The organism is Aureimonas sp. SK2, from assembly GCF_029813115.1.
Taxonomy (GTDB): domain Bacteria; phylum Pseudomonadota; class Alphaproteobacteria; order Rhizobiales; family Rhizobiaceae; genus Aureimonas.
Window position 1 is genome coordinate 1 of sequence record NZ_JAPZDS010000016.1, and the last position, 105669, is coordinate 105669.

Annotated in this window: 100 protein-coding genes, 2 tRNA genes and 2 pseudogenes; 49 read left to right on the forward strand and 55 right to left on the reverse strand. The window is 67.3% G+C overall.

Annotated features, from left to right (window positions below):
* Positions 1-454: TetR/AcrR family transcriptional regulator C-terminal domain-containing protein (locus tag O5O54_RS17870; protein ID WP_279483199.1), on the forward strand; the 454-nt coding region annotated here is incomplete at its 5' end.
* 48 nt (positions 455-502) lie between these two features.
* Here O5O54_RS17870 and O5O54_RS17875 read toward each other — a convergent pair.
* Positions 503-1260, reverse strand: a pseudogene (locus O5O54_RS17875) (IS5 family transposase).
* A 140-nt stretch (positions 1261-1400) separates the two neighbouring features.
* On the opposite strand from O5O54_RS17875, the gene O5O54_RS17880 reads away from it, so the two are divergent.
* Positions 1401-2158 (forward strand): IS5 family transposase gene (locus tag O5O54_RS17880; RefSeq protein WP_279483200.1). Its coding sequence is split into 2 segments (ribosomal slippage): positions 1401-1725 and positions 1725-2158, totalling 759 coding nucleotides; the frame shifts between segments, so codons are not numbered across the junction.
* Positions 2159-2637: 479 nt separating this feature from the next.
* On the opposite strand, the gene O5O54_RS17885 is transcribed toward O5O54_RS17880, so the two are convergent.
* A complete protein-coding gene (locus O5O54_RS17885) occupies positions 2638-2835 on the reverse strand; it encodes a hypothetical protein (RefSeq protein ID WP_279483201.1) in 198 nt (65 codons plus the stop codon).
* 162 nt (positions 2836-2997) lie between these two features.
* Here O5O54_RS17885 and O5O54_RS17890 point away from each other — a divergent pair, with 162 nt between their 5' ends.
* On the forward strand, positions 2998-4692 hold the full coding sequence (locus O5O54_RS17890) for a hypothetical protein (RefSeq protein WP_279483202.1): 1695 nt from the start codon (positions 2998-3000) through the stop codon (positions 4690-4692).
* Between the two features lie 241 nt (positions 4693-4933).
* Entirely contained in the window at positions 4934-5167 is a 234-nt protein-coding gene (locus O5O54_RS17895) for a hypothetical protein (protein WP_279483203.1), read from the forward strand.
* Positions 5168-5173: 6 nt separating this feature from the next.
* On the opposite strand, the gene O5O54_RS17900 is transcribed toward O5O54_RS17895, so the two are convergent.
* A complete protein-coding gene (locus tag O5O54_RS17900; RefSeq protein ID WP_279483204.1) occupies positions 5174-6142 on the reverse strand; it encodes a hypothetical protein in 969 nt (322 codons plus the stop codon).
* A 271-nt stretch (positions 6143-6413) separates the two neighbouring features.
* Between O5O54_RS17900 and O5O54_RS17905 the strand changes: the two genes are divergently transcribed.
* The 5 genes from O5O54_RS17905 to O5O54_RS17925 all read left to right on the forward strand — a co-directional run bounded on the left by O5O54_RS17905 (position 6414) and on the right by O5O54_RS17925 (position 14732).
* The gene (locus O5O54_RS17905; RefSeq protein ID WP_279483205.1) at positions 6414-6650 is read left to right on the forward strand and encodes a hypothetical protein; all 237 of its coding nucleotides are present in this window, start codon (positions 6414-6416) and stop codon (positions 6648-6650) included.
* Positions 6651-6702: 52 nt separating this feature from the next.
* Complete coding sequence (locus O5O54_RS17910; RefSeq protein ID WP_279483206.1) at positions 6703-10473, forward strand: hypothetical protein; 3771 nt, start codon at positions 6703-6705, stop codon at positions 10471-10473.
* Position 10474: 1 nt separating this feature from the next.
* Complete coding sequence (locus O5O54_RS17915; RefSeq protein WP_279483207.1) at positions 10475-13231, forward strand: hypothetical protein; 2757 nt, start codon at positions 10475-10477, stop codon at positions 13229-13231.
* A 12-nt stretch (positions 13232-13243) separates the two neighbouring features.
* Positions 13244-13681: a hypothetical protein gene (locus tag O5O54_RS17920; protein ID WP_279483208.1), complete on the forward strand. Its 438-nt coding sequence runs from the start codon at positions 13244-13246 to the stop codon at positions 13679-13681.
* 220 nt (positions 13682-13901) lie between these two features.
* Positions 13902-14732 carry a phage regulatory protein/antirepressor Ant gene (locus O5O54_RS17925; RefSeq protein WP_279483209.1) on the forward strand — a complete coding sequence of 277 codons (831 nt, stop codon included), beginning with the start codon at positions 13902-13904 and terminating at the stop codon, positions 14730-14732.
* Between the two features lie 52 nt (positions 14733-14784).
* Here O5O54_RS17925 and O5O54_RS17930 read toward each other — a convergent pair whose 3' ends face one another.
* The 14 genes from O5O54_RS17930 to O5O54_RS17995 all read right to left on the reverse strand — a co-directional run bounded on the left by O5O54_RS17930 (position 14785) and on the right by O5O54_RS17995 (position 24181).
* Positions 14785-15171, reverse strand: coding sequence for a hypothetical protein (locus tag O5O54_RS17930; RefSeq protein ID WP_279483210.1), 387 nt, complete (start codon positions 15169-15171; stop codon positions 14785-14787).
* Positions 15172-15200: 29 nt separating this feature from the next.
* Positions 15201-15527 (reverse strand): hypothetical protein, encoded by a 327-nt coding sequence (locus tag O5O54_RS17935; protein ID WP_279483211.1) that lies wholly within the window; start codon positions 15525-15527, stop codon positions 15201-15203.
* On the reverse strand, positions 15524-16348 hold the full coding sequence (locus O5O54_RS17940) for a metallophosphoesterase (protein WP_279483212.1): 825 nt from the start codon (positions 16346-16348) through the stop codon (positions 15524-15526). The genes O5O54_RS17935 and O5O54_RS17940 overlap by 4 nt, the downstream gene beginning before the upstream one ends.
* The gene (locus O5O54_RS17945; RefSeq protein WP_279483213.1) at positions 16348-17349 is read right to left on the reverse strand and encodes a metallophosphoesterase; all 1002 of its coding nucleotides are present in this window, start codon (positions 17347-17349) and stop codon (positions 16348-16350) included. Before O5O54_RS17945 ends, O5O54_RS17940 begins: the two co-directional genes overlap by 1 nt.
* Before the next feature lie 67 nt (positions 17350-17416).
* Positions 17417-17608 (reverse strand): hypothetical protein, encoded by a 192-nt coding sequence (locus O5O54_RS17950; protein ID WP_279483214.1) that lies wholly within the window; start codon positions 17606-17608, stop codon positions 17417-17419.
* On the reverse strand, positions 17605-19185 hold the full coding sequence (locus O5O54_RS17955; RefSeq protein ID WP_279483215.1) for an AAA family ATPase: 1581 nt from the start codon (positions 19183-19185) through the stop codon (positions 17605-17607). The genes O5O54_RS17950 and O5O54_RS17955 overlap by 4 nt, the downstream gene beginning before the upstream one ends.
* Positions 19186-19257: 72 nt before the next feature.
* Complete coding sequence (locus tag O5O54_RS17960; protein ID WP_279483216.1) at positions 19258-19611, reverse strand: hypothetical protein; 354 nt, start codon at positions 19609-19611, stop codon at positions 19258-19260.
* 213 nt (positions 19612-19824) lie between these two features.
* Positions 19825-19901 (reverse strand) — tRNA-Pro (locus tag O5O54_RS17965).
* Positions 19902-19960: 59 nt separating this feature from the next.
* Entirely contained in the window at positions 19961-20491 is a 531-nt protein-coding gene (locus O5O54_RS17970) for a MerR family transcriptional regulator (protein WP_279483217.1), read from the reverse strand.
* A gap of 16 nt (positions 20492-20507) precedes the next feature.
* Positions 20508-20849: an integration host factor subunit alpha gene (locus O5O54_RS17975; RefSeq protein ID WP_279483218.1), complete on the reverse strand. Its 342-nt coding sequence runs from the start codon at positions 20847-20849 to the stop codon at positions 20508-20510.
* A gap of 107 nt (positions 20850-20956) precedes the next feature.
* Positions 20957-21928, reverse strand: a complete 972-nt coding sequence (locus tag O5O54_RS17980; protein ID WP_279483219.1) for a ketoacyl-ACP synthase III — start codon at positions 21926-21928, stop codon at positions 20957-20959.
* Entirely contained in the window at positions 21925-23013 is a 1089-nt protein-coding gene (plsX, locus tag O5O54_RS17985; RefSeq protein WP_279483220.1) for a phosphate acyltransferase PlsX, read from the reverse strand. The genes O5O54_RS17980 and plsX overlap by 4 nt, the downstream gene beginning before the upstream one ends.
* A gap of 62 nt (positions 23014-23075) precedes the next feature.
* The gene (locus O5O54_RS17990; protein WP_279483221.1) at positions 23076-23636 is read right to left on the reverse strand and encodes a DUF177 domain-containing protein; all 561 of its coding nucleotides are present in this window, start codon (positions 23634-23636) and stop codon (positions 23076-23078) included.
* Positions 23633-24181 (reverse strand): ubiquinol-cytochrome C chaperone family protein, encoded by a 549-nt coding sequence (locus O5O54_RS17995; protein WP_279483223.1) that lies wholly within the window; start codon positions 24179-24181, stop codon positions 23633-23635. Before O5O54_RS17995 ends, O5O54_RS17990 begins: the two co-directional genes overlap by 4 nt.
* A 229-nt stretch (positions 24182-24410) precedes the next feature.
* Here O5O54_RS17995 and O5O54_RS18000 point away from each other — a divergent pair, with 229 nt between their 5' ends.
* Entirely contained in the window at positions 24411-24857 is a 447-nt protein-coding gene (locus tag O5O54_RS18000) for an outer membrane protein assembly factor BamE (RefSeq protein WP_279483296.1), read from the forward strand.
* Between the two features lie 49 nt (positions 24858-24906).
* On the opposite strand, the gene nusB is transcribed toward O5O54_RS18000, so the two are convergent.
* From nusB to O5O54_RS18045, 9 genes are all read right to left on the reverse strand, one after another.
* The gene (nusB, locus tag O5O54_RS18005) at positions 24907-25407 is read right to left on the reverse strand and encodes a transcription antitermination factor NusB (RefSeq protein ID WP_279483224.1); all 501 of its coding nucleotides are present in this window, start codon (positions 25405-25407) and stop codon (positions 24907-24909) included.
* Position 25408: 1 nt separating this feature from the next.
* A complete protein-coding gene (locus O5O54_RS18010; RefSeq protein ID WP_279483225.1) occupies positions 25409-25855 on the reverse strand; it encodes a 6,7-dimethyl-8-ribityllumazine synthase in 447 nt (148 codons plus the stop codon).
* Between the two features lie 104 nt (positions 25856-25959).
* Positions 25960-26574, reverse strand: a complete 615-nt coding sequence (locus O5O54_RS18015) for a riboflavin synthase (protein ID WP_279483226.1) — start codon at positions 26572-26574, stop codon at positions 25960-25962.
* A complete protein-coding gene (ribD, locus tag O5O54_RS18020; RefSeq protein WP_279483227.1) occupies positions 26520-27689 on the reverse strand; it encodes a bifunctional diaminohydroxyphosphoribosylaminopyrimidine deaminase/5-amino-6-(5-phosphoribosylamino)uracil reductase RibD in 1170 nt (389 codons plus the stop codon). Before ribD ends, O5O54_RS18015 begins: the two co-directional genes overlap by 55 nt.
* Positions 27682-28161, reverse strand: a complete 480-nt coding sequence (nrdR, locus tag O5O54_RS18025; RefSeq protein WP_279483228.1) for a transcriptional regulator NrdR — start codon at positions 28159-28161, stop codon at positions 27682-27684. Before nrdR ends, ribD begins: the two co-directional genes overlap by 8 nt.
* Before the next feature lie 9 nt (positions 28162-28170).
* A complete protein-coding gene (glyA, locus tag O5O54_RS18030; RefSeq protein ID WP_407061728.1) occupies positions 28171-29490 on the reverse strand; it encodes a serine hydroxymethyltransferase in 1320 nt (439 codons plus the stop codon).
* 146 nt (positions 29491-29636) lie between these two features.
* Positions 29637-30965, reverse strand: a complete 1329-nt coding sequence (locus tag O5O54_RS18035; protein ID WP_279483229.1) for a murein L,D-transpeptidase — start codon at positions 30963-30965, stop codon at positions 29637-29639.
* Between the two features lie 287 nt (positions 30966-31252).
* Positions 31253-31765, reverse strand: a complete 513-nt coding sequence (gene ldtR / locus O5O54_RS18040) for a transcriptional regulator LdtR (protein WP_279483230.1) — start codon at positions 31763-31765, stop codon at positions 31253-31255.
* A 174-nt stretch (positions 31766-31939) separates the two neighbouring features.
* Positions 31940-32368: a DUF6163 family protein gene (locus O5O54_RS18045; protein ID WP_279483231.1), complete on the reverse strand. Its 429-nt coding sequence runs from the start codon at positions 32366-32368 to the stop codon at positions 31940-31942.
* 241 nt (positions 32369-32609) lie between these two features.
* On the opposite strand from O5O54_RS18045, the gene hemB reads away from it, so the two are divergent.
* From hemB to O5O54_RS18060, 3 genes are all read left to right on the forward strand, one after another.
* The gene (gene hemB, locus O5O54_RS18050) at positions 32610-33632 is read left to right on the forward strand and encodes a porphobilinogen synthase (RefSeq protein WP_279483232.1); all 1023 of its coding nucleotides are present in this window, start codon (positions 32610-32612) and stop codon (positions 33630-33632) included.
* 85 nt (positions 33633-33717) lie between these two features.
* Positions 33718-34185, forward strand: a complete 468-nt coding sequence (locus tag O5O54_RS18055; protein ID WP_279483233.1) for an RDD family protein — start codon at positions 33718-33720, stop codon at positions 34183-34185.
* A 123-nt stretch (positions 34186-34308) separates the two neighbouring features.
* Positions 34309-35073: an arginyltransferase gene (locus O5O54_RS18060; RefSeq protein WP_279483234.1), complete on the forward strand. Its 765-nt coding sequence runs from the start codon at positions 34309-34311 to the stop codon at positions 35071-35073.
* 30 nt (positions 35074-35103) lie between these two features.
* On the opposite strand, the gene O5O54_RS18065 is transcribed toward O5O54_RS18060, so the two are convergent.
* The 3 genes from O5O54_RS18065 to parC form a co-directional block, all read right to left on the reverse strand.
* Positions 35104-36360: a DUF2254 domain-containing protein gene (locus O5O54_RS18065; RefSeq protein ID WP_279483235.1), complete on the reverse strand. Its 1257-nt coding sequence runs from the start codon at positions 36358-36360 to the stop codon at positions 35104-35106.
* Positions 36357-37718 carry a chloride channel protein gene (locus tag O5O54_RS18070; protein ID WP_279483236.1) on the reverse strand — a complete coding sequence of 454 codons (1362 nt, stop codon included), beginning with the start codon at positions 37716-37718 and terminating at the stop codon, positions 36357-36359. Before O5O54_RS18070 ends, O5O54_RS18065 begins: the two co-directional genes overlap by 4 nt.
* Before the next feature lie 85 nt (positions 37719-37803).
* Positions 37804-40053, reverse strand: coding sequence for a DNA topoisomerase IV subunit A (parC, locus tag O5O54_RS18075; RefSeq protein WP_279483237.1), 2250 nt, complete (start codon positions 40051-40053; stop codon positions 37804-37806).
* 188 nt (positions 40054-40241) lie between these two features.
* Here parC and O5O54_RS18080 point away from each other — a divergent pair, with 188 nt between their 5' ends.
* Both O5O54_RS18080 and O5O54_RS18085 read left to right on the forward strand, forming a co-directional pair.
* Positions 40242-41432 carry a hypothetical protein gene (locus tag O5O54_RS18080; protein WP_279483238.1) on the forward strand — a complete coding sequence of 397 codons (1191 nt, stop codon included), beginning with the start codon at positions 40242-40244 and terminating at the stop codon, positions 41430-41432.
* Positions 41433-41448: 16 nt separating this feature from the next.
* Entirely contained in the window at positions 41449-41964 is a 516-nt protein-coding gene (locus O5O54_RS18085; RefSeq protein WP_279483239.1) for a 2'-5' RNA ligase family protein, read from the forward strand.
* Between the two features lie 94 nt (positions 41965-42058).
* On the opposite strand, the gene aspS is transcribed toward O5O54_RS18085, so the two are convergent.
* A complete protein-coding gene (aspS, locus tag O5O54_RS18090; protein ID WP_279483240.1) occupies positions 42059-43849 on the reverse strand; it encodes an aspartate--tRNA ligase in 1791 nt (596 codons plus the stop codon).
* A gap of 281 nt (positions 43850-44130) precedes the next feature.
* Here aspS and rnd point away from each other — a divergent pair, with 281 nt between their 5' ends.
* Positions 44131-45282, forward strand: coding sequence for a ribonuclease D (gene rnd / locus O5O54_RS18095; protein WP_279483241.1), 1152 nt, complete (start codon positions 44131-44133; stop codon positions 45280-45282).
* 48 nt (positions 45283-45330) lie between these two features.
* On the opposite strand, the gene ppx is transcribed toward rnd, so the two are convergent.
* The 4 genes from ppx to O5O54_RS18115 all read right to left on the reverse strand — a co-directional run bounded on the left by ppx (position 45331) and on the right by O5O54_RS18115 (position 51111).
* Positions 45331-46890, reverse strand: a complete 1560-nt coding sequence (ppx, locus tag O5O54_RS18100; RefSeq protein ID WP_279483242.1) for an exopolyphosphatase — start codon at positions 46888-46890, stop codon at positions 45331-45333.
* Positions 46838-49189 carry an RNA degradosome polyphosphate kinase gene (locus O5O54_RS18105; RefSeq protein WP_279483243.1) on the reverse strand — a complete coding sequence of 784 codons (2352 nt, stop codon included), beginning with the start codon at positions 49187-49189 and terminating at the stop codon, positions 46838-46840. Before O5O54_RS18105 ends, ppx begins: the two co-directional genes overlap by 53 nt.
* 61 nt (positions 49190-49250) lie before the next feature.
* The gene (locus tag O5O54_RS18110; protein WP_279483244.1) at positions 49251-49934 is read right to left on the reverse strand and encodes a hypothetical protein; all 684 of its coding nucleotides are present in this window, start codon (positions 49932-49934) and stop codon (positions 49251-49253) included.
* 4 nt (positions 49935-49938) lie between these two features.
* Positions 49939-51111 carry an AI-2E family transporter gene (locus O5O54_RS18115; protein ID WP_279483245.1) on the reverse strand — a complete coding sequence of 391 codons (1173 nt, stop codon included), beginning with the start codon at positions 51109-51111 and terminating at the stop codon, positions 49939-49941.
* Between the two features lie 108 nt (positions 51112-51219).
* On the opposite strand from O5O54_RS18115, the gene O5O54_RS18120 reads away from it, so the two are divergent.
* From O5O54_RS18120 to O5O54_RS18135, 4 genes are all read left to right on the forward strand, one after another.
* A complete protein-coding gene (locus O5O54_RS18120; RefSeq protein ID WP_279483246.1) occupies positions 51220-51666 on the forward strand; it encodes a GFA family protein in 447 nt (148 codons plus the stop codon).
* Positions 51667-51735: 69 nt separating this feature from the next.
* The gene (gene purM, locus O5O54_RS18125) at positions 51736-52809 is read left to right on the forward strand and encodes a phosphoribosylformylglycinamidine cyclo-ligase (protein WP_279483247.1); all 1074 of its coding nucleotides are present in this window, start codon (positions 51736-51738) and stop codon (positions 52807-52809) included.
* 56 nt (positions 52810-52865) lie between these two features.
* Positions 52866-53501 (forward strand): phosphoribosylglycinamide formyltransferase, encoded by a 636-nt coding sequence (gene purN / locus O5O54_RS18130; protein ID WP_407061730.1) that lies wholly within the window; start codon positions 52866-52868, stop codon positions 53499-53501.
* 102 nt (positions 53502-53603) lie between these two features.
* Positions 53604-55127 carry a hypothetical protein gene (locus tag O5O54_RS18135; RefSeq protein ID WP_279483249.1) on the forward strand — a complete coding sequence of 508 codons (1524 nt, stop codon included), beginning with the start codon at positions 53604-53606 and terminating at the stop codon, positions 55125-55127.
* Between the two features lie 9 nt (positions 55128-55136).
* On the opposite strand, the gene O5O54_RS18140 is transcribed toward O5O54_RS18135, so the two are convergent.
* Both O5O54_RS18140 and O5O54_RS18145 read right to left on the reverse strand, forming a co-directional pair.
* The gene (locus tag O5O54_RS18140) at positions 55137-57242 is read right to left on the reverse strand and encodes a molybdopterin oxidoreductase family protein (RefSeq protein ID WP_279483250.1); all 2106 of its coding nucleotides are present in this window, start codon (positions 57240-57242) and stop codon (positions 55137-55139) included.
* 120 nt (positions 57243-57362) lie between these two features.
* Entirely contained in the window at positions 57363-58475 is a 1113-nt protein-coding gene (locus O5O54_RS18145; RefSeq protein ID WP_279483251.1) for an alkene reductase, read from the reverse strand.
* A 125-nt stretch (positions 58476-58600) separates the two neighbouring features.
* Here O5O54_RS18145 and O5O54_RS18150 point away from each other — a divergent pair, with 125 nt between their 5' ends.
* From O5O54_RS18150 to O5O54_RS18160, 3 genes are all read left to right on the forward strand, one after another.
* Positions 58601-59443, forward strand: a complete 843-nt coding sequence (locus tag O5O54_RS18150) for a 23S rRNA (adenine(2030)-N(6))-methyltransferase RlmJ (RefSeq protein WP_279483252.1) — start codon at positions 58601-58603, stop codon at positions 59441-59443.
* Between the two features lie 72 nt (positions 59444-59515).
* Positions 59516-59968, forward strand: a complete 453-nt coding sequence (locus O5O54_RS18155) for a hypothetical protein (RefSeq protein ID WP_279483253.1) — start codon at positions 59516-59518, stop codon at positions 59966-59968.
* A gap of 14 nt (positions 59969-59982) precedes the next feature.
* Positions 59983-60579 (forward strand): glutathione S-transferase, encoded by a 597-nt coding sequence (locus tag O5O54_RS18160; protein ID WP_279483254.1) that lies wholly within the window; start codon positions 59983-59985, stop codon positions 60577-60579.
* A 232-nt stretch (positions 60580-60811) separates the two neighbouring features.
* Here the strand turns inward: O5O54_RS18160 and O5O54_RS18165 are convergent, their stop codons facing one another.
* On the reverse strand, positions 60812-61465 hold the full coding sequence (locus tag O5O54_RS18165; protein WP_279483255.1) for a porin family protein: 654 nt from the start codon (positions 61463-61465) through the stop codon (positions 60812-60814).
* 375 nt (positions 61466-61840) lie between these two features.
* On the opposite strand from O5O54_RS18165, the gene uvrC reads away from it, so the two are divergent.
* From uvrC to O5O54_RS18185, 4 genes are all read left to right on the forward strand, one after another.
* A complete protein-coding gene (gene uvrC / locus O5O54_RS18170; protein WP_279483256.1) occupies positions 61841-63898 on the forward strand; it encodes an excinuclease ABC subunit UvrC in 2058 nt (685 codons plus the stop codon).
* A gap of 118 nt (positions 63899-64016) precedes the next feature.
* Positions 64017-64598, forward strand: a complete 582-nt coding sequence (gene pgsA / locus O5O54_RS18175) for a CDP-diacylglycerol--glycerol-3-phosphate 3-phosphatidyltransferase (protein ID WP_279483257.1) — start codon at positions 64017-64019, stop codon at positions 64596-64598.
* Positions 64599-64637: 39 nt separating this feature from the next.
* Positions 64638-64889 carry a molybdopterin converting factor subunit 1 gene (gene moaD, locus O5O54_RS18180; RefSeq protein ID WP_279483258.1) on the forward strand — a complete coding sequence of 84 codons (252 nt, stop codon included), beginning with the start codon at positions 64638-64640 and terminating at the stop codon, positions 64887-64889.
* Between the two features lies 1 nt (position 64890).
* Entirely contained in the window at positions 64891-65352 is a 462-nt protein-coding gene (locus O5O54_RS18185) for a molybdenum cofactor biosynthesis protein MoaE (protein ID WP_279483259.1), read from the forward strand.
* Positions 65353-65355: 3 nt separating this feature from the next.
* On the opposite strand, the gene O5O54_RS18190 is transcribed toward O5O54_RS18185, so the two are convergent.
* The 3 genes from O5O54_RS18190 to O5O54_RS18200 all read right to left on the reverse strand — a co-directional run bounded on the left by O5O54_RS18190 (position 65356) and on the right by O5O54_RS18200 (position 67521).
* Positions 65356-66099 (reverse strand): ParA family protein, encoded by a 744-nt coding sequence (locus O5O54_RS18190; RefSeq protein ID WP_279483260.1) that lies wholly within the window; start codon positions 66097-66099, stop codon positions 65356-65358.
* 221 nt (positions 66100-66320) lie between these two features.
* Positions 66321-66743 carry a nucleoside-diphosphate kinase gene (gene ndk / locus O5O54_RS18195; protein WP_279483261.1) on the reverse strand — a complete coding sequence of 141 codons (423 nt, stop codon included), beginning with the start codon at positions 66741-66743 and terminating at the stop codon, positions 66321-66323.
* Between the two features lie 82 nt (positions 66744-66825).
* Positions 66826-67521, reverse strand: a complete 696-nt coding sequence (locus O5O54_RS18200; protein ID WP_279483262.1) for a glutathione S-transferase family protein — start codon at positions 67519-67521, stop codon at positions 66826-66828.
* A 30-nt stretch (positions 67522-67551) separates the two neighbouring features.
* On the opposite strand from O5O54_RS18200, the gene O5O54_RS18205 reads away from it, so the two are divergent.
* The 3 genes from O5O54_RS18205 (at position 67552) to O5O54_RS18215 (ending at position 70913) form a co-directional block, all read left to right on the forward strand.
* On the forward strand, positions 67552-68058 hold the full coding sequence (locus tag O5O54_RS18205; protein WP_279483263.1) for a DinB family protein: 507 nt from the start codon (positions 67552-67554) through the stop codon (positions 68056-68058).
* A gap of 52 nt (positions 68059-68110) precedes the next feature.
* Positions 68111-70009: an ABC-F family ATP-binding cassette domain-containing protein gene (locus tag O5O54_RS18210; protein WP_279483264.1), complete on the forward strand. Its 1899-nt coding sequence runs from the start codon at positions 68111-68113 to the stop codon at positions 70007-70009.
* Between the two features lie 109 nt (positions 70010-70118).
* A complete protein-coding gene (locus tag O5O54_RS18215; protein WP_407061729.1) occupies positions 70119-70913 on the forward strand; it encodes an alpha/beta fold hydrolase in 795 nt (264 codons plus the stop codon).
* Between the two features lie 4 nt (positions 70914-70917).
* Here the strand turns inward: O5O54_RS18215 and O5O54_RS18220 are convergent, their stop codons facing one another.
* Positions 70918-71370 (reverse strand): DNA polymerase III subunit chi, encoded by a 453-nt coding sequence (locus tag O5O54_RS18220; protein ID WP_279483265.1) that lies wholly within the window; start codon positions 71368-71370, stop codon positions 70918-70920.
* Between the two features lie 7 nt (positions 71371-71377).
* Positions 71378-72877, reverse strand: coding sequence for a leucyl aminopeptidase (locus tag O5O54_RS18225; RefSeq protein WP_279483266.1), 1500 nt, complete (start codon positions 72875-72877; stop codon positions 71378-71380).
* Positions 72878-73125: 248 nt separating this feature from the next.
* Here O5O54_RS18225 and O5O54_RS18230 point away from each other — a divergent pair, with 248 nt between their 5' ends.
* The 5 genes from O5O54_RS18230 (at position 73126) to rsmA (ending at position 79757) form a co-directional block, all read left to right on the forward strand.
* The gene (locus O5O54_RS18230; RefSeq protein ID WP_279483267.1) at positions 73126-74316 is read left to right on the forward strand and encodes an LptF/LptG family permease; all 1191 of its coding nucleotides are present in this window, start codon (positions 73126-73128) and stop codon (positions 74314-74316) included.
* Positions 74313-75392: an LPS export ABC transporter permease LptG gene (gene lptG / locus O5O54_RS18235; RefSeq protein ID WP_279483268.1), complete on the forward strand. Its 1080-nt coding sequence runs from the start codon at positions 74313-74315 to the stop codon at positions 75390-75392. Before O5O54_RS18230 ends, lptG begins: the two co-directional genes overlap by 4 nt.
* Positions 75393-75474: 82 nt before the next feature.
* Positions 75475-77841 carry an LPS-assembly protein LptD gene (locus O5O54_RS18240; protein ID WP_279483269.1) on the forward strand — a complete coding sequence of 789 codons (2367 nt, stop codon included), beginning with the start codon at positions 75475-75477 and terminating at the stop codon, positions 77839-77841.
* 101 nt (positions 77842-77942) lie between these two features.
* A complete protein-coding gene (locus O5O54_RS18245; protein WP_279483270.1) occupies positions 77943-78884 on the forward strand; it encodes a peptidylprolyl isomerase in 942 nt (313 codons plus the stop codon).
* 48 nt (positions 78885-78932) lie between these two features.
* Positions 78933-79757, forward strand: coding sequence for a 16S rRNA (adenine(1518)-N(6)/adenine(1519)-N(6))-dimethyltransferase RsmA (gene rsmA, locus O5O54_RS18250; RefSeq protein ID WP_279483271.1), 825 nt, complete (start codon positions 78933-78935; stop codon positions 79755-79757).
* Positions 79758-79769: 12 nt separating this feature from the next.
* Here rsmA and gmk read toward each other — a convergent pair whose 3' ends face one another.
* From gmk to fabD, 7 genes are all read right to left on the reverse strand, one after another.
* The gene (gene gmk, locus O5O54_RS18255; RefSeq protein WP_279483273.1) at positions 79770-80459 is read right to left on the reverse strand and encodes a guanylate kinase; all 690 of its coding nucleotides are present in this window, start codon (positions 80457-80459) and stop codon (positions 79770-79772) included.
* Positions 80456-81346: a YicC/YloC family endoribonuclease gene (locus O5O54_RS18260; protein ID WP_279483274.1), complete on the reverse strand. Its 891-nt coding sequence runs from the start codon at positions 81344-81346 to the stop codon at positions 80456-80458. Before O5O54_RS18260 ends, gmk begins: the two co-directional genes overlap by 4 nt.
* Positions 81347-81381: 35 nt before the next feature.
* Positions 81382-82485, reverse strand: coding sequence for an endolytic transglycosylase MltG (mltG, locus tag O5O54_RS18265; RefSeq protein WP_279483299.1), 1104 nt, complete (start codon positions 82483-82485; stop codon positions 81382-81384).
* 174 nt (positions 82486-82659) lie between these two features.
* A complete protein-coding gene (gene fabF / locus O5O54_RS18270) occupies positions 82660-83925 on the reverse strand; it encodes a beta-ketoacyl-ACP synthase II (protein WP_279483275.1) in 1266 nt (421 codons plus the stop codon).
* A 42-nt stretch (positions 83926-83967) separates the two neighbouring features.
* Positions 83968-84204 (reverse strand): acyl carrier protein, encoded by a 237-nt coding sequence (locus tag O5O54_RS18275; protein ID WP_026358398.1) that lies wholly within the window; start codon positions 84202-84204, stop codon positions 83968-83970.
* Between the two features lie 175 nt (positions 84205-84379).
* Positions 84380-85117, reverse strand: coding sequence for a 3-oxoacyl-[acyl-carrier-protein] reductase (gene fabG, locus O5O54_RS18280; protein WP_279483277.1), 738 nt, complete (start codon positions 85115-85117; stop codon positions 84380-84382).
* Positions 85118-85141: 24 nt separating this feature from the next.
* Positions 85142-86083 (reverse strand): ACP S-malonyltransferase, encoded by a 942-nt coding sequence (gene fabD / locus O5O54_RS18285; protein ID WP_279483278.1) that lies wholly within the window; start codon positions 86081-86083, stop codon positions 85142-85144.
* A gap of 242 nt (positions 86084-86325) precedes the next feature.
* On the opposite strand from fabD, the gene O5O54_RS18290 reads away from it, so the two are divergent.
* The 6 genes from O5O54_RS18290 to O5O54_RS18315 all read left to right on the forward strand — a co-directional run bounded on the left by O5O54_RS18290 (position 86326) and on the right by O5O54_RS18315 (position 92433).
* A complete protein-coding gene (locus tag O5O54_RS18290) occupies positions 86326-88041 on the forward strand; it encodes a bifunctional diguanylate cyclase/phosphodiesterase (RefSeq protein ID WP_279483279.1) in 1716 nt (571 codons plus the stop codon).
* A gap of 268 nt (positions 88042-88309) precedes the next feature.
* A complete protein-coding gene (rpsF, locus tag O5O54_RS18295; protein WP_279483280.1) occupies positions 88310-88747 on the forward strand; it encodes a 30S ribosomal protein S6 in 438 nt (145 codons plus the stop codon).
* A complete protein-coding gene (rpsR, locus tag O5O54_RS18300) occupies positions 88748-88996 on the forward strand; it encodes a 30S ribosomal protein S18 (RefSeq protein WP_279483281.1) in 249 nt (82 codons plus the stop codon).
* 174 nt (positions 88997-89170) lie between these two features.
* The gene (locus O5O54_RS18305; protein WP_279483282.1) at positions 89171-90094 is read left to right on the forward strand and encodes a DUF2232 domain-containing protein; all 924 of its coding nucleotides are present in this window, start codon (positions 89171-89173) and stop codon (positions 90092-90094) included.
* A gap of 24 nt (positions 90095-90118) precedes the next feature.
* Positions 90119-90700 carry a 50S ribosomal protein L9 gene (rplI, locus tag O5O54_RS18310; protein ID WP_279483283.1) on the forward strand — a complete coding sequence of 194 codons (582 nt, stop codon included), beginning with the start codon at positions 90119-90121 and terminating at the stop codon, positions 90698-90700.
* Positions 90701-90948: 248 nt separating this feature from the next.
* Entirely contained in the window at positions 90949-92433 is a 1485-nt protein-coding gene (locus O5O54_RS18315; RefSeq protein ID WP_279483284.1) for a replicative DNA helicase, read from the forward strand.
* A gap of 21 nt (positions 92434-92454) precedes the next feature.
* Here O5O54_RS18315 and poxB read toward each other — a convergent pair whose 3' ends face one another.
* A complete protein-coding gene (poxB, locus tag O5O54_RS18320; RefSeq protein WP_279483285.1) occupies positions 92455-94173 on the reverse strand; it encodes a ubiquinone-dependent pyruvate dehydrogenase in 1719 nt (572 codons plus the stop codon).
* A 196-nt stretch (positions 94174-94369) separates the two neighbouring features.
* Between poxB and radA the strand changes: the two genes are divergently transcribed.
* The 4 genes from radA (at position 94370) to O5O54_RS18340 (ending at position 98885) form a co-directional block, all read left to right on the forward strand.
* Positions 94370-95758: a DNA repair protein RadA gene (gene radA / locus O5O54_RS18325; protein ID WP_279483287.1), complete on the forward strand. Its 1389-nt coding sequence runs from the start codon at positions 94370-94372 to the stop codon at positions 95756-95758.
* 80 nt (positions 95759-95838) lie between these two features.
* Complete coding sequence (locus O5O54_RS18330) at positions 95839-96474, forward strand: CvpA family protein (RefSeq protein ID WP_279483288.1); 636 nt, start codon at positions 95839-95841, stop codon at positions 96472-96474.
* A 157-nt stretch (positions 96475-96631) separates the two neighbouring features.
* Positions 96632-98107, forward strand: a complete 1476-nt coding sequence (gene purF, locus O5O54_RS18335; RefSeq protein ID WP_279483289.1) for an amidophosphoribosyltransferase — start codon at positions 96632-96634, stop codon at positions 98105-98107.
* Between the two features lie 37 nt (positions 98108-98144).
* A complete protein-coding gene (locus O5O54_RS18340) occupies positions 98145-98885 on the forward strand; it encodes an SDR family NAD(P)-dependent oxidoreductase (protein ID WP_279483290.1) in 741 nt (246 codons plus the stop codon).
* A gap of 6 nt (positions 98886-98891) precedes the next feature.
* Here O5O54_RS18340 and O5O54_RS18345 read toward each other — a convergent pair whose 3' ends face one another.
* The 5 genes from O5O54_RS18345 to O5O54_RS18365 form a co-directional block, all read right to left on the reverse strand.
* Entirely contained in the window at positions 98892-99446 is a 555-nt protein-coding gene (locus tag O5O54_RS18345; RefSeq protein ID WP_279483291.1) for a pyridoxamine 5'-phosphate oxidase family protein, read from the reverse strand.
* A gap of 10 nt (positions 99447-99456) precedes the next feature.
* Positions 99457-100233: a CDP-diacylglycerol--serine O-phosphatidyltransferase gene (gene pssA / locus O5O54_RS18350; protein WP_279483292.1), complete on the reverse strand. Its 777-nt coding sequence runs from the start codon at positions 100231-100233 to the stop codon at positions 99457-99459.
* Positions 100234-100237: 4 nt separating this feature from the next.
* Positions 100238-100936 carry a phosphatidylserine decarboxylase gene (locus O5O54_RS18355; RefSeq protein WP_279483293.1) on the reverse strand — a complete coding sequence of 233 codons (699 nt, stop codon included), beginning with the start codon at positions 100934-100936 and terminating at the stop codon, positions 100238-100240.
* Between the two features lie 85 nt (positions 100937-101021).
* Positions 101022-102872, reverse strand: coding sequence for an ABC transporter ATP-binding protein/permease (locus O5O54_RS18360; RefSeq protein ID WP_279483300.1), 1851 nt, complete (start codon positions 102870-102872; stop codon positions 101022-101024).
* Positions 102873-103037: 165 nt separating this feature from the next.
* Complete coding sequence (locus O5O54_RS18365; RefSeq protein ID WP_279483294.1) at positions 103038-104495, reverse strand: LysM peptidoglycan-binding domain-containing protein; 1458 nt, start codon at positions 104493-104495, stop codon at positions 103038-103040.
* Positions 104496-104706: 211 nt separating this feature from the next.
* Between O5O54_RS18365 and O5O54_RS18370 the strand changes: the two genes are divergently transcribed.
* The 4 genes and pseudogenes from O5O54_RS18370 to O5O54_RS18380 all read left to right on the forward strand — a co-directional run.
* Positions 104707-104796, forward strand: a tRNA-Ser gene (locus O5O54_RS18370).
* Between the two features lie 122 nt (positions 104797-104918).
* A pseudogene (locus O5O54_RS22385) lies at positions 104919-105056 on the forward strand (DUF6538 domain-containing protein); the annotation flags it as partial.
* 21 nt (positions 105057-105077) lie between these two features.
* Positions 105078-105305 carry a hypothetical protein gene (locus O5O54_RS18375; RefSeq protein ID WP_279483295.1) on the forward strand — a complete coding sequence of 76 codons (228 nt, stop codon included), beginning with the start codon at positions 105078-105080 and terminating at the stop codon, positions 105303-105305.
* Between the two features lie 216 nt (positions 105306-105521).
* The coding region (locus tag O5O54_RS18380; RefSeq protein ID WP_279483301.1) for a transposase at positions 105522-105669 on the forward strand (148 nt) is incomplete at its 3' end.

A 105669-nucleotide genomic window follows, 5' to 3' on the forward strand; every position in this document is an offset into this window, starting at 1 on the left:
CGGTCTCTTCCGCGCCACGGTCGGCAGCGTCCTCGGCGAATTCCTGTCTGAGGCCCAGCCGAGGATCGTGAGGAACGATGGTGAGGACATCGAGGCCTACCTGAACCGGATCGCGCTCGACCTCATCGGCTCCGCCATTCGGGAGGACATCGTGGCTCTCGACCGACTGATGGTCTCGATGATCCCGAAGTTTCCCAACTTGATGAAGACCTACGAGGAGGCGCGTCGCTCGGTGGCCGATCTGATCGTCCCCGTCGTAGCCGAGGCGCAGCGATGTGGGGAACTCCGGGCGGCCGATCCTCAGACCGTCGTGGACCAGTTCCTGGATTTCGTTGTTACGGAGCGGATGAGGGCGGCGAGCTTCGGTCTGAAGCCCCATCACATCACCGACTCCGACCGATCCATCACGCGCAAACGTGTCGTGGTATTTCTCTGTGGCTATCGTCCCAGATGAGACGGCAGATCTCATCTGCATCGTGCCAGCGTCTGTTAGGTAGGGGACTCACCCAAGCCATTGAGTGACCGTCGCGATCAGGGCGATGGCGGCCAGATAGTTGACGGCGAGGCGGTCGTATCGGGTTGCGATCCGCTTCCAGTTCTTCAGCCTGCCGAACATGCGCTCGATGGTGTTGCGACGGCGATATGCCTTGCGGTTTAGCGGATAGGCGATATCGCGGGCGGCCCGCCCCGGAATGACGGGCTCGATCTCATGATGGAGGAGCTAGGTCCGCAGCTTGTCGGCATCGTAGGCTTTGTCCGCAATCAGCCGCTTCGTCGGTCTCATAGCCTCCAAGAGTGGAAGAGCCATGGAGATGTCGGCGATGTTGCCGGGCGTCAGGGCAAGGGCGACGATCCGGCCACCAGCATCGGCCAGACAATGGATATTTGTCGTTCGGCCGCCGCGCGAGGTGCCGACCGCTTGGGCAAACTCCCCCCTTTTCCGCCGGATGCTGAGCGGTGTGCTTTGACATGGGTGCTGTCGAGGCAAAGCTCGTCGGGTACAGCACCTGCGGCTGCGACCTCGGCAAAGATGCGCTGCCAGACGCCACGCCGTGCCCATCGCGTATAACGGTTGTAGATCGTCTTGGCTGGTCCGTACTCCGGCGGCACATCTCGCCAGCGGCCGCCGGTCTTCAGGATATGAAGGATTCCCGAGATGACCCGTCGGTCATCGACCCGCGGCTTGCCAGGCTGGTTTTTCGGCAGGTGCGGCTCCAACACCGCCCATGCCTCGTCCGACAACCAGAACAGATCGCGCATGATCGTCTCCATCCAAAAGACCCAATGCCGGATGGAATTTGCCAATCTTGGCAATATGTTGGTTGGGTCACCTACCTAGCGTCAGGACCCATTGATATGAGGCGCGCCGTCGGATTCAGGCTCTGTCCGGGGGACTGGATATGAGCGATCTATACTGGCTGACGGACGAGCAGATGGAACGGCTTCGTCCGTTCTTTCCCAAGAGCCATGGCAGGCCACGGGTCGATGACCGGCGGGTTCTCAGCGGCATCATCTTCGTCAACCGCAACGGTCTGCGCTGGCGCGATGCCCCAAAGGACTATGGTCCCGCAAAGACGCTGTACAACCGTTGGACGCGTTGGGGCGAGGCAGGCGTCTTCGTCCGGATGATGGAAGGTCTGGCAGCAGTCGGCGCCGATCCCAGGACCGTTATGATCGATGCGACCTACCTGAAGGCACACCGCACGGCATCGAGTCGTGCGGTCAAAAAGGGGGCCTTGGTCGCCTGATCGGCCGCACCAAGGGCGGCATGAACACCAAGCTTCACGCCGTCGCTGATACGAACGGACGGCCTTTGAGCTTCTTCCTGACCGCCGGGCCAGTGAGCGACGACACCGGGGCAGCCGCGCTGTTAGACGATCTGCCCAAGGCGCAGTGGCTGCTCGGCGATCGGGGCTACGATGCCGACTGGTTCCGGGACGCAGTGCAAGCCAAGGGCATCAAACCCTGCATCTCAGGGCGCAAGTCGCGCAACGCGCCGGTGCGCCACGATGAACGCCGCTACCGGCGACACAACCGAATCGAGATCATGTTCGGGCGGCTAAAGGACTGGCGCCGCGTCGCAACCCGCTACGACCGCTGTCCGACCGTCTTCTTCTCAGCCATCGCGCTCGCAGCCACCGTCCTGTTCTGGCTCTGAGCCATGAGCCCTGACCCTACGTCGACATCAAGGCAACGGCGGCCGCGCAGGTCGGCAACGTCCGCTTTGCCGCGGGCGCGTCGGCCCGTCTCGTCGGCTCGGCCTCCGGCATCGTCGTCATGTCCGAAACGGCAGGAGTGACCCGTGTCTGAGGTCCGCGACGCCACTCCTCTGAATCGGTTCGAGCTGACCCGCACCGGCGAGGGTGTCGGCATCTGGGCGGCCGTCGGCGTCAACGCGGTGCTCTCCAGCATCGACGAGGCGCTGGACGGCGCCGCCACCATCGCGACCGGCAGCATCGTTGCCAGGACCGGTTCGGCCGACGACCTGCGCCGGCGCGTATGGCACGTCGTTGGCGCCGCCCGAGAAGTGTTCGTGCCTGATTTCGCCGGGGTCCGGTTCGTCTCCTGCGACGCGGCAGGCGTCGTCCTGCGCACGTCGCGAAGCTTCGTCGAGCTGCCGGCCGGACTATCAACCGTTCAAATGGTCGACGGCACCATCAGGCGCGTCGTCGACCGGGATGCCATCGCCGTAGACGTGCCGACGGCGAACCCAGTGAAGCGGCGTACCGTCTCTCTCATGTCGACGCTGGCCGACGCGGTGCTGCCGGCACCGACGGCGGGCGACTGGATCGTGGTCTCGGCTGGCCCGAACGGCTCGACAATCAGCGGCCCCATCCAAAGCCGCATCCAACGCCGCGGTCTGGCGACGCTCGGTAGGACGCTGACCACGGGCGGCCGGCGGCTGGTCGCCTCCTTCTGGGACGGGAACACGACATCGATCCGTATCGGCGCCGGCCGGACTGCCCTGTTTGTCGCTTACGAGGGGACCTGGATCCAGTGCTGGGGCATTTCAAGACATTTCCGGGCGTCGTCACGGACGACACGCCGTACGCCTCCCAGGGCTTCGCGACTGCTTCGAACCACGTCAGATGGGTGGAGGGCAAAGCCGAGATGCGCGGCGGCTACGTCGACGCCACGCCGGGCTTCCTCTTGCCCGGCAAGACCCGCTCGCAACGGCAGTGGACGACGGTGCGCGGTCAAGCCTTGGCGGCGCTTGGCTGGACGGAAGGCCTCTTCGTTGTCGTCGAGAAGCGCGTCCACGACGTCACCCCTCTCCTCGCGCCCTTCGACGGCACGATCCAGGGATTGCGGGTCTTCGCACCCGGCCATGGCGTCCGGCCGGGCCAGCTCGTCCACGTCGTCGGCGGCGGCGTCGGCTCCAGTCTCGTCCTACCGCAGGATCCCTTCCGCACGGCGGCCGGCCTGTCGCAGGTCTTGGTGACAGCGGACGCACACGGCCTGCCCGACAACACGCTCCTGCGCATCTCCGGCGCTGCGCTCGTCGATGGCGAGAGCGTTAACGGACTGCGCACGGTCCTCGCGGCCGGTCCGGACACGCTCGTCCTGCATCTCGACGAGGTCGCGGCGGCTACGGTCTCAGCCGGCGGAACTCCGACAATCGATGCCTTTCAGGCGTGCCGCGTCGTCTCCGTCGACGGAGACGCCTTCATCGTCGATGCCGCCGGCAACGGACAGGTCATGGTCGTCCCGACCCTCCCGCCCGACCGTGAGGATGGCGTCCTTCCGGGTGGCTACGGCGTAGGGCCCTTCGGTGCGAACGTCAGCTACGACACCAGGGCCGCGTTCTTGCCCCGGGTGTGGGCCTTGGACACGTTCGGCGAGACGCTCGTGGCCGCGCCGATCGGCGGCGCGCTGTACCGTTGGGATCCGAATCCGTCGAAGCAGGCCGTCGTGGTACCGAACGCGCCGGCGCATATCGACTGGCTGTGCGTCACGGCGGAGCGCGTCCTGATGGCGTTCGGCTGCACGCACCTCGACGGGATCTACGACCCGCTCGCCGTCCGTTGGTGCAACGTCGGGGATTTCGATGCGTGGACGCCGTCGAGCGCCAACATCGCGGGGGACGACCGGTTCGGCCGAGGCTCCTACATCGTCGCGGGGTTCGCGACGGATGCCGGCGTCGTGGTCTGGACGGACACGGCCGTCTACGGCGGCGCCGCGACTGGCGACTCGTCGCAGTTCTATCGGTTCGACACAATCTCCGACAATTGCGGGCTCGTCAGCCCCAACGCCGTCGTCGTGCGCGCAGACGGCGAGTGCTGGTGGCTGGGACCGGGGAACGTGGTCTATGCCCTCGCCGGCGGAAAGCCCCACGAAGTCGACTGCCCCGTCACCTCGTGGATCACGGTCGACCCTGTGCAGGCCTACAAGGTGTTCGCCTGCACGGACTCGCGCTTCACCGCCGTCACCTTCTACGCCGGCGGCCGATACATTCGCTTGGACACGAAGGAGGCCGCGGCGGATCCTCGGCTTGGCTGGAGCGTCGGGACGCACGACATGACGACTTTCGGCGACCTTTCGGTCATGGGCTACGCCATGTCGGTGCGGGACGACGGGAAGGTCTGCCGCAGGACGTCGGCACCAGCTTCGACGGGGAGCCGATCGAGGCCTTCGTGCGCTTCGCGCCGTCGGAGCTCGCCGGCGAAGACGGCGACGGCGAGTTCTGTGTGAACTTGAACCGCGTCCACCTCGACTGTCGCCTGACCGGCGCGATCAAAGTGCGCGTCATCAGCAAGCGGTGGCCAGAGCATCCGGACAAGGTGAAGGGCCCGTGGGTCCTCACCCCTGAGAAGCTTCGGTTCGACCCCCGCGTCCAAGGCAGGCAATTCGCGCTCGAGGTCTATTCAGACGGGACGGCCGATGCGTGGCGCCTCGGCCTGCCCAGGGTGGACACGTCGCAAGGGCCGCGTCGATGAGGATTCCGAACCCGCCCAGGACGGGCATCGTAGCCATCGACCGCTTCCTCTCGGATCTGGTCGCGGCGCTGCGGAAGCCGGAACCGCAGACTTACCTGCCGACCGTGCCATGGAGTCGTGTTGGCACGGTCGGGGTTTCGACGCCGGGATACATGTTCCAGACGCCTGATCATCCGGACGGATACCGGATCGGTGTCACCACCGGCACCGATATCCGCTGGTTGGTCTAAGTCCGGTTACTCTGCAGCCTGCGCTGCAGCGCTCTCGTGCGTTTCCCCGACCACGTATGCCAGTTGGGTGTGGCGTTCGTGGAGAGCGAGAACGACAACGCCTTCGTGCTGGACGAAGTCCATGGCGAAATCCGGCACGGCTGGCCAGACGCGCCCGACCCTTCGAGCGTCGCGCTGGAAGTAGGCGATATCGGTGTCGAGAGCGTCCTGCCACATCTTCACCTTCTTCAGCAGCTTGTCCGCAGCCATCGAGGCCTCGATGGATGTCCCCGCAGTGGTGAGTCCGCCCGCCGGCTTGAAGACCCGTCCGTCGATCTCGATCATCGTGTTGATCGCCACCTTCCGAAGCTGGTTGCGCTCCTCCTCGGTGTAGTTGACCGCAAGCCCCTTCACCTCGTAGCCCGGCCCACCCTTGATCTCGTAGATCAGCTCCGCACCCGGCCATTCGTCGGCCAGGATCTTGAGGATGTGATCCCGATTGAAGTCCGCATGCGTCATCAGATCGAGGATGTATGCCGCGTCCGGAAGGAAGACGACGAAGAGCAGCGGTCCGTCGCGCTGAACGTAGCCGTCCGCCTGCATCGTGCGCGAGATGTGCAGGTGATGCACATGCCATTCGAGGAGCATGAGATCGAGATCGCGACGGCGATTGAGCTTCTGGACCGACCCTTCCCACACGACGTCGGTACGCGTGCTGAGATGCGGCTTCAGATCGTCCCCTCGTTCGATCTTCGCGATGAGGGCATCAAGGTCGTCCTTGCGTGCGATCGCGACGGAATTGGCGTCGAATGCCTTCGAGCGGAAGACTTTACGCGGCGTCGGATGGACGTGGCGGACCATCCAGTTGTGATAGACGATGAGGAGATCGCGAGCGTCCATCGCCTCCAGCTCGGCGCAGAGCTTCTGATCGTTTCGGTCGTAGGGGAGTCCGGTGAGAACCCATTGGCGGACGCATTCGTACAGATTCGTAGTCATGAAAAACCTCGTTGGTTATGTTTTGAATATGCCGTTCGGGGAGGTCGGTCGGTGACCGTAATGCGGTCCCGAGCGATCCGACCGGTCCCCTTTGGGCCAGAGGCCGGGGATGTCGAACGGTGCTTGCAATGTAGCATGTCCTCACCGTAATTGAAACACTTACTTCGCTTCGAGACAGCAACTCGCTTCGAGTTAGACCTCTCACCGAGTAGTTTCCCCGCATTGGGGGAATGCTGTGGGTCTGGACGAGATTTTCGCACGCGCTGACGCATTGCGCGCCGAACGAGGCGGCAGGTCCGACACGATCGCGACCTCCGTTCCCGTCGGCAGTTTCGTCGTGCCCGCAATGGACGTCGCGCAGATCGGCGGCGGCGACACGAGGACGGGTGGTGAGATCCTCGGCCTCGTCGGCGCGAGCGTGCCCGAGACACCGTCCGACGCTGCCTTCCAGGAAATTCGCATTTCTCGTGGCGAGCACGTGCTCCCGCCGGCCGCCGCCGAGGCGTAGGGCGAGGAAGGCCTCTGGGCTCTGATCGAAAGACTGAAGGGAGGCCGCTGACATGGCGACCGCAACGACCGCCTCCAGCTTCAAGTGGGAGGACTACGTCCCCGAGCTCATCGCGGGCCCGGCGACGAAGCAGAACACCACGGGAGCGACCTCCGGTACCGGGCAGACGCAGGAAGCGGGGTCGACGACGGATTCGCGTAGCTACACCGGTGGCTTCGAGAATCTGGCCGGTGGCATCGCTGCGGGTGCGAGCACGCTCCTTGGACAGTATCTGAGCCCGAACGGCCAGCCGCAGGTTCCCGGCGAGTACCAGAAGGCCGTCGACGCCGTTTCGGGCGTCACGACCAACGGCACGGTCGGCGCGCAGGGCTACGCGGACAAGCTCGGGCAGTTCACGCAGACCGGCAACGGACAGTGGCTCGGATCACTCGGCCAGGTCGACGTGCGCGACGTAGGTACCGGATCGTGGAACAAGGCCGCATACGACCAGTACGCCAACCCGTACCAGTCCGCCGTCTACGACACGCAGATGGCTGCGATCACAAAATCTCAGGCTGAGGAGAGGGCTGCCCTCGACGCCAAGCTCGCGAAGGCGCGCTCCTTCGGATCCCGCGGTCAGATCGCGTCGGGTCAGCTTGCGGCCGATCAGGCGTCGCTGAAGTCCGAGACCGGCGCCAAGCTGCTTTCCGATGGCTACGACAAGGCGTTCGCGGCCTTTACGAGCGACGCCGGCCGCAAGCTCGACGCCGATCGGGCGAACCAGACGGCGGACATTTCGCGCGAGCAGATCGAATCCGGCAACGCCTCGACGGCCATCACGGCGAACCAGAACGCCGACAAGATGCGGATTGAGCAGCTACAGAACTCGGTCGCGAACGAACTCTCCATCGCCAACTCGAAGATGTCGGCGGCCGAGCTCCTGGCGACCCTGTCGCAAGGCAAATTCGATATGGCTGTCAAGGCGTCCGGGCTTCCGCTCGAGCGTTTGACCGCGCTCGCCCAGGTCCTGAACGTCGGCACGACCACGTCGACTAAGACCAACGAATCGACGACGAACACAAAGAGCAACGAGCAGTCGAAGACCGCCCTCGAAAAGAGCACGCAGCAGGAAGGGCTGTCGGACGCGGAGAAAGAGGAACTCGAGAACGGCGGCGGCGGGACGACGACGCCGGGCGGCACTACGGGAGGCGGCACGACCACGCCCGGCGGGACGAACGGCGGCGGTGGAACGCTGCCGGACTACCAGCAGCCATACCCTGCTCCGACGAAGCCGTCGGGCGTGCCGGACAAGGCAGTCTGGACCCCTCCTCCGGCCGGTTCGCCGACCGGGACACAGGGCACGTGGAAGGCCCCGTCGACCGGCAACGTCTACAACCAGTCCGGCACCAAGATCACCACGGGCACGGGCCAGACGACCGTCGGCGGTCAGCCTCCGGGCTCGACCGAGCCGCAGCAGAAGCCTTCGACCGTCCCGCCGGGCGTCGTCTGGGATCCGACCGTCAACGGCTGGAAGAATCCCGGCACGGGAACGGTCTGGGGCACGGACGGCAAGGCATACGAACTGAAGGACGGTGCGTGGAAGCCGAAGGGCGATAACACGACGCCGGGCACCGGCACGCCTGGATCCACGACGACCCCTGCTCCGGAAGGCCCGCCCGCCGGCGTTCCGCCCGGATCCGTGCTCGATCCGGCTACGAACAGCTGGAAAGACCCGGCCGGCAACATGTACGACCCGAACACGGGTCAGCTGCGACCGACGACGACGCCTGTCGTCTCGGACGGCAGAGTCACGTTCGGCGTTTCCACTGGCGCATACCGGTCGGTCTACCCGAGCGGACAGCTCGCCGGAAAGACGATCGGCGGCGCCGATACCGTCATGACGGTCAATCCGGCCTCTCCGAAAGTCACCGAAACGATCGCAGCGCTGCAGCGCTACGGTTCGACGCCATATACGACCACTGGCGTGCAGGCGACCGGCTCGAACCTCGTCGAGCAGAGTTTCTCGTTCCCGATGCCCGATGGGACCACGGGCGACAAGGGATCGCTGATCCTCAAGAAAAACACGTCCACCGGGACGTACGGCATCCTGCTGCCGTACGACGTGCACGCTTTCGCGTCGACGCAGCAGAGCCAGCCGGTCGTGTCGTACGATCCGGCGACGAAGAAATTCTCGGTCAACAACGGGGGGCTGTATTCCGACAACGCGAATTTTCAGCTCGCCGATAACGACCCGGTGGCTGTCTTCGCACGCGCGTACATTGGCGTATTCGAGCAGGACATTTCGGGGGCAACGCAGGGTCCGGTGCAGCCGGGACAGGGATTCGCGGACGGAGGTCTCGTCGCGGGCGATCCCCTTGATCAGATCGCTGCGTCGTATCGGGAGGGCTTCGCGTCCGGCGGCCTCGTCGGCTACGGCTTCGACACGCTGTCGGCGCCCATGGACCCCGGCTACCTGCGCCAGATCGAGGCTTTCCGTCGTCGGCCGACGAAGCGGTCGGACCTCGCCACGATGGACCTGACCGCCGCCCTCGCCTCGCCCTCGACGCGCATCGATGCCGATGCCGCGCTGGAGAAAGGCCTCGGTACCTACGTCAACAGGGTGACGATGGACGGCGCGGCTCTGCTCGAGATCCCGGACGAGGTCACGAAGCCGGCCGCGAAGACCCCGGACTTCACGGCCTCGGACGAGCTGTTCGACCAGTCGAAGACGTTCCTGGACGATTCGGCCGACACGGTGACCGATCTCGGCGATATCGACCTCGGAAAGTTCTCGTTCGATCCTCTCGCGACGACGCGTCTCGGAGAAGGTACCGGCGACCAGCGGTACGACGCCCTGATGGCCCAGCTGGCGGCAAAGGAGAACAGCCCCTTCGCCGCGATCGGCAAGGGGTACATGGCCCGCCAGGCCCGCGATCTCGGCATCGCCGCGAAGCGGTTCGATGCGGACAAGGACGTCGCGACGTTCCAGGCTGACAAGCTGAAGTCCATCGCCTCGGCTGAGGCGGGCCTTTCGGCGAAGTCGGCCGAACTTGCCGGCGCGGACGTGGAGCGGCAGCTCGATCAGTCCTCGTACCAGGCCCGCCTGGACGCCCTTCTCCTCGAGCCCGAGGCGAAGCGTGCTCAGATCAGAGCAGCCGAAGCGACGGCTGCGGACGGCGACGCCGGTGGCCTGCAGACTGTCTGGGGCAAGGACGCGGACGGCAACCCCGTCGCGCTTCAGCAGACGAAGGATGGCAAGCTGCGCAGGCTGGAGACGCCGGACGGCGTCGCTCCGACCTCGCTCTACGAGAAGGCTTTCGAGACCGAGGGCGGGAAGAAGGCCGGCGGTATCGCCGCGCAGGCGATCGCCGACGCGCCGAAGTCAATCACGGCTGCCGACGCGATGATGGGGACGATCGACGGCATCCTAAACGACGCCAGCCTCGCGTCGGCGACCGGCCTCAGCGGGAAGGTCTTCGGCAACATCCCGGGGACCGCTACGTACGGCACCCGCCAGCGCATGAAGCAGCTCGAGGGTCAGGCCTTTTTGCAGGCTTTCGAAAGCCTGCGCGGTGGCGGCGCGATCACTGAGATCGAGGGCCTCAAGGCAACCCAGGCCATTGCTGCCCTCGACTCGGCGCAGAGCGAGGAGGACTACCGTCGTGCCCTGACCGGGCTGAAGGAAGTCCTTCTGGCCGGCCGCGCTCGTGCGCAGGCGAAGCTGGAGAACCGTCCGTTCGAGCACACAGGCAAGGCGCCAGCTGCCGGTGTCGCGCCCGCAGCTGGGCCCGACTTCTCGTCAATGAGCGACGAAGACCTCGAACGCATCGCGAGGGGTGGCTGACATGCAGATCACCGCAGAACAGGCACGTGCCGAACTCGCCCGTCGGCGCAATCCTGCGCCCACGGCGGATGCGGCTCACGTCGCGGCGCCGGCGATCACGGCCGACCAGGCCGCGGCCGAGCTGGCGCGTCGGAAGGAAGCGGCTGCGGCGGCGCAGGCGGAGCTCGATAAGCGCCGCATCGAGAATCCGCAGACGTTCCGCGACCGTCAGCTCGCGGCTTCCCACGAGGACCGCGGCACGCTCGACGCGCTTCAGCAGGGCATCATGCAGGGCGTGACCTTGGGGTTCGCGGACGAAATCGTCGGCGGCATGATGACGCCCGTCGAACTGGCGATCGGCGCGATCGGCGGCGAGGACGAGGGCAAGGACATCCTCACGCGCATCGCCGACTCCTACGGCCGCGGCGTCGCCACGCAGCGCGACGCGCTCGACACTGCACGGGAGAGCCACGGCACGGCGACGCTCCTGGGCGAAGTCGGCGGAGGCCTCGGCACGGCCGGTGCGACGGTCGCGAAGCTCGGTTTCTCGGGCGGAAGCCGTCTCGGGAAGATCGGCATCGGCGCGGCCGACGGATTGGCGCTCGGCGGCGCTTCCGGCTTCGGCGCCGGTGAAGGGCTGGAAGACAGCATCGAGCGTGCCGGCAACGGTGCCGTCCTCGGCCTCGGGCTGGGCGCGGCCGTGCCCGCCGCGGCGCCGCTTGTCGGCAAGGCGGTATCGGCCGGGAAGACGGCCGTCGCGCCGTTCACGAAGTCGGGCCAGGAGCGGCTGGCGGCGGAGAAGCTCGGCTCGGGCGCGTCCGACCTCGTCGGCCTGCGGGCGGCGCTCGCCTCACCGACGCCGGACCTCGTCCCGGGATCGGCTCCCACGACCTTCCAGCTCTCTGGCGATATGGGCGTCGGCTCCCTCGAGCGCGGCGCTGCGACCCGCAGCCCTGCGCCGTTCCAGGATCGCCGGGCGGAACAGAACGTCGCCCGTCTCGGCGCCCTAGTCGGCATCGAGACCGGTGGCGCGTCCGAGAAGGTCGCCGACGCGGCCAGGCGCGGCTTCGACGATCTCGGCCTGTCGACGCAGGCGGATCTGGACGCGGCGACGGCGACGGCTCGCCGGGCGACCGACGGCATCGGTCCGGGCGTCACGCCGGATGTCGCAGGCGACACCATGCGCAGCGGTCTGGAGGCGTCGAGGGCGACCGTGAAGACGGCCGAACGCGGCCTCTGGGACGCCGTCGACCCCGACGGAACGCTGACGCTCGGCCTGCCCGGCGTGCGCGCCCGCGCCGCCCAGGTGCAGAGATCGATGCCGAAGCTGGCGAAGCCTATGGAGGGCGAGGAGGCCGACATCTTCGCCTCGATCAAAGGCGTTGGCGACCAGGTCCCGTTCGCGGAGGCGCAGGCCCTGAAGGCCCGCATCGGCGCCGCCGGTCGGGCGGAGAGGATCGCGAAGGGCGAGTCGCCGGCGGACCGCCGCATCGGCCTGTTGGGATCCTCCCTCATGGACGACCTCGACAACGCGGCGTCCGGAGCGCCCTTCGCCGACGGCTCGCCACCGACGTTCGACGGAGCCGCCCGCGACCGTCTGACCGCTGCGTCCCGGGCGACGAAGGACCGCGTCGAGACGTTCGACAACGGGACGCTCGGCCCGATGCGCCACCGTCCCTCCCCGTCGTCTCCGTACGACATGCCTTCGAGCGCCGTGCCCGGCCGAATTTTCTCCGGTGATGCGACGTCGTTCGACGCCGTGAACACCTTCCGCAAGGCTGTCGGCGACCAGTCCGCACGGGACGCGCTTCAGGGCTACGCCGTCGATCGGCTCCGCAAGGAAGCCCCTTCGGCGGACGGGACGCTCGATCCGGCAAAGCTCGCGTCGTGGCGCACGAAACATGCCGACGCGCTCCGGGCCTTCCCGGAGCTCGATGCCAAGCTCGCGGACGCCGGCACTGCTTCGGCCGCGATGGCCGAGGTCGCCGCCGTTCGCACGAAGGCCCTCGCCGACTACGAGAAGGGAGTCCTCGGACGGCTGATGAAACTCGACGATCCAGACGACGTCTCGAAGACGGTCGGCGCGGTCTTCAACGCGCAGGACGCGACGGCAAGAATGCAGAAGATCGCCTCCGTCGTGACGGGAGACGCCGATGCCGCACAGGGCTTGCGCCGCGCCGTGGTCGACCACGTGAAGCGCCGCCTAATCTCGAACACGGAGGGAGCGACTTCGGGCGAGGCGCTGATCAAAAGCGATGCCTTCCAGTCGTTCGTGAAGAGGAACCGGTCGACCCTGAAGGCGGCCGGGTTCTCGGACAGCGAGATCAACACGTTCGGGGCCATCGCCGACGACATCAAGCGGAGCAACAGGTCTCTGACGGCCGTGAAGATTCCGGGCCAGTCGAACACGGCGCAAGACGTCGGCTCAGTTTTGAGCCGTGTTCTGCAGGCGTCGGGATCGAAAGGCGGCGGTCTCGGCCTCAGCGGCGTCGGCTTCCTCGCCGGCGGGCTTCCGGGCGCCGTCGCAGGCGGTCTCGCGGCCGGCGTCGCGAAGATGCTCTCGATCATGAAGCAGAACGGGCTGTCACGGGTGGAGGACATCCTCGAGGACGCGCTTCTCAATCCCGATCGCGCCAAGGTCCTGTTGCAGCGCCTCGATGCGAACCCCTCGCCCGTCGAGTGGGAGAAGATCGCCAACGCCTTCGCCCGGTCAGCCACGACGACCACGAACCTTGAGAGCGGCAGCAATCCCCTTTCCCGCGCACCGTTCCAGAACTGAGGAAACACGACGATGATGCCGTTCCAGTCCGCCCCGCAGATGCCGCCCACCGGCGGCACCGCATCTCCGCTCGCCGAGGCCCTCGCGAAGGAAGGTCTCATGGCGCCGATCCAGACCGCCTCGCCGGGCCCGGCCGCGATGCGCTCGGCCCCGCCGCTCGGCGCTGGCTTTATGCCTGCCCCCGCTCCGATGGGCGGGATGCCGGGTGCGATGCCTGGCATGCCGACGCCCGGGCAGCAGCAGCCGCAGCCGCCCGCCGGTGGGATGCCCTTCCAGCAGATGGGCGGGCCGAGCATGGGCGCCGGGATGCCGGGAAGCACGGGTCAGGCCGGCGCGATGGGGCCGAAGCCGGGCATGCCGTTCGCGGGCGCACCCGGGGGTCCCGCAGCCGCTCCGGGCGGTCCGGCGCCGACCGGAATGCAACCGCAACAGCGACCGCCTTTCGGCTGATTCTGCAGGGGCTTAGCTATCACGATAGGAACGATAACTGCTTATCGTTCACTTTCGGAGTACGACCTATACAGCCTGAAAAGCGCAATCATTTCAGGTGGTTGCGCTTGCCTTTCTCTGATCGAATCACGACAATGATGGGGTTCCGCAGACGCGGGACGGCCCGAGGCGGTGCGTCAACACCGGCATCTCGGGCCTGACCTCGAACTATGATGCGACCATGTCCGAAGCTTCCCAGATCATAACTCAGGAGCCCGCGGTTTACAGCCGTAGCGGCCGGGTTTTCACGAACTCCGAGGACCTCGCACGCTTCTTCAGGAAGAAGCACAAGGATGTCCTGAAGGCGATCGAGAATGCCCATTGCTCGGCCATCTTCCGTGAGCGCAATTTTGCGCCCACGGTGAATCGGCGGCAGATTGGTTCCCTCGTTCGCTCCATCCCCTCCGTCGAGATGACGAAGGAGGGGTTCTACTTCATCGCGATGGGCTTCACCGGCGACAAGGCGGCCGTCTTCAAGGAAGCGTACATCGCTCGCTTCAACGCCATGGAGGACGAGCTGCGGCAGCAGACAATCGTCGACCCGGTCGCCCTCCTGAACGATCCGGCCTTCCTCCGCTCGAAGCTGCTAGAATACAGCGGCGAGGTCATCGCTCTGAAGGCGGAGGTCGAGAAGAAAGACGTGGTGATCGCCGAGGCGGCGCCGAAGGTCGAGTTCCACGACACGGTCGCGAAGTCGGAGCGCGAGATGAACCTGTCGGACGTTGGCCGGCACATCGGCAAGGGGCCGAACGTGGGCATCCGCTGGATGGCGGAGAAGGGTCTCATCTACAAGAGGCACCACCGGGACAGCTGGAAGCCGTTCCAGCGCTACGTCGACCGCGGCTGGTTCAAGACGCGCATCGTGACGAACGGGGACTTCGATTTCTCTCAGACCGTCGTGACGACGAAGGGGCTGATCGGCATCGCCGCCCTCGCCGGCAAGGCGATCTCCAGGATCGACCTTTTCAACGCGACGGAAGCCTCGGGATCGGCCGTTGCCCGCCGCCACTGACCATTTGCAGAATCATGCATGACATCGGGTCTCCCCATTTTCGGGGAGACCCTTATTCGTCTCCGACGCTCTCGTAGATGCCTTTCGGCGCCAGCCCGGCGCAGGCTTCCCACGTCGACGAGATCGAGACCCGACCCGGATCGAGATCGAACACGGCGAACGCGTGCTCTTGCACTCGCCCGACCGCCACGCCCTCGACGACGGCCGGTCCCATCCGCGCCGCCCCGAGCTCTACCTCCGTCTCCAACTCGCACACCGGCGTCAGCGAGAAGTCCCGCGGGTCCGTCGCCGTCCACCGCAGATGCCAGCTGTCTCGCCCCGCCGGCAGCATCCGCAGCTCGCAGACCAGCTTCCCGCATTCGCGTTGGTAGTGCCCGGAGTACCTGTCCGCTGCCGCCGCCGGCGAAACGAGGGCGAGCGTCAGGGTGGCAAGAATCATCCGCATAGTCGTCTCCGTGATGTTGCAGCTCAGATTTCGATGTACGTCGTGACGATCGCGCTGCCTGTGTTCTCGACGCGTTCGACCCGCTGCAACGCTTCGTAGATGATCCAGATGACGCCGGGCACGCTCCGCAGCTCGCGGTAGCGCTCGGCTATATCGGCGGCGCTGTCCGTCGCCCCCCGGTCGAGGACCGCATCCGGCATGCGGCGCAGACGCTCTAGAAGATCTGCCCGATCAATCGCGCCGGCGGCGAAAAGATCGACCACGTCGCTGGGCAGGACGCCGGTCCCTGCGATTGATCGGTCGTAGCCGAGGGAAGCCGCCCGGCGCCGGATGTGCTCGTCCCGGCTCACGGCTTCGGCCCCTCGTTCTCCTGCGCTTCCTGGATCCGCGCACGCCAGTTCGGGTGATATTGGGGTTCGATGACGAGACGCGGGTCGAAAGTTGGGTTCTCGTCGCCATAGCCCTTGGGGTTCGCGACGACGCGGGTCCTGCCGATCCGGTAGTCGAACGAATTGTGGACGTGCCCGTGAATCCAAAGGTCCGGCCCGACCCGCACAATCAGGTCGGTGAGGTCCGAAGCGAACGCCGGGTTCATCACGTCGCCCTCGAACCGCGGATGAATCGACCGCGGGGTCGGGGCATGATGCGTGACGACGACGGTCGGCCCGTCGAACGGCTTCGCCAGCTCCTCCTCGAGCCAGATACGCGACGCCATGTGCAGCAGCCTCGCGTGCTCGGGCATGAAGCGGAGGACCCGACGGTTTTCGTCCGGTTCGGAGGACGCGATCATGCGGTGGTCGTTCAGGCCCAACCCGGCGATGTTCATCGCGTGCTCAAGGCTTGCCGGCCCGTAGAGCTCGTAGTCCGTCCAGAGGGTGCAGCCCAAGAACCGCGTGCCACCGAGGACGACGGAGCGGTTCTCGAGATGGTGGACGCCGGGTACAGGGTCAGGCGACGCGACGCGGGGCATGACGGTCCCATAGAATTCGTGGTTACCGGCGACGAAGACGACCGGCGCCTGGAAAGCATCGGCCAGCCACCGGAGCGAGACGGCCGGTGGGTTCGCGACATCGCCGGCGACCACGACGACGTCGCAGTCGACGACCGGCGGCAGCCAACCCTGCCCGAGGCGATGCTCGAGATGGAGATCCGAGAGAACGTGGAGCCGCATCAGACCCGCGGCCCCGTCGGTTCGTCGTCGAGCAGCCCGCCGGCGACCTCGACGGCCGCATCCGGGTGCTCGGCCGCCAGAGCCCGCAGGCGATCTTCCGTGGTCGGCCGAAGGGGGTTGATCGGGGGCGACACGCGGGACAGGAAAATGTCGGGGTGGTCGTGCGCGTGGTCGATCGTCGCCGCGTCGTAGCCGGGACGCGGCCCCGTTGCGACGTCGAGGACGAGGCCTGGATCGAAGAAGCTGTTCTCGATCGTCGGCTCCATCTTCGGCGACTGGTGGCGGACGACGTACCCCCGTGGGTTGCAGACGATACGGGTCCGGCCGAGCATATAATCGAGATTGTGATGGACGTGCCCGTGGATCCACAGATCCGGCTCGTAACGACGGATCAGATCGTCGAGGTCCGAGGCGTAGGCAGCGTCAACGGGCTCGTAGCAACGGCCGCCGTCGAGCGAACGACGGGTCGGCGCATGGTGCGTGATCACGACGGTCGGGCCGTCGAACGGGCTGGCAAGGACGGTCTCGATCGCCGCGAGCTGGCGCTCGTGCTCGTGGATGTAATGCCTGACGTGCCGGGTGTGCATGCGCCCCTGCCACCGGATGCGCCTCCAGTCCGTCATGAAGCGCATGAAGTCACGCTGCGACGAGTAGCCGTCGCCGTACGCCTCAAGGTCGGTCCATAGCGTCGCGCCGACGAACCGCACGCCGCTGATCTCAACGGACTCGCCATCGAGCACGCGGATGCGGTCGCCCGCCATGGTCTTGCGGCGGAATCGCTCGATCTCGTCGTTGAGGCTGCCTCCGTAGAAATCGTGGTTGCCCGCGACGACGAGCGTCGGAATGTCGACCGGGGCGTTGCGCTCGAGCCAGAGACGAGCCTGTCCCGAAAGCCTGCCGCCGATATCGCCGGCGATGACGCAGACGTCGGCTTCGATGCCGGGTTGCAGGGCGTAGGGGGAAACGTCGTTGTGGACGTCGCTCAAAATCCAGAGTCGCATGGTGTCCCGGCCTCCTGCCGATATTGGGTGTCTACGGCGCAGGATTCGCATACGCCGTAGAAAGTTTTCAGAATGGCGAGCGGGCGCGGTACATGACGTGCGCCATCACGCTGACGCCGACGCACTTCCGTTCGTCGTCACCGCGCAGCTGGGACCAGACGGCGATCGCCTGATGCGCGATCTCAAGGGGCGGAATGCCCTCATCACGCTCGATTTCCGCGAGGCGGGCCTGCACGTCTGCGGGGAGAGCGAGAATCATTGACGCACCTCCAGTTGGTCGCGGACGTTCAGCATTGCCTCTACGGTTCGCCGAAGCATCCGCAACGACCCTCCCTTCCAATGCTGGCGGAGCAGCTCCTCCTCTTCGCCGTCGAGCGGCGGGATCAGGGCTTCCTGCTTCCGCTCGATAGCGAGATTGCTAACAATCCGCTGGGCCAGCGCTCCGACGTGCTCCGGCCCCGGATCCGGCATCGTCATGACGCGGAACCGATCACGAAGCGGCTGCGAGATGCCGTCGAGAGAGTTGCAGGTCGCGAGGTAATTGACGGCCGACAAATCAGCCGACATCTCGAGAGCGGTTTCCTGATACCGGGAGGCCGTATGCGGCTCGAGGAACGGCAGCAGAGCATGTTCGAGGTGACCGCTGTGATGCCGCCCAGCCTTCTCCAGCTCGTCCAGGATCACGACGGGATTCGCGATGCCTGACTGCCGGATCAGTTCGAGCGGAGTCGAGGCGGAGGCCGTAGACCAACGGCTCGGCGTCCCACCAAAGCTGTTGTCCGCTGACGTCGCGCACGGATAGACGACCGAGAACAGCTCCAGAACTTCCGCGATCGCGATAGCCAGCGAGGTCTTCCCAGTGCCGGGACCGCCGACGAGGAGGATCGGTCTAAACCGGATCGGCTCCCCGAAGCGGAGGTCTGCCCCGAGTGCATCGATGATGCCAACGGCATGCGGCCAGGCCTGTCGCAGATCTCGCAGATGTTGCATCAGCATCCGACGAAGAGGCACCGGTTCCGTCAACGCCGCATACATCTTGCCGATATCGCGCTTCTCCGCCGTTCGGTGACCTTCAACGGCGCGCAGCACGACGTGCGTCGCCGCCGGAGTCTCCGGTCCAGACTTCGAAACCGTCCGCAGCGAACTGCAAAGAGTCACAGTCTCCTGTTCGAGCTCGCGGTCCTCCGCCTCTTCCTCGGGCGTACGTTCGACGACGACGTGCCCGGCAGACAGCCGGCCGAGGACGAACGGCAGATAGGCTTCGAGCATGTAATTCACGGTCGAGAGTTCAACGACGCCCGCGCCGAGAATCTGCTCCTGAAAATCCGGATCAACGTCGTTCGGATTCGCAACGACCGCCCCGGTCGCGAGCCCTGCGACGTACGCCCGACGCCAGAACGACGCGATCGGATTAAAATTGCCGACGACTTGCCCGACGGCGCCCTCGAGTTGAATCAGGGCGCAGTACCATGCCAACCGCGGCTTCAGGCTCATGCCGGGCGGAAAAGCCGGATGGCCAACCGTAAAATTGACGGCCTGCTTCCAGACGGGCCGCAGCGTCGCCGCTGCGGGAACGGTTTCGAGCTTCTCGACTGCGGGAATCAGCTTTTGGTTCGTCGGCGTCAGCGGTTGCGACCGCAGATGCTCAAGCCATAAGATCGCCGTGCCGCGGACGTCGAGTGCGAGCGATCCGCTTGCCGGCGGAAGACCGGACAGCAGCTCGTCGAGAGTCGGGCGCTCGCCGGCCAGGATTCGGTCGCGGGCTGCAGAACGCTTCGCGGTGTCGTCGAGGTATTGCTGCGCATGACGGCGCAGCTCGTCGGGGGACGGTGGCATCCGGTTCAGATCCTTCGAATTGCGGCCTATGCCGACTTGAGGTCATCTAAACACGAATTCCTTACGGAATCCCTAATCTTCCTTCGGCAGCGACTCCAAAGGCAGCCTCGTAGACGCGATCTGCATGAAGAGGCGATCGCGTGCCGGCATCTCAGCTAACCGCTTCTGCGCCTCGGCGATGCCGACAAGGGACATCGCGAGCTTCAGCTGTAGCGGGTAACGCATCGTTGTCGCGCCGGATATCCAACGCTCCGCCGTCCTGTGATTTACTCCGAATATGGATTTCAACTCGTAGACGGGGTCGCCAGCGACCGCGACGAGCTTGCCCATAAGGGCAGCTTGGGAGCTGTCCGGCGTGATTCTCGCGTCATGAGCTTCAGCAGGCCAGATGTTGGGATCTTCCCAGAATGGGGTCTCTTCGACCATGTCGGCTCCGAATCATATAATTCGCCGCACCCTCCCCTGCGAGCCTTTCGCGAGCGTGATCCTGGCCGGAAGCACGAATCACGGAATGGTTCTCGCAAAGGATTTCCCGCCTTGGCTCAGCCAAGGTGTCAGGAAAGTGTCAGGACCGACGGGTGTCAGGGCAGTCTGGGAGGAAGAAGGTAAGCCGAAACTCAACGTTTCCAGGCCTACTAGTGGTCGGAGCGAGAGGATTCGAACCTCCGACCCCCTGAACCCCATTCAGGTGCGCTACCAGGCTGCGCTACGCTCCGACGAGTGCTTCCCTAATCAATGCGGCGCCGGGATGCAAGGGCGAAGGCGCCGGATGGGGTCAACGCACCTGATCGAGCAGGCGCTTGAGTTCGAGGAGTTCCAGGATCACGCCGTTCAGGCGATCGACGCCGTCGCTGGACAGTCCGCCGTGCGAATCGCGATCGCGGCGCAGAAGGCCCGACAGGCCACCGCGAGAACGCTCCGGAACCGGCTGCTCGATCGCGTCCTCCTCCACCTCCGGTGCAGAAACCGCCAGGACATCGGGCTCGGACCGCTGCGCGCGGCCGCTCTGCAGACGGTCGAAGGCGGAAAGATCGCCGGCGCCGATCGCCATCACGGCCCTGTGGCCGCTCTCCTTGAGGATGCGCTGAACGCCGCGGATCGTGAAGCCGCGCACGTAGAGGAGATAGCGGATGCCTTTCAGGAGTTCGACGTCGTCCGGGCGATAGTAGCGCCGACCGCCGCCGCGCTTCATCGGCTTGATCTGGGGAAATCGCGTTTCCCAGAAACGCAGGACATGCGGCGGCAGGTCGAGTTCCTCGGCCGCCTCGCTGATGGTGCGGAACGCGTCCGCGCTCTTGTCGGTCATGGGTCGCGGCGCGCCGTCACTCGGCCGCCTTCAGGGCCGGCTCGGCGACGGAAGCGCGTGCCTCGTGCGCTTCCAGGATGCGGTCCTTCATCACGTTGGACGGCTTGAAGACGGCAACGCGCCGCGGCGAGATCGGCACTTCCTCGCCGGTCTTCGGATTGCGGCCGATCCGCTCGTTCTTTGCGCGCACCAGGAACGACCCGAAGGAGGAGATCTTCACGGCCTCCCCACGCGCGATGGTGGCGCAGATTTCCTCCAGGATCGATTCGACGAGATACGCCGACTCGGACCGGGAGAGCCCGATCTTGCGGAAAACCGCCTCGGCGAGGTCGGCCCGCGTCACCGTCCTGTCTCCCATGCGCAACCCCTGCTAAAAACCGAACCGGAACCCCCGCCCCGGGCGATCGACCGCCTCGGCTAGCCCTCGGAAAATACCGAAAAGGCAGGGTGAATCAAGCGCAAGCGTCACCAACGGACGACGACGGCGCCCCATGTGAAGCCGCCGCCCATGGCCTCCAGGAGAACGAGGTCGCCGGCCGAAATGCGCCCGTCCCGCACCGCGTGATCGATGGCGAGCGGAATGGAGGCGGCCGACGTGTTGCCGTGCCGATCGACGGTGATGACGACCTTCTCCAGCGGAATGCCGAGCTTCTTGGCTGAAGCCTCGATGATTCGCCGATTGGCCTGATGCGGCACGAACCAGTCGATCTCGCCGGGGGAAAGCGACAACGCCTCGAGCGAATCCTCCACTACGTCGGTGATCATGCCGACCGCGTGCTTGAAGACCTCGCGGCCTTCCATGCGCAGGTGGCCGACCGTTCCGGTCGAGGACGGTCCGCCGTCCACGAAGAGCTTGTCGCCGTGCGAGCCGTCGGCCCGCAGACGCGCGGTCAGTACGCCCGGCCCGGTGCCGTCGTTCTCCTGCCGCTCCAGGACGATCGCACCGGCCCCGTCGCCGAAGAGGACGCAGGTGGTGCGGTCGGACCAGTCGAGGATGCGGCTGAAGGTTTCGGCGCCGATCACGAGCGCCCGGCGCGCCATGCCGGACTTGAGGTACAGGTCGGCCGTGGTGACCGCGTAGACGAAGCCGCTGCACACGGCTTGGACGTCGAAGGCGAAGCCGTGGGTGATGCCAAGCCGACGCTGGATCTGCGTCGCGGAGGCCGGAAACGTGTTGTCCGGCGTCGCCGTCGCGAGGATTACGAGGTCGATGTCTTCCGGCTGGAGACCGGCGGACTCCAGGGCGCGGCGTGCGGCGGCCTCGCCCAGGGAGACGGTGGTCTCCCCCTCGCCCGCGATGTAACGCTGGCGGATGCCGGTGCGCTGCTGGATCCACTCGTCGCTCGTATCGATCCGCGCTTCGAGATCCTGGTTGGTGACGACCTGGCGCGGCAGGGCGGAGCCGGTGCCCCGAACGACGGAACGAAACCCGTTCATGGGAGGATCTCCTGGGCGGGACCGGCGCCGCCGCCTTCGGGCGGTTGCGACACCTCGTTGGCGTAGACCTTGCCGAGGTCGCTCTCGATCTTGGCAAGCAGCCCGTTCGCCGCCATGGCGTAGGCGACGTCGATCGCTGCGGCGGTCCCTTCGGCGTCCGAGCCGCCGTGGCTCTTGATGACGACGCCATTGAGTCCGAGGAAGACGCCGCCGTTGACCTTGCGCGGGTCCATCTTGTCGCGCAGGCGGTCGAAGGCGCTCTTGGCGAAGAGGTAGCCGAGCTTGGCCATCCAGGTGCGGGTCATCGCGGCGCGAAGATAGGCGCCGATCTGCCGGGCGGTGCCCTCGGCCGTCTTCAACGCGATGTTGCCGGTGAAGCCCTCGGTGACGACGACATCCACCGTCCCCTTGCCAAGGTCGGTGCCCTCCACGAAGCCGCGATATTCGAGGCCCTCGATCGGTGTTTCCTTCATCAGGCGGCCGGCCTCGCGGATGTCCTCCTGGCCCTTCACCTCCTCCACGCCGATGTTGAGGAGGCCGACGGTCGGGCGTTCGATCTGAAACAGCGCGCGCGACATGGCGGCGCCCATGACCGAGAAGTCGATGAGCTGCTGGCTATCGGCGCCGATGGTCGCGCCGACGTCGAGCACGATGCTCTCGCCGCGCAGCGTCGGCCAGATCGCGGCGATGGCAGGGCGCTCGATGTTGGCCATCGTGCGCAGGCAGAACTTCGCCATCGCCATGAGCGCGCCGGTGTTGCCGGCGGACACGGCGACGTCGGCCTCGCCCGTCTTTACCGCCTCGATCGCCTTCCACATGGACGACTTGTGCCGCCCTTGGCGAAGCGCCTGCGAGGGCTTGTCGTCCATACGGATGGACACGTCGCAATGGTGGAAGACGGAGCGCTCGCGCAGCTTGGGCATCGTATCGAGGATCGGCCGGACGTGTTCTTCCTGGCCGAACAGGACGAAGCGCATGTCGCGGTGGCGCTCCAACGCCGTCTGGGCGCCCGCCAGCATGACCGACGGGCCGTGATCCCCGCCCATGGCGTCCAGTGCGATCGTAATGGTGGTTTTCGACAACAAGGAACCCTAGCCTTCAGATCGATGCATTGGTCGCCGCGCATCCGCGGCGGTGTCGGCCGGCCTCAACCGTCGGTCGCCTTGAGGCGCCCGAGTGCGGCGAAGGGCGAGACCTTGCCGCCGGCGGGATCGGGATCGGTGTCGAGCTCCGAGAACTCGACGCCCGGCGCGCGCGGATAAGGGTCGAGCGATAGGCCCACGAGTTCCTCGATGAACGGTCCGAGGTCGATCGTATCGCCCCGGAACGTCTCGGGAATGTCGGCGCCTTCGGGATCGAGATGGAGTTCGCCATCCCCTTCGGGCGCAATCCGGGCGAGCTTCGAGGTTTCGGGAACGAAGATCAGGTCGACCGACTCGTCCACCACTTCGCGCACGGGATCGAGCGTCACCACGCAAGCCTGGTCCAGCGCGCCGGTTATGCGGCCCTCGACGGCGATGCCGTCGCGCTTCCAGCGGCGCACGAGAAGCTCGGCTTCCAGGGCCTCGACCGACAGGATGCCGAGGCGCCGGGCGACGCCCTCGCGTTCGTCGGCCGTCGCCTCGAACCGCAGCGGCATGCCCGCCTGCGGGAGGCGGGCGACATGCACGACCAGCGACAAGAGTTCGTTGCACTCGACCTTCTTCATGCGACCTCCGCCTCGGGCGGCTCCAGCAAGCGCCCGGCGAGGATGTCCTCGACCGAGAGAGCGGCATAGCGAGCCTGCTGCCTCATCATATGGGGCGCCAGACATGGCGCCGCATCGGGACGGCCGCCGACGGCTTCCGCCAGCACCGTGCGGGCGAGCGCGTCGGCGAGCTTCGCCTCGTTTCCTTCGGCGAAGGCCGGCTCGCAGTCGCGTACGCGCGTATAGAAGCGGGCGGCGAAGCGGCGCATGCGCTTGGGCACCGCGAGGTAGCTGATACCGATCTCGCGCATGGAATGGTCGATGTCGGTCATGAAACGGTCGACGAGATCCTGCGACAGGTCGCGCAGCCGCGGCTCGCTCGAGCAGCGCCGCAGCACGACGATCATCTCTAGGGACAGCGCCTCGAAGCGCCCTTCCACCGTGTCGGGCAGGCCGCCTTCGAGAAAGCGCGCGGGATCGCGGGCCGAGGCGACCACCTGATCCCACAACTGATCGACGATCTGCCGGTTTCGACGATCCCGCCGCAGACGGGCCAGAATACCCACGTTAGTCTCCACGTTTGGCACGCCGGGTTCGCACGCATGGGGCCGGATTGCAACGGTTGGCAAGGTGCTTTACCAAGTCGCAACCTTGAGCGCGGGGGTCGTGCCTCACTTTCCGCCCCTTCCGCGCCTAACCGAACGCCAAACCGATTCCTCCGGAAGGAGCAGCATCCGCGTGATCGAGATCCATCGCCCGTTGCGCCGCGTGGTCCTGGCGACCAGTGTCGGCGCCATGATCGCCCTGGCGGGTTGCCAGACCCGAGAGGTCTACAATCAGGGCTATATCGTGGACGAGCAGGCGCTGGCCCAGGTGCCCGTAGGCTCCAGCCGTGATCAGGTGCTCCTCGCCCTCGGCTCGCCGTCCACCACGGCGACGTTCGACAACGAGGTGTTCTACTACATCTCCCAGAAGCGGGTGCGTCCGGTGGCCTTCATGCAGCCGCGCCTGGTCGATCAGCGCATCCTCGCGGTCTATTTCGGGCCGGACAACACGGTCCGGCAGATCGCCAATTACGGGCTGCAGGACGGCAAGGTCTTCGACTTCATCTCGCGCACCACGCCGACGGGCGGCCGCGACTCCAGCTTCCTCGGCTCCATCCTGTCCGACGAGGGTCCGGGCAAGGGCAACATCCTCGACACGATGGGCAGCCGCTCCAGCGGCATCTCGCCGGGCCGCTGATCCCGGTACGAAAAAGGCCGGTTCGAACCGGCCTTTTTCTTTTGGGACGTCAGTCCTTTTCCTTCGGGTCCTGCCCCCGCCCCTCGCCGCGCGAGCGCCGGGCGACGCGGTCGAGCACGGCGTTGACGAGGCGCGACTCGTCCTCCTCGTAGAAGGCCTTGGCGATGTCGACATATTCGCTGACGATGACGGCGACCGGCACGTCCTTGCGCGCCGTCACCTCGTAGGTGCCGGCACGCAGGATGGCCCGCAGCGTCGTGTCGAGGCGCGCCAGCGGCCAGTCGGTGGTCAGCGAGGAATGGATCAGCGGGTCGATGAAGGTCTGGCCGCGCACGACACCCGAAACGATGTCGCGGAACCACGCGGCGTCGGCCTCGCGATAGGTGTCGCCGTCCACTTCCTGGCCGAGCCGGAACGCCTCGTATTCGGCGACGGTCTCGAGCAGGCCCGTGCCACCGACGTCCATCTGGTAGAGGGCCTGAACGGCCGCGAGGCGGGCGGCGCCGCGCTTGTTGGCGGGGCGGAAGTTGCGAAGGGCTGCGTCGGCCATGTCAGGCTCCGAACCGCTTGCGCATGGCGATCATGGCGAGCGCCGCGGCGGCGGCATCGCCACCCTTGTTCTTGCGGTCGGGCATCGCACGCTCCAGCGCCTGTTCCTCGTTCTCGACCGTCAGAATGCCGTTGCCGATCGCCAGACCTTCGTGAACCGAGAGATCCATCAGCGCCCGGCAGGATTCATTGGCGACGATGTCGAAATGGTAGGTCTCGCCGCGGATCACGCAACCCAGCGCGACGAAACCGTCGTAATCGGTCCCCCCCTCGTCCGCGCCCGACAGCGCGAAGCCGACCACGGCCGGGATTTCCAGCGCGCCCGGAACGGTCACGACATCGTAGGTCGCTCCGGCCGCGTCCAACTGCGCCTTCGCTCCCGCCAGCTGATGATCCGCGATGTGATCGTAGAAGCGGGCTTCGATGATGAGCAGGTGCGGTGCGGACATGGCAGCTTTCCAAAACGGGACGACACGCGGGAAACCGACGCGCAGGGCGGCGGTTCATGCGGATGCAAGAGAACGGGAACTTGGGGCGCGGCAGGCCTTGGATGCTACTCGGCCTGTCCGGGTCCGAACAGACGCTCCGCATAGCGCGCAATCTGATCGACCTCAAGGTTCACGTGGTCCCCCTCGCCCTTTTCGCCCCAGGTGGTCACCTCCAGCGAATGGCGGATCAGGAGCACGTCGAAGCGATGGCCGGACACGCCGTTCACCGTCAGCGAGGTCCCGTCGAGACAGACCGAGCCTTTGGGCGCGATGTAGCGGGACAGCGCCGGCGGCGCTTCCAGGGTGAAGCGCACCGCCTGGCCCTCGTCCTTGCGCGAGACGATGCGCGCCTGCCCGTCGACGTGACCGGAGACGAGATGGCCGCCGAGCTCATCGCCGAGCTTCAGGGCGCGCTCCAGATTGATCCGGCTGCCCTGCGTCCACCCGCCCGCCGTGGTCAGCCGAAGCGCCTCCTCCCAGGCTTCGACCTCGAACCATGCGGCGTTGGCGCCCGGCTCGGGCAGGCGCGTGACCGTGAGACAGACGCCGGAACAGGCGATGGAGGCACCGATCAGAATGGTGGCGGGGTCGTAGACGGTCTCGATCCGGAAGCGACGTCCCTCGCTCAGGGTTTGAACGGAGGCGACGCGTCCGACGTCGGAGACGATACCGGTGAACATGGCTCGATCCTTTCCCATTCGCTCCAGTCGTCGTCGCCGAACCGCTCGCGGCGCGCCAGACGGAAGCCTTTCGGATGCAACACGCCGGCGGGCGCGGCAATGCCGAACTCGCCGATTTCGACCTTCGAGCGAATGACCACGATCCGGTCCACCAGCTCGGCCCAGAGAAAGGCGTTGGCAAGCGCCGGCCCGCCTTCCACCATCAGCGTCTGGACACCAGCCGAGGGCATCGCATGCATGAGGCGGCGCAGGTCATCGACGTCGTAGCCCGCGATCCGCAGGAGGCGGCAGCCGGCACGGCGATAGGGCACGGCCTCCGCACCGTCCGGATTCTTCGTGGAGGCGAGCAAGGTCGGTACCGTCCCCGCCGTGCGCACGACTTGGGCGTGGATCGGCAGGCGCAGTTGAGGATCGACCACGATGCGCGTGGGGGAACGGCCGAACAATCCGGGAAGGCGGCAGGTCAGGAGCGGATCGTCCGCCACGGCCGTGCCGACGCCGATCATGATGGCATCCGTGGCAGCCCGCATGAGATGGACCTGCCGGTTGGCGACGGGGCCGCTGATGCCGATCCGCTCCTCGCCGAGGCGACCCACGGCCCCATCGGCCGACACCGCCATCTTCAGCGTCACGAAGGGCCGCCCGTAGCGAAGCCGCCAGAGAAAGCCCTCGAAGGCCCGCGTCGCCTCCGGCGCCTCGTCGAGGCAGCGGACCTCGATGCCGGCCGAGCGCAGGATCGCGACGCCGCGCCCGTTGACGCGCGGGTCGGGATCGGGCGCACCGACGACGACGCGTGCCACCCCCGCCTCCACCAGCGCGTTGGCGCAGGGGCTGGTGCGTCCGTGATGGGCGCAGGGCTCCAGCGTGACATAGGCCGTGGCACCGCGCGCTTCGGCTCCCGCTTCGGCCAGGGCGACGCGTTCGGCATGCGGCCGGCCGCCGAGCGCGGTCACACCGCGCCCGACGATGCGCGCGCCATCGCCCGTCCCTTGCACGATCAGGGCGCCGACGGACGGGTTCTCGGCGGTCAGTCCAACGTGGCGCAGCGACAGACGCCGAGCGGCTGCCATGAAACGCCGGTCGTCGGTGTCCTGGCGGGGGGATGAATCAACCACGGTCTTCCGATGCGGTTTCGGGCGCGGCGGTCAGCTCGGCGATGATGGACTCGAAGTCCCGCGCCTCGCGGAAGTCGCGATAAACGGAAGCGAAGCGCACGAAGGCGACGTCGTCGAAGCCGCGCAGCGCCTCCATCACGAGACGCCCGATCGCTTCCGAGGGAATGTCGGATTCGCCGGTCGATTCGAGCTGGCGGACGATGCCAGAAATCATGCGCTCCACCCTCTCCTCCTCCACCGGACGCTTGCGCAGCGCCGTGTGGATGGAGCGGGCGAGCTTGTCGCGCTCGAAGGGAACGCGCCGTCCGGACTTCTTCACGACCATCAGGTCGCGAAGCTGAACCCGCTCGAAGGTCGTGAACCGCCCGCTGCAATCGGGGCACACGCGCCGGCGACGGATGGCCCCGCCGTCTTCGGCGGGGCGCGAATCCTTTACCTGGCTGTCCGGCGACCCGCAGAAGGGGCAACGCATGCCGCGATGTCAGCCGAGATTGGCGTAGATCGGGAAGCGGCCGGTGAGTTCCAGCACCTTGTCCTTCACGCGGGCCTCGGTGGCGGCGTTGCCGTCGTCCGAGTTCGAGCTCTTGAGCCCGTCCAGCACCTCGACGATCAGGCGTCCGACTTCGCGGAACTCTTGCGTGCCGAAGCCGCGCGTCGTGGCGGCCGGGGTACCGACGCGGATGCCCGACGTGACGGCCGGCTTCTCCGGATCGTTGGGCACGCCGTTCTTGTTGCAGGTGATGCCGGCGCGTCCGAGCGCGACTTCCGTCGCCTTGCCGGTCAGCATCTTGGGCCGGAGATCCACCAGCATGAGATGCGTGTCAGTGCCGCCCGACACGATGTCAAGGCCGCCCTCGCGCAGCACCTCGGCCAGCGCCTTGGCGTTGTCGGCCACCGCCTTGATGTAGCTGCGGTAGGCCGGCTGCAGCGCCTCGCCGAAGGCCACGGCCTTGCCGGCGATGACATGCATCAGCGGTCCGCCCTGGAGGCCGGGGAAGATCGCCGAGTTGATCTTCTTGGCGATCTCCTCGTCATTGGTCAGGATCAGACCGCCGCGCGGGCCGCGCAGCGTCTTGTGCGTGGTAGAGGTCGCGACATGGGCATGCGGGAACGGGCTCGGATGCTGGCCGCCCGCCACGAGGCCGGCGAAGTGGGCCATGTCCACCCAGAGATAGGCGCCGACCGCATCGGCGATCGCGCGGAACCGCGCGAAGTCGATGATGCGCGAATAGGCCGAGCCGCCGGCGATGATGATCTCGGGCTTGTGCTCGTGCGCCAGATGCTCGACCTCGTCGTAGTCGATCAGGCCGCTCGAAAGATTGAGGCCGTACTGGACGGCGTTGAACCAGCGGCCCGAAAGGTTCGGCTTGGCGCCGTGCGTCAGGTGGCCGCCGGCGTCGAGGCTCATGCCGAGGATGGTCGCACCGGGCTTGGTCAGGGCAAGCAGAACGCCCTGGTTGGCTTGGCTGCCGGAATTGGGCTGCACGTTGGCGAAACCGCAGCCGAACAGCGCCTTCGCCCGGTCGATCGCGAGCTGCTCCACGACGTCCACGAACTCGCAGCCGCCGTAGTAGCGACGGCCGGGATAGCCCTCGGCGTACTTGTTGGTCAGCACCGAGCCCTGCGCCTCCAGCACGGCGCGCGAGACGATGTTCTCCGAAGCGATCAGCTCGATCTCGTGCTGCTGGCGATGCAGTTCGTCGCGCATGGCGCCGAAGAGATCGGCGTCGACCGCGGCGATCCCGTCGGTGAAGAAGCCGTTGGGGGCGGACGTCGTGTCCATGGCGTGAGCGTGCGACATGACCGGATGCTCCTGACCTCGGCGGCGCTGCGGGCCGCGATTGGCCGGCGCCTTACCATGTTCCGTCCGCATGCGCCACACGGGGAACGAAACGCGAAAAGGCCCGGCGTTTCCGCCGGGCCTCCGGGTCTCGAATGCCGCTGCGCTCAGTACGGCAGGTCGGCGTAGGCCTGCTCGCCCTGCGCATAGGCGGTCGGCCGCGCGTCGGTCATGACGAGCTGGTCGGCACCGTCGCGGGCATAGATGTCGTCGCGGAACTGCACCACCGTCGGGTCGGTCGCCCAGGCGGTGAGATAGGTGAAGTGCAGCGGCACGGGGTTGGTGAAGTTCACGTCCTGGCGGGTGCGGGCGGCGATCGTCTTCTCAATGGCGGCGCGGTCCCAACCCGGCGTGTCGCGCGCCAGCCAGACGATCAGGTCGCGCACGTTCTGCACGCGCACGCAGCCCGACGATTCGAAGCGCATGAGCTGCGAGAACACGCTCTGCTGCGGCGTGTCGTGCATGTAGACGGCGTACGGGTTCGGGAAGTTGATCTTCACCGAAGACATCGCGTTCATCCGGCCCGGATTCTGGCGGAACAGGTACTTCACCGCCTCGTCGGTCTGCCAGTTGATCGTCTCCGGCGGGATCACGCTGCCGTCGGCGGCATAGATGATGATGTCGTTGCGCTGCAGATAGGTCGGGTCCTTCTGCATCAGCGGTATGATGTCCTTGCGGACGATCGAGGCCGGCGCGTGCCAGTACGGGTTGAGGTTGAGGTTGGTGATCTTGGAATCGAGGATCGGCGTCTGGCGGTCGATCTTGCCGACCACCGCCGTGTGGCGCTGCACGACGCGGCCGTTCTCCACTGCCTCGATCGAGGCCGCCGGGATGTTGACCATGACGAAGCGGCCGGGGTCGAGCTGGATGGCCGACAGGCGCTGGATGTTGGTGTTGAGCTGGTTGAGACGCACGTCGGCAGGCACGTTGAGCGCCTTGAACGTGTATTCGCCGACGGCGCCGTCCGCCGGCAGACCGTGGCGGGCCTGGAAGCGCTTCACCGCCGCATCGACGTAGGTGTCGAAGGCCTGAGAGGCGCCGGCAGAGCGGTCGAGATCGCCGGACGCGACGAGGCGCTCGCGCAGGTAAGGCACCGCCGCGTTCTGGACGCCGAGTTCCAGCTTGGCGGAATCGGGCACTTGGCGCCAGCCGCCGGCCATGGCGATCTGCTGATACTGCCCGAGCGCCTGCTGCATCGCGCTCAGCGTGTTGGGCGAGAACACCGGCTGGTTGGAAGCCACGTTGCGCACGCTGGCCTGGCGGGTATCGAACTGGTCGTTCCAGCCACCCCGGTTGGGCGCGGCGAGAACGCCGTCGATCGCCGACTGCGCGCGCGCGGCGCCGGCAAAGGCCCCTGCCCCCAGGATGGATGCCGCGCCCGCCACGAAGCGACGGCGGCTGATGCGGATCGAACGGTTGTCTGCGCCCTCAGTCATTCTCGAACCCCTTGGCAAGTCTTGCCCACTTGCGCCGCAACATAGGGGCGGCTTGGTAAACCAAAGCGTAACGGGCAATCACGGAACCGACAGGACCTCAAGACCTGCCGCATGAATGCCTGCTTGCGCATCGGAATGCGGCAAAAACGGGGATCTGGGGCGTCGGAGCGCAGCGCGGCGTGAGTTAACACGCCGCTGTTGCAAAAAACCCCACGAGCGGGACGACGCTCGCGGGGTTTGGGTGGATCGCGGACCGGAGTAAACGCGCCGAGCCGATGGGATGGGGATCAGAGGCGGTACATGATCGAGTCGTTCCAGAAGCGGTCGAGGCGCTGAAGCGACTTGTTGAGCTTCTGGAACTCGCCCTCGTCGAGGCCGCCGACCTTGTCGATCGAGCCGATGTGGCGGTCGTAAAGCTCGGCGACGATCTCGGCGACTTCGAGACCCGACTTGGTGAGCGACACACGCACGGCACGGCGGTCGACGCGCGAGCGCTGGTGGTCGATGAAGCCGAGCTCGACGAGCTTCTTCAGATTGTAGGAGACGTTGGAGCCGAGATAGAAGCCGCGAGTGCGCAGCTCGCCGGCGGTCAGCACGGAGTCGCCGATGTTGAAGAGCAGGAGCGCCTGGACCGCGTTGATGTCGGTCCGGCCGTTGCGGTCGAACTCGTCCTTGATGACGTCCAGCAGGCGGCGGTGGAGGCGCTCCACCAGCTGCAGCGTTTCGAGGTAAAGCGACTTCAGTTCCGGCTTGGCTTCCGTCTCGAGCTCGGGCGTGCGCTTGGCGACCGTATTCTTCATGATCGATCCCTGTTGCTTTCCGAGGTTCTTCATGACCTCGTCTTGTATTGCAACTTACGGGACGCCTCTAAAATTCGCTTTAAAACGCAGGCTTAATGGTACCTTTATGCGGCAGGACGGATTTCTTGATAAACAAGCGATGAAATCTTCCGATGTGCTGCGAGCGACTGTGGTCTAGCGATCCCGCCGCATCGCACGCCGCCGCTCCAGCGCTCCGACGATGCGGAGCGCCGCCAGCAGCGCCAGCCCGAAGGCATGGCAGCCTAGGATCAGGGGGTCCGCGCCGAAGAGGTGCGGAAAGCCGACGCGCATCACGGCCTCGCAGGCGGCGACCAGCACCCAGATCACGCCGCCCCAGGACGTAGCCAGCCACAAGCCGACGCCGGCCACCGGATAGAGCACCGCCAGCGCCGGACCGGCGATGCGCCACCAGATCGGCATCAGGTCGAAGCGCCAGAGCGGATCGTCGAAGACCCCGATCAGACGCACCCAGTAGACGAGCCCGACGCCGAACATGGCGAGACCGGCGATCCGGCAGAGCCAGACGATCAAGGCGCGATTGAGCGTCGCGTCCCGATCCCGTTCGAAGATTTCCAGTGTCATGCGGCGTGGGGCGTCCTGTCGCGGCGGCCCTGCGCGCACTCGAAGAATGGGGAGGTCATGCCAGGTCCTGCGTCGGGGGCCGCGCAAAACCTTTGAAGGATGCCGCGCGGCAGACAGAGGCTAGGGACCACGATCCCTCCCGTCAACGCCGCCGAGCCGGCTGCGACCTTTCGGGGTTGTGCGCGGCGCCATGCCGGGGGCATAGCACTGCCGGACACTTCGGATCGACGGACGGACCAGCATGGGCGAGCGCAACACGATGAGCAGCCGGATCGATCGCGCCACCGGCGGCACGCGGCTGCGGCGGCTGCGGCAGACGGACTGGGCAAGGCGCCTCGTGCGCGAGACCGACATCCGCGTCGACGACCTGATCTGGCCGATCTTCGTGCGCGAGGGCGACGGCGAAGCGCACCCGGTCGCCTCGATGCCCGGCGTGTTCCGCCGCTCCGTCGCCGGCTGCGTCGAGGCCGCAAGCGAGGCGGCGGCGCTCGGCATTCCCGTCGTGGCACTGTTTCCTTTCACCGACGCCTCGCTGCGCGACGAGAGGGGGAGCGAGGCGCTGAACGCCGACAATCTCGTCTGCCGTGCGACGCGGGCGATCAAGGACGCCGTGCCGGAAGTCGGCATCCTCTGCGACGTGGCCCTCGACCCCTATACCAGCCATGGCCACGACGGGATCGTGCGCGACGGCGTGATCGTCAACGACGAGACGGTGGAACTCCTGTGCCGCCAGGCGCTCGTCCAGGCGCGGGCGGGCTGCGACATCGTCGGCCCTTCCGACATGATGGACGGGCGCGTAGCCTGCATCCGCGAGGCGCTGGACGCGGAAGGCTTCGGCAACACGATGATCATGTCCTACGCCGCGAAATACGCCTCCGCCTTCTATGGGCCGTTCCGCGACGCGGTCGGCTCGGCGGGTGCGCTGAGGGGCGACAAGCGCACCTACCAGATGGACATGGGCAACGCGTTGGAGGCGCTGCGCGAGGCCGCGCAGGACGTGGCCGAGGGCGCCGACATGATCATGGTGAAGCCCGGCCTGCCCTATCTCGACATCCTTGCGCGGCTGGTCGAGGAGTTCCGCATGCCGACCTTCGCCTACCAGACCTCGGGCGAATACGCGACCATCATGGCCGCCGCGCAGAACGGCTGGATCGACGGCGACAAGGCGATGTTCGAATCGCTGCGCGCCTTCAAGCGCGCGGGCGCCTCGGGCATCCTCACCTACTTCGCGCCCCGCGTCGCCAGGGCGCTCACCGGCGGCTGACACTCGGCGGGATTGCGGGCGCCGCTTCGCCGCACCATTTCCTTTCCGTGCCGCACCCTGCGGCAAGGATTGGAGAGACGCGACGATGAGCGATGCGACGGGTCTGAACGCCGCACCCCGGACCTGGCTGGACGAGCCCCGCGCCTATGAGGGCGTGCGGTCGCGCCGCGTGCTGGCGTTCCTCGTGGACTACACGATCGTCCTTCTCCTCTGCATTCCCTTCGGGCTGATCGTCGGCGTGCTCGGCATCCTGACCTTCGGGTTGGGATGGATGCTCTACGGCGCGCTCTTCCCGCTCGTGGCCCTGCCCTATGTCGCTTTGACCCTCGGCGGCCGCGCGCAGGCGACGCCGGGCATGCGCCTGTTCGGCATCCGCCTCGAACGGCTCGACGGGAAGGCGACCGATCCCGGCCTCGGGGTGGCGCATTCCGTCCTGTTCTGGGTCGCCGGTGCGCTGACTTCGGGCTTCATTGTGCTGATCGGACTGTTCACGGCGCGCAAGCAGCTCATCCAGGACCTGCTTCTGGGAACCGTCGTGGTCCGTCGCCGGTAGGACGCCGTGCGACGATTTTTTCCGGCCGAACGCGGTTGAGAGCTTTTCAATCCGCGTCGCGGTCATCACACTGATGGAGCGCAGGCGGCGCGTGCCGCCCGCGATCCGAGGCGCCGGACCCGCATGACCGCTCATCCGCAGAGCCCGCAGTTCTTCCTGACTGCGCCCTCTCCCTGCCCTTATCTCGACGGCCAGTTCGAGCGGAAGGTGTTCACGCATCTGGCGGGCGCCCGGTCCGCCGCGCTGCTCGACCTCCTGACGCAGGGCGGTTTCCGCCGAAGCCAGAACATCGCCTATCGGCCCGCCTGCGAGCGCTGCCGCGCCTGCGTGTCCGTTCGCATCTTGGTGGACGAGTTCGAGCCGTCGCGGAACATGCGGCGCGTTCTCCAGACCAACGCCGACCTCTTCGGCGAGATGACCGATGCGGCGCCCACGTCCGAGCAGTTCGCCCTCTTCCGCCGCTATCTCGAGGCGCGCCACGCCAGCGGCGGCATGGCGGAGATGACGGGCGTCGACTACGCCATGATGGTGGAGGACAGCCAGGTCGACACGCGGCTCATCCAGTATCGCCGCCGCGGCCCGGACTATCGCATCACCGGCCGCTCCGACGAGGACCTGATGGCGGTCGCGCTGAGCGACGTCATGGCCGACGGCATGTCGATGGTCTACTCGTTCTACCGCCCGGACGCGGTGGACCGCAGTCTCGGCACCTTCATGATCCTCGACCACATCCGCCGCACGCGCGAACTCGGCCTGCCCTACCTCTATCTCGGCTATTGGGTCGAGGGCTCGCGCAAGATGCAGTACAAGATCCGCTTCCAGCCGCAGGAGCACCTGATGGCCAAGGGCTGGGAGCGATACGCGGAGCCGGCGAACGCAGGGCCCTGATCGCCGGAACCCCGGCGCTCGTTCTAGCCGTCAGCGAACCATCCCCACGCGGGCGGCGATGGCGCGCAGGCGCTTCTTGTCGGCTTCCAGCGCCAGCGCGATCTCGGCGCGCGCCAGGGTCTCCTCCGAGTGTCGCCGCGCCGCGACCGCGAAATCGGGGTGGTCGATGCGCGCCAACGTCAGCAGCGCCTTCTGAAGCCGCATTCCGACCTCCACCATGCTTGCGCCGTCGCGAGACAGCGCCAGGAACGCGTCGTCGAAGAGATCCTCGGACCGGATCGGAGGCACGAAGACGTTGTCGATCCCGCAGTCCTCCTCCTCGGCAGGCTCCGCCCAGGCGGCGAGCACTCGCAATTGGCGGCCGATGACGTCGACGGCCGTGCCGAGGTCGTTGGTCGCGGGCGACAAGGCACGGCTGGCGACTTCCGTCAGAACGCAGACGCCGAAGCGAGGGTCCTGGTCGAACGAACGGCGATCGCCCACGGTGAAGCAGCCGAGGAGCGCCGCCGCATCGATCTCGCCGCCGTCGTGGACCGCCGCGATCGGCGCGGTCGTGTCGGCGAACTCGCCCGGAAGGCGCAGCACGTAGATCCGGCACCCGGAATTCGTAGCCAGTTCGGACAGCGCCTCGATGTCGATGTGCTGGATGTAGCCGATCGAGGACGGACGCAGGTAACGCGCGCCGGCCGGCACGTCGTCCTGCCGGTCGAGCAGCGGCCGCCCGCCGAGATAGGGCGTCCGGCGCCGCTGGCGCACGGCCGCCACTGCCGCATCCTCCACGCGCTGCGTCGTCTCCGTGACGCGTCCGAGCCGCGACAGGTGGTCGATCCAGCGCAGAAGAGTCACGAGGATGAAGCCGATCACCAGGATCGTCACGCCGAACAGGATGGCCCGGCCCTGCTCGCCGTATGTGCCTGTGGACAGCGCGATGATCCCGACCAGGCTGAACAGGAACGTGCCGATGAAGGTCGACAGCACGTTCTGCGTCGTCGCGTCCTCCATGATCAGGACGTTGGCGCGCGGGGTGACGTTGCTGGTGGCGGCGGAATAGGCCGACACCATCGTCGAGAGCGAGAAGGTCGTCACCGTCAGCATCGAGGATGCGAGGATGCCGAGGATGTTGTCGACCGCGTCCGATCCGATCGTCGTCGAGATGCTCAAGGGAATGAAGGGATCGGCCCAGGCGCCGAGAAGCGCGGTCGCGACCCCGAGCAGCGAGAACAGCCCCGCCCGAAACCAAATGCGCCGGGTGACGCGGCGGATGGCCCAGCCCCAGCGCCCGATCATGCCCGACCCTCCTGCGCGCGACGCCGCCGCAGGGCTTCGGCCACGAAGTCGCGCGACAGGCTGTGATAGAGCGGCGCTCCTGAGATCAGCCGGGCCGTTCCGAAGCCGAGCAGCGCTGTCAGCATCACCGGAACGACGTTGGACTGGCTCCCCGTCATCTCGATGATGATCACGAAGGCGGTCATCGGCGCCTGCACGACACCCGCGAAGTAGCCGGTCATGCCCAGCATCGCCGCGAGCCCCCCGCTGCCCCCGACAAGAAGGCCGATCGTCGAGCCGAGTCCGGCGCCGACGGCCAGCGACGGCGCGAAGATGCCGCCGGGAATGCCGGAGACCATGGAGGCGAGCCCGGCGAGGAACTTGCCGGCGAAATAGAGCGGCGACAGCGGGCCGCCCTCGATCGCCGTGCGGGCCTGTTCGTAGCCGGTTCCGAACGTGGCGCCGCCCGACGCCAGACCGATCACCGCGACGAGGAGGCCGCAGACGGCGGCGGCGCCGACGATGCGTCGCCGGGCTCCGCCCGTCCAGCGCCTCAGCCGCTTCAGGCAGGCCAAGGCGCTTGCGCTGAACAGGGCACCGACGGCCCCGCCCCCGACGCCGCAGACGCCGACCAGGAGCCAGTCTCCGGCAGAGCCCACCACCGCGTCGCTTCCACCGAAATACGTGTAGTTGCCGTTCAGCGCGAGCGAGGCGAGGCCCGCGACCACGACAGCCGAGATCACCAGTCCGTTGGTGCGCGCCTGGTAGGTCTTACCCATCTCCTCGATGGCGAAGACGATGCCGGCGAGCGGCGTGTTGAAGGCAGCGGCGATGCCGGCCGCAGAGCCCGCCAGGATCAGCGCCCGCTCCTGCGCCGCGCCCCCGGCCCGCCCCACCGCCATCATGATGGCGGCCCCGACCTGCACGGTCGGTCCTTCCCGCCCGATCGACGCGCCGGAAAGGAGCCCGGCCAGGGTAAGAACGACCTTGCCGAACCCGACCTTCAGCGACAGGAGACGCTGCCGCTCGGCATGGGTTTCAAGATGCCGGGCGGCGATCGCCTGGGGGATGCCGCTGCCGCCCGAATTGGGGAAGAAAGTGATCGCCAGATAGCTGCACAGCGCGAAGCCGAGCGGCGGCACCAGCAGCATCAAGGCCGTGCCGAAGCCGGAGGCCGAGGTCATGGTGCCGAACAGCTGTTGGGCGCCGTCGGCGAGCTTGGCGAAGGCGACGCTGACCAAGCCCACCGTCAGGGCGCCCAGCCAGAAGACCAGTCGCGGCCGCCAGGCCCGCGCTGACCATAAGGCGACGCGCGAGCGGCGCATCATCGGCGCTCGACGGAAACGGGTCCTTGCCCCGGCGGATTCGATTCTCGGCATGCGGCATTCTCTTCATCTGCGCATGCAGGCGTTCATGCGCAGATGGGGCCGGCTTGTCGACTCCCTGCGTATCCGGCCCGGCGAATCAGCCGAACTGGCCGCTCTTCGGAAAGCCCTTCGGTACCAGCCGCCCGGCCTGCGCCCGGTCTCCGCGCCATTCCATCAGCTCGGCTTCCGAGCGCGTGAAGACGCGACCGGCCGGATCGGTCCAGCTCAGGCCCTCGGCGAGCTTGAACACCTTGAGGTCGAGCAGCCCGCCGTCCTTGAAGCGCTGGAGGCGAACGCCCTTGCCGCGCACCATCTCGGGCACCTGCGCCAGCGGGAACACCAGCATCTTGCGATTGTCGCCGACGACGGCCACCGCGTCGCCCGCCCCGATCCGCTCGGCGCGCACGAGGCGCACGGGCTCGGCGACGTTGAGGATTTGCTTGCCCTTGCGGGTCGAGGAGACCAGTTCGCCCTCGGCCACCACGAAGCCGTTGCCGTCGCTCGATGCCAGAAGACGCTTGCCCGCCGGGTCCGGCACGAAGCCGAGCGCGATGTCCTGGTCGTCCTCCAGTTCGATCGCAAGGCGGATCGGATCGCCATGCCCGCGCCCGCCCGGCAGCTTGTCCGCGCCCAGCGTGAAGGCGCGGCCGTTGGTCGAGAGGAAGACGAGCTTGTCGGTGGTCAGCGCCGGGAAGGCCAGCTTCAACCCGTCACCCTCGCGGAAGGTCAGGCCCGACAGGTCCGTCAGGTGCCCGCGCATGGCGCGCAGGAAGCCCTTCTTCGACAGGACGATGGTCACCGGCTCCTTCTCGATCAGAGCGACGGCGATGTCGTCCGACGAATGCTCCGGCGCGTCGGCGAAGAGCGTGCGCCGCTTGCCGAGCTTGGTCTTCTTGGAGAAGGTCTCGCGGACCTCGCGGATCTCGCCCGCGACCTTGTCCCATTGCAGCTTGTCCGAGCCGAGCAGCGCCTGCTTCTCCGCCCGCTCCTCGGAGAGCGTGTCGAACTCGCGCTTGAGCTCGAACTCCTCCAGCTTGCGCAAGCTGCGCAGGCGCATGTTGAGGATCGCCTCGGCCTGTACGTCGGTGAGCTGGAACGTCTCCATCAGGACGGCCTTCGGCTCGTCCTCCTCGCGGATGATGCGGATCACCTCGTCGAGGTTGAGGAAGGCGATGATGTAGCCGCCGAGGATCTCCAGCCGCCGTTCGATCTGGTCGAGACGGTATTGCGAGCGACGGACCAGCACCTCGCGCTGGTGCGCCAGCCATTCGACCAGCACCTCGCGCAGCGACATGACCCTCGGCACCTTGCCGCCCGAAAGCACGTTCATGTTCATCGGGATGCGCGATTCGAGGTCCGTCAGCCGGAACAGCGATTCCATCAGGAGCACGGGATCGACGTTGCGCGCCTTGGGCTCCAGCACGATCCGCACGTCCTCGGCCGATTCGTCGCGGATATCGGCGAGCAGCGGCAGGCGCTTGGCCGTCAGGAGGTCGGCGATCTTCTCGATCAGGCGCGACTTCTGCACCTGATACGGAATTTCGGTCACGACGATGACGTAGCCGCCCCGGCCCTGCTCCTCCTTCTCCCAACGCGCGCGAACGCGGAACGAGCCGCGCCCGGTCGCATAGGCCTCGCGGATCGTCTCGCGCCCGTCGACCACGACGCCGCCCGTCGGGAAGTCCGGCCCCTGGACGAACTTGAGCAGGGCGTCGGTGTCGGCGTCCGGCTGCTCGATCAGCTTGAGCGCGGCGTCGCAGATCTCGGCGGCATTGTGCGGCGGGATCGACGTCGCCATACCGACGGCGATGCCGGACGAGCCGTTGGCCAGGAGGTTCGGGAAGGCGCCGGGCAGGACGACCGGCTCCTGGTCCTCCTCGTTGTAGGTCGGGCGGAAGTCGACGGCGTTCTCGTCGATGCCGCGCAGGATCAGCGTCGCCACCTCGGTCATGCGCGCCTCGGTGTAGCGCATGGCTGCCGCGCTATCGCCGTCAACGTTGCCGAAGTTGCCCTGCCCGTCGATCAGCGGGTAGCGGATCGAGAAGTCCTGCGCGAGGCGCACCAGCGCGTCGTAGATCGAGGCGTCGCCGTGCGGGTGGAACTTGCCCATCACGTCGCCGACGATGCGGGCGCACTTCTTGTAGCCCTGCCCGGGGTCGAGCTTGAGCACTCGCATGGCGTGGACGATGCGTCGGTGAACCGGCTTCAACCCGTCGCGCACGTCGGGCAGCGCACGGCCCATGATCGTGGACAGCGCATAGGCGAGGTATCGCTCCTCCAGCGCCGCCTTGAGGTCGATCGGTTCGATGTCGCCGCCGTTCGGCGGGGTGTCCACTGGCTTGCCCATGGCCTTGGGCCATATCGCAAAGCACGCACAGGAACAAGAGGAGAACAAACCGCGACCGGCCTCGCCCCTGCCTCTAATTCTCCCTTTCCACCGCCGGGGGACGGGCCATATTAGCGGCACCGTCCGGGGGTTGTCTCGGCATAACCGATTCGGTCTCCGGATTTCGTCACCGTTGGAAAGGTGTCTTCATGCGCGTCCTCCCGTCCCGCCGCATCGTCGCGGGTCTCGCCTTCGTGCTGGCGGGCACGACCTCCTCGCTGGCCGCCGACGCCCAGGCCTTCGCCGAGCGGCTGAAGGCGATCATGGCCGAGCAGCAGGTGGAACTGAGCTACAGCGGCGCGACCAGCGAAGGCGACGACGTGCTCCTTTCCGGAACGACCCTGCGCGGCACCGGCGCTGCCGCCGGCGACGCGACCTCGCTCGGCGACCTGCGCTTCGAGAGCGTCACCGGTTCGACGCCCGAAGGCTGGCGTGTGGGGCGCGTGGCCCCCGGCGACGTGGACGTGACGGAAGGCCCGACGCGCACACGTGCCAGCGGCATGGTGGTCGAGGGACTGCAGATCGCCGGCACGGCCCCGGCTGCTACGGCCGTTTCGCCTCTGCTGTTCGACCGGCTGGCCCTCGGCTCGATGAACGTCGAGCAGGAGGGACGTCCCGTCTTCTCGCTGGAGACGGCGGAGCTGCGCACGGCCGGCACTGCCGAGAGCGGCTATACCGGCACGTTCGGCGTCCAGCGCTTCACCGCGGACACGCAAGCGGCGACGACCGAGGAGACGCCTGCCAAGGCCACCATGCGCGAGCTCGGCTATGCGCAGCTCGCCGGCAGCATGTCGGGCAACGCGTCCTGGACCCCGCAGTCCGGCGCGCTGACGCTGGACCCGCTGAAGGTCACCGTGGACGATGCGGGAACGCTGGATTTCTCCTACACCATAACGGGTTATACGCCGAGCTTCATCCAATCTCTGACGCAGCTCAGCCAGCAGATGCAGGCGAGCGGCGGGCAGAACGATGCAAGCGGCATGGCGGTGATCGGGCTGATTTCGCAGCTCTACCTCCAGTCGGCGCAGCTCTCCTTCACCGACGACTCGCTGACCAACCGCCTGCTCGACTACTACGCGAAGCAGGCCAACCAGACGCGCGAGCAGATGGTCACCGGTCTCGTCGGCTCGCTGCCGCTGGCGCTCGCCTATCTCCAGAACGCCGAGTTCCAGGCCGAGGTGACGGCCGCGGTCAAGGACTTCCTCGAGAATCCGGAAGCACTCCGCATCTCCATCGCGCCGCCGGCTCCGGTCCCTGCGACGCAGATCCTGGGCGCCGCCATGGGTGCACCGCAGACGCTGCCGCAGGTGCTGAACCTGACGGTCACCTCGGGCAACTGACGGATCGGGGATCGGCGTGGACCTCGCCCCGCTGATCCTCACCATGCGCTTCGACGCGGCGAGTTTCGAACACTTCGACACGATGCGCCGCCGGCACTTCCCGCCGGCACGCAACATGATTCCTGCGCATCTCACCCTGTTCCACAAGCTGCCGGGCGAGCGCTGGCCGGAGATCCACCGCGACCTCGCCGCGCTGGCAGCGGAGACGGCGCCGATGGCGCTCGCAGTCGAGTCGATCCGCTTCCTCGGCTATGGCTCGGCCTATGTCATCGACTGCAAGCCGCTGAAGCGCCTTCGCGCGGAACTGGCCGAACGCTGGTCCGGCCTTCTGGAGCGCCAGGACGCGGCGGGCTTCTCGCCGCATGTCACCATCCAGAACAAGGCGCCGGCCGCCGAGGCCAAGGCGCTCTGCGCCGAGTTGAAGGCCGGGTTCGCGCCGTTCGAGGCGCGCGGCACCGGCCTCCTCCTCTGGCACTATCGCGGAGGGCCGTGGGAGCCGGCAGGCGAATATTCATTCGCAAAAGAGGCATGAAAAAGGGCTCCGCGGCGCCCTTTTACCTTCCACTCGAACATCCTTCCCCTAGGCCGGCATCCTCGGGCTTGACCCGAGTATGCCGGCGCTCGATTCAGCCCTTCGGCGCCTGCGGGATCGTGCGGATGCCGAGTTCGCGGAGCTGCGCCGGGGTCGCCTCGGCGGGGGCGCCCATGAGGAGGTCGTGCGCCTGCTGGTTCATCGGGAACAGCGCGATCTCGCGTAGGTTCTTGGCACCGCAGAGGAGCATGACGATGCGATCGACGCCCGCCGCCATGCCGCCATGCGGCGGCGCGCCGTACTGAAAGGCGCGGTAGAGGCCGCCGAAGCGCTCCTCGACGTCGGCCTGGCTGTAGCCGGCGATCTCGAAGGCCTTGACCATCACCTCGGGGAGTTGGTTGCGGATGCCGCCCGACGCGATCTCGAAGCCGTTGCAGACGATGTCGTACTGAAACGCCTTGATCGCCAACGGCTCCTGCCCCTGCAGCGCCTCCATGCCGCCCTGCGGCATCGAGAACGGGTTATGGGCGAAGTCCACCTTCTTGTTGTCCTCGTCCCATTCGTAGAACGGGAAATCGATGATCCAGGCGAGTTCGAACCGGTCGCGATCGACGAGGTTCAGCTCCTCGCCGACCCGCGTGCGCGCCGAGCCCGCGAAGGCGTAGAACTTCTCGGGACGACCCGCGACGAAGAAGCAGGCGTCCCCCGCTTCGAGGACGAGCTGGGTGCGCACGGCTTCCGTCCGCTCCTCGCCGATGTTCTTGGCCAGCGGCCCGGCACCACCGAGCTTGCCGTCCTCCTCGCGCCAGAAGATGTAGCCGAGGCCGGGCTGCCCCTCGCCCTGCGCCCAGGCGTTCATCCGGTCGCAGAAGGCGCGGCTTCCGCCGGTCTTGGCCGGGATCGCCCAGACCTCGACGGCCGGGTCGGACGCGATCATGTTGGCGAAGACCTTGAAGCCGGAGCCGGCGAAATGCTCGGTCACGGCCTGCATCTCGATTGGGTTGCGCAGGTCCGGCTTGTCGGAGCCGTAGCGGCGGATCGACTCGGCATAAGGGATGCGGCGGAAGGTCTGGCTGACCGGCTTGCCGTCCGCGAACTCCTCGAAGATGCCGCGGATCACCGGCTCCATCGTCTGGAAGATGTCCTCCTGCTCGACGAAACTCATTTCAAGATCGAGTTGGTAGAACTCGCCGTAGAAGCGGTCGGCCCTCGGATCCTCGTCGCGGAAGCAGGGCGCGATCTGGAAATAGCGATCGAAGCCCGACATCATCAGCAGCTGCTTGTACTGCTGCGGCGCCTGCGGCAGCGCGTAGAACATGCCGTTGTGAAGGCGCGACGGCACCAGGAAGTCGCGCGCGCCCTCCGGGCTCGAAGCCGTGAGGATCGGCGTCTGGAATTCGTTGAAGCCGATCTCGTTCATGCGGCGGCGCATGGAGGCGACGACCTGCGTCCGACGCATGATGTTGCGGTGGAGCGTCTCGCGGCGCAGATCCAGGAAGCGGTAGCGCAGACGCACGTCCTCCGGGTACTCCGGCTCGCCGAAGACGGGCAGCGGCAGTTCCTTGGCCGGCCCCAGCACCTCGATCTCGCGCGCGAAGACCTCGACTTCGCCGGTCGGCAGCTTGGCGTTGACCGTCTCGGGCGTCCTTGCCTTCACCTCACCGTCGATGCGGATGACCCACTCGCCGCGCACGGTCTCGGCCATCTTGAAGGCGGGCGACTCGGGGTCCACCACGATCTGCGTCAGGCCGTAGTGATCGCGCAGGTCGATGAAGAGCAGGCCGCCATGGTCGCGGATGCGGTGCGCCCAGCCCGACAGGCGCACCGTGTTCCCGACATGCTCAGGGCGAAGCGCGGCGCAGGTATGGGAGCGGTAGCGATGCATGGCGTTGTCTCTCGGCTGATCCGGTGGGTCGCGCGACCGCGTTGACGGCGCGCCGACCCGAAATTCGGGCGGACAAGCGCATGCAGGTGCCATCCTGTCAAGAATCTTGGCACTTCGGCCCGGCAATGCCGGGCATTCGCTACATCCTCCTCCGATTCGATCGCTCATGTCAGCGAGATCGACGCGATTGCCGGGCGAGCGTCGGAATCGAAAACGGTGGAAAGCACCGAGGCCGTTAACCTAGCGATGCCAATGGCGGCGAACTCTGCCTATAAGGGCGGATGGAGCCGATCACCACGACCGCCGCCCTCGAAGAGGCGTGCAAGACCCTGTCCCGCGCCGAGTTCGTCACGGTCGATACCGAATTCATCCGCGAGACGACGTTCTGGCCCGAGCTGTGCCTGATCCAGATGGCCTCGGACGATCTCGCCGTTCTGGTCGATCCGCTGGCCCCAGGCATCGACCTCGCCCCGTTCTTCGCGCTGATGGCCGACACGCACGTCATCAAGGTGTTCCATGCCGCGCGGCAGGACGTTGAAATCGTCCACAAGCTCGGCGGCCTCATCCCTGAGCCGCTGTTCGACACGCAGGTCGCCGCCATGGTCTGCGGCTTCGGCGAGTCGATCGCCTACGACCAGCTCGTCGCCCGGACCTCCAAGGGCCGGATCGACAAGACCTCCCGCTTCACCGACTGGCGCCGCCGGCCACTGTCGGACGACCAGCTCGAATACGCGCTGGCGGACGTCACCTACCTGCGCGACGCCTATCGCTTCCTGAAGGCGGCACTCGCCGTCGAGGGGCGCGAGGGCTGGCTGGCCGACGAGATGGCCGTTCTCACCGATCCCGCCACCTACGACATCCACCCGGACGACGCGTGGCGGCGCTTGAAGCTTCGCGTGAGGAAGCCGATCGAACTCGCTGTTCTAAAAGAAGTCGCGGCTTGGCGTGAGCGCGAGGCGCGGCAGCGCGACCAGCCGCGCTCGCGCATTCTCAAGGACGACGCGGTCTACGAGATCGCCCAGCAGCAGCCCAAGGACGAGGCGGCGCTCTCGCGTCTGCGCACCGTCTCGAAGGGGTTCGAGCGCTCCGCCGCGGGGCGCGAAATCCTGGCGGCCGTAGCGCGCGCTCTGGCGATCCCGAAGAACGAGCTGCCCCCGATCCCGCGTCCGCCTAACCAGCCGGAAGGCACGGCGTCGGCGGTGGAGTTCCTGCGCGTGCTCCTGAAGATCGTGGTGGACGAGCGCGGGGTGGCCGGCCGGCTGATCGCGTCCGGCGACGATCTGGAAAAGCTCGCCGTGAAGGGTGCCGATGCCGAGGTGCCGGCGCTGGAAGGCTGGCGGCGGGAACTCTTCGGCAACCGGGCGCTGGAGCTTCTGGAGGGCCAGTCCGCGCTGGTCTACCGCAACCGTCGCGTCGAGGTGGTCAAGCTCTGAACGGACGCCCGGCCGGCGAGGTCGGGCGCGACGCTTTAACGATAAGGTTCAGCGCACTTCGAGGCGCAGCGTCCGCTCGACCACACGGGCGAAGGCCTGAAGGCGCGCGTCCGGCCGCTCGCCCACGAGCCCGCCGAGGTCCTTCGGCACCACCAATGTGAAGCCGCCGCGAGGGTCCTGCGCCCAACGCAGGCGCTCCAGGACGCCCGGCATCGCCGCCGTCAGAAGGTAGGTCACGCGGAAAAGGGAGGCCAGGATGCGTGCGAGCTGAAGCATGCGCGCATCCAGGATGCTGTTCAGGCGCTCGACGTCGACCGGATCGAACTCACCCTCGTAGCGATAGTAGTTGGCCAGGCTGAGATAGGCGCGGCCGGGATGGTCGATCGCGGGAAACGCCGCGTTGAGGACCAGCGAATAGGCCTGCGTACCGCGATAGTCGGGATGGGCGCGCCAGGCGATGTCGGTGAGGAGGCAGGCCGTCTTGCGCAGCCGCTGCTCGCTCACCGATTCGGCGATGCCGAGCGCCGTGAACGTGCGGGTGGACCAGTCGATCAGTTCCTCGTTGTGGCGCGGCGAGCGCGAACGGAGGAACGAGAGCTCGTGTGCGGCTTCGAGCAGCGGGTCCTTGGCCTTCTCTTCGTCGGGCAGGCGTTCGTGGAGATACCCCTCGCGCACGCCATAGGCCGACATGACGATCTCGGAGGGCCTGAGCGTCTGGATGACAGCCTGGAGCGCGACGGCGCCGAAGGCGAGCAGCGAGCGGCGGTTGCGAGAGATGGCGGCGATACCGGGCAGCTTTTCGGGGTCGTTCTTCACGACCGCGGCGAGGAAGTCGGCGAGGTCGGCAGGCTTCACCGAATAGCCGTGCATCACATGGATCGGGTAGCCGGTCTGCTCCATGTGCAGCTTCATCAGGTTCCGCCACGTCCCGCCGACAGCGTAGAACGGTCGACCTGCGGCGATCGGAGCGAAGCCGGTGGACTGCATGTGGCTGTCGGCGATCTGTCTGGCCCGGGCGAGGTCGCCGCTGGACATGTCCTGCAGGCGCAGTCCGCCGAGCGGCATGGTCACGCCGTTGCCGATCCGCCCGTCCGCCACGTCGACGATCTCGAGGCTGCCTCCTCCAAGATCGCCCGTGATGCCGTTGGGCGCGTGGAAACCGGCGATGACGCCCTCGGCGGCAAAGCGGGCCTCGTCGGCTCCCGACAGGATGGTGATAGGGACGCCGATGGCCGCTTCCGCCGCGCGGACGAAGTCCGGACCGTTGGTCGCCTCGCGGGCGGCAGCCGTCGCGATCGGATGGATCTCGCCGACGCGGAACTGATCGCACAGGGCGCGAAAGCGGGTGAGCGCCGAGATGGCGCTGGCGACCGCCTTGTCGTCCAGGCGGTTGGTCGCGGCGAGACCGCGGCCGAGACCGCTCAGCACCTTCTCGTTGAACAGCATGGTCGGCGCCCGGCTGTTGCCCTCGTAGACCACGAGGCGCACCGAGTTAGACCCGATGTCCACGACGGCGACGGGCACGCGGCCCGGCAGCCGTCCATGGGCCGCTTCGTCAGTCGAAGCGGGAATGCTCCGCACGTTGTCTCGCGATGAGCTTGGGAGCATTCGTCTTCAGTGCCTTTCCGCGTCCCGACAGGCTGGGATTGGTCATGAAATAGCGCTGGGCGTTGAAGGGCTGCTCGCCTTCCGACGGAGCGATCCGCCGCGACGTGCCGTCCGACAGGACCGACCAGCTCTGCTGGTTGTCCAGGATGTTGGCCAACATGATTTGCGACAGGACCTGGCTGTGGACCGTAGGCGTCGTGATGGGCACCAGCGTTTCGACTCGCCGATCGAGATTTCGGGGCATCATGTCGGCCGAACCCATGTAGACGATCGCCTTTTCCGAAGGCAAGCCGTGGCCGGCGCCAAAGCAGAATATGCGGCTGTGCTCCAGGAAGCGTCCGACGATCGACTTCACGCGGATATTGTCGGACAGGCCCGGCACGCGGGGCTTGAGGCAACAGATGCCGCGCACCACGAGATCGATCTCGACGCCCGCCTGGCTGGCCCGGTAGAGCGCGTCGATGATCTGCGGATCGACCAGCGAGTTCATCTTGAACCAGATCTGGCCCTGCCGACCGGCCTTCTCGTGCGCGATCTCCTCCTCGATCATCTGGAGGATGCGCTTGCGCAGCGTCAGCGGCGAGATCGCGATCTTGCGCAGATCCGTCGGCTCGGCATAGCCCGTGATGTAGTTGAAGATCAGCGAGACGTCGTGCGCGATGTCCGGATCGGCCGTGAAGTAGGACAGGTCCGTGTAGATCTTGGCGGTGATCGGGTGATAGTTGCCCGTGCCGATATGGCAGAAGGACACGATCTTCCCCTCGTCGCGGCGGACGACGAGCGAGAGCTTGGAGTGCGTCTTCTTCTCGATGAAGCCGAAGACGACCTGCACGCCGGCGCGCTCCAGATCGCGCGCCCACTTGATGTTGGCCTCCTCGTCGAAGCGGGCCTTGAGCTCGACCAGCGCCGTAACCGACTTGCCAGCCTCGGCCGCGTCGATCAGCGCGCGCACGATCGGCGAGTCGTTGGAGGTCCGGTAGAGCGTCTGCTTGATGGCGACCACGTTCGGGTCGGACGCCGCCTGACGTAGGAACTGCACCACCACGTCGAACGATTCGTAGGGGTGGTGGATGACGATGTCCTTCTCGCGGATCGCGGCGAAGCAGTCGCCGTTGTGCTCGCGGATGCGCTCGGGGAAGCGCGGAAGGTAGGGCGCGAACTTCAGGTCGTCGCGCGGCAGCTTCACGATCTGCGACACGGCGTCGAGCGCCAGCATCCCGTCCATCACCGAGACGCGCGATTCCGATACGTTCAGCTCGCTCGCCACGAAGTTGCGCAAGCTTTCGGGCATCACGTGGTCGAACTCGATGCGGATCACCGAGCCGCGACGGCGACGCTTCAGCGCGGTCTCGAACAGGCGGACGAGGTCTTCGGCCTCCTCCTCGACCTCAATGTCGGAGTCGCGGATGATGCGGAAGGTGCCCTGCCCGCGCACCCGGTATCCCGGGAAGAGCTTGGAGATGAAGAGCGCCACGACGCTTTCCAGCGGCACGAAGCGGGCGACGCCCGTGTCGGTCAGCGGCATCTCGACGAAGCGCTGGAGGGCGGTCGGCAGGCGCAGGAGCGCGTTCATGGTCTGCGAGTCGCGCTCGCGGATGAGCGCCAGCGCCATGGAGAAGCCGAGGTTCGGAATGAACGGGAACGGGTGCGCCGGATCGACCGACAGCGGCGTCAGGACCGGGAAGATCGCCTCGTCGAAGTGGCGCTCGAGCCAGGCGCGGTCGTCCTTCTTCAATTCGCCCGCGCCGACGATCAGGATGTTCTCGGCACGCAGTGCCTTGACCAGCTCGGCCAAGGACGCCTGCTGCTCCTCCTGGAGCTGGCCGACCTCGTTGAGAACACGGTCGAGCTGCTCCTGCGGCAGGAGGCCGTCGTCGCTCCGCACGGCGAGGCTCGCGCGCACCTGCCCCGCCAGGCCGGCGACGCGCACCATGAAGAACTCGTCCAGATTGCCCGCCGAGATCGACAGGAAGCGAACGCGCTCGAGCAGCGGATGATTGAGGTTCTGTGATTCCTCCAGAACACGGCGGTTGAACTGGAGCCAGGACACCTCGCGATTGACGTAGCGGTCGGCCGGCAGTTCCTCGGTCGTCGGAACCTGAACCGGCGGCACAGGGGCCGGCAGGATACCGATGGCTTCCATCAGCGGCTGGTCCGGCTCGGGCTCTTCGGAGGCGGGCTCCGGGCTGACCGTCTCGACCTTGAGCGGCACTTCTCCGTTCGGCGTCCCTCCGGCGGCACGGCGACGCGACGACGGCCGGCTGGGCTTGGACTGCTCGGAGACGCTGGTGTCGCTCATGATGGCTCTGCGGTTCCTGAAGGCGGGAGTGCTGGTCGCTTAGCGGCCTCCCGCGACTGTTTCATGACGATGGATTCGTTTCCACAGCCATCTCGCCGAGGATGCGCTGGGCGAGGCCCCGCCCGATGCGCTCCTTGCCCGCCAGCGCCGCGCGATCGACGCGACGCACGAAGTCCACCGCCGCCTCGAACGAACGCTCCATGCGCGAGAGAGCAAAGGCGACGACCTTGGGCTCGATCGCGATCTGCCGGTCGGCCGCGAGCTTCATGACGACGCCGGCGAGAAGATCCTCGTCCGGCGCCCGAAGCGCGATGGCTGTCGCCGCGCGCAGCCGCGAGAGGAAATCGGGCAGCGCGATGTCGATCTCGCCCGCCGTCTTTCGCGATGTCAGGAGCACCGTGCCGCCGCCGAGCCGAGCGGCGTTGAGGAGGGCGAACAGGCCGTGTTCGTCGTAAGGAACGCGATCGACGTCTTCGACCAGCACGGCGAAGGGCACGCCGCCGGCCGGGGGGGCGCGGTCGTCCGGCGTCCAGCGCCGCGCCTCGGCGGCTTCGGACCAGGCGGAGGCGAGATGCGTCTTGCCGGCGCCCGGCGGACCCGCGATCACCACGACGGGATGCGGCCAGTCCGGCCAGGCGTCGATCGCTTCCACCGCCAGGGCATTGGCCGAGCCGACGACGAGGTCGTCGCGCGACAGCGAGGAGAGCGCCGGGAGGTCCAGCGGAATCTGACGCGGCTGCTTCATGAGGTCAGTCCGACTTGCCCTCTCGCGGATCGAACTGGCCGCTGATCGCGGCGTTGAGACCATCGCCCTCGATCTGGATGGCTTGCGGAGCGGGCGGAAGCTCCCGGCCGAAATACATCTCGCTCTCGAGATACTTCTGCAGCGCGAAGCGAACGAGGACGCCGACCGCCGCCGCCGCCGGGACGGCGATCAAAAGGCCGACGAAGCCGAAGACGGCGCCGAAGGCGAAGAGCGCGAACATCAGCCACACCGGGTGGAGGCCGACCGAAGCGCCGACGAGCTTGGGCTGCAGGATGTTGCCCTCGATGAACTGGCCGGACAGGAAGACCCCCGCAGCTGCCGCGACCCAGATCCAGTCCGGCGAGAACTGGACCAGCGCCACGCCCAGCGCGATCACGAGGCCGACCGCCGAACCGACATAGGGCACGAAGGAGATCAGGCCGGCGAAGAAGCCGATCAGAAGACCGAAGTTCAGCCCGACCAGCGTCAGTCCGACGGCGTAGTAGGTGCCGAGGATCAGGCACACGCTGCCCTGCCCGCGCACGAACCCCGCGACCGACCGGTCGATCTCGCGGGCGAGGCGCCGCACCGTCGCCACGTGTTGGCGCGGCACGAGGGCGTCGATCTTCACGATCATCCGGTCCCAGTCGAGAAGCAGGTAGAAGGCGACGACCGGCGTGACCACGAACAGCGACAGGAAGTTTACGACCGCGAGGCTCGATGTCCAGAGCGAGGCGACGAAGCCCGTCACGAAACCGGAGAGCTGGCGGACCAGCGCCTGGAAGTCCTGCTGGACCGACTGTTGGTCGCTTTCGATGAAGCGGGAGAGCGGGCCGGTGCGCAGGTCGTCGGCCAGTTCCTGCAGGCGCCCGAGATATTGCGGCAGGCGCGCGATGAAGCCCGTGATCTGCCCCCCGATCACCGGCACGAGCACCAGGAGCACGAGCGCGATGACGATCACGAACATCACAAGGATCAGGATGCTGGCCGCAAGCCGCGACAGCCCCCGCCGCGCCAGCCAGTCCGCGATCGGATCGAGGAAGTAGGCCATCACCATGCCCAGGACGAAGGGCAGGAGGATCCCTCGGAACAGCCACAGGAACAGGATCACGGCGAGCGCGGCGAGGCTCCAGAACAGGACCTGGCGCTTGAGAAGCCGGCTTCGATCGCGGACCATGCATTGCCTCCGTTCGCGCTTGCGGAAAAATCGGGCGTGCGCGAACGAAGTCGAGATAGGCAGGCGGCCGGAATCGGGTCAAGAGGCTCGGACGGAAGGTGGTGAGCGATGAAGGACGTCATTCGAGGCCGATGCCGCTGCGGGCGGCTAAAACTTTCAGTCCCCGGGCGCCCGATGTTGACCATGGCCTGTCACTGCACCGGCTGCCAGTCGATGACGGCCAGTGCCTTCTCGCTCTCCGCGCTGTTTCGCGCCGAGGACGTCTCGATCGACCTGGGCGAGACGCAGATCGGCGGGTTGCACGGCGCCCAGCGGCACCACTTCTGCGCCCACTGCCTCACCTGGGCCTTCACACGGCCCGAGGGAATGGACGGGTTCGTCAACGTGCGGACACCGATCCTCGAGGGCGTGGCCGACATGGCCCCGTTCATTGAGACCTATACGTCGGAGAGGTTGCCCTGGCTGCGCATCCCTGCGGCGCGCAGCTTTGAACGCTTCCCCGCTCCGAGCGATTTTCCGAGGCTTCTGGCCGAATACGCGGCGCAAAACGCTTGAAAGCCGTAGACGGACGTCTTGCCCGGTCGGCTTGATCATGCGAACCCGCAAACCAAAGAGGGCCACGCCATGACCGATACCGCCAAGACCGGATTGACCTATGCCCAAGCCGGCGTCGACATCGACGCGGGCAACGAACTCGTGCGCCGGATCAAGCCGCTGGTCCGTTCGACCCGCCGCCCCGGGGCCGACGGCGAGATCGGCGGATTCGGCGGGCTGTTCGACCTCAAGGCCGCGGGCTTTTCGGACCCGGTTCTGGTGGCCGCCAACGACGGCGTCGGCACCAAGCTCAAGATCGCGATCGATACCGGCCTGCACGATACGATCGGCATCGACCTCGTGGCCATGTGCGTCAACGATCTCGTGGTGCAGGGCGCCGAGCCGCTCTTCTTCCTCGACTACTTCGCCACCGGCAAGCTCGACCCGGCGCAGGGCGAGGCGATCGTCGCGGGTATCGCCGAGGGCTGCCGTCAGGCGGGCTGCGCGCTGATCGGCGGCGAAACCGCCGAGATGCCTGGCCTCTACGCCGAAAAGGACTACGATCTCGCGGGCTTCGCCGTCGGGGCCGCCGAGCGCGGACGGCTCCTGCCTAGCGCGGACCTCGTGTCGGGCGACGTGATCCTCGGCCTCGTGTCCTCCGGCGTCCATTCCAACGGCTATTCGCTGGTGCGGCGCGTGGTCGAGAAGGCCAGCGCGCGTTACGACGCGCCGGCCCCTTTCGAGGCCGGGGGCAAGAGCCTCGCCGAGGTGCTGATCGAGCCGACGCGCATCTACGTGAAGCCGCTGCTCGCCGCGATCCGCGCGGGCGACGGCATCAAGGCGCTCGCCCACATCACCGGCGGCGGCTTTCCCGAGAACATTCCGCGCGTCCTGCCGGAGCATCTGCGCGCCGACATCGACGTCCAGGTGATCCCCGTCCCGGCGGTCTTCTCCTGGCTAGCCGCGCAAGGCGGCATCGCGGAAACCGAGATGCTGCGCACCTTCAACTGCGGCGTCGGCATGATCGTCGTCGTCAGCGAGGCGGAAGCCGCGGCCGTCGCGGCGGTTCTTCAAAGCGAAGGCGAGACCGTGGTGCCGCTCGGCCGCGTCCTCCCGCGCGAGGCGGAGGCTGCCGTGACCTTCAACGGACAGCTCGCCCTGTGAGCACGGTGAAAGCCCGAAAGCGCGTCGCGGTCCTGATCTCGGGCCGCGGCTCCAACATGAGCGCGCTCATCGGCGCGGCGATGGATCCGTCCTATCCCGGCGAGATCGTGGCCGTGCTCTCCAACAAGCCGAACGCCGGAGGGCTGGCCACGGCCGCACGCTACGGCATCCCGGCTAAGGCCGTGGACCAGCGCGACTACCAGGACCGCGCGACCCATGAGCAAGCCCTGATCGAGACGTTGGACGCCTTCCGGCCGGACGTCGTCTGCCTCGCCGGCTACATGCGGCTGCTGACCCCCCTCTTCGTCGGTCACTACGCCGGGCGGATGATCAACATCCACCCCTCGCTCCTGCCGCTCTTTCCTGGCCTGCACACGCACGAGCGCGTCCTGGAAGCGGGCATGCGGATCCACGGCTGCACCGTGCATTTCGTGACCGACGACATGGACGAAGGCCCGATCATCGCGCAGGCCGCCATCGCCGTGGAGCGTGGCGACACGCCGGACGCCCTGGCGGGTCGTCTCCTGCGCGCAGAGCACCGGCTCTATCCGCACGCGCTGCGCCTCGTGCTCGACGGGACCGTACGGCAGGAGGGCAGCCGGACCGTGCACGATGCGGCGCCTGCAAGCGGCGAACGCCCCGCGAAGGAGGCAGGGACCATCCTCGTCGCGCCCGACGCGCGCGAAGGCTGACGAAAGGTCATCGGCCCTTCGTCTTTTGACTCGCAGTCCCGGATCGCTATCGTCGGCCGGTGCGTCGGACGCGTTGCCGACGGAGCCGGCTAAGGAGCAGACATGCGCCCGTCCACCCTGCATTCCACGGCCCTCGCGCTTCTGGTGTCGACGGCGTCGGCCGCCTTGGCCCAACCCGGCACGAGCCAGGAAGCCTTGGCCCTGCAGAAGCGGATGGAGCGCTACATCGGCAAGGCGGCCTTCGCCGATCGCTACGTGATCATCACGCCCAATGCCGAGGGCTACCGTGTGGCGATGGACCTGTCGCCGCTGATGTCGCACCTCACCGATTCCGGGGTGACCCTGGAGGTCAGCCCGTTCGATTTCCAGATGTCCCGGCGTGCGGACGGGAACTGGGACGTCGCGGGCAAATACTTCGAACGCCTGCGCTTCGTGACCCCCGCGGGACCGGACGGCGAGGCGATCGACCTCGACATGCGTCTGAACGACGGCGGCTACGGCGGGGTGGTCGCCGACAGCACGGGCACCTTCCTCACCTCGTCCGGCCGCGTCGGCTCGATGGACATGCGTCAGGAAGACCCGCGCTCCGTCACGCAGTCCACGATCGGAACGAACGAATACGATTGGCAGGCCTCGGACAGCGGCCCCGGCCTCGTCAACGCCACCATGGTCCAGACGATCGCGTCGAGCCGCGAGGTCGTGGTGATGAAGCTCGCGCCGGCCGAGCCGGCGGATCAGCCCGAGACCGGCGAGGCGGCGACTGCCCCGTTCGATTTCGGCCCGACGACGACGACGATGGGCGCCACGGAAATCAAGGCGTCCATGGCCGGGATGCGCGCCGCGGCGATCCAGGACCTCTGGGCGCTTGCGGTCGAGCGGTTCGAATCGTCCGCCGATGGTGGCGATACCTTCCGCGACGAGTTGCGGACGTCGCTTCGGGCGCTCGGCCCGGTCTGGACCGACTTTTCCGCCGGATACGCGATGAAGGATCTGAAGGTCGAGTCGTCGGTGGGCAGCGCCACTCTGGCCCGGTTCGAACAGACGATGAGCTCCGACGGTCTCGTGCGCTCCGGAGACCATCGGATGACCCTCGCGATCGAGGGGCTCACCCTGAATTCAGAACTGCTGCCGCCCGCCGCGCGCGACCTGATGCCCCGATCCGCCGTCTTCAATTTTGCCGCGACGGGCGTCGATCTCGAAACGCCGATGCGGCTCGTAGCCGACCATATCGATCCGAAGCGCGAAACTCTCCTGCCTCAGGAAACCGGCGAGGCGCTCCTGGCCAGCTTCCTGGAGCACCCGCCGCGCCTCCTCGTCGAGCCGAGCCGGATCACCGGGCCGGGCTACGAGATGACCGTCGACCTCGCGGCGGAGTGGAGCGGCGACGCCTACGGCCTCGTCGCCAACATTTCGGCCACGGGTATCGACGGCGTGCTGGCGAAGCTGCAGGCTGCCGGCACGCCGGAAGCCCTGCAGACGGCGGGCGTGCTGGGGCTCGCCAAGGGCTTCGGTCGGCCGGAGGTGGACGGGCGCACGGCCTGGACGATCGAGCGGCCGAGCGACGGCTCGGTCAAGGTCAACGGGGTCGAACTCGTGCCGGCCCCTGCCCCGACGACTACGCCTTGAGCAAGGCGGTTAGGCTGCGCGCACCCAGACCCGGTTGTCGTGAAAGGCCGCTCCGCCGAAGGGCGCGGCCGGATCGGCACCGGTCAGGACGTTGATCCCCTCGCCGCGCTCGAACGCGTCGTTGGGCCAGAGGCCTTCGTGGATCAAGACGCCCGGCTTGGCGCCGGCGTCCAGCTTCACCGGCAGGACCAACTCGCCGCGCCCGTTGCCAACCTCGACCCGCTGACCATTCAGAAGGCCCAGGCGCTCGGCGTCGTCCGGATGCATGCGCAGTTCGGGACGTCCCTCCCGCTTTCGGGAGCCTTCGGTCTCGGCAAAGGACGAATTGAGGAACTGCCGCGCCGGCGGCGTCGCGAGCCGGAACGGGTGCTCGGCGTCGGGCTCCTCGATCAGGGCGGCATGGTCGGGAAAGGATGGCAGCGCTTCGACCGGCCCGAGCAGCCCCATGGAGGCCGGCGGGCGGTTCGGCGCCGCGAGATCGGCCCAGTCCACGCGGAAGCGGAACCGGCGATCGCGCGTCGCGAAGCCATCGATGTAGTGCGCTTCGGCGAAGCCCGGCTGCACGTCAAGCCAGCGGTCGCGCTCCAGCGCCTCCAGCCCCTGGTAGCCGCTGCGGCGCAGGAGATCGTCGATCAGGGCGCGCTCGCTCATGCCGAAGCCCGGCCTATCCGCGACGCCGAGCCGCTTGGCCAGTTCCTCAACCACGAAGTGGTTGGTGCGGACCGTCTCGGGATGATCGATCAGCTTGGGGCCGAACAGGATGTGGCTCTGCCCGCCGCCCCGATAGATATCGTCGTACTCCACCGACATGGCGGCCGGCAGGACGAGGTCGGCGAGCTTCGCCGTATCGGTCATGAACTGCTCGTGCACCGCGACGAACAGGTCCTCGCGCAGCAGTCCGCGCACAACGTCCCGCTGCTCGGGCGCGACGTTGGCGGGGTTGGTGTTCTGCACCAGCATTGCCGTCACCGGCGGCCCGCCCGCGAGAGCCTGCCGGTCGCCCGTCAGCACCGCGCCGATCCGCGACTGGTCGAGATGGCGGATGGAAGGATCGAGGTCGCCGAGTCCTTCGATCAGCACCTTGTCGAAGCGCCACAGCGCGCCGTTGTTGTGAAAGGCGCCCCCACCTTCGTGCTGCCAATGACCGAAGACCGTGGGGACGGAAAGCGCGGCGTGCATGGCCACAGCGCCGTTGCGCTGGCGCGAGAAGCCGTAGCCGAGGCGGAAGAAGGTCCGGGGCGTGCGCCCGATCAGCGCGGCGAACCCCTCGATTTCCTCCACCGAGAGACCGGTAATCGCGCTGGCCCATTGCGGCGTGCGGGTGGAGAGATGTGCCTCCAACCCGGCCGGGTCGTCGCCGTAGCGGTCGAGATAGGCGCGGTCCGCCGTGCCGTCGCGAAATCCGATGTGCATCAGCGCACAGGCGAGAGCGCCGTCCGTGCCGGGACGCAGCTTGAGCGCGGAGTCGGCCTGTTTCATCGTCGGGTTGTCGTAGATGTCGATCACAACGATCGGCGCACCGCGCTCCTTCCGGGCGCGCACGGCGTGGGTCATGACGTTGACCTGCGTCGCCACCGCATTGGTGCCCCAGATCACGACGCAGTCGGACTTCGCCATCTCGCGCGGATCGACGCCCGCGAGCCGTCCCGTCCCGGCGACGAAGCCGGTCCAGGCGGTATTGGTGCAGATCGTGTCGAACTCGCCGGAATAGCGCTTGGCGTGGCGCAGGCGGTTGATCCCGTCGCGCTGCACGAGGCCCATCGTGCCGGCATAATAATAGGGCCAGACGGCTTCCGAGCCGTGGCGCGCCTCCGCCCGGAGGAACTGTTCCGCCACGAGGTCGAGCGCGTCGTCCCAGCCGATCTCGCGCCAGCCGCCGTCGCCCTTGCCCCCCGCGCGCTGCAGCGGCTTCAGGAGGCGGCCGGGATGGTGGACCCGCTCGGCATAGCGGGCGACCTTGGCGCAGATGACGCCCGCCGTGTAACTGTTGTCCTCGGCGCCTCGCACGCGGCCGATCGTGCGCTCGTCGAGGATCTCGACCTCCAGCGCGCAGGTGGACGGGCAATCGTGCGGACAGGCGGTGTAACCCTTGCGGGCCGGGACGTGCTGGTTCATGCGCGAGACCTTACTGGAGGCCGCGTGCCCTCGCCCATTCTTTTTAGCAATGCAAGCGATCGACATCGCCGATCGAAGCAGAAGGCCGGGCGACGACGCCCGGCCTCTGTCTTGTAGGCGTCAGGCCGCCTGCGCGTAGCGAGCCCGCTCTTCGGGGGTCAGCGAGGGGTAGTCGGTATAGCCGCGCTCGTCGCCGCCATAGAACGTGGCGTTGTCCCATTCGTTGAGCGGCGCGCCCACCTCGACGCGGGCGACGAGGTCGGGGTTGGAGATGAACAGCTTGCCGAAGCAGGCGAGATCGATCTCGCCCTTTTCGATCTGCTCGATAGCGAACTGCGGGTCGTAGTTGTTGTTGCCCATGTAGACGCCGTCGAAGCGCTGACGAAGGGCTGCGTAGTCGAAGCCGTCCTTGTTGCGATCGCCGCCCGTCTGGCCTTCGATCACATGGAGGTACAGCGGCTTGCGCTTGTTCAGCTCCTCGACATAGGCGTTAAACAGGCCCTGCTGGTCACTCTCGCTGGACCCGCCCATCACAGTGACGGGCGAAATGCGCACGCCGACATGCTCTTTGTCCCAGGCGGCGATCACCGCATCCAGAACCTCGAGCGGGAAGCGCATCCGGTTCTCGACCGAGCCGCCGTAGCGATCGGTGCGCGTGTTGGTGCCGTCGCGCAGGAACTGGTCGAGCAGGTAGCCGTTGGCCGAATGGACCTCGACACCGTCGAAGCCGGCCGCACGGGCGTTGCGCGTCGCCTTGACGTAGTCCTGGATCACACGCGGCAACTCGCTCTCGTCCAGCGCGCGGGGCGTCTCGTGCTCCTTGAAACCCTCCTCCGTGAAGGCCTTGCCGCTCGGCTTGACGGCCGAAGGCGCCACCGGTGGCTGGTTACCCGGCTGCAGGTCGGGATGCGAAATGCGGCCAACATGCCAGAGCTGCAGGACGATCTTCCCGCCCTCGGCATGCACGGCGTCGGTCACCTTCTTCCAGGCCGTGACCTGCTCGTCGGAAAAGATGCCGGGCGTCCAGGCATAGCCCCGCCCTTCGGGCGAGATGTTGGTGGCTTCCGAAATGATCAGGCCAGCACCCGCCCGCTGGCGGTAGTACTCGACGTGCATCTCCTTGGGCACGCCGTCGCTGGTGGCGCGGCTGCGCGTCAACGGCGCCATGACGGCGCGATTGGCAAGGCGCAGCGGCCCAAGATCGAACGGCTGGAAGAACTTCTTTTCGGCCATGGAAAGGGTCCCGATTTCAATTCGCGGCTGGGCGCGTTTCGCGCTACCAACGCCGCATATGGGGTGCGGGTTCGCGTTGCAGCATCCCCCCTTTCGCAAATGCAGCGTTCACGGAGCGATAACCTTTGAACTATCGGCACGCCTTCCACGCCGGAAACTTCGCCGACGTGGTGAAGCACGCCCTCCTCTGCCGCCTGATCGAATATCTCAAGCGCAAGGACAAGCCGTTCCGCGTGATGGACACGCATGCCGGACGCGGCCGATACGACCTCAAGGCGGACGAGGCCCGACGCACGGGCGAGCACGAGGCGGGCATCTCGGCGCTCCGCGCCTCTCCGGCCTGGGACGAGCCGCTCCTCGCGCCCTATCGCGAAAGCGTCGAGGCCGCCGAGGCGTCGCTCGGGGCCGACGCCTATCCCGGCAGCCCATGGATCGGGCGCCACCTCCTGCGGCGCCAGGACCGGCTGTCGGCCTACGAGTTGCATCCCGTCGACGCGGCGGCGCTGGGCGAGGTGTTCGCCGGCGACGTCCAGGTGAAGACGATCGAGCTCGACGGCTGGCTGGCGCTCGGCGCGCATCTGCCGCCGAAGGAGAAACGAGGCCTCGTCCTGGTCGACCCGCCCTTCGAGGAAGTGGGCGAGTTCGAGCGCATCGTCGAGCGTGTGACGCAGGCTTGGCAGCGTTGGCCCGGCGGCACCTACGCCGTGTGGTATCCGATCAAGCGGCGCGCGCAATACGAGGCTTTTCACGCGGCCCTGCGCTCAAGCGGCATGCGCAACGTGATCGCGGCCGACTTCTTCCGGGATCCCTTTTCCGCGGAGGAGCGGCTCGTCGGAACGGGCTTCGCCGTGGTGAACCCGCCCTTCACCTTCGCAGCGGAAGCGGATGCCATCTTGCGCGCGCTACGCCCGGTGCTCGGCGTGGCGGATCGCGCCGATTGTGGCATCATTGCGCTGGTCGCCGAATGATCCGGGTGCAATATAACCCTTAACGAATGGCGCTACGCGCCCGAAGCCGCCCGTGCACGAAGGATCCGATCCATGCGCTCCCGCCTCGCCGCAGTCTCCGCTCTGGTCGCCGCCTCGGTCGCCGCGCCCGCTTTCGCGGCCGACTATTACCAGGCCGTGCCGGCTCCGGCGGTGATCGTCACGACGGCCAAGGTTCCGGCCTGCGACGACGCGCGCGTGCTGGCGCAGGTGGAGGATCAGTTCGAGTACGGCGCGCCCAACACCATTCCCGCCGCTCTGGCGGTCGTGGAGTTCAGCGGCCTGTTCGAGAAAGCCTACCAACCCATGGGCGGCCACAAGGAGATCGAGCGCCGCTACTGCCAAGGCACGGCGCTGATCTCCAGCGGCGAGGAGCGCACCTTCTACTACGTTATCGAATATCCGATGGGCTATGCCGGGCTCGGTTGGCGCGCCGAGGGCTGCGTGCTCGGGTTGGACCCCTGGAAGGTCTACGGCGCCAACTGCGAATCGCTGCGCCGGTTCTGACGGATCGTCCTGCCATGCGCCTCCTCTATTCCAAGCCCTCGCCCTACTCCTCCAAGGTGCGCATGGCCGCGCATCTATGCGACCTGGCGCTCGACCTCGTTCCGACCAACACGGCCGACGAGGGCGCCGAGCTCACGCAGTCGAACCCGATCGGCAAGATCCCGGCCCTGATCCTCGACGACGGCACGACGCTCTACGATAGCCGCGTGATCTGCGAGTATCTCGACCGCCGAGCCGGCAACCCGATCATTCCGCAGGCACCGGAAGCTTGGGCCGCAACCAAGCGCGTCGAGGCGCTGGCCGACGGCATGACCGAGGCAGCGATGGCCGCGCTCTACGAGAAGCGCTATCGGCCCGAGCCGATGTGGTACGAGCCCTGGATGGACAAGCAGTGGCGCCGCGCCCACCGGGCGCTGGACGCGCTGGAGCAGGAAGTCGCGACCCTTCCCGAGACGCCGAACCTCGCCCATCTGGCCGTGGCGTCGGACCTCGCCTGGGTGCAGCTCCGCTTCCCCCAGGAACTGAACGGCCGCCACCCGGCGCTGGCCGACTGGCTCGACCGCTTCTTCGCGGCGCATCCGCAACTGGCGGCGCTAAAGCCTGTGGCTTGAGACGCATAGACGGCGATGAGGCGGCTGACGGACGCGAGTTCGCAACCATCGCGCATCGGCAAGAAGCATCTTCTTACCCTCTCGCCGTCATCCTCAGGCTTGACCCGAGTATCTGCGACGGCTCAACGCCTCGACGTGGTAAGATCCTCGGGTCGAGCCCGAGGATGACGGCTTGAAATGGCCGATCGCCTTTGACGCGAAACCCATTGCCCACTCTGCAGAGCCGAGACCCTCAGAACTTCAGAGCGAGGCCGGCCCGGATCGAGTGCTCGTCGAAGCCGGAGGAGACGGTGACGTTGCCGAGGTCGTAGTCCTTGGACTCGAAGTCGGAATAGCGATACTCGACGCGCGAGGTCACGCTGTCGGTGACCTTCGCCTCGACGCCCGCGCCGAGCGTGTAGCCGACATGGGTCTTGTCGTCCGACACGTTGCCGAGCGACAGCTCCTTGTTGGCGACGGCGACGCCGCCCGTGGCGAACAGCATGATCGGATCCCAAGCCACGCCGACCAGCGCGCGCAGGGAGCCGAAGGCCGTCGAGTCTGCCGAAATCGGCACGCCGGTGGCGACGTTGAAGCCGCCGGCGGAGAGGTCGAACGCGCCCAAATCGGCCTCTGCGCCGTAGACGAGCGCGCCGTTCTGCAGCGTGTAGCCGGTATAGACGCCGCCCACCACGCCGTCGCCGTCGAACTTGGCGCCGCCGGACTGGTCGACATTGGCGAAATTGTATCCGACGAAGCCGCCGGCATAGGGACCGGACCAGGTATAGACCGAGGCTTCCGGCGCATAGGCGGGCGTCGGCTCCGCCACCACGGCGTCGGCGGCGAAAGCCTGCGCCGTCGGCAGCATCACGATTGCACTCAAGGCCAAGGTGCGGAACACCTTCATGGTCCAACTCCGAAGAAGGCGACGCTCATGCCTTCCGACTACGATCGACTGACGCAACGCCGACAGAGCCTCGGCGTTCCGGTGCCGGCTACGCTCTTGAGACAAGCGCTCCGAAATCCGATGCCTCATGTAAGCGGCCGAGGCCCCCTTCGCCAATTGCACGGCGGTGACACTCGCTTTTTTCTCTGGCCGCGCTAACGGCTTTTCCGCCTTCGTCGCGCCGGATTGCCCCTGCAAAGCGCGGACATGGTGAATCATATAAGGGGAAGCGCGGCGCAGGACGCGGCCCGCCGGGCGGCTCCGTTTCGGCGCAGGCGCTATCGGTCCCTTCCGCGGGGCCGAGGCATCCAACCCCGCTTTCCCGGCGAAGACGACATGGCAGAAGAACTGGCACCCGAGATCGACGACGACTTCGACGGAGAGGACGACTTCGCCGAACCCGAGATGGACGCGGGTGCGGAAACGAGCACGGCCGCCTCGCTGGTCGCCGCGATCGAATGGCACGACGGCGGCCGCGAGGTCGATCAGACGCTCATCGGCGCCGAGCTGATCTCCGAGTTCCAGAAGCGGCTGCCCAACAGCCCCGGTGTCTACCGGATGTTCGACGAGGCGAACGAGGTTCTCTACGTCGGCAAGGCGAAGTCGCTGAAGAAGCGGGTGGCGAGCTACACGCGCCTGGCCGGCCACAACAACCGGATCATGCGGATGATCCGGGCGACGCGGCACATGGAGTTCGTCACCACGCGGACGGAGACGGAGGCGCTTCTCCTCGAGGCGAACCTCATCAAGCGTCTGCGTCCGCGTTTCAACGTCCTGATGCGGGACGACAAGTCGTTTCCCTACATCCTCGTCTCGGACGACCACAAGGCGCCGGCCATCTTCAAGCACCGCGGCGCGCGCTCGCGGAAGGGCAGCTATTTCGGCCCCTTCGCCTCCGGCGGCGCGGTGGGGCGCACGGTGGCCTCGCTTCAGCGCGCGTTCCTGCTTCGCACCTGCACAGACAGCGTGTTCGAGACGCGCACCCGCCCCTGCCTCCTCTATCAGATCAAGCGCTGCGCCGGCCCGTGCACCGGCGAGATCTCGCTGGAGGGTTATGCCGGGCTGGTCGGCGAGGCGAAGGCGTTCCTGTCCGGCAAGTCGGGCCAGGTGAAGCAGTCCATCGCCCGCGCCATGCAGGAGGCCTCAGACGACCTCGATTTCGAGCGCGCGGCGGTCTACCGCGACCGCCTGTCGGCGCTGTCGCATATCCAGTCGCACCAGGGCATCAACCCGCATGGCGTGGAGGAAGCCGACGTCTTCGCCATCCATCAGGAGGGCGGGCTGACCTGTATCCAGGTCTTCTTCTTCCGCACCGGCCAGAACTGGGGCAACCGCGCCTACTTCCCGAAGGCCGACCCCTCGCTGGAGCCCGGCGAGGTGCTGGGCGCCTTCCTGGCGCAGTTCTACGACGACAAGCCACCCGCCGCGCTCATCCTGCTCCCCGTCGATGTCGAGGACCGGGAGCTCCTGTCCGACGCGCTGTCGGCCAAGGCAGAGCGCCGGGTCGAGATCGCGGTCCCGAAACGCGGCGAGAAGAAGGACCTCGTCGACCACGCCACCAGCAACGCCCGCGAGGCGCTGGGACGGCGGCTTGCCGAGACCTCGTCGCAGGCGCGCCTTCTTGCGGGGCTGAAGGAGACGTTTGGGCTGGATCAGGTGCCGCGGCGCATCGAGGTCTTCGACAACTCGCATATCATGGGCACCAACGCAGTCGGTGCGATGATCGTCGCCGGGCCGCAGGGCTTCGCCAAGAGCCAGTACCGCAAGTTCAACATCCGCGGCACCGACATCACCCCGGGCGACGACTTCGGCATGATGCGCGAGGTGATGACGCGGCGCTTCTCCCGGCTCATCAAGGAGCACGGCGATGCCGGCCCGCAACCGGCCGCGCCCATCGACGCGGATGCCGACGAGCCGGTCGAGGCGGCGGAGATGCCGGCCTGGCCCGACCTCGTGCTGATCGACGGCGGCAAGGGGCAGATTTCGGCGGTGCGCACCATCCTCGGCGAGCTCGGCATCGCCGACAAGGTGACGACGATCGGCGTCGCCAAGGGTGTCGACCGCGACGCCGGGCGCGAGCGGTTCATCGTGGAAGGGCGCGAGCCCTTCTCGCTGCCGCCGCGCGACCCGGTCCTCTACTTCCTGCAGCGCCTGCGCGACGAGGCGCACCGCTTCGCCATCGGCACTCACCGCGCGAAGCGGAAGAAGGAACTGACCAAGAATCCGCTGGACGAGATCGGCGGGATCGGCCCCTCGCGCAAGCGGGCGCTGCTCCACCATTTCGGGACGGCCAAGGCGGTCTCGCGCGCGGCCTTCGACGACCTTCTCAAGGTGGAGGGCATTTCGGCGGCGATGGCGCGGTCGATCTACGACCATTTCCACGAGCGTCAGTAGGTCCGTGAGGGTCTATTTCGCCCGCCGATGTTGACGGGCGGAGCCCGCCGCGTTTGAACAGCCGTAACAAGACGCGCGTATCCCTCGGCCGACTCGTCCCTCCAACCGGACCGATCTCATGGCATCCCAGGCGTACAGCCTCCCCAACATCCTGACCTACGCCCGGATCGCCGCCGTTCCCCTCGTGGTTCTCTGCTTCTTCGTGGAAGGCCGCCTCCATGGCTCCGACACCGCACGCTGGACGGCCCTCGGGCTCTTCGTGGCGGCGAGCGTGACGGACTGGCTGGACGGCTATCTCGCCCGCGCCTGGCAGCAGACCTCAACCATCGGGCGCATGCTGGACCCGATCGCCGACAAGCTGCTTGTCGCCGCCGCGCTGCTGGTCCTAGCCGCCGACGGCACCATCGCCGGCTGGACGATCTGGGCCGCGATCGTGATCCTCTGCCGCGAGATCCTCGTCTCGGGGCTCCGCGAGTATCTTGCGGAGCTGAAGGTCTCAGTGCCCGTCACCCGGCTCGCGAAGTGGAAGACGGCGACGCAGATGGTCGCCATCTCCTTCCTCCTGGCGGGGCCGGCGGGCGACCAGCTCGTGCCGTTCGTGACGCAGGCGGGCATCCTGCTTCTCTGGATCGCCGCGATCATCACGCTTTACACCGGCTACGATTACTTCCGCGCCGGCCTGCGCCATATCGACGTCTGACACCGGACGGAGCCGTCCGGGATTCGGGAGGCTTGGATCATGAAGATCGTCTATTTCGCCTGGGTCCGCGAGCGGATCGGCATGGGGGAGGAAGAGGTCGCCCTGCCTGCCGGCATCGTCACGGTGGACGACCTGCTTCACTGGCTGAAAGGTCGCGGCGACAACTACGCGGCGGCGCTCCAGGCGCCGGAGATGATCCGCGTCGCCATCGACCAGGAGCACGTGCCCCATTCGCAGCCGATCGGGAACTGCACGGAGATCGCGCTCTTCCCACCGATGACGGGCGGCTGAGATGGACGCCGTATCCGTCGCCGTCCAGAAGGGTCGGATCGATCTCGCGGAGGAAACGCGTCGCGCGGCGCCGGGCGGCGATGCGGGCGCCGTGGTGACCTTCGCAGGCTACTGCCGGGACGAAGGCGGCCGGCTCCGGGCGCTGGAGATCGAGCACTATCCCGGCATGGCCGAGCGCGCGATCCGGATGATCGCCGAAGAGGCGACCCGTCGCTGGCCGGTGCTCGGCCTGCGCTGCATCCACCGCTACGGCATGATCGGGCCGGGCGAGGAGATCGTCTTCGTCGCCTGCGCCTCGGTCCATCGGCAGGCCGCCTTCGAGGCGGCGAGCTTCGTCATGGACTTCATGAAGTCGAAGGCTCCCTTCTGGAAGCGCGAGCACCTCGCCGACGGCACGACCGGCGGCTGGGTGGAGGCGAAGGACACGGACGACCTCGCCGCCGACCGCTGGCACCGGCTCTAGCGTTCAAGCGAAGGCATACCGTTCCGCGCGGGCGGGGACGGTCGGCTTGAGAAGTGGCATCTCGTCCGCCAACCGGCGCACCTCCATTGAGCGCGCCGGCCGACGAAGGCCGTAGAGATCGAGTTCGAACAGCAGGTTCTCCGCCTCGACCCGCGCCCTGGCAAGGCCGGGCGCCTCGTCATCGCCGAGCGTATGCACGGTGCCGCCGACAAGGAACGGCGCCTCGAAGGCGGCCCGAAGCGACAGCCCGGCTGGCAGGCGAACCGTGCGGCGCTCGCGAAGCTGACCTTCGACCGCACGTGCGATCCGGCTCGGGATCTGCGTCACGGCGGTCGCGACGAACGCGCGGCCTCCCGGTTTGCGCCTTTCGATCTGGTCGATCAGTCGGTCGGTTTCGATCGCGGCCGAGACCGAAAGCGGCGAAAAGCGCACGGGAACCAACGCCATGTGCGACATCTCGAAGGCGGCACGCAGACGGTCCCGCTTGAAGCCGGCATCGATGACCACGGTGCGCCCGTGCCGCCGGGCGTTGTGGACGAGCTCCCGCAGATGGTCGCCGTCGGTGCATCGGGCAACGGATATCAGGTCGGGCCGGCCGGGGCGGTGCGACCAGCGAACGAGATCGGGGTTGCGGGCCGCATCCACCAGGAGAACGGAGCAGCCGGCATCGGCCAGGGTTCCCGCCAGCGTCAGCGCGAGCGTGGAACTGCCGCCGCTGCGCACACTCCCGATGGCGATCACCGCCATTTCGATCCCCCTGTCTCGACCCGCGCCCTATCCGTTCGAATCGTCCACCGCGTTGCTCGCGTCCCGACTGCTATTCATCCCGACGACACATAGGCAGACAACCCTTTGCGAAGATGGCGGAAACATCGCTCCTGCCCCGGCAACCGGCATGATGCGCGCGCGCAACAAAAAGGCGGCGGACCTTACGGTCCACCGCCTTTCGAAGAGTTAGTCGGGTGGTGTCAGCCGACGATCTCGGTCTCGGAGAACCAGTAGGCGATCTCTTCCTTGGCGGTCTCGGCGGCATCGGAGCCGTGGACCGAGTTCTCGCCGATCGAGAGCGCGTGCACCTTGCGGATCGTGCCTTCGGCGGCCTGCGTCGGGTTGGTGGCACCCATCAGCTCGCGATTGCGCGAGATGGCGTTCTCGCCTTCCAGAACCTGGACGATCGTCGGACCGGCCGACATGGACTCGACCAGCTCGCCGAAGAAGGGGCGCTCCTTATGGACGGCGTAGAAGCCTTCGGCCTCGCGGCGGCTCATCCAGACGCGCTTGGAAGCGACGACGCGCAGGCCACCCTCTTCCAGCATCTTGGTGATCGCGCCCGTGAGGTTGCGACGGGTCGCGTCGGGCTTGATCATGGAGAAGGTGCGTTCGATCGCCATCGGCCGTAGTCCTTATCGAAAGGGCTGAAGATGGCGCGCTCTATAGCTGCCGCCCTGCGCTGCGGCAAGGCGGCCCGGCATGTCACGCGACGGCGGGCAGACTGCGCCCGATCCCGCCATGCAGGTCGAGGCAGCGCTCGAACCAGTCGCGGATCGGATCCTCGGCCTCGAAGAAGCCGAAGGTCGAGATACAGCGTAGCCACTGAAAGGCGCCGAACACGATGTAGTCGGCGAACATAGGCCCTTCGCCCGCCAGGAACGGCTGCCGGCGCAAGGTGGCTCTTAAAGGCTCGAGCGATTTCGACACCGTCGCGCGCTTCTCCTCGCTCCGCCCGTCCTGCACCGCCTCGATCGGCTTGCCAAAGGTCCGCTCGCGGCTGGCCCGGAAGAAGGCTTGGTTCTCCTCGTCCTGGAAGGCGTGGATCTCCATGATCGTCGCCTTGACGATGGCCGGATGCAGCGTGCGCTGCGACCAGCTTTCCACGAAGCGCGCGAGCGCACGTCCGCTCGATCCCTCGAAGAGCGCGGGCCGGTCGGGATAGGCGTCGTCTAGATACTCGGCGATGGCGAAGCTGTCCTGCACCACGCGGTCGCCGTCGCGGATCACCGGCACCGTGCGTCCGCCGCCACCCTCGATGTCGGCCACCTCGACGAAGCGCACGGGCACGGTCTCGAAATCGAGCCCCTTGTGGGCGAGCGCCATGCGCGCCTTCCAACAATGCGGCGAGAACGGCCGCGAAGGATCGCTGCCGACGAGGTCGTAGAGGCGTATGGTCATCGGTGATTCTCCCGGCTGGAGCCTTCCGCTTTGTATCACGAACAGTTCCTCGCTCTCGCCGCCTACAACCGATGGGCCAACGGCAGGCTCTATGGGGCCGCCGAGGCCCTGACGTCCGAGCAATTCCATGCGGATCGCGGCGTGTTCTTCCGTTCGTTGAGCGGCACGCTGAACCACCTTCTGTGCGCGGACCGGATCTGGTTGCGCCGGCTTACGGGCTCGGGCGACGCACCGGATCGGCTCGATGCCATCCTCTTCGAAGATCTGGAACCGCTTTCCAGGGCGCGCCGCGCCGAAGACGAGCGGCTGGAGGACTACGTCATGGGTCTGACCGAGGCCGACCTTGCGGCCACCTTCCGCTATTCGCCGATCACCCGACCGGGCGTCATCGAAGGTCGGATCGGACCGACACTGCTCCACGTCTTCAACCACCAGGCCCATCATCGCGGGCAGGCTCATGCCGTGATCACCGGTTTCGGGCATGGGGGACCGAGCATGGATCTCGTCGCCTTTCTGCGCGAGACCGGCCGCGGCTGACGGCCGTCCGCTCCGTCTTTCGCCGACGCCGCAAACATGGCAAAAGCCCGCCATGCTCCAGATCACCGACCTGTCCGCGCGCGTCGCGGGCCGCCTCCTCATCGATCACGCCAACCTGTCGATCCCGGCCGGGACGAAGGCGGGGCTCGTCGGGCGGAACGGTGCGGGCAAGTCGACGCTGTTTCGCGTGATCACGGGCGATCTCGCGTCGGAAAGCGGCGGCGTCTCCATTCCTCGCAACACGCGCATCGGACAGGTGGCGCAGGAGGCGCCGGGTACGGAACAGTCGCTGCTGGATGTCGTGCTGGCCGCCGACCTCGAACGCGTGGCGCTGCTCCAGGAGGCCGAGACGGCCTCCGATCCGCAGCGCATCTCCGAGATCCACCTGCGGCTCGCCGACATCGAGAGCCATTCGGCCGAGGCTCGCGCCGCCGCGATCCTCGACGGCCTCGGCTTCGACGCCGCCGCGCAGGCGCGGCCCGTCTCGTCCTTTTCCGGCGGCTGGCGCATGCGCGTCGCGCTGGCGGCGGTCCTGTTCTCGCGGCCCGACCTCCTGCTGCTGGATGAGCCGACCAACTATCTTGATCTCGAAGGCACGCTCTGGCTGGAGAACTTCGTCTCCCGCTACCCCTACACCGTGCTGATCATCAGCCACGATCGCGACGTCCTCAACAACGCCGTCAACGCGATCATCCATCTCGACCAGAAGAAGCTCGTCTTCTATCGCGGCGACTACGACAGCTTCGAGCGCCAGCGCGCGGAAAAGCTCGAGCTGCTCGGCAAGGCGATCGCCAAGCAGGACGCCGCGCGCAAGCATATGGAGGCCTTCGTCGAGCGCTTCCGCGCCAAGGCCTCGAAGGCCCGGCAGGCACAGTCGCGCCTCAAGGCGCTGGAGCGGATGAAGCCGCTCCAGGCGATCGTGGAAGAGCATGTCACGCCTTTCGTCTTCCCGAAGCCCGAAAAGATCCTCGCCTCGCCGATCATCCGCATGGAAGGCGTCTCGGTCGGCTACTCGCCGGAGCGCTCGATTCTGCGCGGGCTCGACATCCGCATCGACGCCGACGACCGGATCGCGCTGCTCGGCGCCAACGGCAACGGCAAGTCCACTTTCGCCAAGCTGATCGCCGAGCGCCTCCATGCCCAGCGTGGGACGGTGACGCGCGCGCCGGGCCTGAAGATCGCGATGTTCGCGCAGCATCAGATCGACGACCTGCGCCCCAACGAGACGGCCGTCCAGCACGTGCGCCGCTTCATGCCCGATGCGCCGGAAGCCAAGGTCCGCGCGCGGGTCGCGCAGATGGGCCTGCCGACGCAGAAGATGGACACGGTGGCCGACAGCCTCTCCGGTGGCGAGAAGGCGCGTCTCCTGATGGGCCTCGCTACGATCGACGCGCCCAACCTTCTGATCCTCGACGAGCCGACCAACCACCTCGACATCGAGGCGCGCGAAAGCCTGGTGCATGCGCTGAACGACTTCCCCGGCGCCGTGATCCTGATCAGCCACGACCGGCACATGGTCGAGGCGACCATGGACCGGCTCTGGATCGTCGGCGACGGAACCGTGTCGCGCTACGACGGCGACCTCGACGACTACAAGAAGCTGATCCTCTCGGGCGCGCGCGCCGGCGGCGGCAACCAGGGCGAACTCGTGAACGAGGCGCCCGCGGCCACCGTCTCGAAAGTCGATCAGCGGCGACAGGCGGCCGAGAAGCGCGAGGCGCTCAAGCCCCTGAAAAAGAAGATCACGGCGCTGGAGGTGCAGATGTCGCGCCTTCAGGCGACCATCAAGGACCTCGACGAGAAGCTCGCCGACCCCGCGCTCTATACCCGCGATCCGGCGAAGGCGGCGGATCTCGGACGCCAGAAATCGGCGGCCGAAAAGACGCTGGAGAAGTGCGAGGCTGAGTGGCTCGAGTTCACCGAAGAGCACGACGCCGCGATGGCGGACTGACACGTTGGGGAAATGGTTCACAAGTCCTTGAGATGACCCTCGGGCGGCGCTAGCTTTCCGTCGTGGCGGCAGGAGATTGGGTCGGAAGCCGCCCGAAGGGCGATTCGTCATGCGGCGTCCCATTCTTTCCAGCCTGCTCGCCGTTCTGGTCCTGACGACCTTTCCGGCCGACGAGCCCCGGAGCCGGGCCTTCGACGAGCCGGTCCCGATGCAGACGGGTTTTGCCGAGGTCAACGGCATAGATTTGTTCTTTCGCGTCTACGGCGAAGGCCCTCCGATCCTGATGATCCATGGCGGCCTGTCCGACAGCCGAGTCTGGCGCGCGCAGCTGGCCCGGCTTTCGGAGCATCACAGCGTGATCGTCGCCGACAGCCGGGGCCAGGGGCGTTCGACCTCGACCAAGGACGTCATCACCTACGACCGCATGGCGGACGACTATCTCGCCCTCCTCGACGCGCTGCACATCCGCAAGGTCGCGCTGGTCGGTTGGAGCGACGGTGGCATCATCGGCCTCGACATCGCGATCCGCCATCCCGAGCGCCTGTCGCGCCTCTTCGTTCAGGCCGCCAACGCGACGCCCGACGGCTCCCTCGCCTACAAGCCGGATGATTCAAGTCGCCCGGAGCTGCGTCATTACGACGACGTCCAGCAGGAGATCGAGGCGCTCTGGGCAAACGAACCGAACTTCACCAGCGAGGATCTGCGGTCGATTCCGGTGCCGACGGAGATCGCCATCGGCGAGCATGACGAGGCGATCAGCCGTGAGCACACGGAGTACATCGCCTCCACCATTCCCGGCGCGAAGCTCCTGATCCTGCCCGCTGTCGGCCATTCCGCTCCGCTGGAGGATCCCGACGGCTACGCCTCCGCCGTCCTCGACTTCGTGGACGGGACGAGCAGCTGAGCCGTCACGCCTTCTTCACCCAGCGCCGGTCTTCGGTCTGCTGCCAGTAGGTGACCGTGTGCCCGGCCGCCTTCTCGACCTTCCAGCGCTCGCGGGCGGTGGCGAGCTGGTCGGGATCGTGGCCGTCGAAGAGATAGACGCCGCGCTGATACGGGCCGAGGTCGTCGGGCACCGCGCCGTCCACCATGAAGCGGACATGCGGGTCGTTGGCGCGCTGCTCCGGCTCGATGGTGAGGAGGATGGGCTGGAGCGCGCCCCCCCCTTCGGCGTCCGAGCCGTGGGGAAGGAAGCTGTCGTCCTTGTAGGTCCAGAGATGCTGATCCAGCGCGTCGCGCCGCTCGGGGCTCGACGCCTGAACGACCACGCGCCAGCCGCGCGCGAGGGAGCGCTCCAGGAGATCCGGGAGCGCATCCTCCATTCGGCTTTCGGTCAGGTGGTAGAAGAGGACCTCGGCCACGGGGCGCTCAGCGCGCCTCGTAGTGCTCTTCGACCAGCTTGTTCAAGAGCCGCACGCCGAAGCCGGAGGCCCAGGACTGGTTGTACTCGTTGGCCGGCGAGCCCATGGCCGTGCCGGCGACGTCGAGGTGCGCCCAGGGCACGTCGTTGACGAAACGCTGGAGGAACTGCGCCGCCGTGGTGGCGCCCGCCGCACGGCCGTTGCCGACGTTCTTGATGTCGGCGAACTTGCCCTCGATGAGCTTGTCGTACTCCTTGCCGAGCGGCATCCGCCAGACCTTCTCGCCGGTCTCCAGACCCGCAGCGAGCAGACGGTTCGCCAGCTCGTCGTTGTTGGAGAACAGGCCGGCATGGTGGTTGCCGAGCGCCACGATGATCGCGCCCGTCAGGGTCGCGAGGTTGATCATGAACTTCGGCTTGAAGCGGTCCTGCGTGTACCAGAGCGCGTCCGCGAGGACCAGGCGTCCTTCGGCGTCGGTGTTGAGCACCTCGATCGTCGTGCCGGACATGGCGGTGACGATGTCGCCCGGACGCTGGGCGTTGCCGTCCACGGCGTTCTCCACGAGGCCGACGACGCCGATCGCGTTGACCTTCGCCTTGCGGCCGGCCAGCGCGCGCATCAGGCCGACCACGGCGGCCGAGCCGCCCATGTCGCCCTTCATCTCGTCCATGCCGGCGGCCGGCTTGATGGACACGCCGCCCGTGTCGAAGATCACGCCCTTGCCGACGAAGGCCACGGGCGCCTCGCCCTCCGCTCCGCCGTTCCAGCGCATGATGCACAGGCGCGGCGGCATGGGCGACCCTTGAGCCACGCCGAGCAGCGCGCGCATCTTCAGTTCGCCCATGCGCGTTTCGTCGAGGATCTCGATCTCCAGCCCATCGGTGGAAAGGGCTTCGATCCGGGCGGCATATTCGGTGGTGGTCAGGACGTTGGCCGGCTCGTTGACGAGGTCGCGCGCCAGGATCACGCCGCCGGCCACCGCCTCCGACTGCGCGAAGGCCGCGCGGGCCTCGTCCGGCTTGTCGGACGCGATGGTGAAGGAGCGCGCCGTCTCGGGTTCGGGCTCCTCGCCGGGCGCCGTCTTCTTCGACTTGTAGCGGTCGAACTTGTAGGAGCGGAGCAGGATGCCGAGACCGATGGTCGCAAGGTCCTGCGGCGATGCGGGGGTCGCCGCGCCGTCGCCCCAGACCGTCACGGCGCCCTCGCCCTTGGAATTGGCCGCGATCGCGCCGCCGAGCCGAAGCCATTCCTCTTCGCCGAACGGCTTGTCGCCCGCCGTGCCGATCACGACGATGCGCTCCAGCGGCGACCCGGCGGGCGCGAAGCTCTCGACAGTGGACAGTTCCTTGCCCTTGAACTTGGCGACCGCAATCGCCTTCTGCACCGTCTCGGACACGGGGTCCGACAGACCGGACGGCAGTGCCCCCTCGGTTCCGGCAAGGATGACCAGCGTGCCCGTCTCCGGCATCTGGAGGGGGGCGAAGGCGATGGTGGGCTGGACGGACATGCGGGCTCCGATAGGCTATCGATGGTCGGTGCGAACAGCGCCGGCCGATGGGTACTCGCTCGTCATTCTGGTCACCGGGTGTTGCATTGCAAGGGTCGTCGCCGGGCCCGGGACACGTTAACCATGTTTGTTCGCCCTTCTTTAGCCAAGCTGGCCCAGTCTACGGCGGCCAGATATGTCGAACCACGCGGTTCGGTTACCGCGCCGGACCACGGCGACTTGAACGGGACTGCTGAGACGACCAAGGCATGAAGCTGATCGAACGATACATTTTTCGCCGTGCCCTCGCCTTCACGGCAGGGTCGCTCACGGCGCTCGTTCTGATCGTCTGGATCGTGCAGGTGCTACAGCGGCTGGACATCGTGCGCACCACGGCAACGGCCGCCGGCGACATCTTCTGGATCGCCCTGATGCTGATGCCGGACCTCGCGGCCGGCGTTCTGCCCTTTGCGCTCCTGATCGGAGCCGTCCAGACGCTGAACTCCCTGAATGCCGATTCGGAGCGCGCGGTAATCGCGGCCTCCGGCGGATCGCGCAAGGTGATCGCCAAGCCGATCCTGATCCTCGCGGCCGTGGCGTCGGGCCTGATCCTCTTCAATTCCAACGTCGCCGGACCGGCGGCCTCCAGCGCCTTCCAGAACGGCATCCGCTCCATCAACGCCGACGCGATCAGCCTCTTCCTTCAGCCCGGCCGCTTCGAGCAGGTGCAGGACGGGCTCGTCATGAGCATCGACGAGGCACGCGGTCCGAACGTCCGGGGCCTTTTCCTGGCGGACACGCGCGACCCGACGCTGGACCTCACCTACTTCGCGCGGGAGGCCTCCATCGTGGAGCGCCAGGGGCAGTCCTATCTCGTGCTGGACGACGGGCAGCTCCATCGCAAGCGCAACAACGACGGCTCGGTGTCGATCATCGAGTTCCAGACCTATGCGTTCGACCTCGCCAATCTCCGGCCCGTCGAGACGCGGGACTGGGTGCGCATGTCGGAGCGCTCGACGCGCGAGCTCCTCAACCCCGATCCGAACGACCGCGTCTATCAGCTCCACCCCAACCGTTTCGTCGAGGAACTGGCGCAGCGCCGTACGGACTGGCTCTACCCCATCGCCTTTGCGCTCTGGGCGCTGATCGTGGCGGGTCATCCGCGCACCAATCGGCAAGGGCCAGGCCCGGCGATGGCGCTCGGCCTCGGCGGCGCGCTCCTACTCAAGGCCGGCGGATTCGTGTCCCTGTCGCTGGTCAGCGAGGATTCGCGCTACACGGCGCTCGCCTATGGCCTGCCGCTCGCGGCCATCGCCTTCGATCTTTGGCTCCTCTGGCGGGACGTCAACGTCGTCGAGACGCGGACGATGCGGGCGATCTCTGACGCGACCCTGCGCCTGTTCAGAGGGCTCCAGCGGCTGGTGCCGGGCACTTCACCAGAGAAGGCGACGCGCGCATGATGCGGCGGACGCTCAACCTCTATTTCTTTCGGCGCTTCCTAGTCAGCTTCCTGTCGACGCTGGTCGCTGTCTTCGCCCTCGTCTACCTCGTGGACATGATCGAGGTGAGCCGCCGTGGCCTGCCCGGCGACGTAGGCTTCGAGACCATCGCCACCATCTCGGCGCTGCGCGTGCCGGCCTTCATCGAGCAGGCCTTCCCGTTCATCGTGCTGTTCGCGGCCATCTTCACGCTGGTGTCGCTGAACCGGAAGATGGAACTGGTCGTCGCCCGCGCCGCCGGCGTCTCGGTCTGGCAGATCCTCGCGCCGTTCGCAGCGGGCGCCTTCCTGATCGGGGTCGTCTCGGTCGCCGTCTACAACCCCCTCGCCTCCTTCGCGCAGGCGAAATCGGCCCAGCTTCAGACCGCCAATGCGGGCTCCATCCAGACCTCGACCGACCGTGCGCCCTGGCTCCGCCAGGTCGGCAACGGGGTCGAATCGATCATCGGCGCCAAGGTGGTGGCGGATCGAGGCGCGACGCTCGGCGGCGTGACCGCCTTCGTGCTCGACAACGAGGGCGTGGTACGCGAGCGGATCGACGCGCCGGTCGCCTTCCTGCGGGACGGCGCGTGGCACATCGAGAACGCCAACGTCACACGAATCGGCTCGCCGCCGGTCAACGAAGGCGAGCGCGTCATCCCGACGACGCTCCTGCCGGAATATATCGAACAGAGGCTGGCCGATCCGGAAGCGATCTCCATCTGGGAGCTTGCGCCCAAGATCGAGATCGCACGCAGCCTTGGCTACAACGCGGACGCCTTCGCCATGCGCTTCAATGCGCTGATCGCACGGCCGGCGCTGTTCGTGGCGATGGTTCTGGTCGCCGCCACCGTGGCCGTGCGTTACACCCGCATCGGACAATCCGGCCGCATGATCGTCAGTGGCGTCGCGGCCGGCTTCGTGCTTTACGTCGTTACTTTCCTCGCGCAGGCGCTGGGGAGCAATTCCGTGGTTCCGCCCGTCATCGCGGCGTGGTTCCCGGTCGTGGCGGCAGGATTGTTCGGGACGACGATCCTGCTCCATCAGGAGGATGGTTAGAATGACAGCGAGGGGGAACCCGCGCCGCGCCGAGACCGGGGGTTGGTCGAAGGCGAAAGGCGTTCTCTTGGCAGGCGTAGCCATGGCTGCCCTCGCCTCGGCCTCGCCTGCCCTGGCGCAGGCTTCGCTCGGCGAACTCGGCGGCTCCGTCTCGGTGCCGGAAGGCACGCAGCTCTTCATGGAAGCCGACACCGTCACCTACGACAGCGACCGGCAGGTCGTGCGCGCCGCCGGCGGCGTGCAGATCGACTACGGGCCGTACAAGCTCGTGGCCCAGGACATCGTCTATGACCAAGCTAGCCGGAGGCTTGTGGCGTCGGGCGACGTCGAGCTGATCGAGCCGAGCGGCAACCGGATCTATGCCGACTCGATCGACGTGACGGACGACTTCGCAAACGGCTTCGTCCAGGCGCTTCGCATCGAGACGCCCGACAACACGCGCTTCGCCGCCGGCCAGGCCGTGCGTCAGGACGGTTCGGTCACCACGTTCGAGCGCGGCATCTACACCGCCTGCGAGGCCTGCGAAAAGAACCCGGATCGCCCGCCGCTCTGGCAGGTCAAGGCGCGGCGCATCGTCTGGGACCAGAACGCCAAGGTCATCCGCTACTACGGTGCGCGTTTCGAGCTGTTCGGAAAGCCGCTGGCCTATCTGCCCTACTTCGCCTCCCCCGACCCGACGGTGCAGCGCCAGAGCGGCCTGCTCGCGCCGTCGTTCAAGTCGTCGGACAAGACGGGCTTCGGCGTCCGCATCCCCTATTACTTCGCGATCGACGAATCGTCGGACGCGACGATCGCCGGCACCTACTTCACCAAGCAGGGGTTCCTGGCCGAGGCCGAATACCGCAAGGCGTTCGAGAACGGCTACATCACCCTCCAGACGGCCGGCATCTCCCAGACCGATCCCGACCGGTTCGGCGACTTCCGCTCCGACAACGTGACGAGCTTCGCCGATCCGGTGGACGAGGCCCGCGGCATGGTCGGCACAACCGGCCGCTTCGCCATCAACGAGCGCTGGACCTTCGGCTGGGACATCCTCGCCCAGAGCGACTCGAACTTCTCCAACATCTACGAGATCGAGAACTTCTCGGAGGTGTACCGCACCTCCGAGGTCTACCTCACCGGTCTCGGCGACCAGAGCTTCTTCGACCTGCGCGGCCAGAAGTTCGACGTGCAGACCGAGAACACGCTGACCGAGCGCGTCCAGCCCTACATCTGGCCGACGCTGGACTATCAGCGGATCGAGGAGGATCCGGTCCTCGGCGGCCAGCTCGAATACAACGTCAACGTCACCAACCTGACGCGCGACGCGACGAGCCCCGGTCTGCTTCTGATCTGCCAGAGCGCCTTCACGGTGTCCGGCATCTGCGACCAGAGCACCGGCTTCCCCTTCCGCACCGATTATTTCAGGCGCAACGCGCTGGAAGGCGATTATTCGCGCGCTTCGTTCGATGCCCGCTGGCGTCAGACCTACACGACCGACGCCGGTCTCCAGATCACACCCTCGCTCTCGGCTCGCGGCGACCTCTACCGCGCCGACATGAGCGCCATCGGCTATGCCGACGGCACGGCGCTGGGCCTCGGCGGCGTCGACGTGGACGAGGCGGGCGGCCGCGCGATGGCGACGGCCGGGCTCGAAGCCCGCTATCCCTATCTGATCGAGACCGCCAACACGCAGCACGTCATCACGCCGATCGCCCAGCTCCTGGTGCGTCCGGACGAGATGGAAGCCGGCCGCCTGCCCAACGAAGACGCGCAGAGCCTCGTCTTCAACGCGGCGAACCTCTTCGATCAGGACAAGTTCTCAGGCTACGACCGGATCGAGGGCGGCACGCGCGCCAATGTCGGCGTTCAGTACAGCGGCGTGTTCGGTGCCGGCTACACGCTGGACGCCCTGATCGGCCAGTCCTTCCATCTCGCGGGCCAGAACCCGTTCGCGCAGGTCGACTACGCTCTGGTGGGCTTCGAGTCCGGGCTCGAGACGGACCGATCCGACTACGTCTCGGCGGTCGCGCTCTCGACGCCCTACGGCATCAACTTCGGCGCGCAGGGGCGCTTCGACCAGGAGACGCTGGACGTCAACCGCGCCGACCTGATCGGCGGGGTCTCGATCGGGCGCCTCGATACGGCGATCACCTATTCGCTGATCGGCGCGCAGCCGATCTACAGCTTCCCCGACGACCGCCACCAGATCACGACATCGGCATCGCTGAAGGTCACCGACGAGATCCGCACCTTCGGGTCGCTCTCCTACGACATCGAGAACGACACGATGATCGACCGCTCCTTCGGCATCGGATATGCCGACGAGTGCTTCAGCCTCATCGCCGAGTATCGGAACACCAACGACCGGTACAATCTGGAGTCCTCGGAATCGAAGTTGATGTTCAAGCTTGCGCTGCGCACGCTTGCGGAGGCCGATTTCGGTTTCGGGGTTGGAAGCGGCGGCTGATTGCGGCTAGAACACCATGGTTTCGCCAAAGCTCGGCGCTAGGCAGCGTCGAGCACGATCTTGCAGGCGAGACGAGCGTGAACCGGGAGACTTGAGAGGCTATGATCGCACGTTCCTTCGCCACCCGGCTGGCGGTCTGTTCGCTGCTGGCCTCGCCCCTCGCGTTCGTCGGCGCCGCGTCGGTCGCGACGCCCGGCATGGCCGCGTCCGAGATCAAGGCCGTGGTCAACAAGCAGCCGATCACGTCCTACCAGATCCAGCAGCGCGCCGCCTTCCTGAAGCTGCGCCGGGCGCCGGGTGGCGTGCAGGCTGCCACGGACGAGCTTATCGAGGAAGCGATCAAGCGGCAGGAGATCGCCCGCCGTCGCATCAACATTCCCGATGCCGCTGTGGACGAAGCTTTCGCCCGTTTCGCCCGCGACAACAAGCTTACCGAAGCCCAGCTCACCCAGGTCCTGTCGCAGGCCGGCTTCTCGGCCAAGGGCTTCAAGGACTACATCCGCGTCCAGATGGGCTGGGGCCAGGCCGTGATGGCGAACGTGCGCCAGACCGAGCGTCTGTCCGAGCAGGACGTCGTGCAGCGCATGCTCCAGCAGGGCGGCGCCAAGCCGAGCACGACGGAATACACGCTGCAGCAGGTCATCTTCGTGGTGCCCAACGACAAGCGTGCCGCTCAGCTCGACCGCCGCATGTCGGAAGCCAACAGCCTGCGCCAGCGCTTCACGAGCTGCCAAGCGACCTACGAGACCGCGCGCGGCCTGCGCGACGTGACCGTGCGCGACCTCGGCCGCGTCGCGGAACCCGAGCTGCCGCCGCGCTGGAAGGACGATATCAAGACCACGACACGTGGCCGCGCGACCAAGCCGCAGGCCACCGAGCGCGGCGTGGAGCTGATCGGCGTCTGCGATACGCGCACGGTCTCCGACGACCAGGTCGCCGCCATGGTGTTCCAGGAAAAGGACATGGCCGCGATGGGCAAGCAGGAGCCGGACAAGGCCTTCCTGAACAAGCTCAAGGAAAAGGCGACCATCGTCCGTCGCTGACGTGCTCGGCATTCCCGCTATGACCGGTCCGGGATCGGGCGCGTTTCGATGACCGCGTTCGACGGTCTGCCGCCGCTGCGGCAGGTGCTGGAAGCCCATGGCCTCGATCCGCGCAAGGCGCTGGGCCAGAACTTCCTTCTCGACCTCAACCTGACCGGGCGCATCGCCCGGCAGGCGATGCCGCTCGACGGCGCGACGGTCGTCGAGGTCGGGCCTGGCCCCGGCGGTCTGACACGCGCCCTCCTTGCGCACGGGGCCGGCAAGGTCGTCGCCATCGAGAAGGACGCGCGCTGCCTGCCGGCGCTGGAGGCGATCGCCGCGCATTACCCCGGTCGCCTCGAGGTCATCGAGGGCGATGCGCTCGCGGTCGATCCCGCCTCGGTCTGCGACGGGCCGTTCAAGATCGTCGCGAACCTTCCTTACAATGTCGGCACGCAGCTTCTCCTGAACTGGATCACCGGTCCGGACTGGCCGCCGCGCTGGACCGACCTGACGCTGATGTTCCAGAAGGAAGTGGCCGAGCGCATCGTCGCCGGGCCGGACGACGACCATTACGGTCGTCTCGGCGTCCTCTGCGGCTGGCGCACAGACGCCCAGATCCTGTTCGACGTCTCGCGCGAGGCCTTCACGCCGCCACCCAAGGTGACGTCCGCGATCGTCCAGCTCGTACCCAAGGCGGCGCCGCTTCCGGCACGCCTCGCCGATGTCGAGCGCGTCACGGCCGCGGCCTTCGGACAGCGGCGGAAGATGCTGCGGCAAAGTCTCAAGCCCGTCGGCGGCGAGGCGCTGCTTCAGCGCGTCGGCATCGATCCGACGCGCCGGGCCGAGACGCTATCGGTCGCGGAGTTCGTCGCCCTCGCCAACGCCTTGTGAATTCGAAGCGCTTCAGCTCCCGGCGAGTTTGTCGATATCGGCGGAGGCTTCCTCGAGGAGAACCGAGGTGAAGTCGAACAGGCCGGGCCGGCGGTCCCGGCGCAGGCGCTCGGCGTTGACGATCGACAGGACGGCCGAGAAGGCGCGGTCGAGGTCGTCGTTGATGACGACATATTCGTAGTCCCGCCAGCGCTCGATCTCGACCTTAGCGTTGCGCAGGCGCATCGCGATGGTCTCTCTCGAGTCTTCGGCCCGGCGGAGGAGGCGCGACTTCAGCTCGCGCATCGACGGCGGCAGGATGAAGATCGAGACGATGTCGGACTTGGCCTTTTCCTGAAGCTGAAGCGCTCCCTGCCAGTCGATGTCGAAGAGCATGTCCCGCCCCTCGCGCATTGCCTTCTTGGCGGCTTCGCGCGGGGTGCCGTAGAGATTCCCGTGAACCTCGGCCCATTCGAGTAGCGCATCGCCGTCCCGCAGGCGGAAGAACTCGTCGCGCGAAATGAAATGGTAGTGCACCCCGTCGATCTCGCTCGGGCGGCGCGTTCGGGTCGTCACGCTGACCGACAGCGAGAATCGCGGGTCCCGTTCCAGCAGGCTGCGGGCGATGGTCGACTTGCCGGCGCCGGAGGGCGACGAGATCACCAGCATCAGCCCGCGCCGCGCGATCGGGATGGGAGATTCGATGTCGGTGAGCGATTTCATTCGAGATTCTGAACCTGTTCGCGAAGCTGGTCGACCACGACCTTCAGCTCAAGGCCGATGGCGGTCAACGAGGTCGAATTGGACTTGGAGCACAGCGTATTCGATTCGCGGTTAAATTCCTGCGCCAGGAAATCCAGCCGCCGCCCGATCGGCCCGCCCTGCGCCAGCAGGTCGCGCCCGGCCTGGACGTGCGCCCGCAAACGATCGAGTTCCTCGCGCACGTCGGCACGCGTCGCGATCAGCGCGGCCTCGGCATGGAGCCGCGCCGGATCGAGCGCCGCACCGGCGCCGGCCAGATCTGCCACCTGGCGCGCCAGCCGCTCGCGGATCGCCTCGACGCGCCGGCTCGGATCGGCTTCCGCCGCATCCGTCAGCCGCTCGATCTCGTCGATCCGCCCCGTTAGGATCGAGGCGAGCTGCTCCCCTTCCGCGGCGCGGGCTTCGGCCATGCAATCGACGGCCCGTTCCAGACCGGCCAAAACGTCGCGCTGGCGGATGGCGGTCTCGTCCGGCGTCGGCACGCGCTCGGCTACATCGATCACGCCGCGCAGAGCCAGCAGCCCGTCGGCCGATGGGATCGTCGCGTGCCCGTCGCGTACCAGCTCACCCGACAGGCGCAGGACGGCATCGAGCATCTCGCGGTGGATGACGAAGGGCGGCGCTGCCTCTTCCACGCGGCGGAGGCTCAGGGATGCCTGGACATTGCCGCGGGACAGGCGGGCGCCGATCAACCGCCGCACGTCGCCCTCGATCCCCTCGAGGCCGGGCGGAAGCCGGAGACGGACCTCCAGCGTCTTGCCATTGACGGAGCGCAGCTCCCAGACGAAGGACGCGTCGCGCGTTTCCCCCTCGAACCGGGCGAAGCCCGTCATGCTGTTCACGGGCATCGTCACCTCTGTGATGCGGACGCGGTGGTCCGATTCTACTGCGCGGCCGCCGGTTGGGCCTGCTCACGCGCGGCGGCCGCGTCGCGCTCGATCTGACGGTACCGGCGCACGTTGGCGTTGTGCTCGTTGAGCGTGCGGGCGAAGGCGTGGCCGCCCGTGCCGTCGGCCACGAAGTAGAGATCCTCGGTGTCGAGCGGATGGGCCACCGCCTCCAACGAGGCGCGACCGGGATTGGCGATCGGGCCGGGCGGCAGGCCGCGGATCACATAGGTGTTGTAGGGCGTCGCGCCGGCGATGTGGGACTGGCGGATCGGCTCGTCCGACGGCTTCCCCGCCCCGCCCCAGACGCCGTAGATGATGGTCGGGTCCGACTGGAGCCGCATGCCGTCGCGCAGGCGGTTGATGAAGACGGAGGCGACGTGCGGCCGCTCGCTCGCGATGCCCGTCTCCTTCTCGACGATCGAGGCGAGCGTGACGAACTCGCCGATGTCCCTGATTGGCAAGCCGTCCTGCCGACCGTCCCAGATCGTCTGGACGAGTTCGGTCTGCGCCGCCGCCATGCGCTCCACCATCGCCGCGCGGGTCATGCCGCGGGTGAAGGTGTAGGTCTCCGGCAGCAATGTGCCTTCCGCCACCATGGGCGGCAGATCGCCGATCAGCACGGGATCGGCTTCGAGCCGCGCGTAGATCTGGTGGACCGTCCACCCCTCGGGGATCGTCACCGCGTGTTGGATCGACTTGCCGCTTCGCAGCGTCTCCATCACGCTGCGCATGCTGGCCCCCGGGGCGAAGGCGTATTCACCCGCGCGCAGGCCGGTGTCGGTGCCGCCGCCCATCTGCTCGACGCGCGAATTGAGCCGCCAGCCGTATTCGAAGACCTCGGCATTGCTGACGATGCCGGCCTGCTCCAGTCCGCTGGCGGTGTCCGCCAGGTTGCCGCCGCGCGGCACGAGGTAGGTGGCTTCGGCCTCGAGCGGGCCGGGCGCATCGAACGTCCTCTTGCCCCAATAGAAGATGGCGCCGGCAGCGATCGCTGCGACGAGGGCCAGGCTGAAGGCGAAGTTCAGGAGGATCACGAAACCGTTGCGCGCGTGGCGCGACCGGCGCTTGGGCTTGCCCTTGCGCTCGGCGATCTCGATTCCCGGCTCGAACTGCTCGTCGGGACCATGGGTCACGGCGGACCTCCCTCTGCACTGTGGGGGAAAGCGTCGGCCGTCCGAGCTTCCTTCGCCGATCCGCCGCAGGGCATTGCCGCGCCTTTAGGGGAATCGTCCGCCGGTAGCAGCATTCGAATGTGGCGAAAGCCCGAAGGCTCAAGCCTCGAAGCGGCGCAGGACCAGCGAGGCGTTCGTGCCGCCGAAGCCGAACGAGTTCGACAGCGCGATATCGATCTTCTTCTCGCGCTTCTTGAGCGGCACGAGATCGATCTTCGTCTCGACCGAAGGATCGACGAGGTTCAACGTCGGCGGGGCCACGTTGTCGCGGATGGCGAGCGTGGCGAAGATCGCCTCTACGGCGCCGGCGGCGCCCAAGAGGTGGCCGATCGCCGACTTGGTCGAGGACATGGCGATCTCGGAGGCCGCGTCGCCCACCAGCCGCTCGATGGCGCGCAGTTCGATCTCGTCGCCGAGCGGCGTCGAGGTGCCATGGGCGTTGATATAGTCGATCTGATCGGGCGTGATGCCGGCGCGCTTCAGCGCGGCCTTCATGCAGCGATAGGCGCCATCGCCATCTTCGGCGGGTGCCGTGATGTGGTGCGCGTCGCCCGACAGGCCGTAACCGATCACCTCCGCATAGATGCGCGCGCCGCGGGCGCGGGCGTGCTCTAGCTCTTCCAGGACGACGATGCCGGCGCCCTCCCCCATGACGAAGCCGTCGCGGCCCTTGTCGTAGGGGCGCGAGGCGGATTTCGGGTCGTCGTTGTAGCTCGTGGACAGCGCGCGGCAGGCGGAGAAGCCCGCGAGCGACAGGCGCCCGACGGGCGATTCCGCACCGCCGGCCACCATCACGTCGGCGTCGCCAAGCATGACGAGGCGCGCCGCATCGCCGATCGCATGCGCGCCGGTCGAACAGGCCGTGACCACCGAATGGTTCGGGCCTTTCAGCCCGTTGCGGATGGACACGTGCCCGGACGCCAGGTTGATCAGGCTTCCAGGAATGAAGAAGGGGCTGATCCGCCGCGGACCCTTTTCGGCGAGGATCAGCGAGTGGCGCTCGATGCCCTCCAGCCCGCCGATGCCCGAGCCGATCAGGACGCCGGTGGCGCACTGATCCTCGTAGCTTTCGGGGTGCCAGTCGGCATCGTCGAGCGCCTCGGATGCAGCGGCCACGGCATAGACGATGAAATCGTCGACCTTGCGCTGCTCCTTGGGCTCCATCCAGAGATCGGCGTTGAACGTGCCGTCCGAGCCGTCACCACGCGGGATCTGGCATGCGATCTGGCATGGGAGGTCGGAGACCTCGAAACTTTCGATCCGGGCGGCCGCGCTGCGGCCTTCCAGAAGGCGCTTCCATGTCACATCGACGCCGGCCCCCAGGGGGCTGACCATGCCGACGCCGGTGATGACGACTCGTCTCATTCCGAACTCTTGGGTACCGAGACGGGCGAACCCGCCTTGTCGTTAGGCCTGGTTCTTCTCAATGAACTTCACGGCGTCGCCGACCGTGAGGATGGTCTCGGCCGCGTCGTCCGGAATCTCGACGCCGAACTCTTCCTCGAACGCCATGACGAGCTCGACCGTGTCGAGGCTGTCGGCACCGAGGTCGTCGATGAACGAGGCGTTCTCGGTGACCTTCTCCTGCTCGACGCCCAGGTGCTCGACGACGATCTTCTTCACCCGTTCAGCGGTATCGCTCATGGTCATTCCTCTGTTGAGATGGCTTTCGCCGTTTCGTTAGACGCCGGGGTCCCGTTAATCAAGCGTAACCCCGTCGGCGTTGGTCCCGCCCCGCCATCTTCGAGATGTGGGCGGATTCGGGAACTTGGCGAGGCCTGCGGCTTAGCATGGCCGCAGCGCCTCGGCCAAGGGAAGTTCAGATCATCGCCATGCCGCCGTTGACGTGCAGCGTCTGGCCGGTGACGTAGGCCGCTTCCTCCGACGCCAGGTAGAGCGCGGCGGCGGCGATCTCGGACGGCTGGCCCATCCGCTTCATGGGGATCGCGCCCATGATGGCGTCGGTCTGCTTCTCGTTGAGCTTGCCGGTCATGGCGCTCTCGATGAAGCCGGGGGCGATGCAGTTCACCGTAACGTTGCGCGAGGCGATCTCCTGCGCGAGCGACTTGGAGAAGCCGATCATGCCGGCCTTGGCGGCGCAGTAGTTGGCCTGGCCGGGATTGCCGGTGACGCCGACGATGGACGTGATGTTGACGATGCGGCCGTAGCGCCGGCGCATCATCTGGTGCGTCAGGGCGCGGGTCAGGCGGAAGGCGGCCGTGAGATCCACCTCGATCACCCGGTCCCAGTCCTCGTCCGACATGCGCACGAACAGGCCGTCCTTGGTGATGCCCGCGTTGTTGACGAGGATGTCGACCCCGCCGAGTTCCTTGTCCGCCGTCTCGGCGAGACCCGCCTGCCCGTCGCGGCTGCCGAGATCGGCGGGGAAGACATGCGCCCGCTCGCCGAGGGAGCCGGCGAGCTCGTCCAGCTTCTCGCGACGCGTGCCGTGGAGGCCGACGGTGGCGCCCGCCTGATGGAGCGTGCGCGCGATGGCTTCGCCGATGCCGCCGCTGGCGCCGGTGACGAGGGCCTTGCGGCCGGTGAGGTCGAACATGTGCCGCTTCCTTTCGTTATCGTGTCAGCCGAGGCGCGCCAGCGCCGGCTCGATGTCGGCCGGCTTGCCGACGCTGAGCGCGGACAGGCGGGCGTCGATCCGCTTGGCGAGCCCCGCGAGAACCTTGCCGCTGCCGACCTCGAACAGGAGATCGACGCCCCCGTCGGCGAGATAGGTCATGCTTTCGCGCCAGCGCACCTGACCCGTCACCTGCTCCACCAGCCGGGCGCGGATTTCCTCGGGGTCGGATATGGCCGATGCGAGGACATTGGCGACGAGCGGAACGCACGGCGCGAGGATCGTCGCCTCGGCCAGCGCCTCCTGCATCCGGTCCGCGGCCGGCTGCATGAGCATGGAATGGAACGGTGCGGAGACCGACAGCGGGATGGCGCGCTTGGCGCCGGCCGCCTGCGCCGCCTCCATCGCCCGCTCGACCGCCGCCTTGGTGCCGGAGATGACGATCTGCCCGCCGCCGTTGTCGTTAGCGATCTGGCAGACGCCGCCCTGGCCCGCTTCGGCGCAGACTGCCTGAAGCGCGTTGTGGTCGAGCCCCAGGATGGCCGCCATGGCACCTTCGCCGGGCGCGACGGCCTGTTGCATGGCATCGCCGCGGATCCGGAGGAGCCGGGCTGCATCGGCGATCGACAGCGAGCCGGCCGCGGCCAGCGCGGAGTACTCGCCGAGCGAGTGGCCGGCCACGAATTGGGCCGAGGCGCCGAGATCGAAGCCCTTGGCCTCCATCGCGCGCAACGTAGCCAGCGACACAGCCATGAGCGCCGGCTGGGCGTTGGCCGTCAGCGTCAGCTCGTCTTCGGGGCCGTTCCAGATCAGTTCGCTGAGCTTCTGACCGAGCGCGTCGTCGACCTGCTGGAAGACACAGCGGCTCTCGGGAAACGCCTCGGCGAGATCGCGCCCCATGCCCACGGCCTGGCTACCCTGTCCGGGAAAAATCACGGCAAGCGACATTGCGGCCTCCCTGTCCTATCGTTGGGCAGGGTGATGGGCAGGCGGGCACGGCCTGTCAAGGTTGCGCAGGTCCGTCACGGCTTTCCACAATCCGTAAGTCAGCCAATCGAACGGGCGGTCCCGCGTTAAGGAGGCGGAAACCCTGCACGCTTTACGTTACGGCAATCCTGGGAAACAAACCCGCGCCTTACGGTTTCACCGATGCTCCGCAGGAGCGAAGCACGGCGGGTTGCAGGACAGGCATGCAGCGGGAGAATCATGTGACGCATCGCACGGCTCATGCCGGGCCGGCCTGTCGTGGTCTCACGTCGGAAGCCGGTCATGACGAATTCGCGCTCCTGGATACGGTGCCGGTCGGGATCGTCGTGTTGAAGGCCGACGCGAGCGTCCTTTACGCCAACAAAGCCGCCCATCTCCTTTTTCAGACGGACGGCGAGACGCTCTCGCTTGCCGACGTTCTCTGCCCCACCGACGCCAGGGAGATCCAGGACCACCTTCGCAGCGGCAACCAGTTCGAGGCGCTCGTCGCCGGCCAGCATCATCACCGGCACGTCACGGTCAGCGTCGCCGAAGCGTCGACGGAGCACGGCCGGGACTACGTTCTCAGCGTCACCGACATCACTCCCCTGAAGCGCGCGACCGAGCGCGCGGAGTTCCTGGCCCACCACGATCCGCTGACGAGGCTGGGAAACCGGGCGCTTCTTCAGTCCGTCTGGGATGTTCTCGAGGAAAGGCTGGCGTCGGGGCGGGTCGAGATCCACGCGATGGCGCTCGACCTCGATCACTTCAAGGAGGTCAACGACGCCCACGGCCATGCCGTCGGCGACATCGTGCTGCGACAGGCGGCCACCCGCCTGCGCGAGGTCGTGGGCGAGGCGGGGCACGTCTTCCGCTTCGGCGGCGACGAGTTCTTCGTGCTGATCGACGACGTTCCGCGCTCGCTGGCCGTCGAGCTCGGGCAGATGATCGTGGCGGATCTCAGCCGGCCGATGACCGTCCTCGGGCACGAGATCACCATCGGCTGCTCGATCGGGATCGCGTCGGCCCCGCTCGACGGGGTTCTCCGCGATCCGCTGCACCGCGCGGCCGATCTCGCGCTCTACGACGTGAAGCGCAACGGCCGCGGCAACGTCGCCTGCTTCGACCCGATGCAGGAACAGGAACTCCTGAACCGCCGGCTGCTGCAGGCGGACCTAGTTCTCGCCCTCGCCAACGACGCGCTCGACATCGCGTTCCGGCCGCAGGTCGATACGCTGACCTGCGAGACGAAGGCCTACGAGGTCGCGGTGGCCTGGACCAACCGGCGCACCGGCGGGCAATTGGACGGCGCCGACCTCGCGTTTCTCGCCGAGGACACCGGGCTGCGGCACATTCTCGACCTTTGGACGGTTCGAGTGGCCATCGAGCGCTTTGCCGACATCGCTGCCGAAGCGGCCCGACCGCCGCTTCTCTGCGTCGAGCTGGGGGCCTCGACGCTCTTGCGCCACGACATCGCGGACATCCTCGTCGATGCCCTGGGGCAGCGGGGGCTGGCTCCCGAAAGGCTGGAGGTCCAGATCGCCGAGACCGCCATGGCGGATGGCGGAGGCGACCTCGAGCGGGCCGTCGAGCGGCTGCAGGGATTCGGCATCCATCTCGTCGTGGGCGGCTTCTGCGTCCGCCGGCAGACGCTGCGCTACCTCCGTTCGCTCGGCGTGAAGCGGGTGAAGGTGGACCGGCGGACCGCGCAGGACCTGATCGGCGACGACGAAGAGGACGCGAACGCCCTTGTCGAGGCCCTTGCGGTCCTGTGCAGACGCCTCGAAATAGAGCTGTCGGTCGACGGGATCGAGACCGCGCGGCAATGGGATTCTCTGCGGAAGCTGGGCTCCATTCGCGCTCAAGGCCCATTCCTCGAACCGCCCGGCATGCCGGCCGGGGCGGCCGGGAAGGCGGCCGCCGAACAGGCGACGGCCTGAGCGTTCCGGCAGAGCCTTGCCAATCCGCGGGCATTCGGTTATGGCCTGCCCCGTCATTGCCCGGGCGTCAGCCGGGGGCTGAACGGAAGACGGCTTCGAAAGGAGCCGATGGGGCGAGGCCAGCCTTGTCCCGACTTCCCGTGTTCCCGCTCTCGACCGTCTCTATCGACGCGCCTTTCCGCCCCCGGCCCCATGGGCCACCAGGAGAGTCGCAGAGGCTTAGCCGCTGTCGCCGGGCATATGCGCAACCGATGGAAAGGCAAACGCCATGGCTCTCTACGAGCACGTTTTCCTTGCCCGACAGGACATCAGCGGCCAGCAGGTCGAGGCGCTCGTGGAACAGTACCGCGGCGTGATCGAGGCCAATGGCGGCAAGGTCGGCAAGGTCGAGAATTGGGGTCTCAAGACCCTCACCTACCGGATCAAGAAGAACCGGAAGGCCTACTACACGCTCATGAACATCGACGCCCCTTCGGCGGCCGTCGATGAGATGGAGCGCCAGATGCGCTTCAACGAAGACATCCTGCGCTACATGACCGTCCGCGTCGAAGAGCTCGACGAGGGCCAGTCCGCGATGATGCAGAAGCGCGACGACCGTCCGCGCCGTGGCGACCGTGACGGTGGCGATCGCCCCCGCCGCGAGGACCGTCCGCGCCGCGAGGACGACGATCGTCCCCGCCGTCCGCGCACCGAGGAGGCCGCGTAAATGGTCGATATCGCCCAGCTCCCCACGCGCCGTCCGTTCCATCGTCGCCGCAAGTCCGACCCGTTCGCGTCGGGCGAGTCGCCGAAGATCGACTACAAGGACGTCCGTCTCCTGCAGCGCTACATCTCCGAGCGCGGCAAGATTGTCCCGTCCCGCATCACGGCGGTCTCCCAGAAGAACCAGCGCGCCCTCGCCCAGGCGATCAAGCGCGCCCGCTTCCTGGGCCTCCTGCCCTACGTGATCAAGTAAGGTCCGGCCGGCGCCGTCCTTCGGCGCCGCCCGACCCTGTCTCCGGCGGCGGACTTCGGCCCGCCGCCCTTCCCCTTCCGCCGCGTTCGGTGCCGGCGACGAGGGAACCGCCCGAGATCCGAGTTGGGGCATCGTGCCCCTAACTGCCGCGCGCAGGACAGCGAAACGCAAGAAATGACCTTTAGCGCCCTCCCCATCGGACTGGTCGCCGGCATGGCCGCGGCCCTCCTCTTCGCCGGACTGGTCACCCAGTCGCCCGGCGCGGTGGTGCTGGCGCTGGCCGCTCCCGTTCCCATCCTGATCGCCAGCCTCGGCTGGGGCAGCAAGGCCGGCTTCATCGCCGCCGCCGCCTCCGCCATCGCGATCGCCGCCTTCATGGGCGCCGCCCTGCCGGGCGTCACGATGCTTCTCGGCTCGGCCCTGCCGGCCGCCGTGATCGGCCATATGGCCGGCCTCGCACGACCGCGCGCGGACGGTTCGAGCCTCGACTGGTATCCGCTGTCGCGCCTTCTGTTCGCATTGGTGGCGCTGGCGGCCGTCACCACGCTGGTGCTCGGCATGCTGCTCGGATACGACGCCGCCGGGCTGGAGGCCGCCGTCACGGAAGCCCTTTCGTCGCAGCCGGACAGCCCGATCTCCGATCCCGAGCAGATCCGGGAGTTCGTCCGCCTCGTCGTCGGCGCCATTCCGTTCGTCCAGCCGATGCTGACGGTGCTGACGCTCGTCGCCTGCCTCTACATCTCGGCGGCGATCGTGCGCCTGAGCGGTCGCCTACCGCGCCCGAAGGACGAGATCCCGGCCACCACGGCGCTGCCGAAGGCCGCGTTGCCGATCTTCGCGCTGGGTCTTGCGGCGTCGTTCCTGTCGGGGCCGGTGGGAACGCTCGGCGCCGTCGTGGCGGGCGCCTTCGGCACCGGCTTCACCCTCGTGGGTCTTGCGACCATGCACCGGCGCACGCGCGAACGCCCGGCGCGCGGGCTGATCCTGTTCTCGGCCTATGGCGCGATCTTTCTTCTGACCTTCCCGCTTCTCGCCTTCCTGGTTCTAGGCGTCTTCGACACCGCCAAGAACCGGGGGACGAGCCTTCCCCAATCCTGATCGTTCAACCCAAGGAACAAAACGATGGAAGTCATTCTTCTCGAGCGTATCGCCCGCCTCGGCGGTCTCGGCGACACCGTGCGCGTGCGCGACGGCTTCGCCCGCAACTACCTCCTGCCGACCGGCCGTGCGCTGCGCGCCAACGAGGCCAACCGCGCCAAGTTCGAGGCCCAGAAGGCCTCGCTGATCGCGCGCAACGACGAGCGCCGCATCGAGGCCCAGGGCGTGGCCGACCAGCTCGACGGCCTGCGCCTCGTGATCGTGCGCTCGGCCGGCGAGACCGGCCAGCTCTACGGTTCGGTCTCGGCGCGCGACATCGCCGACATCCTCAAGGAGCAGGGCTACAACGTCAGCCGCAACTCGGTCGAGCTGAACGTTCCGATCAAGTCGATCGGCCTCCACACCGTGAAGCTCGTCCTGCACGCCGAAGTGCAGTTCTCGATCGAGGTCAACGTCGCGCGCTCGCAGGACGAGGCCGAGCGTCAGGCCAAGGGCGAGAAGCTCAACTCGGCGGACGCCATCTACGGCGCCAACGAGGACGAGATCGTCCCGGGCGGCGGCGAGTTCTTCGAGGACGGCGCCGACGGCGAGGACGACCGCGGCTGATAACCGGCGCGGTGCCCCGCTCGGGCGCCGCTTTCGCTGATCCACAAAGGGGCTCCCGGTTTCCACCGGGGGTCCCATTTCGTTTTGGGGACGGGCGCGGGCCACGACATTTCCACAGCCTGTCCACGACCTTTCCCGCATGCATGCGGGGCTGACGGACTTTTTGACCGCCGCCCTCTCGCATCGTTGGCGGTGACGCACGATCTCCGGTATGAGGAATGTTTACCCAATACCCGTGAGGTCGAGCGATGGCGGAAGCCGCACGCAAATTCGAGGAGGAGACCCCCCTCTACCGCGAGGCGCCGGCCAATATCGAGGCCGAGCAGGCGCTCCTGGGCGCCATCCTCGTCAACAACGACGCCTATTACATCGTCCACGACTATCTGAAGCCGGAGCACTTCTTCGAGCCGATCCACCGCGAGATTTTCTCCAAGGGATCGACCATGATCCGCATGGGCAAGATCGCGACGCCGGTGACGCTGAAGACGTTCCTGCCGGCCAACGACCGCGTCGGCGACATGACGATCGCGCAGTACCTCGCGCGCCTGGCCGCAGAAGCGACCACCATCATCAACACCAACGACTACGGCCGCGCGGTCTACGACATGGCGCTGCGCCGCTCGCTGATCCGCATCGGCGAGGACATGGTCAACGCCGCCTTCGACGCGCCGGTTGACGCCGAGCCGAAGGAGCAGATCGAGGAAGCCGAGAAGGCGCTCTTCTCTCTGGCCGAGACCGGTCGCTACGACGGCGGCTTCCAGTCCTTCGAAGACGCGATGGCGCTCGCCATCGAGATGGCGGGCGCGGCCAAGGACCGCGACGGCGGCCTGTCGGGCATCTCGACGGGCATCCGCGAGTTGGACCGCCGTCTCGGCGGTCTCCAGCATTCGGACCTGATCATCCTGGCGGGCCGCCCGGCCATGGGCAAGACCTCGCTCGCCACCAACATCGCCTTCAACATCGCCGCCGCCTACGAGCCCGCCGAGCAGGCCGACGGCTCGTTCAAGGCGGCCAACGGCGGCGTCGTCGGCTTCTTCTCGCTCGAAATGTCGGCCGAGCAGCTGGCCACGCGTATTATCTCCGAGCAGTCGGAGGTCTCCTCGTCCAAGATCCGGCGCGGCTCGATCACGGATGCGGAATATTCCAAGCTCGTCGCCTGCACCGAGATGATGCAGAAGGCGCCGCTCTACATCGACCAGACCGGCGGCATTTCCATCGCCCAGCTCGCCGCCCGCGCCCGCCGCCTCAAGCGCCAGCGCGGGCTCGACGTGATAGTGATCGACTACGTGCAGCTCATGCAGGGCTCGGCCAAGACCTCGGGCAACCGCGTGCAGGAGATCACGGAAATCACCACCGGCCTCAAGGCCTTGGCGAAGGAGCTTCATGTTCCGATCATCGCCCTGTCGCAGCTCTCGCGTCAGGTCGAGAACCGCGACGACAAGCGACCGCAGCTCTCGGACCTTCGCGAATCCGGTTCGATCGAGCAGGACGCGGATGTCGTCATGTTCGTGTATCGCGAGGAATACTACCTCCAGGCCAAGGAGCCGAAGCTCGGCACGGACGAGCACCTGAAGTGGCAGCAGGAGATGAACGAGGCACGCGGCAAGGCCGAGGTCATCATCGCCAAGCAGCGCCACGGACCGACGGGCGCCGCCCAGCTCGCCTTCCAGGCCGAGTTCACCCGCTTCACCGACCTCGCCGAGGAAAGCCACCTGCCCGAACGCTACGAATAGTCGTCCGGGCGCCCTGAGCCGTCAGCGGAACAGGTTGGTGGCGGCGAGTTCCACGATCTCGTCGCCGCGCCCGGTCATGATCGCCCGCAGCGCGTAGAGGCTGAAGCCCTTGGCTTGCTCGGCCTGGATCTTGGGCGGCAGCGAAAGCTCCTGCCGCGCGGTGACCACATCCACCAGCGCGGGGCCGTCATGGTCGAAGGCCTCGCGCAACGCGCCGTCGAGGGCGGCCGAGTCGGTCACGCGGATGCCCTTGAACCCGATCGTCTCCGCCATGGCCGCGAAGTCGGGGTTCTGGAGATCAACATAGGTCGGCAGATAACCCGCCGCCTTCTGCTCCATCTCCACGAAGCCGAGCGACCCGTTGTTGAAGACCACGATCTTCACCGGCAGCGTCGCCTGCACGGCCGTCAGGAGCTCGCCCATCAGCATGGCAAGCCCCCCGTCACCTGACAGCGAGACGACCTGCCGCTCGGGGAACGCGGCCTGCACACCGAGCGCCTGCGGCAGCGCGTTGGCCATGGAGCCGTGGTTGAACGAGCCGATCAGGCGACGCTTGCCGTTCATGGCGAGATAGCGCGCCGCCCAGACGGAGGGCGTGCCGACATCGGCGGTGAAGATCGCGTCCTCGCTCGCCAGCTCGCTGACGCGCCGGGCGACATATTGCGGATGCAGCGGCCTGCCCGTGCCGCGTGGGGTGGCCAGGTCATCTAGACCCTCGCGCGCCTTGCGATAGTGCGCCAGTGCCGCATCGAGGAAGCGGCGGTTCCGCCCGGCTGGGATCTTCTGCATCAGGCCCGCGGCGAACTCGCCGGCGTCGGCCTCCACGGCGAGGTCGAGTGGCACCCGGCGACCGAGAGCACTGGGATCGACATCCACCTGAATGACCTTCGCCCCTGTCGGATAGAAGTTGCGGTAGGGGAAATCGGTGCCCAGCATCAGCAGAACGTCACAGTCCATCAGCGCATGGTAGCCCGACGAGAAGCCGATCAGCCCGGTCATGCCGACATCGAACGGGTTGTCCCATTCCATGTGCTCCTTGCCGCGATAGGCGTGGACGATCGGCGCGGCCAGCCGGTCGGCAAGCGCCACCACGGCGTCGTGCGCGCCCGCCGTCCCCGCGCCCGCCAGGATCGTTACGCGCTCCGACAGGTTGAGGAGGGCCGCGGCCTGAGCCAGCGCCGTCTCGTCCGGCAGCTTGCGGGCGGGGATCGGCGGCGCGAAGGCCGGAACCGGGCTTTCGATCTCCAGCATCGACACGTCGCCCGGCAGCACGATCACCGCGACGCCCCGGCGCGCGATCGCGGTCCGCATGGCGCGGTGAAGCACTTCCGGCATCTGGCGCGGGTTGGTCACGAGCTCGCAGAAGTGGCTGCACTCGCGGAACAGCTCGGTCGGATGCGTTTCCTGAAAGTAGCCGAGGCCGACCTCGCTGGACGGGATCTGCGCGGCGATGGCGAGCACCGGAACATGGTTGCGCTGGCAGTCGTAAAGCCCGTTGATGAGATGGAGATTGCCGGGGCCGCAGCTCCCGGCGCAGACGGCGAGCCTGCCGGTCGCGGCGGCCTCCGCGCCGGCGGCGAAGGCGGCGCCCTCCTCGTGGCGTACATGCACGAAAGCGATGCGACCATCCTTCGCCTGGGCGGCGTTTACGGCGTTCAGGCTGTCGCCCGTCACGCCCCAGATGCGCTGGACGCCCGCCTGCGCCAGCGTTTCGATCAGGAGTTCGGAAATCGTCGTCATCTCGCTGCCCGTTTGCTCGTCTGGCATTCTCGACGAGGATGAGAACGGCGCCGCAGCCGGCCCGTTCCTGGCCAAGCATCGTGGCTGGCATGCGCCGGACGCACGGGTCCGCTCTGGCGCGTCGATCTTGCTCGCCCGCTTGTTTCCCTTTTGTTCGCATGCCATCTAGGGGCCGGGACAGGACGACGCGGCGGGCATGGCGAAAAGCAAGATCACCTTCATCTGTCAGAACTGCGGTTCGGTGTTCAACCGCTGGCAGGGCAAGTGCGAGGCTTGCGGCGAGTGGAATACGATCGTCGAGGAGAGCGACACCAACGGCATCGGCGGCGGACCGCTGCGCTCCAAGCGCAAGGGGCGCCCGGCCGCCCTCCTGCCCCTGTCGGGCGAGACGGAGGAGGCGCCGCGCATCGTCTCCGGTATCGCCGAGCTCGACCGCGTGACGGGCGGCGGCTTCGTGCGGGGCTCGGCTCTCCTGGTCGGCGGCGATCCCGGCATCGGCAAGTCCACGCTTCTGATGCAGGCGGCGGCGGCGCTCGCGCGCGGCGGCCACAAGGTGATCTACGTCTCCGGCGAGGAGGCGGTGGCGCAGGTGCGCCTGCGGGCGCAGCGCCTCCAGGCGGCGGACACCAGCGTCCAGCTCATGGCCGAAACCAATATCGAGGACATCCTGGCGACGCTCGGCGAGGGCAAGCGCCCGGACCTCGTCATCATTGATTCGATCCAGACCGTATGGACCGACATGGCGGAGTCGGCGCCGGGAACGGTGACCCAGGTCCGCGCCGGCTCCCAGGCCCTGATCCGTTACGCGAAATCCAGCGGCGCGGCGGTGATCCTGGTCGGCCACGTGACCAAGGAGGGCCAGATCGCCGGCCCGCGCGTGGTCGAGCACATGGTCGATGCCGTGCTCTATTTCGAGGGCGAAGGCGGCCACCACTATCGCATCCTGCGCACGGTCAAGAACCGCTTCGGACCGACGGACGAGATCGGCGTCTTCGAGATGAGCGACATCGGGCTTCGCGAGGTGCAGAACCCGTCCGAGCTGTTCCTCGGCGAGCGTAACGGGCAGGCGCCGGGCGCGGCCGTCTTCGCCGGCATGGAGGGGACGCGGCCGGTGCTGGTCGAGATCCAGGCGCTGGTCGCGCCTTCGACCCTCGGCACGCCGCGCCGCTCGGTGCTCGGCTGGGACCAGCCGCGCCTCGCCATGGTTCTGGCGGTGCTGGAAGCCCATTGCGGCGTGCGGCTCGGCCAGCACGACGTCTATCTCAACGTCGCGGGCGGCTACCGCATCCAGGAGCCCGCCGCGGACTTGGCCGTCGCCGCGGCGCTCGTCTCCTCGCTCTCGGGCCAGCCGCTGCCGACGGACTGCGTCTATTTCGGCGAGATCAGCTTGTCGGGCTCCGTACGGCCGGTGGCGCATGCGGGGCAGCGGCTGAAGGAGGCCGAGAAGCTCGGCTTCCGGCAGTCGGTCCTGCCCTCAGCCAGCGCCGACCTGCCCCGCAGCCGGGACGTCGCGGCGCACGAGATCGAGAGCCTTCCGCACCTCGTCGCCCGCGTCGCGGGGCGTCAGTTGCAATCGGAGACTTGATTTTCGGCCGTCTTCGCAGTGTAAGACACGGAGGGCCGGCATCGGCCGCGCTGCCCGATGGAAGCCAGACCGGAAACCGAATGACCGTCACCCTTCTGGACGCGATCCTCATCGCCATCATGCTCGTTTCTGGGCTCCTGGCGATGGTGCGCGGTTTCTCGCGCGAGATCCTGTCGGTCCTCAGCTGGGTCGCGGCGGCCGCGGCGGCCTATCTGTTCTACGAGCGGCTGACCCCGTTCATGGCCAGCTACATCAGCAACGAGAAGATCGCGATGGTCGCGTCGGCGGCCGCCATCTTCTTCGGTACGCTGATCGTCGTCTCGTTCATCACGCTCAAGATCGCCGACTTCATCATCGACTCCCGCATCGGCGCGATCGACCGTACGCTCGGCTTCCTGTTCGGCGCCGCGCGCGGCCTGCTGCTCGTCGTGGTGGCGATGGTGTTCTTCAACTGGCTGACGCCGCCGCAGTCCGGCAACCAGCCGACCTGGGTGGCGGAAGCGCGCTCCAAGCCCTTCCTGGACGATCTCGGCAGCCGGCTGGTCGGCGCGCTGCCGGACGATCCGCAGCAGACGATCCAGGAGCGCTTCGGCACGCCCGCGCCGACGCTGGACGGCGCACCCGCCGGCGAGAACCCGGCGGCGGAGCAGCCCGGCTCGATCGAGGACGCGATCCGCGACAGCGAGGAGCAGCCGGCGGAAGCGCCGGCCAACTGATCACCGGCGGGGTCCCCTCCGCCGGACCGAGGGGGAGAGAAAGGGTCGGCGCGATTCAGTCGCGCCGATCGCATTTTTGTTCGCGAAACCTCGTGACCGTCCCCATATGCCGGGCGGAACCGGGCAGCGGGCCGCGCGCGGCCAGAACGGGTGTGAGATGACCAAGCTCTCCTTCGACGAACTCGACGGCGACACGCTGCATGAGGAGTGCGGCGTGTTCGGCATTCTGGGCCATCCCGACGCGGCGACGCTGACGGCGCTCGGGCTCCACGCCCTGCAGCATCGCGGCCAGGAGGCGGCGGGCATCGTCACCTTCGACGGCCAGCAGTTCCATACCGAAAAGCGGATGGGCCTCGTCGGCGACCATTACACCGACCCGGCGACGCTGGCGAAGCTGCCTGGCTTCATCGCCATCGGCCACACGCGCTATTCCACGACCGGCGAGGTCGCGCTGCGCAACGTTCAGCCGCTCTTCGCCGAGCTCGAGGTCGGCGGCATCGCCGTCGCCCACAACGGCAACTTCACCAACGGCCTGACGCTGCGCCGCCAGCTCATCGCCGACGGCGCGATCTGCCAGTCGACCTCCGACACCGAGGTCGTGCTCCACCTGATCGCCCGGTCCAAGCATCCGTCCTCTTCCGACCGCTTCATCGACGCGATCCGCCGGGTCGAGGGCGGCTATTCGATGCTGGCCCTCACGCGCACCAAGCTGATCGCCGCGCGCGACCCGATCGGCATCCGCCCGCTCGTCATGGGCGATCTCGACGGCAAGCCGATCTTCTGCTCCGAGACCTGCGCGCTCGACATCATCGGCGCCAAATACGTGCGCGACGTCGAGAACGGCGAAGTCGTCATCTGCGAGATTCAGCCGGACGGCTCGATCACGATCGACGCGCGCAAACCCCAGGCACCAGCGCCCGAGCGCCTGTGCCTCTTCGAGTACGTCTACTTCGCGCGGCCCGACTCGGTGGTCGGCGGTCGCAGCGTCTATGTCGCGCGCAAGAACATGGGCGTGAACCTCGCGACCGAAGCACCCGTCGAAGCCGACGTGGTGGTGCCGGTACCCGACGGGGGCACGCCGGCGGCGCTCGGCTTCGCCCAGGCGAGCGGCATCCCGTTCGAATACGGCATCATCCGCAACCACTATGTCGGCCGCACCTTCATCGAACCGACGCAGCAGATTCGCGCCTTCGGCGTGAAGCTCAAGCACTCGGCCAACCGGGCGATGATCGAGGGCAAGCGCGTCGTGCTGGTCGACGACTCGATCGTGCGCGGCACCACCTCGGTCAAGATCGTGCAGATGATCCGTGACGCCGGCGCCAGCGAGGTTCATATCCGCGTCGCCAGCCCGATGATCTACTTCCCCGACTTCTACGGCATCGATACGCCGGACGCCGAGAAGCTCCTGGCCAACCAGCACGATTCGCTGGACGCCATGTGCCGCTATATCGGCGCGGACTCCCTCGCCTTCCTGTCGATCGACGGCCTCTACCGCGCCGTCGGCGGAAGCCCGCGCGACGGATCGCGTCCGCAATTCACCGACCACTACTTCACGGGCGAATATCCGACCCGCCTCCAAGACAAGGAAGCGGCCAGCAACGTCCATCGTCTCGCGGTGATGGCCAGCGGCTGAGACCGCAAGCCGCCCGTCCCCCAGCAGGAGAATTCGCATGCCCGGCCAGCTCGAAGGGCGCGTCGCGCTCGTCTCCGGTGCCTCGCGCGGCATCGGCTACCATCTGGCCAAGCAGCTCGCGGCCGACGGCGCGCATGTCGTCGCCGTGGCCCGCACGGTCGGCGGGCTGGAAGAGCTCGACGACGAGATCAAGGCGGCCGGCGGCTCGGCGACGCTCGTGCCGCTCGACCTGACCGACGGTCCCGGCGTCGATCGTCTGGGCGCCGCCATTCACGAGCGCTGGGGCAAGCTTGACGTGCTGGTCGTGAACGCAGGCGTTCTCGGCACGCTGAGCCCGATCGGTCACATCGAGACGAAGATGTTCGACAAGACCATGGCGGTGAACGTCACCTCCGCATGGCGGCTGATCCGTTCGACCGACCCGCTCCTGCGTGCGTCCGACGCCGGACGGGCGATCCTTCTGTCGTCCGGCGCGGCGCATTCCTGCAAGGCGTTCTGGGGCCTCTACGCCGCCACCAAGGCCGCGCTGGAGGCGATGGGCCGTTCCTGGGCTGCCGAGACGCAGAATCTTCCGCTGCGCGTCAATTCCGTGAACCCCGGCGGCACCCGCACGGCGATGCGCGCGCTCGCCATGCCCGGAGAAGACCCGAACACGCTGCCGACGCCGGCCGAGGTCGCCGCCCGCATCCTGCCCCTCGCCTATCCGTCCTGCACAGAGACCGGCCGCCTCTTCGACGTCCGCCAGAACCGGTTCCTGTCCTACCACATGCCGGACTGAGGGCGTTCAGTCCTCCTCGAGCCCCGTCGGCAGGCCGTCGATGCTGGTCATGTTCTTCTCGCGCCGGTAGGCGATCAACCCATCCTCTCCCTTCGACTCCGCCCAGCGGTCGAGGACCGGCCGCTCGCCGATATGCTCGAACAGCGGCACGGCGAAGCCGCAGGAGGTCTGCACGAGGTCGAGGTCGATCCAGACGACCTGCCGCGCGCCTGCCGGTTCGCCAGCGGAATAATGCTGGTCCAAGAAGGCTTGGTATTCGGATGAGCCGCGAAAGGCGATGCGCGGCCGCCCGTAGAGGCGCAGGATCTGCGGTGCGCCCTCGAAGGTGCAGAACATCACCGTCGCACGTCCGCCGGCCTTGGCATGGGCCGCCGTCTCGCTGCCGCTTCCCGTGAGGTCGAGATAGGCGACGGTGAGGTCGCCGAGGACGTGGAAATGGTTCGTGGAACGCGGCGAGATGTTCACGCGGCTGTCGCCCGCCGCCGAGCCGACGAAGAAGATCGCCTGCCGCCCCATCATCTCGCGATGGGCGGCTTCGATGCGCTCGAACTGCTTGGCCATGTCACGTCCCTCAAGGAGCGGAGCGTTGCACCTGCTTGCGATAGGAGCGGATCGAGAACGGGATCGTGGCGTAGTAGACGATCGCCGAGACGGTCAGCGTCTCCCAGAAGAAGCTGAGCAGCAGCCCGATATAGAGGACGACGAAGAGCACGGCCGGTACGACGTATTCGCGACGCAGCGGAATGCCGATCGTCTTTCCGGAATAGGTCGGGATCTGGCTCGCCATCAGCACGCCCACCACCACGAGGTAGATGGCCGCGACCGCCGGGGTGATGTCCGGAAAGGTCAGATTGCTGGTGAAGCCGAGATACATCGGGAACAGTGCGAGACCAGCCCCCGCCGGAGAAGGGATGCCGGTGAAATAGGCGCTCTTCCAGGCCGGCTTGTTGGGCTCGTCCAGCATCGTATTGAAGCGCGCGAGGCGCAGCGCGCAGCCCGAAATATAGAGAAGGCAGCAGATCCAGCCGAAGGATCCGGCGTCGTGCAGCGTGTAGGCGTAGAGAAGTAGTGCCGGCGCGACGCCGAAGTTCACGATGTCGGCGAGCGAATCCATTTCCGCGCCGAACCGGCTCTGGCCGTTGACGAGACGCGCGAGGCGCCCGTCGATGCCGTCGAGGAAGGCCGCGCCGAGTACCAGACCGACGGCGAGCTCGAACCGCCCCTCGAAGGCAAAGCGGATGCCCGTGACGCCCGCGCAGATCGACAGGATGGTGATGATGTTCGGCAGGACCTGCCGCACCGGAATGCGCGAGGGCGGCGCCTGGGACGGGGTGACGGGCTCGCTCATGGCCTCAATCCCGGCGCCAGGTCCAGGCGGCGTGCCCGGCCCCGTATTCGGCGATGACCGTCTCGCCCGCCACCGCCTTCTGCCCTTCCGCCACGCGCGCCACGGCGCCGTCCGGCAGATAGACGTCGAGGCGCGAGCCGAAACGGATCAGGCCGAAACGCTCGCCCGTCTCGAGATGCTCGCCGGCGCGCGAGAAGACGATGATGCGGCGAGCCACCGCCCCGGCGATCTGGACGACGCCGACCTCGCCATGCGCGCCCGCGATCACCATGCCGGACCGCTCGTTGACCTCGCTGGCCTTGTCGAGTTCGGCGTTCTGGAACAGGCCTTCCTTGTAGATGATCCGGTCGATCCGCCCGCGCACCGGCGCGCGGTTCACGTGGCAGTCGAACACGTTCATGAAGATCGAGATGCGCAGCAGCGGCTCGTCGCCGAGGCCGAGGTCGGCGGGCGGGCGAACGAGGCCGACGAGCGACACTTTGCCGTCGGCCGGGCTGACGACGAGGTTCTCGCCGACAGGCGTCGTGCGGGCCGGGTCGCGGTAGAAATAGGTGCACCACACGGTGAGGATCAGGCCGATCCAGAGCAGCGGCTCCCAGAGAAGGCCGAGCAGCACCGAGGCGACGAAGAAGCCGGCGATGAACGGATAGCCCGCCCGATGGATCGGAACGAAGACGTTTCGGATCGAGGCGATCATGTCCATCGATGCAGGATTCCTTATGAGGGCCTTGATGTGGCCGGCTCCGACACATAGGGGCAAACCGCGCCGCGCTCAACGCCGCGGGGGCCTACTCGACGCCCGCGGGCCGCCTGCGCTCGATCACGCCCAAGGCATCGGCTTCGCGTGCGCGCCGAAGCGCCTCCTCAGCTTCGCTCGCTTCGCGCTGCATAGTCCACATCTCAGCATAGAGCCCGCCGGCTGCCAGCAGCGCGCGGTGCGAGCCGCGCTCCACGATCGTGCCGGAACGCAGGACGATGATCTCGTCGGCGTCCACGATGGTCGAGAGCCGGTGCGCGATGGTAAGGGTCGTGCGCTGGCGCGAGACGAGCTGCAAGGCGCTCTGGATCTCCTGCTCCGTGTGCGTGTCGAGCGCCGACGTCGCCTCGTCGAGGACAAGGATCGGCGGGCTCTTCAGGATCGTGCGGGCGATGGCGACGCGCTGCTTCTCGCCGCCCGAAAGCTTCAGGCCGCGCTCGCCGACCATCGTCTCGTAGCCATCGGGCAGCGCCTCGATGAAATGCGCGACCTGTGCGAGGGCCGCGGCCTGTCGCACCTCGTCCTCCGCGGCCTCGGTGCGCCCGTAGCGGATGTTGTAGGCGATCGTATCGTTGAACAGCACGGTGTCCTGGGGGACGATGCCGATCGCCGCGCGCACGCTCGCCTGTCGCACGGAGGCGATATCCTGCCCGTCGATGGTGATGCGCCCTGACTGGACGTCATAGAAGCGGAAGAGGAGCCGCGAGATCGTCGACTTGCCCGCGCCCGAAGGACCGACGATGGCGACCGACTTGCCGGCCGGCACCTCGAAGCTCACGCCCTTCAGGATCGGCCGTTCGGGATCGTAGCTGAAATGCACGTCCTCGAATCGGATGGCGCCTTTCGAGACCATCAGGTCCGGCGCGCCGTCCCGGTCGCGGACCTCCTCGCGGATGCGCAGGAGCCGGAACATCTCCTCCATGTCGGTGAGGCCCTGCCGGATCTCGCGATACACGAAGCCGATGAAGTTCAGGGGCACGGAGAGCTGCATGAGCATGGCGTTGATGAAGACGAAGTCGCCGAGTGTCTGCGTCCCGGCACGCACCTCCATCGCCGACATCACCATCGCGACTCCCATGCCGGCCGAAAAGATCACGCCCTGGCCGAAATTGAGCCAGCCGAGCGAGGTCCAGGTCTGGGTGGCGGCCTTCTCGTAGCGCGCCATCGACCGGTCGAAGCGCTCGGCCTCCATGGTCTCGTTGCCGAAATACTTCACGGTCTCGAAGTTGAGCAGCGAATCGATCGCCTTCGTGTTCGCCTCCGTGTCCGAATCGTTCATCTCGCGGCGGATGGCGATGCGCCAGTCGCTGGCCTTGATGGTGAACCAGCCGTAGGCGAACACCGTGACGGCCACGACCACGAGATAGCGCCAGCCATAGGCGAAGCCGAAAATCGCGGCCGTCAGTGCGAACTCCAGAAGGGTCGGCACCGAGTTGAGAATCGTGAAGCGCACGATCGTCTCGATACCCTTGGTGCCGCGCTCGATGATGCGGCTCAGTCCGCCCGTGCGTCGCTCCAGGTGGAAGCGGAGCGACAACTGGTGCATGTGGACGAACGTCTTGAAGGCCAGAACGCGCACCGCATGCTGGCCGACGCTGGCGAACAGCGAATCGCGCAACTGGTTCAGCGCCACGGAGACGACGCGCGCGACGTTGTAGGCGACGACGAGCGTGACCGCGCCGGTCAGGATCAGCGGCAGCCAGTCCTGCGCCGAATGGGTGCCGTCCAGCGCGTCCGTCGCCCATTTGAAGAAGTAGGGGATGCCCACCGTGAGGAGCTTGGCGAGCACGAGGTAGAAACTCGCCCACACGACCCGCGCCCGCAGATCGGGCCGCCCTTCCGGCCACATATAGGGCCAGAGGCTCTTGAGGGTGCGCCACATCACGCGGCCTTCGCCGTCGGCGGATCGATTAGCGGTGTCGGACAAGGCAGGAGCGTTCCATCGCGTGCGGCGGGGAGACCGGCTCCCTCGCCCGTTTGGAACGCTTCTAGACCGCCCGGTTCAAAAGGACCACCCCGCCCCGGCGGGCGAAGCGGTCCCGGCTGATCAGCCGCGGGGCGCCGTCTCCGCTTCCGCCGCGCTCGGCATGCGGAAGACCTGACCGGGATAGATCCGGTCGGGATTGCGAATCTGGTCGCCATTGGCGAGGTAGATCACGGTGTAACGGCTGCCACGGCCGTAGGTCTCGCGCGAAATACGCCAGAGCGTGTCGCCACGGCGAATGATGACCCGCGAGGCGGCGGCCTGGAGCGGTGCCTGCTTCACGGTCTGCGGCTCCCCGCTCTGGGTCGGCGGCACCACCGCCTCCATGGGAGCGGCCGCGACTTCGGGCGCCCGTTCCGATGCGGGTGCGAGTTCGCTCGCCGTGGGCGCCGGGGCGGGCGCTACGGTCTCGGCAACCGTCGGAGATGCCTGCTCCGCAGGTGCGGCGGCCTCCGGAGGGGTTTGAGAAGAGGCCGTCACGGGCGATGCGTCGGGCGCCGGGGCGACCGCCGCCATGGACGTGCCCTCGGGCCGCTGGAACGGCACTTCGACGCGACCGACGACGCGGCCGCTCGCATCCACCGCGTCGGCGCGAATCGTATGGTCTCCGACGGGAACGTCCAGCGTGGCGCTGGCAATGAAGCGATCGCCGTCGCCGCTGCGCGACTCCGCGACGAACGCATCGTCGAGATAGATGCGTACCGTCGGCTTGCCCTTCGCCGATCCTGCCACGAAGAGGCGGTTCCCCTCGATCTCGACCGCTTCCACGGACACAGCGGTGTCGACCGGCGCGGCCTCGGGCAAGACGGGTTCCGGTTCCGTGGGAGTCACGGCCGCGACCTGCTCCTCCGGCGGCGCGGCAGGAGCCGGCGCCGCCTCGGCGAGCGCCGGTGCCGCGTCCTGCGTCTCGGCGGGACGCTGCAGAACCTCGCTCGCCTCGCCCGGCCGCTCCATCATGACCAACAATTGGTCGGGCTGGCCGCGCGTCGGCACGTTGACGACCGCCGCGTCCCCCGACACCGCCTCGTCCCGCTGCGCGAGCTGCAGGCGATGGCTGCCGGTCGGCAGCGACAGGGACATCACGAAATCACCGTTCGCGTCCGTCCTGGTCTCGGCAAAGGTCCTGGTCCCATCCGTCAGGGAAATGGTCTCGTTCGCCGCTCCGCGCCCGGCGACCACGGCCGAGCCGTCCGGTTCGACGCGCACCACGTCGAACCCGGGCTTTGCCGGGGCGGCGGACGGTTCGGCCGACGCCTGGGTCTGCGGCTTGCCCGCGGCCGGCGCAGGTGGCGACGGTGCCGCTTCGGGCGCCGGCACGGGACTTTGCGCCGGTTGCGCGGGTGCAGCGGAGGCCGGATCGGGCGACGGCTTCGGGGCCGCAGTCTCGACCGCCGCCTGCTTCGGCGCCTCGGGCGCCGCGACCGGCGCGCCGTTCTCGATGCCGAAGAGCCCGCGATACCAGCCCAGGGCAAAGGCGGCGAGCACCGCGACCGCCAGAATAGGCCCCTTCCGTCTGATCATCGCGCAACGGCTCCTTCGCACTGCAAGCTTCGGTCAAGCCCGACCCTATCGCGGTGGAGGCCCTGCCACAATCCGATTAGCCGTGCAACTTGAAGGGGATGGCTGAGACTTTACGATATGGTAACCAAACCGGCGAGGCTCTACACGCGAGACGCGCATCCAGGTTTGCCTCTTGAACAATGATCATGCTTCCGATACTCGATGCGCCACTGGAGAGGTGGCCGAGTGGTCGAAGGCGCTCCCCTGCTAAGGGAGTATACCGGAAACGGTATCGTGGGTTCGAATCCCATCCTCTCCGCCACAACCCGTCCCAAGCCCCCGTGAACGCTGGATTTTCCCCACGGTAGGGAATTCGCAACCGCCGAGTGGTACACAGTGGCGATAGCGATGGCGACTCCCTGACTCAGCTCCGACGGCGTCCACTACCTGCGGAAACGCGTTCCCGAGGACCTCGTCGCGGTCGTCGGACGGAAGCTGGAGAAGAAGTCGCTTCGGACGAAGGACGCGGCGGAGGCCAAGCGACGCTTCGCCGTCGAGCTAGGGGCGCTCGAGGCGCGCTGGCGGAATCTCCGCTCCGGCCTCGTGAACCTGAGGCCGATCGAGGCCGCCGCGATCGCCGGCGAGTTCTACCGAGCGACGGTCGACGAGAACTCGAGATGGTCCCCGTTCGCCTTCGGCTTCCGCGTCCAGTTCGCCGACGATCGGATCGAGAAGCCGTACGATCCGAAGGCGGTCGAAGACTTCCGGGGCATATTCGGCGAGGCGATCGACGACTGGCTGCGAGATCGCGGCCTCCAGCTCGATCCTTGATGTGTCCCGCTGTTTGAGGTCGCCATCGCTCGGGCATTCCGCGACGGCGAGATGAAGCGCGCCGCGATCGTGTTCGAAGGCGACTACTCGCCGGATCCCGCCGCGGCTCGGTACCCGCCGCTCGCGCAGGCATTCCCCGACGGTCTCGAAGCTAGGGTCAGGACCCATTGATATGAGGCGTGCCGTCTGATTCAGGCTCTGTCGGGGGGGCTGGATATGAGCGATCTGTACTGGCTGACGGACGAGCAGATGGAGCGGTTGCGGCCGTTCTTTCCCAAGAGCCATGGTAGGCCACGGGTCGATGACCGGCGGGTTCTCAGCGGCATCATCTTCGTTAACCGCAACGGCCTGCGCTGGCGCGACG

Coding starts and splice junctions, on each gene's coding strand:
- O5O54_RS17885 (WP_279483201.1), bottom strand. CDS start 2,835: ATGGGGCCGCTGATTGTCGAGCCGTTCGGGCCAGCCGAGACCACGATC.
- O5O54_RS17895 (WP_279483203.1), top strand. CDS start 4,934: ATGAGGATTCCGAACCCGCCCAGGACGGGCATCGTAGCCATCGACCGC.
- O5O54_RS17900 (WP_279483204.1), bottom strand. CDS start 6,142: ATGACTACGAATCTGTACGAATGCGTCCGCCAATGGGTTCTCACCGGA.
- O5O54_RS17910 (WP_279483206.1), top strand. CDS start 6,703: ATGGCGACCGCAACGACCGCCTCCAGCTTCAAGTGGGAGGACTACGTC.
- O5O54_RS17915 (WP_279483207.1), top strand. CDS start 10,475: ATGCAGATCACCGCAGAACAGGCACGTGCCGAACTCGCCCGTCGGCGC.
- O5O54_RS17920 (WP_279483208.1), top strand. CDS start 13,244: ATGATGCCGTTCCAGTCCGCCCCGCAGATGCCGCCCACCGGCGGCACC.
- O5O54_RS17925 (WP_279483209.1), top strand. CDS start 13,902: ATGTCCGAAGCTTCCCAGATCATAACTCAGGAGCCCGCGGTTTACAGC.
- O5O54_RS17930 (WP_279483210.1), bottom strand. CDS start 15,171: ATGATTCTTGCCACCCTGACGCTCGCCCTCGTTTCGCCGGCGGCGGCA.
- O5O54_RS17940 (WP_279483212.1), bottom strand. CDS start 16,348: ATGCGGCTCCACGTTCTCTCGGATCTCCATCTCGAGCATCGCCTCGGG.
- O5O54_RS17945 (WP_279483213.1), bottom strand. CDS start 17,349: ATGCGACTCTGGATTTTGAGCGACGTCCACAACGACGTTTCCCCCTAC.
- O5O54_RS17950 (WP_279483214.1), bottom strand. CDS start 17,608: ATGATTCTCGCTCTCCCCGCAGACGTGCAGGCCCGCCTCGCGGAAATC.
- O5O54_RS17955 (WP_279483215.1), bottom strand. CDS start 19,185: ATGCCACCGTCCCCCGACGAGCTGCGCCGTCATGCGCAGCAATACCTC.
- O5O54_RS17960 (WP_279483216.1), bottom strand. CDS start 19,611: ATGGTCGAAGAGACCCCATTCTGGGAAGATCCCAACATCTGGCCTGCT.
- O5O54_RS17970 (WP_279483217.1), bottom strand. CDS start 20,491: ATGACCGACAAGAGCGCGGACGCGTTCCGCACCATCAGCGAGGCGGCC.
- O5O54_RS17975 (WP_279483218.1), bottom strand. CDS start 20,849: ATGGGAGACAGGACGGTGACGCGGGCCGACCTCGCCGAGGCGGTTTTC.
- O5O54_RS17980 (WP_279483219.1), bottom strand. CDS start 21,928: ATGAACGGGTTTCGTTCCGTCGTTCGGGGCACCGGCTCCGCCCTGCCG.
- O5O54_RS17990 (WP_279483221.1), bottom strand. CDS start 23,636: ATGAAGAAGGTCGAGTGCAACGAACTCTTGTCGCTGGTCGTGCATGTC.
- O5O54_RS18000 (WP_279483296.1), top strand. CDS start 24,411: ATGATCGCCCTGGCGGGTTGCCAGACCCGAGAGGTCTACAATCAGGGC.
- nusB (WP_279483224.1), bottom strand. CDS start 25,407: ATGGCCGACGCAGCCCTTCGCAACTTCCGCCCCGCCAACAAGCGCGGC.
- O5O54_RS18010 (WP_279483225.1), bottom strand. CDS start 25,855: ATGTCCGCACCGCACCTGCTCATCATCGAAGCCCGCTTCTACGATCAC.
- O5O54_RS18015 (WP_279483226.1), bottom strand. CDS start 26,574: ATGTTCACCGGTATCGTCTCCGACGTCGGACGCGTCGCCTCCGTTCAA.
- nrdR (WP_279483228.1), bottom strand. CDS start 28,161: ATGCGTTGCCCCTTCTGCGGGTCGCCGGACAGCCAGGTAAAGGATTCG.
- glyA (WP_407061728.1), bottom strand. CDS start 29,490: ATGTCGCACGCTCACGCCATGGACACGACGTCCGCCCCCAACGGCTTC.
- O5O54_RS18035 (WP_279483229.1), bottom strand. CDS start 30,965: ATGACTGAGGGCGCAGACAACCGTTCGATCCGCATCAGCCGCCGTCGC.
- ldtR (WP_279483230.1), bottom strand. CDS start 31,765: ATGAAGAATACGGTCGCCAAGCGCACGCCCGAGCTCGAGACGGAAGCC.
- O5O54_RS18045 (WP_279483231.1), bottom strand. CDS start 32,368: ATGACACTGGAAATCTTCGAACGGGATCGGGACGCGACGCTCAATCGC.
- hemB (WP_279483232.1), top strand. CDS start 32,610: ATGGGCGAGCGCAACACGATGAGCAGCCGGATCGATCGCGCCACCGGC.
- O5O54_RS18055 (WP_279483233.1), top strand. CDS start 33,718: ATGAGCGATGCGACGGGTCTGAACGCCGCACCCCGGACCTGGCTGGAC.
- O5O54_RS18060 (WP_279483234.1), top strand. CDS start 34,309: ATGACCGCTCATCCGCAGAGCCCGCAGTTCTTCCTGACTGCGCCCTCT.
- O5O54_RS18065 (WP_279483235.1), bottom strand. CDS start 36,360: ATGATCGGGCGCTGGGGCTGGGCCATCCGCCGCGTCACCCGGCGCATT.
- O5O54_RS18070 (WP_279483236.1), bottom strand. CDS start 37,718: ATGCCGAGAATCGAATCCGCCGGGGCAAGGACCCGTTTCCGTCGAGCG.
- parC (WP_279483237.1), bottom strand. CDS start 40,053: ATGGGCAAGCCAGTGGACACCCCGCCGAACGGCGGCGACATCGAACCG.
- O5O54_RS18080 (WP_279483238.1), top strand. CDS start 40,242: ATGCGCGTCCTCCCGTCCCGCCGCATCGTCGCGGGTCTCGCCTTCGTG.
- aspS (WP_279483240.1), bottom strand. CDS start 43,849: ATGCATCGCTACCGCTCCCATACCTGCGCCGCGCTTCGCCCTGAGCAT.
- rnd (WP_279483241.1), top strand. CDS start 44,131: ATGGAGCCGATCACCACGACCGCCGCCCTCGAAGAGGCGTGCAAGACC.
- ppx (WP_279483242.1), bottom strand. CDS start 46,890: ATGCTCCCAAGCTCATCGCGAGACAACGTGCGGAGCATTCCCGCTTCG.
- O5O54_RS18105 (WP_279483243.1), bottom strand. CDS start 49,189: ATGAGCGACACCAGCGTCTCCGAGCAGTCCAAGCCCAGCCGGCCGTCG.
- O5O54_RS18110 (WP_279483244.1), bottom strand. CDS start 49,934: ATGAAGCAGCCGCGTCAGATTCCGCTGGACCTCCCGGCGCTCTCCTCG.
- O5O54_RS18115 (WP_279483245.1), bottom strand. CDS start 51,111: ATGGTCCGCGATCGAAGCCGGCTTCTCAAGCGCCAGGTCCTGTTCTGG.
- O5O54_RS18120 (WP_279483246.1), top strand. CDS start 51,220: ATGAAGGACGTCATTCGAGGCCGATGCCGCTGCGGGCGGCTAAAACTT.
- purM (WP_279483247.1), top strand. CDS start 51,736: ATGACCGATACCGCCAAGACCGGATTGACCTATGCCCAAGCCGGCGTC.
- purN (WP_407061730.1), top strand. CDS start 52,866: ATGAGCGCGCTCATCGGCGCGGCGATGGATCCGTCCTATCCCGGCGAG.
- O5O54_RS18135 (WP_279483249.1), top strand. CDS start 53,604: ATGCGCCCGTCCACCCTGCATTCCACGGCCCTCGCGCTTCTGGTGTCG.
- O5O54_RS18140 (WP_279483250.1), bottom strand. CDS start 57,242: ATGAACCAGCACGTCCCGGCCCGCAAGGGTTACACCGCCTGTCCGCAC.
- O5O54_RS18145 (WP_279483251.1), bottom strand. CDS start 58,475: ATGGCCGAAAAGAAGTTCTTCCAGCCGTTCGATCTTGGGCCGCTGCGC.
- O5O54_RS18155 (WP_279483253.1), top strand. CDS start 59,516: ATGCGCTCCCGCCTCGCCGCAGTCTCCGCTCTGGTCGCCGCCTCGGTC.
- O5O54_RS18160 (WP_279483254.1), top strand. CDS start 59,983: ATGCGCCTCCTCTATTCCAAGCCCTCGCCCTACTCCTCCAAGGTGCGC.
- O5O54_RS18165 (WP_279483255.1), bottom strand. CDS start 61,465: ATGAAGGTGTTCCGCACCTTGGCCTTGAGTGCAATCGTGATGCTGCCG.
- uvrC (WP_279483256.1), top strand. CDS start 61,841: ATGGCAGAAGAACTGGCACCCGAGATCGACGACGACTTCGACGGAGAG.
- pgsA (WP_279483257.1), top strand. CDS start 64,017: ATGGCATCCCAGGCGTACAGCCTCCCCAACATCCTGACCTACGCCCGG.
- moaD (WP_279483258.1), top strand. CDS start 64,638: ATGAAGATCGTCTATTTCGCCTGGGTCCGCGAGCGGATCGGCATGGGG.
- O5O54_RS18185 (WP_279483259.1), top strand. CDS start 64,891: ATGGACGCCGTATCCGTCGCCGTCCAGAAGGGTCGGATCGATCTCGCG.
- O5O54_RS18190 (WP_279483260.1), bottom strand. CDS start 66,099: ATGGCGGTGATCGCCATCGGGAGTGTGCGCAGCGGCGGCAGTTCCACG.
- ndk (WP_279483261.1), bottom strand. CDS start 66,743: ATGGCGATCGAACGCACCTTCTCCATGATCAAGCCCGACGCGACCCGT.
- O5O54_RS18200 (WP_279483262.1), bottom strand. CDS start 67,521: ATGACCATACGCCTCTACGACCTCGTCGGCAGCGATCCTTCGCGGCCG.
- O5O54_RS18210 (WP_279483264.1), top strand. CDS start 68,111: ATGCTCCAGATCACCGACCTGTCCGCGCGCGTCGCGGGCCGCCTCCTC.
- O5O54_RS18215 (WP_407061729.1), top strand. CDS start 70,119: ATGCGGCGTCCCATTCTTTCCAGCCTGCTCGCCGTTCTGGTCCTGACG.
- O5O54_RS18225 (WP_279483266.1), bottom strand. CDS start 72,877: ATGTCCGTCCAGCCCACCATCGCCTTCGCCCCCCTCCAGATGCCGGAG.
- O5O54_RS18230 (WP_279483267.1), top strand. CDS start 73,126: ATGAAGCTGATCGAACGATACATTTTTCGCCGTGCCCTCGCCTTCACG.
- lptG (WP_279483268.1), top strand. CDS start 74,313: ATGATGCGGCGGACGCTCAACCTCTATTTCTTTCGGCGCTTCCTAGTC.
- O5O54_RS18240 (WP_279483269.1), top strand. CDS start 75,475: ATGGCTGCCCTCGCCTCGGCCTCGCCTGCCCTGGCGCAGGCTTCGCTC.
- O5O54_RS18245 (WP_279483270.1), top strand. CDS start 77,943: ATGATCGCACGTTCCTTCGCCACCCGGCTGGCGGTCTGTTCGCTGCTG.
- rsmA (WP_279483271.1), top strand. CDS start 78,933: ATGACCGCGTTCGACGGTCTGCCGCCGCTGCGGCAGGTGCTGGAAGCC.
- gmk (WP_279483273.1), bottom strand. CDS start 80,459: ATGAAATCGCTCACCGACATCGAATCTCCCATCCCGATCGCGCGGCGC.
- O5O54_RS18260 (WP_279483274.1), bottom strand. CDS start 81,346: ATGCCCGTGAACAGCATGACGGGCTTCGCCCGGTTCGAGGGGGAAACG.
- fabF (WP_279483275.1), bottom strand. CDS start 83,925: ATGAGACGAGTCGTCATCACCGGCGTCGGCATGGTCAGCCCCCTGGGG.
- O5O54_RS18275 (WP_026358398.1), bottom strand. CDS start 84,204: ATGAGCGATACCGCTGAACGGGTGAAGAAGATCGTCGTCGAGCACCTG.
- fabG (WP_279483277.1), bottom strand. CDS start 85,117: ATGTTCGACCTCACCGGCCGCAAGGCCCTCGTCACCGGCGCCAGCGGC.
- fabD (WP_279483278.1), bottom strand. CDS start 86,083: ATGTCGCTTGCCGTGATTTTTCCCGGACAGGGTAGCCAGGCCGTGGGC.
- O5O54_RS18290 (WP_279483279.1), top strand. CDS start 86,326: ATGCAGCGGGAGAATCATGTGACGCATCGCACGGCTCATGCCGGGCCG.
- rpsF (WP_279483280.1), top strand. CDS start 88,310: ATGGCTCTCTACGAGCACGTTTTCCTTGCCCGACAGGACATCAGCGGC.
- rpsR (WP_279483281.1), top strand. CDS start 88,748: ATGGTCGATATCGCCCAGCTCCCCACGCGCCGTCCGTTCCATCGTCGC.
- O5O54_RS18305 (WP_279483282.1), top strand. CDS start 89,171: ATGACCTTTAGCGCCCTCCCCATCGGACTGGTCGCCGGCATGGCCGCG.
- rplI (WP_279483283.1), top strand. CDS start 90,119: ATGGAAGTCATTCTTCTCGAGCGTATCGCCCGCCTCGGCGGTCTCGGC.
- O5O54_RS18315 (WP_279483284.1), top strand. CDS start 90,949: ATGGCGGAAGCCGCACGCAAATTCGAGGAGGAGACCCCCCTCTACCGC.
- poxB (WP_279483285.1), bottom strand. CDS start 94,173: ATGACGACGATTTCCGAACTCCTGATCGAAACGCTGGCGCAGGCGGGC.
- radA (WP_279483287.1), top strand. CDS start 94,370: ATGGCGAAAAGCAAGATCACCTTCATCTGTCAGAACTGCGGTTCGGTG.
- O5O54_RS18330 (WP_279483288.1), top strand. CDS start 95,839: ATGACCGTCACCCTTCTGGACGCGATCCTCATCGCCATCATGCTCGTT.
- purF (WP_279483289.1), top strand. CDS start 96,632: ATGACCAAGCTCTCCTTCGACGAACTCGACGGCGACACGCTGCATGAG.
- O5O54_RS18340 (WP_279483290.1), top strand. CDS start 98,145: ATGCCCGGCCAGCTCGAAGGGCGCGTCGCGCTCGTCTCCGGTGCCTCG.
- O5O54_RS18345 (WP_279483291.1), bottom strand. CDS start 99,446: ATGGCCAAGCAGTTCGAGCGCATCGAAGCCGCCCATCGCGAGATGATG.
- pssA (WP_279483292.1), bottom strand. CDS start 100,233: ATGAGCGAGCCCGTCACCCCGTCCCAGGCGCCGCCCTCGCGCATTCCG.
- O5O54_RS18355 (WP_279483293.1), bottom strand. CDS start 100,936: ATGGACATGATCGCCTCGATCCGAAACGTCTTCGTTCCGATCCATCGG.
- O5O54_RS18360 (WP_279483300.1), bottom strand. CDS start 102,872: ATGTGGCGCACCCTCAAGAGCCTCTGGCCCTATATGTGGCCGGAAGGG.
- O5O54_RS18365 (WP_279483294.1), bottom strand. CDS start 104,495: ATGATCAGACGGAAGGGGCCTATTCTGGCGGTCGCGGTGCTCGCCGCC.